This window comes from Sulfitobacter sp. 1A15299 (assembly GCF_043556915.1).
In the GTDB taxonomy this organism is placed as follows: domain Bacteria; phylum Pseudomonadota; class Alphaproteobacteria; order Rhodobacterales; family Rhodobacteraceae; genus Sulfitobacter.
In genome coordinates, this window is sequence record NZ_JBIFFJ010000001.1 from 501712 (window position 1) to 610242 (window position 108531).

Annotated in this window: 116 protein-coding genes and 1 pseudogene (2 of these 117 cut by a window edge); 64 read left to right on the top strand and 53 right to left on the bottom strand. The window is 64.2% G+C overall.

Annotated features, from left to right (window positions below; genetic code table 11):
• The 7 genes from ACGYK7_RS02420 to ACGYK7_RS02450 all read left to right on the top strand — a co-directional run.
• Window positions 1-1056, top strand: partial view of a type I secretion system permease/ATPase gene (locus tag ACGYK7_RS02420; protein WP_394398650.1) — the 3' portion only. 681 nt of this gene lie to the left of the window's left edge; the window shows 1056 of its 1737 coding nt (coding positions 682-1737); its start codon lies beyond the left edge, outside the window; the stop codon is at window positions 1054-1056.
• Window positions 1053-2363 carry an HlyD family type I secretion periplasmic adaptor subunit gene (locus ACGYK7_RS02425; RefSeq protein ID WP_394398652.1) on the top strand — a complete coding sequence of 437 codons (1311 nt, stop codon included), beginning with the start codon at window positions 1053-1055 and terminating at the stop codon, window positions 2361-2363. The genes ACGYK7_RS02420 and ACGYK7_RS02425 overlap by 4 nt, the downstream gene beginning before the upstream one ends.
• An 84-nt stretch (window positions 2364-2447) precedes the next feature.
• Window positions 2448-2906 (top strand): RidA family protein, encoded by a 459-nt coding sequence (locus ACGYK7_RS02430; protein ID WP_394398654.1) that lies wholly within the window; start codon window positions 2448-2450, stop codon window positions 2904-2906.
• The gene (locus ACGYK7_RS02435) at window positions 2903-3664 is read left to right on the top strand and encodes a glycerophosphodiester phosphodiesterase family protein (protein ID WP_394398656.1); all 762 of its coding nucleotides are present in this window, start codon (window positions 2903-2905) and stop codon (window positions 3662-3664) included. The genes ACGYK7_RS02430 and ACGYK7_RS02435 overlap by 4 nt, the downstream gene beginning before the upstream one ends.
• A gap of 48 nt (window positions 3665-3712) precedes the next feature.
• Window positions 3713-4900: a GNAT family N-acetyltransferase gene (locus ACGYK7_RS02440; RefSeq protein WP_394398658.1), complete on the top strand. Its 1188-nt coding sequence runs from the start codon at window positions 3713-3715 to the stop codon at window positions 4898-4900.
• On the top strand, window positions 4897-5205 hold the full coding sequence (locus ACGYK7_RS02445) for a 4a-hydroxytetrahydrobiopterin dehydratase (RefSeq protein WP_243262074.1): 309 nt from the start codon (window positions 4897-4899) through the stop codon (window positions 5203-5205). The genes ACGYK7_RS02440 and ACGYK7_RS02445 overlap by 4 nt, the downstream gene beginning before the upstream one ends.
• Before the next feature lie 12 nt (window positions 5206-5217).
• Window positions 5218-6063 carry a mechanosensitive ion channel family protein gene (locus ACGYK7_RS02450; RefSeq protein WP_394398660.1) on the top strand — a complete coding sequence of 282 codons (846 nt, stop codon included), beginning with the start codon at window positions 5218-5220 and terminating at the stop codon, window positions 6061-6063.
• Window positions 6064-6285: 222 nt separating this feature from the next.
• Here ACGYK7_RS02450 and ACGYK7_RS02455 read toward each other — a convergent pair whose 3' ends face one another.
• Window positions 6286-6774: a peroxiredoxin gene (locus ACGYK7_RS02455; protein ID WP_394398662.1), complete on the bottom strand. Its 489-nt coding sequence runs from the start codon at window positions 6772-6774 to the stop codon at window positions 6286-6288.
• A gap of 88 nt (window positions 6775-6862) precedes the next feature.
• Between ACGYK7_RS02455 and ACGYK7_RS02460 the strand changes: the two genes are divergently transcribed.
• The 8 genes from ACGYK7_RS02460 (at window position 6863) to ACGYK7_RS02495 (ending at window position 14461) form a co-directional block, all read left to right on the top strand.
• Window positions 6863-8068 (top strand): NAD(P)/FAD-dependent oxidoreductase, encoded by a 1206-nt coding sequence (locus ACGYK7_RS02460; protein WP_394398664.1) that lies wholly within the window; start codon window positions 6863-6865, stop codon window positions 8066-8068.
• A complete protein-coding gene (rsmD, locus tag ACGYK7_RS02465; protein WP_394398666.1) occupies window positions 8065-8622 on the top strand; it encodes a 16S rRNA (guanine(966)-N(2))-methyltransferase RsmD in 558 nt (185 codons plus the stop codon). The genes ACGYK7_RS02460 and rsmD overlap by 4 nt, the downstream gene beginning before the upstream one ends.
• Before the next feature lie 126 nt (window positions 8623-8748).
• Window positions 8749-10011 carry an imelysin family protein gene (locus ACGYK7_RS02470; protein ID WP_394398668.1) on the top strand — a complete coding sequence of 421 codons (1263 nt, stop codon included), beginning with the start codon at window positions 8749-8751 and terminating at the stop codon, window positions 10009-10011.
• A 63-nt stretch (window positions 10012-10074) separates the two neighbouring features.
• Window positions 10075-10323, top strand: coding sequence for a bacterioferritin-associated ferredoxin (locus ACGYK7_RS02475; protein WP_067266845.1), 249 nt, complete (start codon window positions 10075-10077; stop codon window positions 10321-10323).
• Window positions 10320-10805, top strand: a complete 486-nt coding sequence (bfr, locus tag ACGYK7_RS02480) for a bacterioferritin (protein WP_394398670.1) — start codon at window positions 10320-10322, stop codon at window positions 10803-10805. Before ACGYK7_RS02475 ends, bfr begins: the two co-directional genes overlap by 4 nt.
• A 52-nt stretch (window positions 10806-10857) precedes the next feature.
• Complete coding sequence (locus tag ACGYK7_RS02485) at window positions 10858-12399, top strand: di-heme oxidoredictase family protein (RefSeq protein ID WP_394398672.1); 1542 nt, start codon at window positions 10858-10860, stop codon at window positions 12397-12399.
• Window positions 12399-13385, top strand: a complete 987-nt coding sequence (locus tag ACGYK7_RS02490) for an imelysin family protein (protein WP_394398674.1) — start codon at window positions 12399-12401, stop codon at window positions 13383-13385. The genes ACGYK7_RS02485 and ACGYK7_RS02490 overlap by 1 nt, the downstream gene beginning before the upstream one ends.
• Window positions 13385-14461, top strand: a complete 1077-nt coding sequence (locus ACGYK7_RS02495) for a DUF1513 domain-containing protein (RefSeq protein ID WP_394398676.1) — start codon at window positions 13385-13387, stop codon at window positions 14459-14461. Before ACGYK7_RS02490 ends, ACGYK7_RS02495 begins: the two co-directional genes overlap by 1 nt.
• Before the next feature lie 28 nt (window positions 14462-14489).
• On the opposite strand, the gene map is transcribed toward ACGYK7_RS02495, so the two are convergent.
• On the bottom strand, window positions 14490-15320 hold the full coding sequence (map, locus tag ACGYK7_RS02500) for a type I methionyl aminopeptidase (protein WP_271688803.1): 831 nt from the start codon (window positions 15318-15320) through the stop codon (window positions 14490-14492).
• A 51-nt stretch (window positions 15321-15371) separates the two neighbouring features.
• Window positions 15372-16080 (bottom strand): annotated as a pseudogene (gene sfsA / locus ACGYK7_RS02505) (DNA/RNA nuclease SfsA).
• Between the two features lie 47 nt (window positions 16081-16127).
• Between sfsA and ACGYK7_RS02510 the strand changes: the two are divergent.
• The 4 genes from ACGYK7_RS02510 to ACGYK7_RS02525 are packed head-to-tail and all read left to right on the top strand — an operon-like array spanning window position 16128 to window position 19091.
• Complete coding sequence (locus tag ACGYK7_RS02510; protein WP_394398678.1) at window positions 16128-16847, top strand: competence/damage-inducible protein A; 720 nt, start codon at window positions 16128-16130, stop codon at window positions 16845-16847.
• The gene (locus tag ACGYK7_RS02515; protein ID WP_394398680.1) at window positions 16844-17560 is read left to right on the top strand and encodes a GNAT family N-acetyltransferase; all 717 of its coding nucleotides are present in this window, start codon (window positions 16844-16846) and stop codon (window positions 17558-17560) included. Before ACGYK7_RS02510 ends, ACGYK7_RS02515 begins: the two co-directional genes overlap by 4 nt.
• A gap of 11 nt (window positions 17561-17571) precedes the next feature.
• The gene (locus ACGYK7_RS02520) at window positions 17572-18141 is read left to right on the top strand and encodes a peroxidase-related enzyme (protein WP_394398682.1); all 570 of its coding nucleotides are present in this window, start codon (window positions 17572-17574) and stop codon (window positions 18139-18141) included.
• Window positions 18138-19091: an OmpA family protein gene (locus ACGYK7_RS02525; RefSeq protein WP_394398684.1), complete on the top strand. Its 954-nt coding sequence runs from the start codon at window positions 18138-18140 to the stop codon at window positions 19089-19091. The genes ACGYK7_RS02520 and ACGYK7_RS02525 overlap by 4 nt, the downstream gene beginning before the upstream one ends.
• 1 nt (window position 19092) lies before the next feature.
• Here ACGYK7_RS02525 and ACGYK7_RS02530 read toward each other — a convergent pair whose 3' ends face one another.
• A complete protein-coding gene (locus ACGYK7_RS02530) occupies window positions 19093-19524 on the bottom strand; it encodes an Lrp/AsnC family transcriptional regulator (RefSeq protein ID WP_067262523.1) in 432 nt (143 codons plus the stop codon).
• A gap of 123 nt (window positions 19525-19647) precedes the next feature.
• Here ACGYK7_RS02530 and ACGYK7_RS02535 point away from each other — a divergent pair, with 123 nt between their 5' ends.
• Window positions 19648-20889, top strand: coding sequence for an MFS transporter (locus tag ACGYK7_RS02535; protein WP_394398686.1), 1242 nt, complete (start codon window positions 19648-19650; stop codon window positions 20887-20889).
• Here the strand turns inward: ACGYK7_RS02535 and ACGYK7_RS02540 are convergent.
• The 5 genes from ACGYK7_RS02540 to ACGYK7_RS02560 are packed head-to-tail and all read right to left on the bottom strand — an operon-like array spanning window position 20886 to window position 24697.
• Window positions 20886-21800, bottom strand: a complete 915-nt coding sequence (locus ACGYK7_RS02540; RefSeq protein ID WP_394398688.1) for an ornithine cyclodeaminase family protein — start codon at window positions 21798-21800, stop codon at window positions 20886-20888. The two genes, ACGYK7_RS02535 and ACGYK7_RS02540, sit on opposite strands and share 4 nt — an antisense overlap.
• The gene (locus tag ACGYK7_RS02545) at window positions 21797-22417 is read right to left on the bottom strand and encodes an HAD family hydrolase (protein WP_394398690.1); all 621 of its coding nucleotides are present in this window, start codon (window positions 22415-22417) and stop codon (window positions 21797-21799) included. Before ACGYK7_RS02545 ends, ACGYK7_RS02540 begins: the two co-directional genes overlap by 4 nt.
• Window positions 22418-22449: 32 nt before the next feature.
• Complete coding sequence (locus ACGYK7_RS02550; protein WP_394398692.1) at window positions 22450-22902, bottom strand: YaiI/YqxD family protein; 453 nt, start codon at window positions 22900-22902, stop codon at window positions 22450-22452.
• Between the two features lie 3 nt (window positions 22903-22905).
• Complete coding sequence (gene fghA / locus ACGYK7_RS02555) at window positions 22906-23739, bottom strand: S-formylglutathione hydrolase (protein WP_394398694.1); 834 nt, start codon at window positions 23737-23739, stop codon at window positions 22906-22908.
• A 28-nt stretch (window positions 23740-23767) separates the two neighbouring features.
• Window positions 23768-24697, bottom strand: a complete 930-nt coding sequence (locus tag ACGYK7_RS02560) for an AEC family transporter (RefSeq protein WP_394398696.1) — start codon at window positions 24695-24697, stop codon at window positions 23768-23770.
• 291 nt (window positions 24698-24988) lie between these two features.
• Here ACGYK7_RS02560 and ACGYK7_RS02565 point away from each other — a divergent pair, with 291 nt between their 5' ends.
• Window positions 24989-25405 (top strand): I78 family peptidase inhibitor, encoded by a 417-nt coding sequence (locus tag ACGYK7_RS02565; protein ID WP_394398697.1) that lies wholly within the window; start codon window positions 24989-24991, stop codon window positions 25403-25405.
• Window positions 25406-25414: 9 nt separating this feature from the next.
• Here ACGYK7_RS02565 and paaK read toward each other — a convergent pair whose 3' ends face one another.
• Entirely contained in the window at window positions 25415-26725 is a 1311-nt protein-coding gene (gene paaK / locus ACGYK7_RS02570) for a phenylacetate--CoA ligase PaaK (protein ID WP_394398699.1), read from the bottom strand.
• On the bottom strand, window positions 26725-27162 hold the full coding sequence (paaI, locus tag ACGYK7_RS02575; RefSeq protein ID WP_394398701.1) for a hydroxyphenylacetyl-CoA thioesterase PaaI: 438 nt from the start codon (window positions 27160-27162) through the stop codon (window positions 26725-26727). The genes paaK and paaI overlap by 1 nt, the downstream gene beginning before the upstream one ends.
• A gap of 130 nt (window positions 27163-27292) precedes the next feature.
• Between paaI and ACGYK7_RS02580 the strand changes: the two genes are divergently transcribed.
• Window positions 27293-27640: a DUF2794 domain-containing protein gene (locus ACGYK7_RS02580; RefSeq protein WP_209218493.1), complete on the top strand. Its 348-nt coding sequence runs from the start codon at window positions 27293-27295 to the stop codon at window positions 27638-27640.
• Here ACGYK7_RS02580 and ACGYK7_RS02585 read toward each other — a convergent pair.
• From ACGYK7_RS02585 to ACGYK7_RS02595, 3 genes are all read right to left on the bottom strand, one after another.
• The gene (locus ACGYK7_RS02585; protein ID WP_394398703.1) at window positions 27637-28419 is read right to left on the bottom strand and encodes an NlpC/P60 family protein; all 783 of its coding nucleotides are present in this window, start codon (window positions 28417-28419) and stop codon (window positions 27637-27639) included. The two genes, ACGYK7_RS02580 and ACGYK7_RS02585, sit on opposite strands and share 4 nt — an antisense overlap.
• Window positions 28416-29798, bottom strand: coding sequence for a leucyl aminopeptidase family protein (locus ACGYK7_RS02590; RefSeq protein ID WP_394398705.1), 1383 nt, complete (start codon window positions 29796-29798; stop codon window positions 28416-28418). Before ACGYK7_RS02590 ends, ACGYK7_RS02585 begins: the two co-directional genes overlap by 4 nt.
• 63 nt (window positions 29799-29861) lie before the next feature.
• The gene (locus ACGYK7_RS02595; RefSeq protein ID WP_394398707.1) at window positions 29862-30239 is read right to left on the bottom strand and encodes a hypothetical protein; all 378 of its coding nucleotides are present in this window, start codon (window positions 30237-30239) and stop codon (window positions 29862-29864) included.
• A 154-nt stretch (window positions 30240-30393) separates the two neighbouring features.
• Between ACGYK7_RS02595 and ACGYK7_RS02600 the strand changes: the two genes are divergently transcribed.
• Window positions 30394-31044 (top strand): carbonic anhydrase, encoded by a 651-nt coding sequence (locus tag ACGYK7_RS02600; protein ID WP_394398709.1) that lies wholly within the window; start codon window positions 30394-30396, stop codon window positions 31042-31044.
• Window positions 31045-31116: 72 nt separating this feature from the next.
• Here ACGYK7_RS02600 and ACGYK7_RS02605 read toward each other — a convergent pair whose 3' ends face one another.
• The 3 genes from ACGYK7_RS02605 to ACGYK7_RS02615 all read right to left on the bottom strand — a co-directional run bounded on the left by ACGYK7_RS02605 (window position 31117) and on the right by ACGYK7_RS02615 (window position 33217).
• The gene (locus ACGYK7_RS02605; RefSeq protein ID WP_394398711.1) at window positions 31117-32139 is read right to left on the bottom strand and encodes an aspartate-semialdehyde dehydrogenase; all 1023 of its coding nucleotides are present in this window, start codon (window positions 32137-32139) and stop codon (window positions 31117-31119) included.
• 108 nt (window positions 32140-32247) lie between these two features.
• Window positions 32248-32922: a hypothetical protein gene (locus ACGYK7_RS02610; RefSeq protein WP_082852096.1), complete on the bottom strand. Its 675-nt coding sequence runs from the start codon at window positions 32920-32922 to the stop codon at window positions 32248-32250.
• Between the two features lies 1 nt (window position 32923).
• Window positions 32924-33217, bottom strand: coding sequence for a hypothetical protein (locus ACGYK7_RS02615; RefSeq protein ID WP_394398713.1), 294 nt, complete (start codon window positions 33215-33217; stop codon window positions 32924-32926).
• 217 nt (window positions 33218-33434) lie between these two features.
• Here ACGYK7_RS02615 and ACGYK7_RS02620 point away from each other — a divergent pair, with 217 nt between their 5' ends.
• From ACGYK7_RS02620 to ACGYK7_RS02630, 3 genes are all read left to right on the top strand, one after another.
• Window positions 33435-34016, top strand: a complete 582-nt coding sequence (locus ACGYK7_RS02620) for a hypothetical protein (protein WP_394398715.1) — start codon at window positions 33435-33437, stop codon at window positions 34014-34016.
• Between the two features lie 124 nt (window positions 34017-34140).
• Window positions 34141-34770, top strand: coding sequence for a ribonuclease HII (locus ACGYK7_RS02625; protein WP_394398717.1), 630 nt, complete (start codon window positions 34141-34143; stop codon window positions 34768-34770).
• A gap of 88 nt (window positions 34771-34858) precedes the next feature.
• Window positions 34859-35959: a site-specific DNA-methyltransferase gene (locus ACGYK7_RS02630; RefSeq protein WP_394398719.1), complete on the top strand. Its 1101-nt coding sequence runs from the start codon at window positions 34859-34861 to the stop codon at window positions 35957-35959.
• A 114-nt stretch (window positions 35960-36073) separates the two neighbouring features.
• Here ACGYK7_RS02630 and ACGYK7_RS02635 read toward each other — a convergent pair whose 3' ends face one another.
• From ACGYK7_RS02635 to mutY, 4 genes are all read right to left on the bottom strand, one after another.
• The gene (locus ACGYK7_RS02635) at window positions 36074-36220 is read right to left on the bottom strand and encodes a hypothetical protein (protein ID WP_394398721.1); all 147 of its coding nucleotides are present in this window, start codon (window positions 36218-36220) and stop codon (window positions 36074-36076) included.
• A 2-nt stretch (window positions 36221-36222) separates the two neighbouring features.
• Window positions 36223-36498 carry a hypothetical protein gene (locus ACGYK7_RS02640; RefSeq protein ID WP_394398723.1) on the bottom strand — a complete coding sequence of 92 codons (276 nt, stop codon included), beginning with the start codon at window positions 36496-36498 and terminating at the stop codon, window positions 36223-36225.
• A gap of 68 nt (window positions 36499-36566) precedes the next feature.
• Complete coding sequence (locus ACGYK7_RS02645) at window positions 36567-37715, bottom strand: alkane 1-monooxygenase (protein ID WP_394398725.1); 1149 nt, start codon at window positions 37713-37715, stop codon at window positions 36567-36569.
• A gap of 66 nt (window positions 37716-37781) precedes the next feature.
• Window positions 37782-38846 (bottom strand): A/G-specific adenine glycosylase, encoded by a 1065-nt coding sequence (gene mutY / locus ACGYK7_RS02650; RefSeq protein WP_394398727.1) that lies wholly within the window; start codon window positions 38844-38846, stop codon window positions 37782-37784.
• A gap of 82 nt (window positions 38847-38928) precedes the next feature.
• On the opposite strand from mutY, the gene ACGYK7_RS02655 reads away from it, so the two are divergent.
• From ACGYK7_RS02655 to ACGYK7_RS02665, 3 genes are read left to right on the top strand one after another with little or no spacing between them, the layout of a single operon-like run.
• On the top strand, window positions 38929-39438 hold the full coding sequence (locus tag ACGYK7_RS02655) for a DUF721 domain-containing protein (RefSeq protein WP_394398729.1): 510 nt from the start codon (window positions 38929-38931) through the stop codon (window positions 39436-39438).
• A gap of 35 nt (window positions 39439-39473) precedes the next feature.
• Window positions 39474-40160 (top strand): DsbA family protein, encoded by a 687-nt coding sequence (locus ACGYK7_RS02660; protein ID WP_394398731.1) that lies wholly within the window; start codon window positions 39474-39476, stop codon window positions 40158-40160.
• Complete coding sequence (locus tag ACGYK7_RS02665; protein ID WP_394398733.1) at window positions 40160-41278, top strand: CaiB/BaiF CoA transferase family protein; 1119 nt, start codon at window positions 40160-40162, stop codon at window positions 41276-41278. Before ACGYK7_RS02660 ends, ACGYK7_RS02665 begins: the two co-directional genes overlap by 1 nt.
• On the opposite strand, the gene lpxK is transcribed toward ACGYK7_RS02665, so the two are convergent.
• From lpxK to ACGYK7_RS02695, 6 genes are all read right to left on the bottom strand, one after another.
• Window positions 41275-42261, bottom strand: coding sequence for a tetraacyldisaccharide 4'-kinase (gene lpxK / locus ACGYK7_RS02670; protein WP_394398735.1), 987 nt, complete (start codon window positions 42259-42261; stop codon window positions 41275-41277). The genes ACGYK7_RS02665 and lpxK overlap by 4 nt on opposite strands.
• Window positions 42248-43492 (bottom strand): 3-deoxy-D-manno-octulosonic acid transferase, encoded by a 1245-nt coding sequence (locus tag ACGYK7_RS02675; RefSeq protein WP_394398737.1) that lies wholly within the window; start codon window positions 43490-43492, stop codon window positions 42248-42250. The genes lpxK and ACGYK7_RS02675 overlap by 14 nt, the downstream gene beginning before the upstream one ends.
• A 6-nt stretch (window positions 43493-43498) precedes the next feature.
• Complete coding sequence (locus ACGYK7_RS02680) at window positions 43499-43741, bottom strand: DUF4170 domain-containing protein (protein WP_067262181.1); 243 nt, start codon at window positions 43739-43741, stop codon at window positions 43499-43501.
• 63 nt (window positions 43742-43804) lie between these two features.
• Window positions 43805-44581, bottom strand: coding sequence for a 3'(2'),5'-bisphosphate nucleotidase CysQ (locus ACGYK7_RS02685; RefSeq protein ID WP_394398926.1), 777 nt, complete (start codon window positions 44579-44581; stop codon window positions 43805-43807).
• The gene (locus ACGYK7_RS02690; RefSeq protein WP_394398739.1) at window positions 44574-45920 is read right to left on the bottom strand and encodes a TldD/PmbA family protein; all 1347 of its coding nucleotides are present in this window, start codon (window positions 45918-45920) and stop codon (window positions 44574-44576) included. Before ACGYK7_RS02690 ends, ACGYK7_RS02685 begins: the two co-directional genes overlap by 8 nt.
• 112 nt (window positions 45921-46032) lie before the next feature.
• Window positions 46033-47562, bottom strand: a complete 1530-nt coding sequence (locus ACGYK7_RS02695; protein WP_394398741.1) for a DUF2125 domain-containing protein — start codon at window positions 47560-47562, stop codon at window positions 46033-46035.
• 143 nt (window positions 47563-47705) lie between these two features.
• Between ACGYK7_RS02695 and ACGYK7_RS02700 the strand changes: the two genes are divergently transcribed.
• Together ACGYK7_RS02700 and ACGYK7_RS02705 are read left to right on the top strand one after the other, a co-directional pair.
• Window positions 47706-48455, top strand: coding sequence for an SDR family oxidoreductase (locus ACGYK7_RS02700; RefSeq protein WP_394398743.1), 750 nt, complete (start codon window positions 47706-47708; stop codon window positions 48453-48455).
• Window positions 48452-49066: an enoyl-CoA hydratase/isomerase family protein gene (locus ACGYK7_RS02705; protein ID WP_394398745.1), complete on the top strand. Its 615-nt coding sequence runs from the start codon at window positions 48452-48454 to the stop codon at window positions 49064-49066. The genes ACGYK7_RS02700 and ACGYK7_RS02705 overlap by 4 nt, the downstream gene beginning before the upstream one ends.
• On the opposite strand, the gene ACGYK7_RS02710 is transcribed toward ACGYK7_RS02705, so the two are convergent.
• The gene (locus ACGYK7_RS02710) at window positions 49063-49368 is read right to left on the bottom strand and encodes an HNH endonuclease (RefSeq protein WP_394398747.1); all 306 of its coding nucleotides are present in this window, start codon (window positions 49366-49368) and stop codon (window positions 49063-49065) included. The genes ACGYK7_RS02705 and ACGYK7_RS02710 overlap by 4 nt on opposite strands.
• Before the next feature lie 122 nt (window positions 49369-49490).
• On the opposite strand from ACGYK7_RS02710, the gene ACGYK7_RS02715 reads away from it, so the two are divergent.
• Window positions 49491-50669, top strand: a complete 1179-nt coding sequence (locus ACGYK7_RS02715; RefSeq protein ID WP_394398749.1) for a TIGR03862 family flavoprotein — start codon at window positions 49491-49493, stop codon at window positions 50667-50669.
• Here ACGYK7_RS02715 and ACGYK7_RS02720 read toward each other — a convergent pair.
• The 5 genes from ACGYK7_RS02720 to ACGYK7_RS02740 form a co-directional block, all read right to left on the bottom strand.
• Entirely contained in the window at window positions 50666-51259 is a 594-nt protein-coding gene (locus ACGYK7_RS02720) for a glutathione S-transferase family protein (RefSeq protein WP_394398751.1), read from the bottom strand. The genes ACGYK7_RS02715 and ACGYK7_RS02720 overlap by 4 nt on opposite strands.
• 19 nt (window positions 51260-51278) lie before the next feature.
• Window positions 51279-52277, bottom strand: a complete 999-nt coding sequence (holA, locus tag ACGYK7_RS02725; RefSeq protein WP_394398753.1) for a DNA polymerase III subunit delta — start codon at window positions 52275-52277, stop codon at window positions 51279-51281.
• Entirely contained in the window at window positions 52274-52774 is a 501-nt protein-coding gene (gene lptE, locus ACGYK7_RS02730; RefSeq protein WP_271688836.1) for an LPS assembly lipoprotein LptE, read from the bottom strand. The genes holA and lptE overlap by 4 nt, the downstream gene beginning before the upstream one ends.
• Window positions 52761-55307, bottom strand: coding sequence for a leucine--tRNA ligase (gene leuS / locus ACGYK7_RS02735; protein WP_394398755.1), 2547 nt, complete (start codon window positions 55305-55307; stop codon window positions 52761-52763). Before leuS ends, lptE begins: the two co-directional genes overlap by 14 nt.
• 82 nt (window positions 55308-55389) lie before the next feature.
• On the bottom strand, window positions 55390-55884 hold the full coding sequence (locus ACGYK7_RS02740; protein WP_394398757.1) for a DUF3576 domain-containing protein: 495 nt from the start codon (window positions 55882-55884) through the stop codon (window positions 55390-55392).
• Window positions 55885-56162: 278 nt separating this feature from the next.
• On the opposite strand from ACGYK7_RS02740, the gene ACGYK7_RS02745 reads away from it, so the two are divergent.
• On the top strand, window positions 56163-57140 hold the full coding sequence (locus tag ACGYK7_RS02745; RefSeq protein ID WP_394398759.1) for a porin: 978 nt from the start codon (window positions 56163-56165) through the stop codon (window positions 57138-57140).
• A 102-nt stretch (window positions 57141-57242) separates the two neighbouring features.
• Complete coding sequence (locus tag ACGYK7_RS02750) at window positions 57243-57896, top strand: YggS family pyridoxal phosphate-dependent enzyme (RefSeq protein WP_394398761.1); 654 nt, start codon at window positions 57243-57245, stop codon at window positions 57894-57896.
• On the opposite strand, the gene ACGYK7_RS02755 is transcribed toward ACGYK7_RS02750, so the two are convergent.
• Both ACGYK7_RS02755 and ribA read right to left on the bottom strand, forming a co-directional pair.
• Window positions 57886-58380: a L,D-transpeptidase gene (locus tag ACGYK7_RS02755; protein WP_394398763.1), complete on the bottom strand. Its 495-nt coding sequence runs from the start codon at window positions 58378-58380 to the stop codon at window positions 57886-57888. The genes ACGYK7_RS02750 and ACGYK7_RS02755 overlap by 11 nt on opposite strands.
• A complete protein-coding gene (ribA, locus tag ACGYK7_RS02760; protein WP_394398764.1) occupies window positions 58377-59468 on the bottom strand; it encodes a GTP cyclohydrolase II in 1092 nt (363 codons plus the stop codon). Before ribA ends, ACGYK7_RS02755 begins: the two co-directional genes overlap by 4 nt.
• Before the next feature lie 162 nt (window positions 59469-59630).
• Here ribA and ACGYK7_RS02765 point away from each other — a divergent pair, with 162 nt between their 5' ends.
• The 5 genes from ACGYK7_RS02765 (at window position 59631) to ACGYK7_RS02785 (ending at window position 63229) form a co-directional block, all read left to right on the top strand.
• A complete protein-coding gene (locus tag ACGYK7_RS02765) occupies window positions 59631-60317 on the top strand; it encodes a response regulator transcription factor (protein WP_394398765.1) in 687 nt (228 codons plus the stop codon).
• Between the two features lie 297 nt (window positions 60318-60614).
• Window positions 60615-61403: an exodeoxyribonuclease III gene (locus ACGYK7_RS02770; RefSeq protein WP_394398928.1), complete on the top strand. Its 789-nt coding sequence runs from the start codon at window positions 60615-60617 to the stop codon at window positions 61401-61403.
• Window positions 61404-61457: 54 nt separating this feature from the next.
• Window positions 61458-62378: a thioredoxin gene (gene trxA / locus ACGYK7_RS02775; RefSeq protein WP_394398767.1), complete on the top strand. Its 921-nt coding sequence runs from the start codon at window positions 61458-61460 to the stop codon at window positions 62376-62378.
• A gap of 27 nt (window positions 62379-62405) precedes the next feature.
• Window positions 62406-63050, top strand: coding sequence for an LON peptidase substrate-binding domain-containing protein (locus tag ACGYK7_RS02780; RefSeq protein WP_067261736.1), 645 nt, complete (start codon window positions 62406-62408; stop codon window positions 63048-63050).
• On the top strand, window positions 63047-63229 hold the full coding sequence (locus ACGYK7_RS02785; protein ID WP_394398769.1) for a Trm112 family protein: 183 nt from the start codon (window positions 63047-63049) through the stop codon (window positions 63227-63229). The genes ACGYK7_RS02780 and ACGYK7_RS02785 overlap by 4 nt, the downstream gene beginning before the upstream one ends.
• A 15-nt stretch (window positions 63230-63244) precedes the next feature.
• On the opposite strand, the gene ACGYK7_RS02790 is transcribed toward ACGYK7_RS02785, so the two are convergent.
• Window positions 63245-64471: an FAD-dependent oxidoreductase gene (locus ACGYK7_RS02790; RefSeq protein ID WP_394398771.1), complete on the bottom strand. Its 1227-nt coding sequence runs from the start codon at window positions 64469-64471 to the stop codon at window positions 63245-63247.
• A gap of 85 nt (window positions 64472-64556) precedes the next feature.
• Between ACGYK7_RS02790 and ACGYK7_RS02795 the strand changes: the two genes are divergently transcribed.
• The 4 genes from ACGYK7_RS02795 to ACGYK7_RS02810 all read left to right on the top strand — a co-directional run bounded on the left by ACGYK7_RS02795 (window position 64557) and on the right by ACGYK7_RS02810 (window position 70915).
• Entirely contained in the window at window positions 64557-65891 is a 1335-nt protein-coding gene (locus ACGYK7_RS02795; RefSeq protein WP_394398930.1) for an amidase, read from the top strand.
• 121 nt (window positions 65892-66012) lie between these two features.
• Window positions 66013-67197, top strand: a complete 1185-nt coding sequence (locus ACGYK7_RS02800; protein WP_394398773.1) for an aminotransferase class I/II-fold pyridoxal phosphate-dependent enzyme — start codon at window positions 66013-66015, stop codon at window positions 67195-67197.
• A gap of 12 nt (window positions 67198-67209) precedes the next feature.
• The gene (locus ACGYK7_RS02805) at window positions 67210-70134 is read left to right on the top strand and encodes a DNA translocase FtsK (protein ID WP_394398775.1); all 2925 of its coding nucleotides are present in this window, start codon (window positions 67210-67212) and stop codon (window positions 70132-70134) included.
• Window positions 70135-70309: 175 nt separating this feature from the next.
• The gene (locus ACGYK7_RS02810) at window positions 70310-70915 is read left to right on the top strand and encodes an outer membrane lipoprotein carrier protein LolA (protein ID WP_209218459.1); all 606 of its coding nucleotides are present in this window, start codon (window positions 70310-70312) and stop codon (window positions 70913-70915) included.
• A gap of 70 nt (window positions 70916-70985) precedes the next feature.
• Here the strand turns inward: ACGYK7_RS02810 and ACGYK7_RS02815 are convergent, their stop codons facing one another.
• Complete coding sequence (locus tag ACGYK7_RS02815) at window positions 70986-71576, bottom strand: lytic transglycosylase (protein ID WP_209218458.1); 591 nt, start codon at window positions 71574-71576, stop codon at window positions 70986-70988.
• 305 nt (window positions 71577-71881) lie between these two features.
• On the opposite strand from ACGYK7_RS02815, the gene hspQ reads away from it, so the two are divergent.
• The gene (gene hspQ / locus ACGYK7_RS02820) at window positions 71882-72208 is read left to right on the top strand and encodes a heat shock protein HspQ (RefSeq protein WP_067261750.1); all 327 of its coding nucleotides are present in this window, start codon (window positions 71882-71884) and stop codon (window positions 72206-72208) included.
• Window positions 72209-72245: 37 nt separating this feature from the next.
• Here hspQ and ACGYK7_RS02825 read toward each other — a convergent pair whose 3' ends face one another.
• The 3 genes from ACGYK7_RS02825 to ACGYK7_RS02835 all read right to left on the bottom strand — a co-directional run bounded on the left by ACGYK7_RS02825 (window position 72246) and on the right by ACGYK7_RS02835 (window position 74857).
• Entirely contained in the window at window positions 72246-73823 is a 1578-nt protein-coding gene (locus ACGYK7_RS02825) for a gamma-glutamyltransferase family protein (protein WP_394398778.1), read from the bottom strand.
• 226 nt (window positions 73824-74049) lie between these two features.
• The gene (locus tag ACGYK7_RS02830; RefSeq protein ID WP_394398780.1) at window positions 74050-74514 is read right to left on the bottom strand and encodes an ATP-binding protein; all 465 of its coding nucleotides are present in this window, start codon (window positions 74512-74514) and stop codon (window positions 74050-74052) included.
• Window positions 74515-74518: 4 nt separating this feature from the next.
• The gene (locus tag ACGYK7_RS02835) at window positions 74519-74857 is read right to left on the bottom strand and encodes an STAS domain-containing protein (protein WP_394398932.1); all 339 of its coding nucleotides are present in this window, start codon (window positions 74855-74857) and stop codon (window positions 74519-74521) included.
• A gap of 87 nt (window positions 74858-74944) precedes the next feature.
• Between ACGYK7_RS02835 and ACGYK7_RS02840 the strand changes: the two genes are divergently transcribed.
• From ACGYK7_RS02840 to ACGYK7_RS02855, 4 genes are all read left to right on the top strand, one after another.
• Window positions 74945-76117, top strand: coding sequence for a thiolase family protein (locus tag ACGYK7_RS02840; RefSeq protein WP_394398782.1), 1173 nt, complete (start codon window positions 74945-74947; stop codon window positions 76115-76117).
• A gap of 73 nt (window positions 76118-76190) precedes the next feature.
• Complete coding sequence (locus ACGYK7_RS02845; protein ID WP_394398784.1) at window positions 76191-76649, top strand: GAF domain-containing protein; 459 nt, start codon at window positions 76191-76193, stop codon at window positions 76647-76649.
• Window positions 76650-76697: 48 nt separating this feature from the next.
• On the top strand, window positions 76698-77345 hold the full coding sequence (locus ACGYK7_RS02850) for an RluA family pseudouridine synthase (protein ID WP_394398786.1): 648 nt from the start codon (window positions 76698-76700) through the stop codon (window positions 77343-77345).
• A gap of 186 nt (window positions 77346-77531) precedes the next feature.
• Window positions 77532-78185, top strand: coding sequence for a peroxiredoxin (locus tag ACGYK7_RS02855; protein WP_394398788.1), 654 nt, complete (start codon window positions 77532-77534; stop codon window positions 78183-78185).
• 7 nt (window positions 78186-78192) lie between these two features.
• Here the strand turns inward: ACGYK7_RS02855 and ACGYK7_RS02860 are convergent, their stop codons facing one another.
• The 9 genes from ACGYK7_RS02860 to rbfA form a co-directional block, all read right to left on the bottom strand.
• Window positions 78193-78945, bottom strand: coding sequence for a glycosyltransferase family 25 protein (locus ACGYK7_RS02860; RefSeq protein ID WP_394398790.1), 753 nt, complete (start codon window positions 78943-78945; stop codon window positions 78193-78195).
• 51 nt (window positions 78946-78996) lie between these two features.
• Entirely contained in the window at window positions 78997-79701 is a 705-nt protein-coding gene (locus ACGYK7_RS02865; RefSeq protein ID WP_394398792.1) for a glycosyltransferase, read from the bottom strand.
• 61 nt (window positions 79702-79762) lie between these two features.
• Window positions 79763-81904, bottom strand: a complete 2142-nt coding sequence (pnp, locus tag ACGYK7_RS02870; RefSeq protein ID WP_394398794.1) for a polyribonucleotide nucleotidyltransferase — start codon at window positions 81902-81904, stop codon at window positions 79763-79765.
• A gap of 282 nt (window positions 81905-82186) precedes the next feature.
• The gene (rpsO, locus tag ACGYK7_RS02875) at window positions 82187-82456 is read right to left on the bottom strand and encodes a 30S ribosomal protein S15 (protein WP_067266742.1); all 270 of its coding nucleotides are present in this window, start codon (window positions 82454-82456) and stop codon (window positions 82187-82189) included.
• Window positions 82457-82624: 168 nt separating this feature from the next.
• Window positions 82625-83587 carry a calcium-binding protein gene (locus ACGYK7_RS02880; RefSeq protein ID WP_394398796.1) on the bottom strand — a complete coding sequence of 321 codons (963 nt, stop codon included), beginning with the start codon at window positions 83585-83587 and terminating at the stop codon, window positions 82625-82627.
• A gap of 62 nt (window positions 83588-83649) precedes the next feature.
• Window positions 83650-84186: a DUF1643 domain-containing protein gene (locus tag ACGYK7_RS02885; protein WP_394398934.1), complete on the bottom strand. Its 537-nt coding sequence runs from the start codon at window positions 84184-84186 to the stop codon at window positions 83650-83652.
• A gap of 6 nt (window positions 84187-84192) precedes the next feature.
• A complete protein-coding gene (gene truB, locus ACGYK7_RS02890; protein WP_394398798.1) occupies window positions 84193-85119 on the bottom strand; it encodes a tRNA pseudouridine(55) synthase TruB in 927 nt (308 codons plus the stop codon).
• A gap of 78 nt (window positions 85120-85197) precedes the next feature.
• The gene (locus tag ACGYK7_RS02895) at window positions 85198-85944 is read right to left on the bottom strand and encodes a phosphodiester glycosidase family protein (protein WP_394398800.1); all 747 of its coding nucleotides are present in this window, start codon (window positions 85942-85944) and stop codon (window positions 85198-85200) included.
• Window positions 85941-86384, bottom strand: a complete 444-nt coding sequence (rbfA, locus tag ACGYK7_RS02900) for a 30S ribosome-binding factor RbfA (RefSeq protein ID WP_394398802.1) — start codon at window positions 86382-86384, stop codon at window positions 85941-85943. Before rbfA ends, ACGYK7_RS02895 begins: the two co-directional genes overlap by 4 nt.
• Window positions 86385-86480: 96 nt before the next feature.
• Between rbfA and dapB the strand changes: the two genes are divergently transcribed.
• Entirely contained in the window at window positions 86481-87299 is an 819-nt protein-coding gene (gene dapB / locus ACGYK7_RS02905; protein ID WP_394398804.1) for a 4-hydroxy-tetrahydrodipicolinate reductase, read from the top strand.
• Window positions 87300-87379: 80 nt separating this feature from the next.
• Window positions 87380-87739 carry a dihydrodipicolinate reductase gene (locus ACGYK7_RS02910; protein ID WP_394398806.1) on the top strand — a complete coding sequence of 120 codons (360 nt, stop codon included), beginning with the start codon at window positions 87380-87382 and terminating at the stop codon, window positions 87737-87739.
• Window positions 87740-87744: 5 nt separating this feature from the next.
• Here the strand turns inward: ACGYK7_RS02910 and ACGYK7_RS02915 are convergent, their stop codons facing one another.
• The gene (locus ACGYK7_RS02915) at window positions 87745-87945 is read right to left on the bottom strand and encodes a DUF1674 domain-containing protein (protein ID WP_271689916.1); all 201 of its coding nucleotides are present in this window, start codon (window positions 87943-87945) and stop codon (window positions 87745-87747) included.
• A gap of 199 nt (window positions 87946-88144) precedes the next feature.
• Between ACGYK7_RS02915 and ACGYK7_RS02920 the strand changes: the two genes are divergently transcribed.
• Window positions 88145-89416: an RsmB/NOP family class I SAM-dependent RNA methyltransferase gene (locus ACGYK7_RS02920; RefSeq protein WP_394398808.1), complete on the top strand. Its 1272-nt coding sequence runs from the start codon at window positions 88145-88147 to the stop codon at window positions 89414-89416.
• Between the two features lie 3 nt (window positions 89417-89419).
• Here ACGYK7_RS02920 and ACGYK7_RS02925 read toward each other — a convergent pair whose 3' ends face one another.
• Window positions 89420-90169, bottom strand: a complete 750-nt coding sequence (locus ACGYK7_RS02925) for a phosphate/phosphite/phosphonate ABC transporter substrate-binding protein (protein WP_394398810.1) — start codon at window positions 90167-90169, stop codon at window positions 89420-89422.
• 165 nt (window positions 90170-90334) lie between these two features.
• On the opposite strand from ACGYK7_RS02925, the gene ACGYK7_RS02930 reads away from it, so the two are divergent.
• The 6 genes from ACGYK7_RS02930 to ACGYK7_RS02955 all read left to right on the top strand — a co-directional run bounded on the left by ACGYK7_RS02930 (window position 90335) and on the right by ACGYK7_RS02955 (window position 97485).
• Complete coding sequence (locus tag ACGYK7_RS02930; protein ID WP_394398812.1) at window positions 90335-92083, top strand: heparinase II/III family protein; 1749 nt, start codon at window positions 90335-90337, stop codon at window positions 92081-92083.
• Window positions 92084-92099: 16 nt separating this feature from the next.
• Window positions 92100-93686 carry a bifunctional phosphoribosylaminoimidazolecarboxamide formyltransferase/IMP cyclohydrolase gene (gene purH / locus ACGYK7_RS02935; protein WP_394398814.1) on the top strand — a complete coding sequence of 529 codons (1587 nt, stop codon included), beginning with the start codon at window positions 92100-92102 and terminating at the stop codon, window positions 93684-93686.
• A 15-nt stretch (window positions 93687-93701) separates the two neighbouring features.
• Entirely contained in the window at window positions 93702-94190 is a 489-nt protein-coding gene (lspA, locus tag ACGYK7_RS02940) for a signal peptidase II (RefSeq protein WP_394398816.1), read from the top strand.
• A 52-nt stretch (window positions 94191-94242) separates the two neighbouring features.
• A complete protein-coding gene (locus ACGYK7_RS02945) occupies window positions 94243-94755 on the top strand; it encodes a DUF3035 domain-containing protein (protein ID WP_394398818.1) in 513 nt (170 codons plus the stop codon).
• Window positions 94756-94819: 64 nt separating this feature from the next.
• Complete coding sequence (locus tag ACGYK7_RS02950; protein ID WP_394398820.1) at window positions 94820-96166, top strand: M16 family metallopeptidase; 1347 nt, start codon at window positions 94820-94822, stop codon at window positions 96164-96166.
• Window positions 96163-97485, top strand: coding sequence for a M16 family metallopeptidase (locus ACGYK7_RS02955; RefSeq protein WP_394398822.1), 1323 nt, complete (start codon window positions 96163-96165; stop codon window positions 97483-97485). Before ACGYK7_RS02950 ends, ACGYK7_RS02955 begins: the two co-directional genes overlap by 4 nt.
• Window positions 97486-97541: 56 nt before the next feature.
• Here ACGYK7_RS02955 and ACGYK7_RS02960 read toward each other — a convergent pair whose 3' ends face one another.
• Window positions 97542-99887 carry an aldehyde dehydrogenase family protein gene (locus tag ACGYK7_RS02960; RefSeq protein ID WP_394398824.1) on the bottom strand — a complete coding sequence of 782 codons (2346 nt, stop codon included), beginning with the start codon at window positions 99885-99887 and terminating at the stop codon, window positions 97542-97544.
• 44 nt (window positions 99888-99931) lie between these two features.
• A complete protein-coding gene (deoC, locus tag ACGYK7_RS02965) occupies window positions 99932-100945 on the bottom strand; it encodes a deoxyribose-phosphate aldolase (RefSeq protein ID WP_394398826.1) in 1014 nt (337 codons plus the stop codon).
• Window positions 100946-101121: 176 nt separating this feature from the next.
• Here deoC and ACGYK7_RS02970 point away from each other — a divergent pair, with 176 nt between their 5' ends.
• The 7 genes from ACGYK7_RS02970 to ACGYK7_RS03000 all read left to right on the top strand — a co-directional run.
• Window positions 101122-102111 (top strand): metal ABC transporter solute-binding protein, Zn/Mn family, encoded by a 990-nt coding sequence (locus tag ACGYK7_RS02970; protein WP_394398828.1) that lies wholly within the window; start codon window positions 101122-101124, stop codon window positions 102109-102111.
• A gap of 3 nt (window positions 102112-102114) precedes the next feature.
• Window positions 102115-102909: a metal ABC transporter ATP-binding protein gene (locus tag ACGYK7_RS02975; RefSeq protein ID WP_394398830.1), complete on the top strand. Its 795-nt coding sequence runs from the start codon at window positions 102115-102117 to the stop codon at window positions 102907-102909.
• Window positions 102906-104111, top strand: a complete 1206-nt coding sequence (locus ACGYK7_RS02980; RefSeq protein ID WP_394398832.1) for a metal ABC transporter permease — start codon at window positions 102906-102908, stop codon at window positions 104109-104111. The genes ACGYK7_RS02975 and ACGYK7_RS02980 overlap by 4 nt, the downstream gene beginning before the upstream one ends.
• Entirely contained in the window at window positions 104108-105037 is a 930-nt protein-coding gene (locus tag ACGYK7_RS02985; RefSeq protein WP_394398834.1) for a metal ABC transporter permease, read from the top strand. The genes ACGYK7_RS02980 and ACGYK7_RS02985 overlap by 4 nt, the downstream gene beginning before the upstream one ends.
• A gap of 297 nt (window positions 105038-105334) precedes the next feature.
• Window positions 105335-107230 carry a DNA mismatch repair endonuclease MutL gene (gene mutL / locus ACGYK7_RS02990; protein WP_394398836.1) on the top strand — a complete coding sequence of 632 codons (1896 nt, stop codon included), beginning with the start codon at window positions 105335-105337 and terminating at the stop codon, window positions 107228-107230.
• Window positions 107230-108471: a DNA recombination protein RmuC gene (locus ACGYK7_RS02995; RefSeq protein ID WP_394398838.1), complete on the top strand. Its 1242-nt coding sequence runs from the start codon at window positions 107230-107232 to the stop codon at window positions 108469-108471. The genes mutL and ACGYK7_RS02995 overlap by 1 nt, the downstream gene beginning before the upstream one ends.
• On the top strand, window positions 108472-108531 hold the beginning of the coding sequence (locus ACGYK7_RS03000) for a pyridoxal-phosphate dependent enzyme (protein WP_394398840.1). The gene runs 954 nt beyond the window's last position; 60 of the gene's 1014 nt are visible here — the first part of the coding sequence; it begins with the start codon at window positions 108472-108474; the stop codon falls past the right edge of the window. It abuts the gene before it with no gap.

Here is a 108531-nt window from a genome sequence, read left to right on the forward strand (position 1 = left end):
CAGGCGCTGGCGCAGCAGGTGAAGTCGACCGACGTGGGCGGCACTTTCACCGCGATGACCAAGACGCTGCGGTTGTTTCTGCAATCCGCCATGCTGGGCCTTGGCGCTTGGCTGGTCTTGAAAAACCAGATGACGCCGGGCGCGATGATCGCAGGCTCGATCCTCTTGGGTCGGGCGCTGGCCCCGGTGGAACTGGCGTTGAACCAATGGCCCGTGGTGCAGCGGGGCCGGGCCGGTTGGGCCAATCTGGCGCAGCTTTTGGGTGCGGTAGGGGAGGAGCCCGCGCGCACGGCCCTGCCACAGCCAAAGGCGAAACTGGCTGCCAAGGCGCTGACCGTCGTGGCACCGGGTGAGAAACAGGCGGCGCTCAAGTCGATCAACTTCACCGTAGAGCCGGGGCAGGCGGTCGGCGTGATCGGTCCCTCGGGGGCGGGGAAATCGACCTTGGCCCGCACACTCACAGGGGTCTGGCCGCCTGCGGGCGGGTCTATCCGCCTCGACGGGGCCGCGCTTGAGCATTACGGGAGCGAGACCTTGGGGCGGCATATTGGATATCTGCCGCAGCGCGTTCAACTGTTCGACGGCACCATTGCCGAAAATATCGCCCGCCTCTCCCCCGAGCCCGATGACGCCAAAGTGGTCAAGGCGGCCAAAATGGCGGCGGCCCATGAGATGATCCTCGAATTCCCGCAGGGCTATGACACGCCCATCCGCGCGGGGCAGGTGCGGCTTTCGGGCGGGCAGATGCAGCGGATCGGGCTGGCGCGGGCGCTTTATGATGACCCGGTGATCGTCGTGCTGGATGAGCCGAACTCGAACCTCGACAACACCGGCTCGCAGGCGCTGAACCACGCGATCCGGCAGATGAAGGCCAGCGGGCGGTCGGTGCTGATCATGGCGCATCGCCCGGCGGCCATTCAGGAATGCGACACGCTGCTGGTGCTGGATAACGGCATGCGCAAAGCCTTTGGCCCCAAGGATGAGGTGCTGGCCGGGATGGTGCAAAACCACCGCGAGATTCGGAAAGCGCCCGCGCGCTCGGGGGGCGTGGTATGAGCGGTCGCGAGGACAAAGACTGGTCGGCGAGGCGGCCCTTGATCCTTGGCTTCATCGGGCTGCTCCTGCTCTTCGGCGGTTTCGGCACTTGGGCGGTGACCAGCCAAATCGCCGGGGCGGTCGTGGCTTCGGGCCGGATCGAAGTCGACCGCAACCGGCAGATCGTCCAGCATGAGACCGGCGGCGTGGTGGCCGACATCCTTGTGGATGAGGGCGACAGCGTCGCTGCCGGGGATGTGCTGCTGCGGCTGGATGCGGAGCAGTTGACCTCGCAATTGGCCATTGTCGAAGGGCAGCTTTACGAGCTTATGGCCCGCCGCGGACGGCTGGAGGCGCAGCGCGACGAGGTCGAGACCGTCACCTTCGACGAAGAGTTGCTGACCGCCGGGACGGCGAACCCCGATGTGCAGGAACTCGTGGACGGGCAGCGCAACCTTTTTGACGCGCGCCGGGTCAGCGTGGCGCAAGAGCTTGAGCAATTGGGCAAGCGCCGGGCGCAGATCAAAGCGCAAATTCGCGGGGTCGATGCGCAGGAGGCCGCGCTATCGCGGCAGCTGGAACTGATCGAAGAGGAATTGGCCAATCAGCAGTCGCTGCTGGACCGGGGGCTGACGCAGGCCTCCGCCGTGCTTACCCTGATGCGCGAACAGGCCCGGCTGCGCGGCCAGATCGGAGAGCTTTCGGCGCAAAAGGCGCAGTCGCAAGAGCGTGTGACAGAGATCGACATCGAACGGCTGAAACTGCGCTCCGCCGGGCGGGAAGAGGCGATCACCCAATTGCGCGATCTGCGCTATCGTGAGTTGGAGATGGCCGAACAACGCCGCGCGCTCAGGGCCGAGATTGACCGCCTTGATATTCGCGCGCCGGTGTCGGGGGTGATCTATGGCATGCAGGTGCAGACCCCCCGCTCGGTTGTCCGCGCGGCGGAGCCGCTGATGTATCTCGTCCCGCAGGACCGTCCGCTGATCATCGCCTCGCAGGTGCAGACAATTCACATTGATCAGGTCGCCGTGGGCCAAGAGGTGAACCTGCGTCTTTCGGCGCTGAACCAGCGCACCACGCCGGAACTGGTGGGCAAGGTATTGCAGGTCTCCGCCGACTCCATCGAGGATAACGCCACCGGTCAGAGCTATTACCGGGCCGAGATTGCGCTGAACCCCGGTGAGACGGATAAGCTGGAGGCGGGCACCATCCTGCTCCCCGGCATGCCGGTCGAGGCCTTCATCCGCACCGGTGAGCGCTCTCCCATGGCCTATTTGCTGAAACCGATGGCCGACTATTTCGCCCGCGCCTTCCGCGAAAGCTGAGGCGGGGCAGGTGGCAAAGGGGCTTTCCCTTGGCGCGGCTGGCGGTTAGCGTCCGCCCAGAACCGCAACCAAAGGAAGCCCGTCATGTCCCTGACCGCCCGCCTTGCCGATCTCGGCATCACCCTGCCCGACGCGCCCGCGCCCGCCGCGAACTACGTGCCCTTCGTGGTCACCGGCAATACCGTCTATGTCTCGGGCCAGATCTCCAACGGGCCGGATGGGTTGATCACCGGGCGTTTGGGCGCCGATATGGATGTCGACGCCGGTGCCGCCGCCGCGCGCAGCTGCGCGCTGAGCCTTCTGGCGCAGGTCCGCGCCGCCTGTGATGGCGATCTGGACCGGCTCAAGCGGGTGGTGAAACTGACCGGCTTCGTGAATTCCACTGCCGATTTCACCGACCAGCCGAAGGTGATCAACGGCGCCTCCGATTTCATGGTTGAGGCCTTGGGCGACGCGGGCCGTCACGCCCGCTCTGCGGTCTCTGCCGCGTCGCTGCCGCTGGGGGTCGCCGTCGAAATCGAAGGCACCTTTGAAATCGAATGACCCTTCCTGCCGCCTTTTTGAACATTCCGCTGGCGCATCGCGCGTTGCATGACCTCGCCGCTGGACGGCCCGAGAACAGCCGCGCCGCCGTGCGCGCGGCTGTCGATGCGGGCCTGGGCATCGAGATCGACCTGCAACTCAGCGCCGATGGCAAGCCGATGGTGTTCCACGATTACGGGTTGGAGCGGCTGACGGCAGAGCGGGGCGCGGTTCGGATGCGCGACGCAAGGGCCCTTGCCGCGATCCCGCTGAAGGGTGGCGATGAGGGCATCCCGACGCTTGAGGAAATCCTCGACCTCGTTGCCGGGCGCGTGCCGCTCTTGGTGGAGTTCAAGGATCAGGACGGTGCCATGGGGCCGGATGTCGGTGCGCTTGAGGCCGCCGCGGCGGAACTGCTTGGCCGTTACCGGGGTGATTTGGCGGTCATGTCCTTCAACCCGCATTCGGTGCGCGCGCTGGCCCGGCTTTTGCCCGAGGTGCCGCGCGGTCTGACCACCAGCGCCTATCGCCCCGATGAATGGCCGCTGCCCGCCGCGACCTGCGACCGGCTGCGCGAGATTCCCGATTACGCCGACAGCGGGTCTTGTTTCATCAGCCATGAGGCCGACGATTTGAACCGCCCGCGCGTGGCGGAACTCAAGGCCGAGGGGGCGGCGGTGCTCTGCTGGACGATCCGCAGCCAAGCGAAGGAAGAAATCGCGCGTCAGGTGGCGCAGAACGTGACCTTCGAGGATTATCTGCCGCGCCCGCGCCCTTGATCTGCGAGCCCGAGGCCACACATAGGACGCAAGGCAGGCAAGGTTCAGATGAACGCGCAGGAAATCGAGATTACCGTGGTGCCGGAATTGGCGCAGATCGGCCAAGAGGATTGGGACGCCTGCGCCTGTCCCGAGGCCGCGGATGGGGGCCGTCCGCGCGACCCTTTCACCACCTATCGCTTCCTCTCGGCGCTTGAGCGCAGCGGCTCTGTCGGCCCCGGCACCGGCTGGCAGCCGCAGTATCTGGTGGCGCGGATCGCGGGGCAAGTGATCGCCGTGGCGCCGATGTATGCCAAATCGCACAGCCAAGGCGAATATATCTTCGACCACAACTGGGCCTATGCCTATGAACGCGCGGGTGGGCGCTATTACCCGAAACTCCAGATCGCGGTGCCACATACCCCGGCCACCGGGCGGCGTTTTCTGGTGCGTCCCGGGTTCGAAGAGGCGGGCACGGCGGCGTTGGTTCAAGGCGCGGTGCAGCTGACCGACAACAACGCCCTGTCCTCGCTGCATGTGACCTTTTGCACCGAGGGCGAAGTCGCGCGGGCCGAAGAACTCGGCCTGATGAGCCGCAAAAGCCAGCAATTCCATTGGCACAACCGCGATTATGCCGATTTCGACGGGTTCCTCGCCAGCCTGTCTTCGCGCAAGCGCAAGAACATCCGCAAGGAACGCGCGCAGGCGCAGGCGTTTGGCGGCACGATCCATACCTTCACTGGCGACGAGATCGCGCCGGAACATTGGGACGCCTTTTGGCAGTTCTATCAAGACACCGGCGCGCGGAAATGGGGTTCGCCCTATCTCACGCGGGACTTCTTTGACCATGCGCAAGAAAGCCTGCGCGGCGATATCGCTTTGGTGCTGGCCGAGCGCGACGGGCGTTGGGTGGCCGGGGCGCTCAACTTCATCGGGCGCGAGACGCTCTTTGGCCGCTACTGGGGCTGCACCGAGCACCACCCCTTTTTGCATTTCGAACTGTGCTATTATCGTGCCATGGATTTCGCCATCGCCCATGAGCTTGCCCGTGTCGAGGCGGGCGCGCAGGGCGAACACAAGCTCGCGCGGGGCTATCTGCCTTCGCCCACATGGTCGCTGCATTGGATGCGCGACCCGGGCTTTGCCGCCGCCGTGGGGGAGTATTTGCAGGCCGAACGCGACGCCGTGGACGAGGAGATCAGCGTGCTGACCGACTACGGCCCTTTCAAAAAGACGACGATCGAGGAACAAGAATGACCGAGAGATTGAGCATCGAGACCCGCAAGACCCTGCTTCAGCCGCTGTTTAATACGGGCTGGGAGATGGTGGAAGGCCGGGATGCGATCCACAAGACCTTCAAGTTCAGTGATTTCGCCGATGCCTTTGGCTGGATGACAAGGGTGGCAATCTGGGCGGAAAAATGGAATCACCATCCGGAATGGAGCAACGTTTACAACCGGGTGGAGGTGACGTTGATCACCCATGACGTGGATGGGCTCAGCTCGCTCGACGCGAAGCTGGCGCGCAAGATGGATGGTCTCTTTGGGGCCGGGAAAGACTGACGGAGAGACCGGATGCAAGATTTGTTTGAAACCGAGTTGTGGCAGGGCAAGACAGTCGCCGATCTGCTGACGCTGGAATTTTTGGCCAGCGCGGCGGGGTCGGTGATCGCCGCGATTGTCATTCTGCTGTTGGGCTGGATCCTGTCCACTTGGCTGCAACATCGGGTCGAGAATCTGGGCAAACGGCACAAGCATCTCGATGAGATGCTGTTCGAATTCCTCGCCTCCATCGTGCGCTATGTGGTGCTGGGGTTCACCGTTCTTTTTGTTCTCAATACCTTCGGGGTCAAGACGACATCGGTCGTGGCGGTCATTGGTGCGGCGGGTCTGGCGATTGGTCTGGCGCTGCAGGGCACCCTGTCGAACGTGGCTGCGGGGGTCATGCTGATCCTGTTCCGCCCGATCAAGATCGGCGATTTCGTAGAGATCGCGGGCGAGATGGGGACGATCAAGCAGATCAACCTAAACTACACCGTTCTGGCCGATCTCAGCAACGTGCAGGTCATCGTGCCAAACTCCGAGGTTTGGGGCAATGTGATCACCAACTACTCGGTCAACCCCACACGCCGGGCGGAGTGGACCTTTGGCGTGGGCTATGGGGCGAACCTCAAGACCGCCGAGGATATCATCCGCAGCACGATCATGTCGGACGAGCGGGCGCATACGGATCCCGAGCCCTTCATTCAGGTAAACAACCTCAACGACAGTTCGGTGGATTTCCTTGTGCGGGTCTGGTGCAGCGCGGGGGATTACTTTGCCTTCAAGGCCGATATGACCCGCAAAGTCAAAGAAGCGTTGGATGAGGGCGGGGTGGATATTCCGTTCCCCACGCGCACCATCGTGCAGGCGGCGGAGTAAGGCGTCTGAAGGGGCGTTGCCTGCTGAAACGAAGGGCATCGCCCTCCCTGGGGGGCGATGAGGGGCTTGCTGTATGGCGGGCCGGTTCACCCTAAATTGAGGTTCCGTCTGCCAGACCCTTGCAAAATCGCCCTCCGGGGGGAGGGAGGGCGATGCCCGGTGTGCCACCGGGCGGATCGTTGGAAGGGCAGCGCCTGATCCGCTCAGTCGCTGCCCGTCACTTTACATATTGTCCAACAGCGCTTCGCCGCCGGAAATCTCGCAGGTGCCGGCGCGTTCTTCGGGCTGCCAGAGCGTCACCTTCCCGTCTTCGACCAGCATCGCATAGCGTTTGGACCGGCTCACCAGCCCGGCGCCCTCGGCGTCGAACTCCATGCCGATGGCGCGGGTGAATGCGCTGCTGGCATCGGCGAGCATGGTGATCCCGGCCTCGGTTGCGCCGGTCGCCTCACCCCAAACCTTCATCACGAAAGGATCGTTGCAGGAGATGCAGATCACCTCATCCACGCCCTTGGCGTCGAACTGATGCTTGGTGCGCACGAAGCTGGGCACATGGGCAGAGTGGCAAGTCGGCGTGAAGGCGCCCGGCACGGCAAAGATCACCACTTTGCGACCTTTGACCTTGTCGGCCATCTGCACCGGCTCCGGCCCATCGGCGCCCATCTGAACCAGTTTCGCGTCCGGCAGTGTCGAACCTTGAGAAATCGTCATGGGATAGCCTCTCCTGTCATTGCGGTTGTCTTGGGGCCAAATATAGGCTTTGACCGCGACTGAGACCAGATCAATCGGGGGATGGCAGATGCAGCATGTGGTGGTGATCGGAGCCGGGCAGGCGGGGGCGTCATGCGTGGCAAAACTGCGTAGCGGCGGGTTCGAGGGGGAAATCACCCTCATCGGCGCCGAGCCCTGCGCCCCTTACCAACGCCCGCCCCTGTCCAAAGGCTACCTGCTGGGGGAGATGAGCCAAGAGCGTCTTTTGCTCCGACCCGAGGCATTTTACGCCGATCAGGGCATTACGCTGAAAACCGACTGCCGCGTTACGGCGATTGATCCCGCGGCGCGGGTGCTGAGCACCTCCGACGGCCCGGTCGCCTATGACGAACTGGTGCTGACCACCGGTTCGACCCCGCGCCGCTTGCCCGCCGCGATCGGCGGGACGCTGGAGGGTGTCTTTACCGTGCGCGATCTGGCGGATGTGGATGCCATGGCCCCGCGTTTCGTCACGGGCGCGAAGGTGTTGATCGTCGGCGGCGGTTATATCGGGCTGGAGGCGGCGGCGGTCGCGGCCAAGCTGGGGCTCGAGGTCACGTTGGTGGAAATGGCCGACCGGATCCTGCAACGGGTGGCCGCGCCCGAGACCAGCGATTATTTCCGCGCCCTGCACGAAAGCCATGGCGTGCGCCTGCGCGAAGGCGTGGGGCTGGAGCGGCTTTTGGGCGCGGGCCAAGTCACTGGCGCACGGCTGAGCGACGGCACAGAGATCGCCGCCGATTTCGTCATCACCGGTGTCGGCATCGCGCCCGACATCGCGCTGGCCGCCAGCGCGGGGGTCGAGATCGAAAATGGCATCAAGGTCGACGCGCAGGGCCGCACGAACCTGCCCGGCATCTGGGCGGCGGGCGATTGCACCTCATTCCCCTATCGCGGCGGGCGCATCCGTCTGGAAAGCGTGCCGAACGCCATCGACCAGGCCGAGGTTGTGGCGGAAAACATCCTCGGCGCGGGCAAGGACTATATCGCCAAACCGTGGTTCTGGTCTGATCAATATGACGTGAAACTGCAAATCGCCGGGCTGAACGCAGGCTATGACCGCGTCGTCACCCGCCGGAGCGCGGGCAGCGCGTCCTTCTGGTATTACCGCGGTGAGACCTTGCTGGCCGTCGATGCCGCGAACGATCCGCGCGGCTATATGGTCGGCAAACGGTTGATCGAAGCGGGCAAATCGCCCGATCCCGCCTTGGTCGCGGACCCTCAGACGGACCTCAAAGCGCTCCTGCGGGCATGAGGATCATCGCCGGGAAATACCGGGGCCGCCCGCTGGCGGCACTTGGCAAGGGCGATGCCGGGGCGCATCTGCGTCCGACCTCGGACCGGGTGCGCGAAAGCCTTTTTTCGATGCTGACCCATCACGACGTGATCGAAGGTGCGCGGGTGTTGGACCTCTTTGCGGGCACCGGCGCGCTTGGGTTCGAGGCGCTGTCGCGCGGGGCTGCAACGGTTTGTTTCGTCGAGAATGGCCGCACCGGGCAGCGGCTGATCGGAGAGAATATGCGCAAGCTGGACACGGCGGCGGACACGCAATTGCTGCGCCACGATGCCACGCGGCTGGGGCCGTGGGCGCAGGCGGCTTTCGACCTGGTCTTTCTCGACCCGCCCTATGGCAAATTCATGGGGCAAAAGGCGCTTGGCGCGGCGGCCGAAGGCGGCTGGCTCGCCCCCGGCGCGATGGTTGTCTGGGAGGAAGGCGCTCCCATGCAGGCGCCTGAGGGATTCGCCCGGATCGACACGCGCAAATATGGCGATACCCATGTGACCCTGCTGGAACGGGCCACCAACTAACGGGATTTCGCAGGTTCAGCCCGACTGAGGTTGCACCTTGTCTTTTCCGACCAAATAAGTCACCTATTGCGAGAAGGCCCCGCGCCCCGCGCCGGGACCATGGTGATTTTCAAGGAAGGACATCCGATGCGCCTCAAAACGTCCACGGCCATTGCGCTGGTCACATTCGCCGCCGCCCCGGCATTCGCCCAAGGCAAGGCCGAGGTGCTGGACACCTATGCCGACATCGCGCAGGCCGGATACGAAGACAGTCTGACCACCGCGCAGACCCTGCAAGCCGCCGTCGAGACGCTGATCGCCTCCCCCTCTGCCGAGGCGCTTCAGGCCGCGAAAACCGCATGGCTGGCCGCCCGCGTGCCCTATCAGCAGACCGAGGTGTTCCGCTTTGGCAATGCCATCGTCGATGACTGGGAAGGCAAGGTAAACGCATGGCCGCTGGACGAAGGTCTGATCGACTATGTCGACGCCTCCTATGGTGGTGAGACGGATGAGAACCAACTGGCGGTTCTGAACGTCATCGCCAACCCGAGCTTCACGCTCGGCGGGGAAGAGGTGGACGCCACCGAGATCACGCCTGACCTGCTCGAAGGGCAGTTGCATGAGGCGGGGGCGGTCGAGGCCAATGTCGCCACCGGCTACCATGCCATCGAATTTCTGCTCTGGGGCCAAGACCTGAACGGCACCGACCACGGCGCGGGTGACCGTCCTTGGACCGATTACGCGGCGGGTGACGACTGCACCGGCGGCAATTGCGACCGCCGTGGGCAATACCTCAAGGCCGCCACCGATCTTTTGGTCAGCGATCTGGAGTGGATGGCCGGTCAATGGGCCGAAGGCGGTGAGGCACGCGCCGCCGTGCTGGCCGACGAAGACGCGGGGATCGACGCGATCCTGACCGGCATGGGCTCGCTTTCCTACGGCGAACAGGCCGGGGAGCGGATGAAGCTGGGCGTCATGCTGAACGACCCCGAGGAAGAGCATGATTGCTTCTCGGACAACACCCACAACAGCCACTACTACGACGGGCTGGGCGTGCGGAATGTCTATCTGGGCGAATACCTGCGTGTCGATGGGCGCGTGGTCTCGGGCGCGTCGCTGTCCGATCTGGTGGCCAGTGCTGACGCGGGTGTCGACGAAGACCTGCGCGCCAAGCTGAACGCCTCCATGGTGGAGCTGGGCCAGATCAAGACTGCCGCTGAAGCGGGTTTCAGCTATGACATGATGCTTGAGCGCGGCAATGCCGAAGGCGAGGCGCTGATCATGGGTGCGGTCGACGCGCTGGTGAACCAGACCCGCGCCATCGAACGCGCGGTGACGGCTCTGGGCGGTGACGAGATCGCCTTCGAAGGCTCCGATAGCCTCGACGCGCCGGAGGCCGTCTTCCAGTAATCCTAAACTATCCCCCGGGGCGCGCTGTCGCGGCCCGGGGCCAGCCAAGGAATACGCAACACCATGATTGTTTGTCATTGTCAGAACATCACCGATCGCGACATCAACAATGCCATCGACTGGATGCGCGCCTCTGACGCACGTACGGTCATCACGGCCGGTAAAGTCTACCGCGCTTTGGGCAAAGCGGCCGATTGTGGGGGTTGTATGCCTCTGTTCTTGTCTACCATGCGCGGAAATGGCAACTTTTCCGTGCCGGTGCTGACAACCACTCTATGTCAGGCAAAACCAAACAAGGAGACAGGTTCATGAAGGGCGACGACAAGGTCATCGAATATCTCAACGCGGCATTGCGCAGTGAATTGACGGCGGTCAGCCAGTATTGGCTGCATTACCGCCTGCAAGAAGACTGGGGCTATGGCCGGCTTGCCGATAAATCGCGCGAGGAAAGCATCGAAGAGATGAACCACGCCGACAAGCTGATCGAGCGGATCATCTTCCTCGAAGGGCACCCCAATCTGCAAAAGCTGGACGCGCTGCGCATTGGTGAGACGGTCAAGGAGTGCCTCGAATCCGATCTTGCCGCCGAACATGAGGCCCGCACCCTCTATATCGAAGCGCGTAATCACTGCGATCAGGTGGGCGATTATGTCTCGAAGAACCTGTTCGAAGAATTGATTGCCGATGAGGAAGGGCATATCGACTTCCTCGAAACCCAACTGGCGCTTCAGGCGGAACTGGGCGAGGCCGTCTATGGCCAACTTCAGGCCAAGCCGACAGACGAGAGCAAGTAACCGCGACGGGCAGGCCCGGTTTCGGGCCTGCCGCTTATCCAAGGCATTCCCCATGCGATTCCTCATTCCGATGCTCACGGTGGCCGCCGCGAGCATGGCCGTCGCCGCCCCGCAAGCCTTGGAGGAACCGCATCTGAAGGTGATCCCCCGCACCGCGGAAGAGGCCGCCCGGATCGCCAAGGTCACCGCGCCGGCGACCGATTTCGACAGGCCCGAACCTTTTGAGACGAACCCGGCGGGGGCCGCCACAGTCACCCCGCGCGGCAATGCCGATGCTTTTTCGCTGCCTTCGGGCAATATCCCCTTTGAGCGGGAGTTGGACTTCAAGGTCGGCAACGGGCTGTTCAAAAAACTGTGGGTCTCTTCGCCCTCGTCGACGCTGGCCTCTGACGGGCTGGGGCCGCTCTTCAACGCGCGTTCCTGCCAGCGCTGCCACCTGAAAGACGGGCGCGGCCATCCGCCCGAGGGGGCAGAAGATGACGCGGTGTCGATGTTCCTGCGCATTTCGGTCCCCACGCCCCCCGAAGAGGCAATGAGCGAGATCGAGGCCTTCCTGCTTTCGGTGGGCGATGAGACCCCGCGCACGCGGCCCGATCCGGTCTATGGCGGGCAATTGCAGGATTTCGGGGTGGCGGGACATCCGGCGGAGTACCGTCTCGGCGTGCGTTATGAAGAGGTGGAAGTCGCCCTGTCGGAGGGGGAGACAGCAAACCTGCGCCGCCCGACCTACAGCGCCAAAGACCTCGGCTATGGCCCCTTGGCCGAGGGTGCGATGCTCAGCCCCCGCGTCGCCCCGCCGATGATCGGCTTGGGCCTGTTGGAGGCGATCCCCGCGGCGGATATCTTGGCGCTGGCCGACCCGGATGACGCCGATGGCGACGGCATTTCGGGCCGGGCGCAGATCGTCTGGTCCTTTGAGCACGCGCGCCCGATGCTGGGCCGTTTCGGCTGGAAAGCCGGGGCGCCGACGATCCGCGAACAATCCGCCAGCGCCTTTGCAGGCGACATTGGCATTTCCTCCCCCATCTTCGACGCGGCATGGGGCGATTGCACGGCGGAGCAGACCGCCTGCCGCGCGGCACCCCATGGGGATGGTGACGACCGTGGCACCGAGATCGACGCCGAGGGGCTGGATCTGGTGACCTTCTACAGCCGCAACCTTGCCGTGCCCGCGCGCCGCGATGTCGGCGCGCCTGAGGTGCTGCGCGGCAAGGCGGTGTTCCATGAGGTCGGCTGCACCGCTTGCCACCAGCCGAAATTCGTGACCGAACGGTTGGAGGGCCAGCCCGAGCAGAGCTTCCAGCTGATCTGGCCGATGACCGACCTTTTGCTGCATGACATGGGCGAAGGGCTGGCCGACAACCGCCCCGAGGGCCGCGCGAATGGGCGCGAATGGCGCACCGCGCCGCTCTGGGGCATCGGCTTGACCGAGCAGGTCAACGGGCATACCCAATTCCTGCACGATGGGCGGGCGCGGTCGCTGCTCGAAGCGGTGCTCTGGCACGGCGGCGAAGCCCAGCCCGCCCGTGATGCCGTCGTCGACATGCCCAAAGCCGACCGTGACGCCCTGATCCGCTATTTGGAGAGCCTCTGATGCGCAGCCTGCTAACCGCCACCTTCCTTCTGACCGCCGCCCCCGCCCTTGCCGGGGTGGAGGAGGTGATCCAAGACCACGCGCTGCCCGGCACCGCCCGTTTCGCCTCGGCCACGGCGGCGCTTGATACGGCGGCGCAGGCGGATTGCACCGATGCCGCCCTGCGCCCGGCCTATCAGCAGGCTTTCGACGCATGGCTCGGCATCGCGCATCTGACCCTTGGCCCGCTAGAGGAAGACGGGCGCGGGCTGGCCATCGCCTTTTGGCCCGATACGCGCGGCATGGTGGGGCGCAGCGTGGCGCGGATGGTGGCCGAAGAAGACCCGATCGCGACAAGCGGTGATTACGCCGAAGTTTCCATCGCCGCGCGGGGGCTCTTTGCGCTGGAACGGCTGCTATATGACGATGACTTCGCGGGCTACGGGGCAGACAGCTATAGCTGCGCACTGGCCCGCGCCATGGCAGCAGATCTGGCGGAACTGGGGCGCGCGGTCGACACCGCTTGGCGTGAGGATTTCGCTGCCACGCTCCGCAGCGCGGGGGAGGCGGGCAATGACCGTTTCCTCAGCCCGCGCGAAGCGTCTCAGGCGCTTTACACCGCCCTCGCCACCGGGTTGGCGTTCGTGGCCGACCAACGTCTGGGTCGCCCGATGGGCCGGTTCGACGCCCCCAAACCACAGGTGGCCGAGGCGCGCCGTTCGGGCCGCAGCCTGCGCAATGTGGTCCTGTCGCTCGAAGCATTGCAGGGTCTGGCCGGCACGCTGTCGGATGCGCCCACCCCCAAGACCGACGCCGCATTCGATCGCGCATTGAGCGCCGCGCGTGCATTGGAAGACCCCGTTTTCGCCGGGGTGGCCGATCCGATCAGCCGTATCCGGGTCGAAGCGCTGCAAAACGATGTGCGCGCCATTTCCGAGGCGGTGGGGGCAGAGATCGCCCCGGCGCTTGGCGTCTCGGTCGGGTTCAATTCGGCGGATGGCGATTGATGCCCTCGCGCCGCCATTTCCTTGCCGGTCTCGCCGCCGCGTCGAGCCTGTCCGCGATGGGCTGGGCCGCCGCGGGAAGCCCCGTCTACCTTGCCGCCGCGCGTGACCCTTCGGGGGCCTATGCGCTTTTCGGATTGGACGGGACCGGCCACGACATTTTCCGCATCCCGCTGCCCGACCGGGGCCATGCCGCTGCCGCCCATCCCACCGCGCCCGAGGCGGTCGCTTTTGCCCGCCGTCCGGGACGTTTCGCGCTGGTGATCGACTGCGAGAAGGGCCGTGTGGCCCACAGGCTCGATGCGCCGGAGGGGCGGCATTTCTACGGGCATGGGGCATTTTTGCAGGGCGGGGCCATCCTCGCCACCAGCGAAAATGACATCGACAGCGGCGAAGGGCGCATTGGCCTGTGGTCCCGCGCCAAGGGCTATGCCCGGGTCGGAGAGATCGCCTCGGGCGGCGTCGGGCCCCATGAAATCCGCCGCTGGTCCGAGGATGTGCTGGTGGTGGCCAATGGCGGCATCCGCACCCATCCCGACAGCGGGCGGGAGAAGTTGAACATCGACGTCATGCGGCCCAATCTGTCTTATGTCAGCCTTTCGGGTGAGGTGTTGGAGCAGGTTTCGCTGCCCGCTGATCTGCACAAGAATTCGATCCGGCATCTGGCCTTGGCGCCAGATGGGCAGGTTGCTTTTGCGATGCAATGGCAGGGGGAGCCGGGCGACGGCGTGCCGCTGCTGGGGGTGCACCGGCGCGGGGAAGACCCGATCTTGGCCGAGGCCGATCTGGCCGAGCAAATCGCGATGCAGGGCTACGCGGGCAGCGTGGCATTCGCGGCGGATGGCGGGGCGGTCGGGATCACGTCACCGCGCGGCGGGCGGCTGCATGTCTTTGACAACAAGGGTGCATTCCTCGCCAGCCATCGCCGCGCCGATGTCTGCGGGCTGGCACCGGGCCGGGGCGGCTTTGTGGCTACGGATGGGCTGGGCGGTATCCTGTCGCTGCAAGAGGCGACGCTGTCGCGGCTGACCACGGCCAAACGGGCGTGGGACAACCATTTGGTTGCCATCGACGCATAGGCGGGCGGGGGCGCTGCCCCCGCCACATTTAGTCAGTCTTGTAGGTCGGGTGGAACAAACCACCGGGCGAGAGGGTGAAGATCTCCACCCCGTCTTCGGTCACGCCGACCGAATGTTCAAACTGTGCCGAGAGGGATTTGTCGCGGGTGACGGCGGTCCAATCGTCGGCGAGGGTCTTGGTCTCGGCCCGGCCAAGGTTCACCATCGGCTCGATGGTGAAGAACATGCCCGGCTCAAGCACAGCACCGGTGCCGGGGCGGCCGTAGTGCAGCACGTTGGGTGGCGCGTGAAAGACCTGCCCCAGACCGTGCCCGCAAAAGTCGGTCACGACCGACATGCGGTGGCCTTCGACAAATGTCTGGATCGCATGGCCAATGTCGCCAAAGGTGTTGCCCGGCTTCACAGCTTCGATCCCGCGCATCAGGCTGTCGTGGGTCACGTTGATCAGCCGCTCGGCCTTGCGCGAGAGCTTGCCCGCCACATACATGCGGCTTGTGTCGCCGAACCAGCCATCGACGATGACGGTCACGTCGATGTTCAGGATGTCACCGTCTTTCAGCTTCTTGTCGCTGGGAATCCCGTGGCAGACCACATGGTTCACCGAGATGCAGCTGGCGTGTTTGTAGCCCTTGTAGCCGATGGTGGCGGATTTCGCCCCGGCGGCGTTGACCTTCTCTTCGATCAGGCGGTCCAATTCACCGGTGGTTTGGCCGGGGAAGACATGCTCTGCGATCTCGTCGAGGATGGTGGCGGCAAGACGGCCCGCTGCCTGCATCCCGGCGTGATCGGAAGGCTCGTAAATGCGAATGCCGTCGCGCGTCTGGCGGCCTCGGTGTGCGTTGTTCACCGCTCTCTCCATGCTTGTGTTCGCTCCTACTTAACGTGGCTTTCGGGCGAGGGCCAGAGCGGCTCAGCCCGCGAAGGGGATCGGTTGCGCCAGTGTGACGGCTTGGGGCGTGATATGGGTGGCGATGGCGTAGATTTCCAGCCCCGCCGCCCGCGCGGCATGGGAGGCGGCGGCATAGGTCGGGTCGATATCTGCGGCGAGGCGCATCTGCGTGGAATCGGTGCGCTGCACCAGATAGAGCAGCACGGCGCGGTGCCCGGCCTCAGCCATCCGCGCCAGTTCGCCCAGATGTTTCGCCCCGCGGGCGGTCACGCTGTCGGGAAACTCCACCAGCCCGGTTTCGCGGGACAGGGTGACGGATTTCACCTCGACATAGGCATCGGGCAGCCCATCGCCGCTGAGCAGGAAGTCGATGCGGGAGTTTTCGCCGTATTTCACCTCGGGCCGCACCTCGGTATAGGCGGCGAGGGGGGGCGACCTCACCTGCGATCAGCGCCGCCTTCATCGCGCGGTTGGGCAGGGCGGTGTCGACGCCGGTGAAATGGCCGTTCTCATGGTCGACCAAGCGCCAGCCGTAGTTCAGCTTTTTCTTCGGATCGTCGTTCGGCTCCAGCCAGATGCGGCTGCCGGGGTCGGCGAGGCCCATCATCGAGCCGGGGTTGGCGCAATGGGCCACGACCTCTTCGCCCGTCTCCTCCAACCTGCAATCGGCCAAAAAGCGTTTGTAGCGGCGGATCAGCCGGGCGGGGACAAGTTGGGTTTGAAAGCGCATGGGGCGCGGCCTATACCGAAGGGACGCCATCCTCAAGGAGCCGCCCCATGTCAAACCCCACCGCCGCGATGATCGTGATCGGCGACGAAATCCTCTCGGGCCGGACCCGTGACAGCAATATGCATCACCTTGCGGGGGAGTTGACGAAGGTGGGGATCGACCTGCGCGAAGTGCGCGTGGTCTCGGACGATCACGGGGCGATCATCGCCGCCGTGCAGGCGCTGTCTTCGGCCTATAGCCATGTATTTACCTCAGGCGGGATCGGGCCGACCCATGACGACATCACCGCCGATTGCATCGCCGCCGCCTTCAACCGCGACATCGACGTGCGCGCAGATGCGCGCGAGATTTTGGCCGAACACTACGCCCGCGCAGGCACCGAGATGAACGCGGCGCGCCTGCGCATGGCGCGCATCCCCGAAGGCGCCACGCTGATCGAGAACCCGGTTTCTGCCGCGCCGGGGTTCATCGTCGAAAACGTGCATGTCATGGCCGGGGTGCCTGCGGTGTTTCAGGCCATGGTCGCCAGTGTCTTGCCGGGGCTGACAGGCGGCCAGCCCCTGATCAGTGAGACGCTGCGCATCGACCGGGGCGAGGGCGATATCGCCGGGCCGCTGGGGGCGCTGGCCGAGGAATATCCGCATTTGTCGATGGGCAGCTATCCGTTTCAAAAGGACGGCGTCTTTGGCGCGCATGTGGTGATCCGGGGCAGCGATCCGGGGATGGTCGAAGCCGCGATGACCAAGCTCAAGGCCGCCTTCGCATGAACGAGGCGCAGGCGTTTTTCGACGCGGGCGACGCGACATGGCCCGCTGCGCGGCGCGTCGAGCACGGCCCCTGGACCCTGCGCGAAGGGCAGGGCGGCGGCAAACGCGTCTCGGCGGCGACGGCGCGCGGGGCGATAACCGCCGCCGACATTCCAACCGCCGAAGCGGCGATGCGCGAGATGGACCAGCGCCCGCTGTTCATGGTGCGCGCGGGGGAAGATGACCTCGACGCGCTCCTGGCCGCGCGGGGGTACGACGTGGTCGATCCGGTCACGGTGCTGAGCCTGCCGATCACCCGCCTCACCGATATTCCGATGCCCCCGGTCACCGCCTTTTGCATTTGGGAGCCGCTGGCGATCATGGCCGAGGTCTGGGCCGCCGGAGAGGTCGGCCCTGCCCGCCTTGCCGTGATGGACCGTGCCGCAACCAAGACCGGCATCCTTGCCCGCTGGAACGAGAAACCGGCGGGCGTGGCCTTTGCCGGGGTGCACAATGATATCTGCATGGTTCACGCGGTCGAGGTGCTGCCCCATCAACAGCGCCAAGGCGTGGCGACTTGGCTGATGCGGGCCGCTGCCCATTGGGGGCAGGCGCAGGGGGCCAGGCGGCTATCGGTGCTCTGCGTCGATACCAATACCCGTGCGCAGGCGCTCTATGCCAAGCTGGGCTTTGCACCGGTCGGGCACTATCATTACCGTCAAAGCACCGAGTGAAGGATAAGACCATGGCCAACGACATGCCCACCGCCCTTGATCTGCCGATGGTCGATCCGCTGCCCGAGGCGACGCAGAAGTATTTCGACGTCTGTCAGGAAAAGCTCGGGATGGTGCCCAATGTGCTGCGCGCCTATGCCTTTGACATCGACAAGCTGAACGCCTTCACCGGCATGTATAACGATCTGATGCTGGGCGACAGCGCGCTCAGCAAGCTTGAGCGTGAGATGATCGCCGTGGCGGTGTCTTCGGTCAACAAATGCTACTACTGCCTCGTCGCTCATGGCGCGGCGGTGCGTGAACTGTCGGGCGATCCGCAGTTGGGCGAGGCGCTGGTGATGAACTACCGGGTTGCCAAGATCAGCCCCAAACAACGCGCCATGTTGGATTTCGCCGTCAAACTGACCGAGGCCAGCGCCAAGGTCGAGGAGGCCGACCGTCAGGCGCTGCGCGATGCAGGCTTCACCGACCGTGACATTTTCGACATCGCCAGCGTGGCGGGTTTCTTTAACATGACCAACCGGGTGGCCAGCGCCACCGACATGCGCCCGAACGACGATTACCACGCGCAGGCGCGATGATCTGGGCGCGCGTCGCGGCGGCTCTGGTCGGGGTGCTGCTGGCGGCCCCGGCGGCGGCGCTTGAACTGGCGCTGCCCAGCACCGCGCGTCTGACGGCGGAACGCAACACCGCGCCGGACCGCTACGCCGCGCCCGTGGGCGTTTATGCCGAGGGGCAGGTGGCGCGGGTCCATGTCGATGGCGACGTGCGCCGCGCCGCTTGGCGGATGGACACGCCGGGGCTGACCGCCTTGCAGGTGATGCGCCCGCTGCGGCGGCAGCTTGAAGAGGCGGGCTTTGACATCGTGCTCGACTGCGCCGCGCGGGACTGCGGTGGGTTCGATTTCCGCTTTACGATAGAGGTGCTGCCGGGGCCGAACATGTATGTGAACCTGCGCGCCTTCCACTTCATCACCGCCCTGCGGCGAGATGAGGATGGCACACCGACCGAGGCGATCAGCATCCTTGCCAGCACGGCGGCGACCTCGGCCTATGTGCAGATCATCCAAGCCCGCAGCGGCGATGCGCCGGAGGGCGACAGCCCCCCCGTCACGCCCGCCCCGACCGGCGCGGTGCCCCTTGCCACCGCCACGGAGGATTTCGCAGCGGTGCTCAAGGCCGAGGGGCATCTGGTGCTCAACCGGTTGGAGTTCGAGACCGGCACCTCCGCGCTTGGCCCCGGCCCCTTTGCGACCCTCGCGCGGCTGGCCGAATTGCTCAAGGCCGAGCCGGGCCTGCGCGTGGCGCTGGTCGGTCATACCGATGCGGTGGGCAGTTTGGAGGCCAATACCGCCCTGTCGCGCAGGCGGGCAGAGGCGGTGCGGGATCGGCTGGTTGAGCGCTATGACGTGGCCCCCAACCGGCTGGAGGCGCAGGGCGCGGGCTATCTCGCGCCGCGTGACAGCAACCTGACCGAAGCGGGGCGCGAACAGAATCGGCGGGTCGAGGTGGTCGTCCTCTCGGTGCAATAGCCTAGGTGGTGACTGTCATCTGAGTGGCCAGCAGCAGGTTCGTCTCGCTTGAGCTTACCCCCTGAATCCGGCGGATTTGGCCCAACACACTGTCGAGTTCTTCGACGGTCTCTGTCCCAGTCTCGACGATCAAATCCCATTTGCCATTGGTCGCATGGATCGCCTGCACCGCGGGCATGCCCGCAAGAATGCGTTTGATCCGGTCGGTGCCCGCCCCTTCGATGGCCAAGAGCGTATGGCCCCGGATCGGGCTATGACGCATGTCTTCCTTCAGGATCAGCGTGAAGCCCAAAATCGCGCCCGAGCTGACCAGACGTTCCACCCGCGCCCGCACCGTGACCCGCGACAGGCCGGTGGTGGCGGCCAGCGCGGAATAGGACATCCGCGCGTCGCGGCGCAGTTCCGCGATGATCTTGTTGTCGATCTCGTCCATCAGCTTCCCGTCTTTTGCACGGGGCCATGTTTACGGCAGCGCGGGCGGGCTGGCCAGTCTTTGGAGATGTGCGATTGACGACGCCGGGGAAACCCATAATCTGCCGCGGAAAGGAACACTTCCATGCAAAGCCGCGCGCCCCTGTTCACCCCGGTCCTGATGGTCGGATGTATCATCATCATGGTCAGCTTCGCCGTGCGCGCCTCCTTCGGCGTGTTCCAGATCCCGATTGCCGAGGAATTCGCATGGGCGCGCAGCGAGTTCTCCCTCGCCATCGCGATTCAAAACCTCGCTTGGGGCATTGGGCAGCCGATTTTTGGCGCGCTGGCCGAGAAGATTGGCGACCGCAAGGCGATTATCATCGGGGCGGTGGTCTATGCGGTCGGACTGCTCTTATCGGCCAATTCCGCGACGCCGATCGAACACCAGACCTACGCTTGGCTCGTGGGCTTCGGCATCGCGGGGACAGGTTTCGGCGTGATCCTTGCCGTGGTCGGGCGCGCGGCCTCGGACGAGAACCGCTCGATGGCGCTGGCGATTGCCACGGCGGCGGGCAGTGCGGGCCAAGTCTTCGGCGCGCCGGTGGCGGAATGGATGCTGGGGTTCATGTCATGGCAGATGACCTTCGTGAGTTTCGCGGGCGTGATCCTGTTGATGCTGCTCACGCTGCCGATGATGCGCGCGCCGGCGATGGCGAGCCGGGCTGAGCTTGAGGAGTCGATGGGCCAGATCCTCGGCAAGGCGTTCCGCGACCCCTCCTATACGCTGATCTTCCTCGGGTTCTTCTCATGCGGCTACCAGTTGGCCTTCATCACCGCGCATTTCCCCGCCTTCGTGACCGAGATGTGCGGCCCGATCCTCGCGGGCGGCGTGCTGCACAACATCGGCATCACCACCACCTCGGCGCTCGGGGCGGTGGCGATCTCGCTCATTGGTCTGGCCAATATCGCGGGCACGCTGCTGGCGGGCTGGGCGGGCAAACGCTATTCCAAGAAATACCTGCTGGCGGGGATCTATGTCGGGCGCACGGTGATCGCCGCCGCCTTCATCATGTTCCCGATCACGCCGATGACGGTGATCCTGTTCTCGGTGGGCATGGGCGCGCTCTGGCTGGCCACCGTGCCACTGACCTCCGGCCTCGTCGCGCATATCTACGGGCTGCGCTACATGGGCACGCTCTACGGCATCGTGTTCTTCAGCCACCAGTTGGGCAGTTTCCTCGGCGTTTGGCTGGGCGGGCGAATGTATGACATCTACGGCAGCTACACCGGGGTCTGGTGGGTCGGCGTGGCCGTGGGGGCGTTCAGCGCTGTGGTACACCTGCCAATCCGCGAGAAACGGCTTGAGGGGCTGGTGACCGCTTAACGCGCGCACCAGCGTTGGAGGATGTGGTTGGCGGTCATCAGGTCCAGATGCGCGCCGCCGCCGTTCTTGAAAAGGGTGATTTCGTCATCGCTTTGCCGGGTGAAGGCGGCGAGGTCGTAGTAATCCGCCAGGAGGTGATCGCGTGAGATCGCGCCGCTTTCCAGCGGGAACTTAATTTCGCCGATATGGCCGACGGTGGTGTCGAAACTGTCGACGAAAACGCGGGCACGCTGGAGCGCCTTGTCGTCGACCTCGCGCATGTCGGGGCGGTAGGCGCCAATGAGATCGACGTGCTGGCCGGGTTGCAACCAATCGCCCTTGATCATCGGGTCGGTCGACATGGTGGCGGAGGTGACGATATCGGCGGCGCGCACCGCCTGCTCCAGATCGGTCGCCACGTTGATCTTGCATTCTGCGGCCATCGCCTCGGCGTTCTTCGCGGTGCGGTTCCAAACCGTGAAGCGCGCCTGCGGGAAGGCGGCGGAATAGGCGGCGTGCAGCGCCCGGCCTTGGGTGCCCGCGCCGACGATCAGGATGTTCTCACTGTCCGGACGGGCGAGGCGGCGCGCGGCCAAGAGGCTGTCGCCCGCGGTTTTCCACTTGGTGACGAGGTGGAAGTCTACGATGGCGGAGAGCGTGCCTGTCACATCATCGAAAAGCGAGACGCCGCCGTTGACCATCGGCACTTCGCGGTCGGGGTTGCCGGGGAAAATCGTGGCGGATTTCACCGCGATGCCCAGCCCGTCGATCCATGCCGACCGGCTCAAGAGCGTGTCCTTGCCGCGGTAGAGGAAAGTGTCCCCGATCTCGGCCTTCGGGAGGTTATGCCCCGCGGCCAGCGCGTCGGTGAGCGCGATCCAGTCCAGAAGCGCCTCGCCCGCATCGAAGGAGATGTTCGGGATATCGGTCATGCGGCCTCCTCCCGGGTCAGCAGCCCTGCGGCGACGAGACGGTCGGCCCAGCCCTGCGGCCCGGTGAAATGATGGGTTTGCCAGCCCCGCGCGGCGGCGGCGGCGATATTGTCGGCGCGGTCATCGGTGAAGAGTAGCGCCTCCGGCGGCAGGCCGCTGCCCTGCTCCACGGCCTCGTAGATCGAGGGCGCGGGTTTGATCATGCCGAGGTGGCCGGAAATGAAATCACGGTCGAATTCGCGCAGGAAAGGGTAGTGGGTCGCGGCCAGATCATAGCTTTGAATGCCGAAGTTGGTGAGCGAGAAGACCGGCACGCCGCGCGCCTGAAGCGCCGTCATCAGCCGCAGCGAATGGTCGATCACCGGGGCCGCCATCTCGATCCAGCGGTCGTGCCAGAGGCGGATTTCATCGCCCCATTCGGGTGTCGCCTCGGCCATGGCATAGATCGTGTCGCGGAAGTTTTCGCCGCTGTCGACGCGGTCGTTCATGCCGTGCAGCTCCACGGCGTCGAACATGGCGCGGCGTCGATCTTGGCCGATGACGCTGTCGTAAAACCGCTCCGGTTGCCATTCGATCAATACGTTGCCGATGTCGAAAACGACCGCCTGTGGTGTCATATCACTTGCCCTACCAATTGCTTAACACGGGCCTACCCCCGCGCCGCCGCGCGCAGTTCCCGCTCCAATGCTTCGAGGAAACGGGAGCGGTCGGCCTTTGTAAACCCCTTGCCGCCGCCTTGGCGGAAGGGGTCGGCGGCGCGCAGGTCGGCCATCAGGTCGCGGGTCGCCAGCACGTTGCCGATGTTGCGCGCGGTCAGCGCCTCGCCGTTGTGTTTCAGCACCCTCGCCCCCGCCTCGACGCATTTCGAGGCCAACGGGATGTCCCCGGTCACCACCACGTCGCCCGGCCCGCAGCGCTCGGCGATCCACATGTCGGCCACGTCCGGCCCGTCGGGCACGATCACGACCTCGACCAGCGGGTTCTGCGACAGGCGCAGCCCGCCGTTGGAGACGAGGAACATTTTGATCCTGTGGCGGGTCGCCACCCGCTCGGCCTCGGCCTTCACGGGGCAGGCGTCGGCGTCGATGTAGAGCGCGGTCACGGCTCAGCCCGCGTAGAGCGCGTCGGCATGGAAGGCGACATGGTCCTCCATGAAGCTCGCCACGAAGAAATAGCTGTGGTCATAGCCCGGCTGCATGCGGAAGCTGCCCTGCTGGCGTTTCGCCGCCATGGCCTCGGCCAGTTTTTCGGGCATCAGGAGGTCGAGGAACTGGTCGCTGCCGCCCTGGTCGATCAGCACCGGCCCGTCGAAGCCTTTCTCGCGCATCAGGAGCGTGCTGTCGTGTTTTTGCCATGTGCTCTCGTCGGGCCCGAGGTAGGCGCTGAGTTGCTTTTTGCCCCAATCGCTCGCCGTCGGATGGGTGATCGGCGCGAAGGCCGAGACCGAAAGGAAATGCCCCGGCAGGTTCATCGCCAACGTCAGCGCGCCGTGCCCGCCCATGGAATGGCCGGTGATGCCTTGACGCTCCATATCGAGGGCGAAATTCTCGGCCAGCAGGGCGGGCAGCTCCTCGGCCAGATAATCCCACATCTGGTAGTGCGCCGCCCAAGGGTCTTGGGTCGCGTTCACATAGAACCCCGCCCCTTTGCCAAGGTCGTAAGCATCGTCATCGGCCACATCTTCACCTCGCGGGGAGGTGTCGGGGAAGACCAATGCGATCCCGTGTTCGGCAGCCCAAGCCTGCGCGCCCGCCTTGGTCATGGCGTTCTCATGGGTGCAGGTCAGGCCCGAAAGGTACCACAGCACTGGAACGGGGCCGTCCTGCGCCTCGGCGGGGAGAAACAGGCCGAATGTCATGTCGCAGCCGCAGGTGTCGGAGGCGTGGGAGTAGACCCCCTGCGTGCCACCGAAACAGGCGTTTTCCGAGATGGTTTTCATGGCAGCGTTCCTTTCGAACTTGAGTGTGTCACAGGGCCGAGACCCAGCCTACGACAAGGCTGACGGTCACGATACTGACCGTGGTTGAAACGAGAATGGCGGCAGAGACCCGCTGAGGGGCGACGCCGTAGTGTTGGGCGAGCATATAGACATTGCCCGCGACCGGAAGAGAGGCGGTGGCGATGATAACCCCGGCTTTGTATGGGTCGACGCCGAAGAGAAGTAGTGCACCAAAGGCCACGAAGAGCGGGTGCAGCACCAGTTTGCAGAAAGTCAGCCAGCCCGCGATCTCGATCCGTTCGGCGGATTTTGAGGCCAGCGAGGCGCCGATGGCGAACAGCGCGCCGGGGGTGGCAGCGCCGCCGAGGATGGCCAGAAATTCGTTCAACGGCACCGGGATCGGGATGCCGAAGCCGGACCAGAGGAACCCCAGCGTGATGGCGACGATCATCGGGTTTTTCAGCAAGCCGATCCCAACGATCTTAAGCGTCGCCAGCCGCAATTGCCCCTCGCGGGAGCCGGTAATCAGGATCACGATGAGGCTGGAAAAGATGATCATGTCGACGGTCAGCGCCAGCAGCACGGGGCCGATCGCCTCTGGCCCCAAGAGCAGCGTCAGCATCGGCACGCCCAGAAAGCCGGTGTTGCCGATCACGGCGCATTGCGCCTCGATCCCGTTGGTGGCCACATCGAGCCCGCGCAAAAAACCCACGAGGCTGGCGATGGCATAGACGAAGGCCGTCCCCCAGAGGTAGGCGGCGACAAGGCGGCTGTCCCAAACCTCGGCCAAGGACAGATTGGCGGAAAAGCGGAACAGCATTGCCGAAAGGGCGAAGTAGAAGACGAATTTGGTGAGATAGGCCGTCGCTTCGGCAGAGAAAAACCGTGTGCGCCCGGCCCAGTAGCCAAGGCCGATCAGCGCAAAGAACGGCAGGGTTTGCAGGAAGATCGCGACCATGGGTCAAGCATTAGCCAGCCCGCCCTTGGGGTGCAATGGCCAAGGGCGTGGGCCTTGGCCGAACCGATCGGCACCCCGCGTTCGCTTAGGCGGTTGCGGCCGCCTCGGCGGCGCTGCGCTCGCGCCGTTAAAGGAGTCTCATCGGCAGGTTCCGGCAAACGCAAAGCCCCCGGCCCTTGGCGGAGCGGTACAGAATGCTACCTGTTGCGGGATGGACGCCACGCGAAGAACGAGGTTTGGAATATGAGAGTAGTTTTCTTGGCACCCCTAGTGTTGGCCGGATGCGCTGAAGTGTCGACAGCGCCGGTGCAGAACCCGATCCCGGCCCCTGCGCCTGTGGCGACCACGCCCGCACCACCACCCCCCGCAGCCGAGCCATCGGCCCCGGCGCAGTCGGAAACGCGCAGCAGCCCGCCGGCCAAGCCCAAACCGCTGCCGGAATCGGTTGTGAATGCGGTGAACAACAGCTCCAGCCCCTCTGAGGACGAGGGGCAAGAAGAACTCGCCGCCGCCGAGCCGCCGACCAACACCTGCAAAGAGGGCAGTTGGTGGGGGCTGATCGGTCGCCCGAAATCGGCGGCGAGCATCGTATCCGAGCCCAAGCGCATCTATACCGAGGGTGATCCGGTGACGATGGACGCCAACCCCGACCGCACCAACATTGTCTTGGACGCGGAAGGCAAAATTGCCAAGGTCACCTGCGGCTAGGGGCGTTCCCTAGCCCTTGGGGCGGTTGTCGAGAATGCGTACGGCTTTGCCCTCTGACCGGGCGACGCCGCCCACGTCCATGACTTCGACCGTGACCGAAATGCCGACGGTCTGTTTGATCTGTGCCGAGAGCGCTTTGATCGCGGCGGCCCGGGCATCGGTGGTCACGCTGGCGTCAGCGCATTCGCACAGCACGCGCATCTGATCCATCCGGTCGGGACGCGAGAGTTCGATCTGGAAATGCGGGGCCAAGCCCGGCGTGGCCATCAGCGCCTCTTCGATCTGGGTGGGGAAGACATTGACACCGCGCAGGATGATCATGTCGTCGCTGCGCCCGGTCACCTTCTCCATCCGCCGCATGGACCGCGCGGTGCCTGCCAAGAGGCGGGTGAGGTCGCGGGTGCGGTAGCGGATGATCGGGAAGGCTTGTTTCGTGAGCGAGGTGAAGACCAACTCCCCCATTTCGCCATCCTCGACCGGGGCGCCAGTCTCGGGGTTGATGATCTCGGGGTAGAAGTGATCTTCCCAGATGTGCAGCCCGTCCTTGCTCTCTACGCATTCCATCGAGACACCCGGCCCCATGACTTCGCTGAGGCCGTAGATATCGACCGCATGCATGTCGAAAGCCTGCTCGATCTCCTGCCGCATGGCGTTGGTCCAAGGCTCGGCCCCGAAGATACCAACTTCGAGCGAGGATTGGCGCGGGTCGATGCCCTGTTTGGCAAACTCATCCAAGATCGACAGCGCGTAGGACGGGGTGACGGTGATGCCCTTGGGGGCGAAATCTTCGATCAGGCGCACTTGGCGCGGGGTCATCCCGCCCGAGATCGGCACGGTCGACAGGCCAAGCGCATCAGCGCCGAGGTGGATGCCCAAGCCGCCGGTGAACAGCCCATAGCCATAGGCGTTGTGCAGCATGTCGCCCGGGCGCATCCCCGCCGCGCGCAGGGAGCGGGCGACGACGTGCCCCCAGTTCGCCAGATCGTCCTTGGTATAGCCCACCACGGTCGGCTGCCCGGTGGTGCCGGAGGACGCGTGAATGCGCGCCACCTGATCGCGCGGCACGGCGAACATGCCAAAGGGGTAATTGTCACGCAGGTCGGTCTTTACCGTGAAGGGAAAGCGCGAAAGATCGGAAAGCTGTTTCAGATCATCGGGATGCACACCCGCATCGTCAAAGCTTTGCTTGTAGAAGGGCACATTGTCATAGGCATGGCGCAGGGACCATTTCAGACGGTCCAATTGCAGGGCGCTGATCTCGTCCCGGCTGGCGATCTCAATCGGGTCGAGCGTATCCTTCGCGGGGGTCAGGTCTTTCATCAGGTCGGCTCCTCCTCGGTAAATAGCTGGCCCTTGATGCTGCGGGAGAGCCCGCGAAACAGGGCCACGACACGGTCATCCTCGCCCGTGACGGTCACATCATAGATGCCCGACCGACCGCTGCGCGACACTTCGCGGGCGGTGGCGGTCAGCCGCTCCTCCGGCTGGCCGGGGCTGAGATAGGTGATCTGGTTCTGCTGGGCGACAGTGGTCTGGTTGTAGCTGTTGCAAGCAAAAGCAAAGGCGCTGTCGGCCAGCGTGAAGATGAAACCGCCGTGACAAATCCCATGCCCGTTCAGCATCTCCGGGCGCACCGACATCGACAAAACCGCGCCGCCGGGGGTGACCTCGTCGATCCGCATGCCCAATCCGGCCGAGGCGGAATCTCGGGCGAACATCACCTCGGCACATTTGCGGGCGCGGGCGTCTGGGGTCATACCATCATGCCTTTGTGTTTCATTTTTCAGATTGGTTGCACAATTCTGTAACGCTTTCAAGAAATTTTGAGCGCCGCTTTCGGCCATCTCAGGGCTTGATTTGGCCCCCGTCAGGGTCAACTGTAAAGTCATGAGCATAGAGCCCCCATCGCCGATCACGGCTTTCGAGCGCCCTGCCGAACAGGTCGCTTTCCACCGCACCGAACTGTCGCTGATCCTATCGCTCTACGGGCGTATGGTCGCCGCGGGGGAGTGGCGGGATTACGGGATTTCGCACCTCAAGGACGTGGCCGTCTTTTCCGTCTTTCGCCGCACGGCTGAGATACCGCTTTACCGGATCGAAAAGCGGCCCAAGCTGCGCAACCGGCAGGGGATGTATGCGGTGGTGGGCACCGGCGGGCAGGTGCTGCGCCGGGGCCATGACCTGAAGGCCGTGCTGCGCGTGTTGGAGCGCAAGCTGATCCGCGCGGTGGACTAAAGGCCGGGGCGGCGATGTGCCGTCACCGGGCCGTCCCCGCCCGCCTCGATCCGGGCGATGGCCTCGGCGATGTTTTCATAGCTCACGGCCATGGCATGGGCATTGGCGTGGATCATCGTCTCGCCATCCACCACCATTGCCACATGGCCTTTCCAGAACAACAGATCATTGCGCTGATAGGCGCCGCTGACGAGGGTGCCCACGGTCTTTTCCTGCTGGTCGCTGTCACCGGGGCAGGGGATGCCGCAGGCCAGAAGCGCGGCCTGCATTAGGCCCGAACAATCGATCCCCCAACGGCTATTTCCGCCCCAGAGATAGGGCGTGCCGAGAAACAGCGCAGCGATCTGCGCGGGGTCGGCCTCTCGCCGATCGAGGGGGGCAAGATGGCCCAGTGGGATGTGCCCCTGCGGGGTTTCGGCGAAACCTTTCATCTCTGCCGTGACCGTGACGGGCGAGCCGTAGCTGAGGCTGAGCAGGTCCGGCGATTTCAGATCGGCGTCGCGATAGGCATGGGTGGCAGGCACGCAAACGCGATGGGTGGCCTTGCGCGCTGTGCCAAGGGTGCTTTGCAGAACATGGCCGCAATAGCCATCCTTCTCGGCCTGCACATAGGCCCAGCTTGACGCCTCATGCAGCACGCGAACCTGCTCGCCGAATAGCAGCTGCCGGTCGCGCGGCCCCTCGGGGCGGCGGCAGAGGTCGGCCACCGGCACCGCCACCTGCGCGGGGCGGTTCTGGGTCGCCAGCGCCGGGTCCGGGGTGAGGCGCGGATCGCTCATGGTTTCAGCAAGGCGGGCAGGGCGGCATAGATCGCGCGGGTGCCTTGGCCGGTGCCGCCTTTCGGGCGGGCGGGGGCGTCGGCGGGTTGCCAGCCGTAGATGTCGAAATGCGCGTATTTGCTGTCGGTCACAAAGCGGCGGAGGAAGAGCGCGGCGGTGATCGACCCGGCAAAGCCGCCCTTGGGCGCGTTGTCGAGGTCGGCGATGCCGGGTTCGATCAGCGCCTCGTAGGCGTCGTGGAAAGGCATCCGCCAGACCGGATCAGCAGACCCGGCAGCGGCGCTTTCCAAGGCCGAGACGAAGGCAGCGTCATTACTGTAATAGGGCGCAAGGTCCGGCCCCACGGCCACCCGCGCGGCCCCGGTCAGCGTGGCCATCGAGATGATTTGATCGGGTTTGTCCTCATCCGCCAGCGCCAGCGCATCGGCCAGCACCAAACGCCCTTCGGCATCGGTGTTGTTGATTTCAACCGTCAGCCCCTTGCGCGAAGTCAGGATGTCACCGGGCCGGAAGGCATTGCCCGAGACGGAGTTCTCCACCGCCGGGATCAGCACGCGCAGCCGCACCTTCATGCCGGTGGCCATGATCATATGCGCCAGCCCCAGCACGGCGGCGGCCCCGCCCATGTCCTTTTTCATCAGCGCCATCGACGCGCCGGGCTTCAGGTTCAGCCCGCCGGTGTCGAAACAAACGCCCTTGCCCACCAGCGTCAGCTTTGGCCCCGCCTCGCCCCATGCCATGTCGATCAGGCGCGGCGCGCGGTCGGCGGCGCGGCCCACGGTGTGGATCATCGGCAGGTTGTTTTCCAGCAGCGCATCGCCGGTGGTCACCTCGATCTTTGCGCCATGTTGCTCGGCCAATTCGCGCGCGGCGGCTTCGAGGTCGGGCGGCCCCATGTCGGAGGCGGGGGTGTTGATCAGGTCGCGGGTCAGCATCTCGCCCGTGGCCAGTGCGGTGATCTGATTGGCGTCGACCCCCTCGGGCGCGACGAGACGGGCGGTCATCGGGGTCTGGTCGCGGTAGCGGTCGAAACGGTAGCCCGCCAGCAGCCAGCCGAGCGCTTCTGTCGCCGCCTGATCGTCGGGCAGGCCGCTTGCGATCCGGTAGTCCCCGGCAGGGAGCTTGGCCGCAGCGGCGGCGAGGTGGAAGCGGCCCCGGCGGCGGGCGGCTTCGGACCCGTAGCCCGCGAGTGCCATCACCGGCGCGCCCTCGGCCCCCGGCACCACAAGCGCTTGCCCAAGGCCGCCGGCAAAGCCGCTGGCCCTCACCCATGCCTGCACCGCGCCGGGCTGATCGACAAGCCAGCCTTCAAGCGCGGCCTCGCTCAAGACATGAAGCGGCAGGGCATTGGCGGAGGGGGCGGCGAATTCGGCGGACATGACAAACCTTTGCAAATCTGGATTTGCGCGCAGCCTACCTTTTCCATCGCCACCCGCAAGCGATCAGATCGTGATCTCGGGCAAGTCCCATATCGCGGTCAAGGACCGTTCGCCGCTGCGGATCAGGCGCGACAGCGTGGCCGCCGTGGCGATGTCATCCCCGGCGTCGATACAGACCACCACATCCGCCGCCACCCGGGCCACGAGCGCCATGCCGATTTGATCGGCGATGGCGATCAGACGGTGCACGCTTTTGCGCAGCCCGGCGCGGTCTTGGCCCTCATGTAACCTTTTGCAATGGGACAGGCGCAGGGCCAATTCCTCCATCGCGCGGCACAGGACATCTTCGGCCCCCACCTCACCCAGTTGTGTATAGAGCAGCTCCAGCCGCTCTTGATCGACGCAGACCTGTTCGGTCGGGCGAATTTGCATAAGTTGCATTCCTGTCATCCTTCGATCGCCCCCACGGCCTTGGGGCAATATGGCGCATGAAGGTGTGCAAAGGGTTGCGATGATTGTTCCTTTTCTCTCGAATTCGTATGGCATTTGCGCTATCTGCGCTAAAACCGCATCACGCATTAGGGGACGTTTACACATGGACAAGGCCAAGGCTCTGCCGTCGTATCTGTTGCAACGCTATCAGGGGTGGAAGGCGACCGGCTATGCCGAAAACCAGTCGTGGTATCGCCGCCTTGCTTCCGAAGGACAGCATCCGCGCGCCATGGTGATTTCCTGCTGCGACAGCCGGGTGCATGTGACCTCGATCTTCGGGGCCGATCAGGGCGAGTTCTTTATTCACCGCAACATCGCCAACCTCGTGCCGCCCTACCAGCCCGACGGCAACCAGCACGGCACCTCGGCGGCGATCGAATATGCGGTGACGGCGCTGAAGGTCGCGCATGTGATCGTGCTGGGCCATTCCAGCTGCGGCGGTGTGGCGGGCTGTGCCGCCATGTGCCGGGGCGAGGCGCCGGAACTTGAGAAGAAAGACAGTTTCGTGGGCCGCTGGATGGACATCCTGCGCCCGACCTTCGATTCCGTGTCCAGCATCAAGGACAAGCGCGAGCAGGAGCGTCAGCTCGAGAAGCTCGCCGTTGTCACCTCGCTGGAAAACCTGATGACCTTCCCATGGCTGAAAGAGGCGGTCGAGAAGGACGAGTTGTCGTTGCACGGTCTGTGGACCGACATCGGCGAGGGCGGGTTGGAGCATTACTTGCCCGAGTTGCGCGCGTTCGAACCGGTCTGACCGTCGATAAGTCGTAGAACGAAAAAGGGGGCCGATTGGCCCCCTTTCCTATTTCTATGCTAAGGCTGAACCTCAGCCCTTTTTCAGCACTTCGCGGCCCAGCAGTTCGGCGATCTGCACGGCGTTCAGGGCGGCACCCTTGCGCAGGTTGTCGCTGACGCACCACAGATTGATGCCGTTGTCGATGGTGCTGTCCTGACGGATGCGGCTGATGAAGGTGGCGAAATCGCCGACGCATTCGACGGGCGTGACGTAGCCGCCGTCTTCGCGCTTGTCGATCACCATGATGCCGGGCGCTTCGCGCAGGATGTCGCGGGCTTCGGCCTCATCAAGGTGGTCTTCGAATTCGATGTTGATCGATTCCGCATGGCCCACGAAGACCGGCACGCGCACGCAGGTCGCGGTGACCTTGATCGACGGATCGACGATCTTCTTGGTCTCGGCGACCATCTTCCATTCTTCCTTGGTCGAACCGTCTTCGAGGAAGACATCGATATGCGGAATCACGTTGAAGGCGATCTGCTTGGGGTAGACCTTGGCCTCGTAATTGTCGGTCGGGTTGTAGACCGATTTGGTCTGGTCCCAAAGTTCGTCGATCGCCTCTTTGCCCGAGCCGGAAACCGACTGGTAGGTGCTGACCACGACGCGCTTGATCTTGGCGCGGTCATGCAGCGGCTTCAGCGCCACGACCATCTGCGCGGTGGAGCAGTTGGGGTTGGCGATGATGTTCTTCTTGGAATAGCCGTGCACGTCTTCGGGGTTCACCTCCGGCACGATCAGCGGCACTTCGTTGTCGTAGCGGTAGAGCGAAGAGTTATCGATCACCACGCAGCCCGCTTTGGCCGCGGCGGGCGCGTATTTCTTGGTCGCTTCAGAGCCCACGGCGAAAAGCGCCATGTCCCAGCCGGCGAAATCGAAAGTGTCGAGGTCTTTGGTCTTGAGGGTCTTGTCCCCGAAGGTGATCTCGGTCCCGAGCGAACGGCGGCTGGCAAGGGCCACGATCTCGTCCACGGGGAACTGACGCTCCGCAAGGATGTTCAACATTTCACGGCCCACATTGCCTGTGGCACCGACGACGGCGACGCGATAACCCATTTGATTACTCCAGTCTGTCCAATTTAGTTTGACGCCATTTAACGTGCCTGCGGGGCATTGGCTAGGGCCAGCCGCGTAAGGGCAGGGCAAGGCGGTGCCTTGCTGGGGTCAGAGAACCTTGATCACGTCCTTGTTGATCGCCAGCATATAGCCGCGCCGGGCAATGTTCTTGACCAGCAGTTCCGACACCAGTTGGTTGCCAAGCGTGTCGCGCAGGCGTTTGATCCGCGTGGCACCCGCGGCCTCATCACAGTCGGCAGGGCTGCGGCCCGAGATCATGCCTTCGATCTCGGAACCCGAGAGCACGTCGTCATCCATCCGCGCCTCGGCAAGGACCGACATCGTCTCCATCGCAGCGGCCGTCAGCTTGAAGCCGAGGTTGTTGAGATAGACGGTATTCTCTTCCCGGCTGATCAGCAGGGAATTGACCTGAATGCCCGTCCGCTCGATCTGCGCCATGCGGCGGTTGAAGCCGATGAGCATGAACAAAAACACCATCGCTGCGACCAGCATGGCGCTGGCGAAGACCAAAAGCACCACGATCACGATACGGTAGCTGGCCAAGGTCTCGGAAAAGGCGGTGCCGGACTGGGCGAGGATTTCCAGCAGCTTGATCTCGGCCTGGGTGGTCAGATCGTCATTTTCGATAAAGATCCGCTCAACCCGCGCGTTAAAGACGTTCGCATCCGGCAGCGCCCAAAGCAGGACAAGCGCCCCGACCAAAAGCACGGCGACCACGGCGGCGATGCCGCCGATCACGAAACGCCCGCCAAATCTGCGCATGTCAGAAGCGGAGGTAGAATGTTCCTGCACTGTCTTTCCTTTGATCCAAGCCTTCGTCACCGAAAACAGACAGCACATTCAACAATGTCCAGCCCTCCGCTGCAAGACGCGGCGTGAGTTCGGTTTCGGCGGAGGCTGGCTCACAGGCCCCGGAGATCTGCGCCACCCCATAGTGAAGGCGCAGCGGATTGTCTTGCTTGGCCTTGTAATCGGCAAAGCATCCGGCCGTTGCCGCGGCGGGCAGGGCCAGAATGACCGCCAGCGCGGTCAGCACGGAGAGACATGGATTTTTCATATGTTTTTAATGCGCTTTCGCCCGTTGATATTCAATAACCAAGGCGATCTAGGCGCCTTGTTATTGGATAACGCCCCCCTGTTATTGCCTGTCTTTGGTGCTCATCCCAATTTGGTGGCACTAACAGACACACGAACCGATACGCGGCCCCCGAGTTATGGCCGCAGAGGATCAAGGGCGCAGCGAAACGCGCCGATAACGAGAAGGGACCAGACCCATGTACCGCAAGTTCATTGCTACCATCGCCGCCCTGTCGGTTGCCATAACTGCCTTTGGCGCCCGCCCTGCCGCTGCCGATGAAAAGGAAGTGCTGCGCACGCTCGCCGCGATTGCGGGTGTCGCGATCGTGGGCAAGATGATCTACGACAACAACAAAGAGCGCAAAGAGCGCGAGACCGTGACCCGTCGCCGTGCTGCGCCGGTCTATGAGGCACCACGCTATTATCCCGCGGTTTCAAAGCGGCCCCATCCGCGCCCCTATGTCGATCCGCGCCCCGAGCCGCGCCGCAGCGCCCGGACCTACCCTGAGCGCGACCGTGCCACTTATCCTGAGCGCGAAGTGCGCCCCCTGCCTGAGCGCGTGGACCGCAAGCTGCTGCCGCAGCAGTGCTTCCGCAGCTATGAGGGCGATGAGGGCAAGGTCATGATGTTCGGCGAGCCCTGCCTTGAGAAAAATTACTCCTATGCCGAGCGCCTGCCCCGCTACTGCGCCAAACGCGTCAGTACCGCCGAGGGCGCGCGCTACGGCTATGACGCCCGCTGTCTGCGCGACTCGGGTTACAGCTTGGCGCGTCGGTAAACCCGGCGTGCCTTGACCGAGCGGCACGTCCCTGTCGCTCGGGTTTTGAAAGGGGGGGTGTTCGGGCGCCTCCCCTTTCTCTTTTTTGTTGCACCTTTGGGGCGCATGCGGTTTCACCGGCCCCATGATACCTGACTATGAACTCGAACGCGGGGCGGCTGCCCGCGGCTTTCGCACCATCGCCGGGGTGGACGAAGTGGGCCGTGGCCCACTGGCCGGGCCGGTCACCGCCGCCGCCGTGGTCTTTGCCGAAGGGCAGATCCCCGAGGGTCTGAACGATTCCAAGAAACTGACCGCCCGCGCCCGTGAAAGGCTTTATGAAGAGATCATGTCAGTCGCCGTGGTCTGCGTGGCCCATGCCACGGTCGAAGAGATCGAGGAACACAACATCTTGCGTGCCAGCCATCTGGCCATGACCCGCGCCTTGGCCGGTTTGGCCTGCAAGGCGGATTATGCGCTGATCGACGGCAATATGCTTCCGCGCGATCTGGCGCTGCCCGCGCAACCTGTGGTGAAGGGGGATGCGCGCTGCCTGTCGATCTCGGCGGCTTCTATCGTTGCGAAAACCGTGCGCGATAACCTCATGGTGGATTTGGCGCAACAGCATCCGGGTTACGGTTGGGAAACCAATATGGGCTATGGCTCGAAAAGCCACATCGCCGCCCTGCAGGATCTTGGTGTCACCCCACACCATAGACGTTTGTTCAAACCGGTACACAATATCTTGTATCAAGCCAATTTGTTAACCGATTGATTCAAAAAAGAAATTGACCACGATTCTCTGATGGCTCATTTTATCCACAACCAATGAGCGCTTAAGCGCCGGGTAATGAGGCAGAGATATGAAAACGATGACAAAGGGCGCCGCGGCGCTTCCCTTGAACACTATTGTTGCGGGCGATTGCATTGAGGCAATGAACGCCCTCCCAGCAGAATCGGTGGATCTGATCTTCGCGGATCCGCCCTACAACTTGCAGTTGCGAGGTGATTTGCATCGCCCCGACAACTCCAAGGTCGATGCAGTTGATGACGAATGGGACCAATTCGCCAGCTTCAAAGCCTATGACGAATTCACCCGCGCATGGCTCAAAGCCGCGCGGCGGCTGCTGAAACCCGATGGCGCGATCTGGGTGATCGGCAGCTATCACAACATCTTCCGCGTCGGCGCGGCGCTTCAGGATCAGGGCTTTTGGATCCTGAACGATGTGGTCTGGCGCAAGTCGAACCCGATGCCGAACTTCCGCGGCAAGCGCTTTACCAATGCCCATGAGACGATGATCTGGGCCGGGAAGAGCGAGAACAGCAAATACACCTTCAACTATGAGGCGCTGAAGGCGCTGAACGAAGGCATCCAGATGCGCAGCGACTGGGTGCTGCCGATCTGCACCGGCCATGAGCGTCTGAAGGATGAGGCGGGCGAGAAAGCGCATCCGACGCAAAAACCCGAAAGCCTGCTGCACCGTATCCTCGTCGGCTCGTCCAACCCCGGCGACGTGATCCTCGACCCGTTCTTCGGCACCGGCACCACCGGCGCCGTGGCCAAGATGCTGGGCCGCGATTTCATCGGCATCGAACGTGAGGAAGCCTATCGCAAGGTGGCCGAAAAGCGGATCTCGATGGTGCGCAAGTTCGACAACGAAGCGCTGCAAACCACCACCTCCAAACGCGCCGAGCCGCGCGTGCCCTTCGGGCAGTTGGTCGAGCGCGGCATGCTGCGCCCGGGCGAGAACCTCTATTCCATGAATGGCCGCCACAAAGCCAAGGTCCGTGCCGATGGCACCCTGATCGGCAGCGATGTCAAAGGGTCGATCCATCAGGTGGGCGCGGCCTATGAGAAAGCCCCCAGCTGCAACGGCTGGACCTATTGGTGCTACAAGAAAGACGGCAAGAATGTCCCCATCGACATTCTGCGTCAGCAGATCAGAGCCGAGATGGCGAACTGATCCACCCCGGACAATCGAACACCGCCGGCACCCGTGGCCCCTCTGCGTGAGGGGCATGCGCACGGGTGCCTACCTTGACCCCGCCCGATGGCGGGGTTTTTTTGTTGGACCGGCCTAATTCACCCACCGTTTGCGGGCCTGAAACTCTCGCAGTACGGCGTCAATGTAGCGGGTATCGAAATCGCATTTATTCACCACATAGAGCACCCCGGCAGAGGCGGCTTTTTCCCACATGCCGGGGGAGGGCCAATCGCTGACCATAATCACCGGCGTTTGCGCATGGCGGTCGTCGCAGGCCAGTTCCAACGCGAAATTTGCGCCCAGTCCATCAGGCAGGTTGTGTCGAGCAGGATCAACGCCTTGTCCCCGGCGCTGAGCGCCCGGCGTGCGGCTTCGATGCTGGGGGCAAATTCAACCTGCATCCCGCCATAGGCGCGGGCCAGAACGCGGCGCAACCTTTCTCGGTCAAACTCACTGTCTTCGACGATCAGACAGGTGCCATCATAGGCCGCCCGCGCGGGCGCGTCTTGGTGCTGCATCAATACCACTCCACAGGTAACAGTCGCAGCTTTTCTGCCAAGCAAAGTTTAACTTTGCGTTGCCGTGTTCAGAGCCGGGGCAGGGGATTGCTGGCCTTGTTGTAGGCTTTCCAATCGGTGATCTCGGGGTAGTACATCTCGCGCCATTTGCGCACCCGCGGGTTCATGACGCGCCGCCACAGTGGCGGCACCATAGCGGCCATGGTCATCACCGGATAGCCATAGGGAAGCTGCGGCGCATCGCCCGTGCCATAGGTCTGCAAGACCGGGAAACGCCGGTCGGGTTTGTAGTGGTGATCGGAATGGCGTTGCAGGTTGATCAGCAGCCAGTTGCTGGCCTTATGCGCCGCGTTCCACGAATGGCGCGGCTGGACATGTTCGTATTTCCCGCCGCCCAGATGTTTGCGTGTCAGCCCGTAGTGTTCGATGTAATTGACCAGTTCCAATTGCCAGATCGCCACACCGGCTTGGACAAGGAACAGGCCCAGCCCGCTCCAACCGCCCAAGATCAGCGCCAGCAGCAAAAAGGCCGCTTGCAGTGCCCAGTATTTGAAAAAGGGATTTCCCGGATCGGTCCAAGGCAGCCCCTTGCGGGCCAGCATGTTCTTCTCAGCTTGGAAGGCCGAGGTCAGCGACTCGCGCAGCACGCGGGGGTAGAAGCGATGAAACCCTTCGTTGTAGCGCGCTGTCACCGTGTCGCGCGGGGTGCCGACATGGCGATGATGCACCAGCAGATGCTCTGACCGGAAATGCGAATAAAGCACCATGGCCAGCAGGATATCCGCCAACCGCCGCTCGATCTTGTTGCGTTGGTGCATTAGCTCATGGCTGTAGTTGATCCCGATGGTGCCGGTGATAACGCCCACGCCGAAGAACAGAAAGATCCGCTCTGCCGTGTCCAGATGCCCGGCGCGTGTGGCGTAATAGATCAGGCCAAAGACGGTCAGGCATTGCAGCGGGGTCCAGAGCAGGGTGACGAGGCGGTACCAATAAAGATCATCCTCCGTCGCCTCCAGATCGGCGTTGTCGAGGTTCAGCCCCAGCACCGCGTCGAGCATCGAAAACAGATACCATGTCACCAGCGGCAGCAGCGCGATGGACCAGCCGCCCTGCGCCGCACAGAACCACGCAAGCGGGATCAGCAGCAGGGACATCCAGAAAGGCAGGGCGCGCGACAGACGGGCGAGGTCTTGGGCGGCGATGATGCGGTTGGCCATAGGGCACCTCATAGTTGCGCGCCAGATATACCGCAGTTTGCCCGAGGCTCAAAGCCTGACGCGGCGCTATCGCGCGAGGTCGAAGGCTTTGCGCATGACGGTGGGCAGATCGCTGGGGCGGAACTGGTTCTGGCCGATGAATTCACCGTTTTGCGGCGCGGCATCATGGCCGACCCGCGCGTGCTGCACCGTCAACATCAGATGGAAATGGGTGAAGGTGTGGCGCACCTCACCGGGCAGGGCGTGCCAATCGGCGGCCATGGGCGGCGTGCCTTCGGGGCGCGGCTCGGATGTATCGACCCAGTCGGAGCCGGGCCAGCCAAGCATGCCGCCGAGCAGCCCCTTCTCGGGCCGCGTCTCCAGCAGCCACGCGCCATCCTCGCGCTCCGCCAGATAGACCGTGCCGTGCCGGATGGGTTTCGGCTTCTTCGGCGTCTTCTTGGGCAAGAGCGCCGCCGTGCCTTCCGCCCGCGCAGCGCAGGGATCGCGCCAAGGGCAGATGCCGCAGGCGGGGGATTTCGGGGTGCAGATCGTGGCGCCCAGATCCATCACCGCTTGGGCATAGTCGCCGGGCCGGTTCGTCGGGGTCAGGGCGGCGGCGCGGGCCATCAACGCGGGCTTGGCGGCGGGCAGAGGCGTGTGGATGTCATAGACGCGCGCCATCACCCGCTCCACATTGCCGTCGAGCGCCGCATGGGGCAGATCGAAGGCGATGGAGGCGATCGCCGCCGCCGTATAAGGCCCGATCCCCGGCAGTTTCAGCAGTGCGTCGTGGTCCGCGGGGAAATTGCCGCCATGCTCATCCACCACCACGCGGGCACATTTCAGCAGGTTGCGGGCGCGCGCGTAGTAGCCAAGCCCGGCCCATTCGGCCATCACTTCGGCATCCTCGGCGGCGGCGAGGGCGGCGACATCCGGCCAGCGGGCGGTGAACCGTGCGAAGTAATCCTTTACCGTGGCCACGGTGGTCTGCTGCAACATGACCTCGCTCAGCCAGATGCGGTAGGGGTCGGGCATGACCCCGGCGATCCGCTCCTGCGGTGGCACCCGCCATGGCAGGGCGCGGGCGTGGGTGTCGTACCACTCTAGCAGGATCGGCAGCAGCTTGCTGACGCGGGTTTTCTCACGCAATGTTTAGGCCTTTCGACGGGGCAGGGGCTGGTGACGCTGGGGCAAATGGTTATGTATGTCAGTACATTCGGGAAACAAAGCCATGCCGCCACGTCGTACGACTACAAAAGGGTTCAAACGCACCAACAGCCTGCTCTCGCAACAGATCCGCAAGGCGAGCGAGACGCGCGGCTTTGCGCAGTCGCGTCTGCTGACCCATTGGGCCGAGATCGCGGGCGAGGCGACCGCCGCCATCTCGCGCCCTGTCGAGGTCAGCTATGGCCGCAAGGAAGGCATCGGTGCCACCCTGACCCTGCTGACCACCGGGGCCAATGCGCCCATGCTGGAAATGCAGAAAGAGCAACTGCGCGCGCGGGTCAACGCGGTCTACGGCTATAACGCCATCGCGCGGGTGCGGATCACCCAAACGGCGGCGACCGGATTTGCCGAGGGCCGCGTGGCCTTCGATCACAAACCCAAGGGCGAGAAGCCTCGCCCCAACCCCGCGTTACAACAAAAAGCAGCCGAAGCCGCCAAGCCGGTGGCCGATGCGGGGCTGCGCGAGGCCCTTGCACGTCTGGGCGAGAACATATTGAACAAGAACCAAAGCTGACGATCTGATAGCTGGTCAAACGGAAGGAACATCCTATGAATCGCAGAAACCTAATCCTTGGCGGTCTTGCCACCCTCGGTGTCGGCGGCTGGTTTGCCGCGAGCAGCTTTGGCTCGGCCCCCCTAGGCAGCACTGCGCTGACCCCCTTCGTCGGCGCCGCGAACGCGCAAACGACCGAGGGCGAAGTCGACACTTCCGGCATCACAGAGATGGTCCTGGGCGATGAGAACGCGCCGGTGACGATGGTCGAATACGCCTCTTTCACCTGCCCGCATTGCGCAACCTTCCACAACGACACCTTCAAAAAGCTGAAGGCCGATTACGTCGACAGCGGCAAGGTCAAGTTTATCTACCGCGAAGTCTATTTCGACCGCTACGGTCTCTGGGCTTCCATGGTGGCGCGCTGCGGCGGTCAAGAGAAGTTCTTTGGCATCGCCGACCTGATCTACAGATCGCAAAGCGAATGGACCCGCGCGGGCGAACCTGCCGCCATCGTCGAGGAGCTGCGCAAGATTGGCCGTCTGGCCGGGCTCGACAATGAGATGCTGGATGAATGCCTGAAAGACGGTGAAAAGGCCGAGGCGCTGGTGGCATGGTACACCGCAAACGCCAAAGAGGATGACATCTCGAGCACGCCGAGCTTTGTCATCGACGGCAAGAAACATTCGAACATGTCCTACGCGGACATGAAGGAAATCCTCGACGAAGCGCTGGCCGGCTAATGACCGCCCCGCTTGCAGGATTGAAAGTCGTCGAATTGGCGCGTGTTCTGGCTGGCCCTTGGGCCGGTCAGACATTGTCGGACCTCGGATGCGAGGTGATCAAAGTGGAAAGCCCGGCGGGGGATGATACCCGCCAATGGGGGCCGCCCTTCGTCACCCGGGACGAGGATGTCACCGCCTCCTATTTCCACTCGACCAACCGGGGCAAAGCCTCGGTCACCGTGGATTTCCGCACTGAGGAAGGTCAGGCGCAGGTCAAAGAGCTTCTGGCCGATGCGGATATTCTGATCGAGAATTTCAAGACCGGGGGATTGGCGAAATACGGGTTGGACTATGCCAGCCTCTCTGCCCAGTTCCCGAAACTGATCTATTGTTCGATCACGGGGTTCGGGCACACCGGCCCCTATGCCCATCGCGCGGGTTATGATTTCATCATCCAAGGCATGTCCGGGCTGATGTCGATCACCGGGGAGCCGGACGGCCAGCCGCAGAAATCCGGCATGGCGATCACCGATATCTTTACCGGGGTCTATGCCAGCACCGCGATTCTGGCCGCCGTTCATCAGCGTCACCAAACCGGCGTGGGCCAGCATATCGACATGGCCCTGCTTGACTGCGCCGTGGCGATCACCGGCAATCAGGCGATGAACTATCTCACCACCGGCAAGGCGCCGACGCGGATGGGCAACGCGCATCCCAACCTGACGCCCTATGAGGTGTTTGAGTGTTCCGACGGCCATCTCATCATCGCCACCGGCAACGACGGGCAGTATCAGCGCCTGTGTCAGTTGCTGGGGCTGGAGGATATGGCCACCGCGCCTGAGTACCTCAAGAACGCCGATCGGGTCGCCAACCGGCCCGAGATGATCCGCCGTCTGACCGGGGCCACCCGTCTGCGCAGCCGTGACGACCTTTTGGCCGCTTGCGAAGCGCATGGCGTGCCTGCCGGTCCGATCAACGACATGGCCGATGTCATGGCCGATCCGCAGGTCGTGGCGCGGGGCATGCAGATCGAACTCGACGGGGTGCCGGGGCTGCGCTCGCCCTTCACCTTTTCGGGGGCCGAGCTTTCGTTGCACCGGCCCGCGCCGAAACTGGGCGAAGACAACAAGGCCTAAGGCGGTGTCAGCCTGTCCAGCGCTGCATGCAGCGCGTTGCCTTCGGGCAGGGACAGGCGCACCGGCAGGGTCAGCACCTTGGCGCGGAACTCCATCGGCAGGCGCACCGCGTCTTTCTCGGTGGTGACAAGCTGCGCGCCGCGCATCGCGGCCTCCGCCTCTAGCCGCAGCATCAGCCGCGAGGTGAGCGGCTGGTGATCCTCCAACGCCTCGGCGTGGAGGATCGTCGCCCCCAGCCCGCGCAGCGTGGCGAAGAACTTTTCAGGATGGCCGATACCTGCAAAGGCGAGGACTTGGGAATCCGACCAGTCCATTCCGGTTTGCAGTGGCGCGAGTTCGGCGCGGGCGTGCGGCAGGTCCGTCTTGGGCAGCCGTTTCGCAAAGCGCGCCTGCGCCGCCTCATCCCCGATAGAGAGCAAAAGATCGGCCCGCGCCAGCCCCGCCGCGACAGGCTCACGCAAGGGGCCAGCAGGCAGGCAGAGGCCGTTGCCGAACCCTTTGACCGCATCCACCACGACGATGCTCAAATCCTGCACCAGCGCGGGGTTCTGAAAACCGTCATCCAGTACCACCACCGTGGCCCCCGCCGCTTCGGCGGCCTGCGCGCCCGCCGCGCGCTCCCGGGCGACCCAGACATCGGCGAAGGCGGCGAGCAGCAGCGGCTCGTCCCCGACCTCCTCGGCGCTGTGCTGCACGGGATCGACCCGCACCGGCCCCTCCAGCGTGCCGCCATAGCCGCGAGAGACGACATGCGGGCGATGGCCGCGCTCCAGCAGATATTGCAGCACAGCCATCACCGTGGGCGTCTTGCCGGTACCGCCTGCGTTGATGTTGCCGACGCAGATCACCGGCACCCCCAACCGCAGCGGCGTGCCGCCCGCCAGCCGCCGCGCGGTGGCCGTGGCATAGAGCGCGCCCAGCGGTTGCAACAGCCGTGCGCGCCAATCGGGGCGGGGCAGATGCCAGAAATCAGGCGCGCGCATCGGATGCTCCCATTTCTTCGTCGAGCCGGTCTTGCACGATCTCAATCACCCTATCGGCCAGTTCGGCCCCTTCGCTGATCACGTCCCAGCCCGCATGGGCCATCGTGGCGGCCTGATCCGGCGCGATCAACCGCGACACCGCATTGCCGAGCGCGCCCGCGTCATTCACGATCCGCGCCGCGCCTGCCGTGGCGAGCCGCCCGTAGGAAGGTAGGAAGTTGCGCACCTTGGGGCCGTAAAGCACCGCCGAGCCGAGCGCTGCCGCCTCGAAGGGATCGCAGCCGCCGTGGCCCGAGACCAGCGAAGACCCGAGGAAAGACACCGGCGCCACCCGAAAGAACAGCCCCCGGTCGCCGGGATCGTCCGCCACCATGACCTGCGTGGTCTCGTCGGGGTAGGGGTCATCGCCCCATCGCACCGTGGTGAAACCCCTCGCGCGGGCGCGCTCATGGGCGATATCGGCGGTCGGGTAATCATGGGTGTGCAGGATGAGCAGCAACCGATGCGACAGGCGCAGCGCTTGGCGATGGGCGGTCAGCACGACGGGTATCTCTTCGGCCAGCACTTGGGTGGCGTACCAAACCGGACGCCCGACAAGGCAGGCCGACATATCCGCCAAATCCGAATCCGCGCAGCGCAGCGCCTGACCGCCGCCCAGCAGCGGCGATGTCGCCTGCCCCTTGCTGCGCGGCAGGCCGAGTTGCACCAGACGGCGCAGCACGGCGGGGGAACGGGTCAGCACCTGTTCGAAAACCCCCAGCAACTGACGCGTCACATCGGGCAGCCAGCGATCCCGGCGGCCATCGAAACCGGCGCTGTCGGCGTCGATCATCATCATGGGGCAACCGCGCTCTGCGGTCTCCAACACGAGGTTGGGCCTCAGCCCGCCCCATGTCCACAGGCAGAAATCGGGCCGCCAGTGGTCAAGGAACCGCGCCACATTGTCGGGGTGTTCGCTGGGGGCGGGGAAGATGAACAGATCGCGCGTCTCTGGCGTGGGCAGCTCTTGGGCCGCCGCGCTTTCCGAGAGGGTGACCAGCACCGCGACCCGGTCGCGCATCGCCATGAACCGTTTGGCGAGGTCGAGCACGGCCAGCACATTGCCCGCTTCGGCGGCATGCATCCAGACCAGCTCCCCCCCGGGACGGGGGGCATAGGGCGGCGCGTCTTGGGGCCCGCCCCGGCGCACGAGGGCGCGATAGGCTGCAAGCCCCAGCGACCGCGCCGCCATGGTGGTTTATTCCAGCTCTTCGGTGGGCGAGGCCGAGGTCTCTTCGTCGCGCAGGCGGTGCAGGTGGGCGATGTAATAGCGCATATGCGCGTTATCCACGGTGCGATGCGCTTCGGATTTCCATGCGTCATAGGCGCTGGCGTAATTGGGGAAGATCCCGACGATATGGATGTCGTCGACATTCTTGAACGCGTTCTTGGTGGGATCGACAAGTTCGCCACCGAAAACAAGGTGCAGGCGTTGGGTCATGGAGCTGTCCTTTGATCTTTCAAAGCTGCGGTGCTGCGCATAGTGCCTAGCAGATGGGGCCGGTCACGCAAGGGCGTCGATCAGCGCGCGCTGCACCGAAGGGCCACCCGCCACGATGCCATCGACACGCGGATCCGGGTTGTTGAACCTGAGCGGCGCGCCCCTGGCGGTGGTGCAACTGCCGCCCGCTTCGGCCACGATCAACGTGCCGGCGGCAATGTCCCATTCCCATGTGCGGCGCAGGGTGATCATCGCGTCGAAAGAGGCATCGGCCACCAGTGCCATACGGTAGGCCAGCGAGGGGCGGTAGCTGCGTTTGAACACCGGTGCCGCGCCGCCGTGCCAGCGTTCGGCCACCAGCGCGGGCCGCGCGGCAAGCACTGTCGCCTCGGCCAGATCCCTGACCTCGGAGGTGCGGATCGGCGCGCCGTTCAATGTGGCGCCACCGCCCCGGCGCGCGGCATAGAGCATGTCGCGCATCGGCAGATAGACCACTGCCGCCGTTACCGCGCCGCCCTCGGCCACCGCCAGCGAATGGGCCCAAGTGTCGGACCCCTCGACAAAGCTGCGGGTGCCGTCGATCGGGTCGATGATGAAGACCCGCTCATGCCCCAGCCGGTCGGTATTGTCCTCGGTCTCCTCGGACAGCCAGCCATAGTCGGGCCGCGCGCCGCGCAACGCCGCCAGCAGCAGGTCATTCACCGCCAGATCGGCCTCGGTCACCGGGCCTGCGTTATCGGGCTTGTCCCAGCGTTTCGCCGTGGCCCCGACAAAGCCGCGCGCCAGGGCACCCGCCTTGCGGGCGGCGTCGATCAGGAGGGTGAGATCGTCCTCAGGCACCGGCAAGGGTCATTCCCGGCACCAGCAGAGAGGGCACGACCCGGCTGAGATGCATGCGCGCGTCATTGGCGGGGATCATCGCCCGCAGCATGTCGCGCAGGTTGCCCGCGATGGTGCATTCGTTGATCGCATGGGTGATCTCGCCGTTCTCGACCCAGAGGCCCGAGGCCCCGCGCGAATAGTCGCCCGTGTTGGGGTTGATCGTGCTGCCGATCATCGAGGTCACCAAAAGCCCGGTGCCCATCTCGGCAATCAGATCGTCGCGGCTGGCTTCACCTTGGGTCAACGCGATGTTCCAGTTCGACGGCTGCGGGCCAGAGCCGGGGCCGCGCGCGGCGTTGCCGGTGGGGGTGAGTTCCAGTTTGCGGGCGGTGGCGAGGTCGAGTGTCCAATCTTGCAGAATGCCCTTGTCGACGATGGCCCGCCGCTGGGTCGGCAGCCCTTCGGCGTCGAAGGGGCGCGAGCCGGTGGCGCGGATGCGGGTCGGGTCTTCGATCAGGGACAGGGCTTCGGGCAGCACCTGTTCGCCCTTGGCGTCGCGCAGGAAAGACGCGCCGCGCGCAATCGCCTGACCGTTGATCGCCCCCAACAGATGCCCGATCAGCGAGGCGGCGATACGTTCGTCGAACAGCACCGGGTAGCTGCCGGTGGGGGGCTTGCGGGCATCGAGCCGCGCCAGCGCGCGTTCGCCCGCGCGGGTGCCGATCACTCGCGCGTCGCGCAGATCGGCCTGAAAGATGCGGCTGTCGCCGTCGTAATCCCGCTCCATCCGCGTGCCGCTGCCCGCGATGGCGACACAGGACAGCCCGCGTTCGCTGCGGGCATAGCCGCCCTCGAACCCGTTTGTCGCGGCGAGGTAAATCTCTTGCGCGCCATAGCCCGCGCCCGCCGATTGCACTTGGCTCACCCCTTTGACGGCCAGCGCGGCGGCCTCGGCGCGGGCGGCACCCTCTTGCAATGCTTCGGGGGAGGGTTCGGGCGCGGGGTCGCAAAGCTCCAACCCTTCGGCATCGCGGCGCGGTGAGAGTTGATCGGGATCGGCCAGCCCTGCATAGGGGTCTTCGGGCGCTTCGCGGGCCATGGCGACGGCGCGTTCGGCCATTTCTTCGATCGTGCGCGATGACGTGTCGGAGGCCGAGACATTGGCCGAGCGTCGGCCGACGAAGACCCGCAGCCCGATGTCCGTCCCTTCTGAGCGTTCGGCCTGTTCCAGCGCCCCGCCGCGCACTTCGATCGAGACCGAGCTTGCCGTGATCGCCATGGCATCGGCCGCATCCGCCCCGGCCTTGGTGGCCGCGTGAAGGAGGGACTTGGTCAATGCATCAAGGGCGTCTGGCATGGTCTGGCTCCTTTTGGGGTTGAAAAAGGGGTAATCCCCCGCCCCGAGAGGGGCAAGGGCTGGGCTCTATTTTCCCAGACGGGGCGGGCGCGGCGCAGGGCCGCGCCGCCGGTTATTTGATCTGCTGACCGTTGGCGAGGATGCCGCCCTCTTCGGTGAACTCGATTCTGGAGGTCAGGGAGTCTTCGCCCTCGCCCGGCACGGTGAAGAGGCCCATCATCATCCGCGCGCCCATCGCCTGTTCCTGCGGCACGAGGCCCATCGCCACCAGTTTGTCGAGCAGAGCCACGCCGCCGATCAACGACAGATCCAGCGCGCCCACGGGTTTCGGCATGCCGGGCACGGTTTGCATGTCGTCATTGTCAAATGTGATCGCGCCCGAGGCGTCGAACTCGGCCCCCGCCACGTCCAGCGACACTTCGTTCACGTTCAGCGCGTGAATCTCGCCCGGTGCCTCATCGCCCATGGCGGCGGTGACTTCGGGGTCCATCAGTTCGAACAGCAGTTTGGCCTTGCCCGAGAGGTCCACGACCAAGGTCGCCGGGTCGCGGGGCAATTGGCCGGTGGGGTCGAAGATGCCCCAGATCATGTCCGACATCTCAAAACGGTCGAGCGTGACGCCAAAGGCGAAATCCTGCGGCTCTTCGGACTTCAACACCGGCATTTTGAGGTTAAAGGCGCTCTTTGCCATGCTGAACTGGATCGGGAAGGGCATGTCGGCGGCGGTCACGCTGACCTCGATGTCCTGCTGGCCGCCGTCATAGGAAAGCCCCTCCGGCCCCATGGCCACGCCGAGCTTCGCCCCGGTCGAGCTCGAGATCAGTTGAAACTCCCCATTTTCGGGGTCGGAAACCTGCATGTCGGTGCGGCCCGCGCCTGCGGTAAAGCTGCCATCGAAAGCCAGACCTTCGCGCATCATCGCGGCCACGTCGGCGCCTGCGTCGATCATCGGCAAGGTGCCGCTGCCGTCAAAAACCACCTGATCGACCCCGCCCGACACGGCAACGCGGGCCGGGTCTTCGGGGGTTTTCATCACCACGTCATATTGCAGGCTGTCGATGCGGCCCGATTGGTCATAGCGGCGCGTCTCGGTCCCGGTCATCTCGGTCCGGCTGCTGACGCCGGTGCCGATCAGGGTGAACTTGGCCTCTTCCTCGGTATAGCTTTGCTCGCCCACCTTCAGCCCGGCCAGCGTGAGCGAAATGCTGTCGGCGGCATAATCATATTGCAACGTCTCTGCACTGCCGCTGGCGCGCATCACCGGCGCGGTCTGGGCGTAGTTCAGCACCATCGACACCGGTTCATCCTCTGCCGTCTCGGGCGCGACGTTGATCGTCATTGGCATGACGGTGGGCATACGGATATTGACCGCCCCGTCGCCTTCGGGCTCGAAGCTCAGCGTGCCGAGCGACATGGAGAAATCACCGCCCTCTTCGGCCATGTCCATCTTCAGGGTCACATCGCTGACGGTCAGGTCATCGCCGTCGAAGGCCTCGCTTGCCGCGACCTCATAGCCCATGCTCTCCATATATTGGCGCCAATCGCCCCAGACCTCGGAAGGGGTCAAATCGGCCCGGAGGGGCGTCGAGGTCAGCGTGACCGGCAGGGCGAGGAACAGCGACGCGGTGGAAATGCGAGACATCGGAAAATCCTTTTCGGCAAAGAGTTACGCATAGGGTCTGCCAATCCCCGCGCAGGGTCAAGCGATGCGAGGCTGGACCCGGGTTGATCGGCAGATTACCACAGCCCTCAAGCAATGTACAAAACAAGCGGAAGGATCCTCCCATGGATATGACAGGCAAGACGATCATGATTACCGGCGCCAGCCGGGGCATCGGCGCCGCCGCCGCGCGGGTGTTCGCAGAGGCGGGCGGCAATGTCGCCCTGTTGGCGCGCAGTCAGGATGCCATCGCCGAATTGGCCGGAGAACTGGGGAAACAGGCCATCGCCATCCCCTGCGACGTGACCCGCTATAACGAGATGACCTCGGCGGTCGAGACCACGCGCCGGGCCTTTGGCGGGCTCGACGTGCTGATCAACAATGCAGGCGTGATCGACCCGATCTCGCTCATGGGAGAGGCTGATCCCGCAGATTGGGCCAAGGCGATCAACATCAACGTCACGGGGGTCTTTCACGGGATGCGCGCGGCGCTGCCGTTGATGAAGGAAAACGGCGGCGGCACGGTGCTGACCATCTCTTCGGGCGCGGCGCATAACCCGGTCGAGGCGTGGAGCCACTACTGCGCCTCGAAGGCGGCGGCGAATATGCTGACCCAGTGTTTGCACCACGAAGAGGGCGGCAACGGCATCCGCGCCATCGGCCTGTCTCCCGGCACCGTGGCCACCGACATGCAGCGCGACATCAAGGACAGCGGCGTGAACCCGGTCAGCCAATTGGATTGGGACGTGCATATCCCTGCCGAATGGCCCGCCCGCGCGCTGCTTTGGATGTGCGGCCCGGAGGCGGATCGTTTCTTGGGCGATGAGATTTCCCTGCGGGACGAAGGCATCCGCAAGGCGGTGGGCCTGATATGATCGAGTTTGGCCGCGTGGGCGACATCTGGACCGTCACGATCAACCGCCCCGACAAGGCCAATTCCCTGACCCATGCCATGCTGGTCGAATTGGCCGAGATCATGGAAGAGGCGCAGGCCGCCCGCGCGGTGATCCTGACCGGGCGCGGCAAGGTGTTCAGCGCCGGGGCCGATCTGGACGAAGCCCGCGCGGGCCTTGCGAAATCGGATGTTTGGGAGCGTCTGTCGGGCGCGGTGGCCGCCCTGCCGGGGCTGAGCATCGCCGCGCTCAACGGCACGCTGGCGGGCGGTGCGATGGGCATGGCGCTGGCCTGCGATCTCCGCATTGCGGTGCCGGGGGCTAAGTTCTTCTATCCGGTGATGAAGCTGGGCTTCCTGCCGCAGCCCTCTGACCCGGCGCGGATGGCGGCGCTGATCGGCCCTGCGCGGACCAAGCTTTTGCTGATGGGCGGGCAGAAGATCACGGCGGAGGAGGCGCTGCGTTTTGGTCTGATCGACCGCATCGTCGCTGCGGAGGAGATGCAGGATCACGCGCAGGCGCTGGCCGCCGACACAGTCGCAGCCAGTCCGGACATCGCGCAGGAAATCAAACGGATGTGCGGCCCCGCCTAACGTTTGCGCGTACCGCCCGGCACTTTGGAGCGGAACCCCGGCGGGCGTTTCGCCACCCATGCGGCGAATTTGGCAAGCCTCGGATGACTGCGCAGCGCTTCGGGCGTGTTATAGTGCCGCGCCAACTCGGTCTCGGTCAGGGCGGCGTGCACCTCTCGGTGGCAGATGTGATGCATCAGCACCGTCGGCCCGCCCTTGCCGCCGCGCAGTTTGGGGATCAGGTGATGCAGGCTCTGCGGCACGTCCTCAGGGATGGGCCGGTGGCAGAGCGGGCACTGTGGCACGGTTTTGCCTTGGGTCACGGTCCCCCCCTTTCGCTTGCATTGCAGGGCCACGGCAGGCAAGAGGATGTGTCAAATCCTCCCCAAGGCAAGGACAGGCCCATGGCTTCCCCGTCAGACAAGCAGACCCAAGAGCGCGCCGCGTGACCCGCGCCTTGGTCATTGGGGGCGGCCCGGCGGGGCTGATGGCGGCAGAGGTCATGGCGCAGGCGGGGCTGTCGGTCACGCTCTGCGAGGCGAAACCCTCGGTCGGGCGCAAGTTCTTGATGGCGGGCAAATCCGGGCTGAACCTGACCAAGTCCGAGCCCTTCGCCCCCTTCCTCGCCGCCTATGAAGAAGCGCAGCCTGCCTTGCGTCCGATGCTGGAAGCCTTTGATGCCCAAGCGGTGCAGGACTGGGCCGAAGGGCTGGGGCAAGAGGTCTTTACCGGCTCCACCGGGCGGGTTTTTCCCCGGGCGATGAAAGCCTCTCCGCTGTTGCGGGCCTGGCTTGCGCGGCTGGCGGACTGCGGGGTGACGATCAACACCCGCTGGCAGTGGCGGGGCTGGGAGGGGGAGGCATTCACTTTCGATACTCTCGGCGGGCAAGAAGTGGTCGAGGCTGAGGTCACGGTGCTGGCCCTTGGCGGGGCGAGTTGGCGGCGGCTTGGCGCGACGGGCGAATGGGCGCCCCTGCTGGCGGCGCGCGGCGTGGCCCTTCGGGATTTCGCCCCGGCCAATGTCGGGCTGTTGGTCGATTGGTCCCCGCATATGACGCGCCATTTCGGCGCAGCGCTCAAGGGGGTGGCATGGCAGGCTGGCCCCTACCGCTCGCGCGGGGAGGCGGTGATCTCGGCCCGTGGGCTGGAGGGGGGCGGCATCTACAGTGTCTCGCGCGGGCTGCGCGAAGGGCAGGCGCTGACGCTCGATCTCTTGCCGGACTTGCAGACCCAGGAGGTGGCAGCGCGTTTGGCAAAGCCGCGCGGCAAGGACAGTCAGGCCAACCATCTGCGCAAACGGTTGAAGCTCAGCCCCGCCCAGATCGCGCTGCTGCAAGAGATGGCCCGCCCGCTGCCGCAGGAGGCCGAGGCGCTGGCCGCCTTGTTGAAGAGCTTGCCCATCGCCCACGCCGGGCTGCGCCCGATGGATGAGGCGATTTCGACGGCGGGGGGGATAGCGCTCGACGCGCTGGACGCAGGGCTGATGCTGCGCGCGGTGCCGGGCGTCTTTGCCGCCGGGGAAATGCTGGATTGGGAAGCGCCCACGGGCGGCTATCTGATCAACGGCTGTCTGGCGACCGGCCAGTGGGCGGGCCGCCATGCTGCGGATTGGGCGCGGCGTTAACCGTCTTCCTTGGTCATCGCGGCCATGAAAGCGGGGCGTTCGCGTAGGGATTTCGCCCAGAGGTTCAGCTTGTCATCCACCCGCGGAAACTTCGCGCCGATCGACCAGTTGATGCAGTGCACCGCCAGAAGGTCGGGCAGGGTGATCTCATCCCCCATCAGGAACGGCCCCTCAAGCCGGTCGGACAGGGTGCTGGCGGCGCGCTCGAACTCGGCCTTCAGGCTGTCCTTGATGGCGGGCACGCGGGCCTCTTCGGGAAAGACGAAACTGTGTTTCGCCGCGGCCCAGAGCACGGCGTCGAATTCGTCGATCAGCCAAAAGGTCATCGCGTCCTGCCGCGCACGGGCGGGCGTACCGGCGGGGGCGGTGAGCGCCCCGTGTTTGTCAGCGAGATAGGTCATGATGGCGATGGAATCGGTCAGCACCTCATCGCCATCCACAAGCGCGGGGATCTTTCCCGAAGGGTTGTATTTGCGCGCCTCGTCCGAGCGGGGTGCTGCGGGGTTCAAAGCGTAGGGCTGGCCCAATTCTTCGAGCATCCACATGACGCGAAAAGCGCGGGACTTGGTGCCGCCGATGACTGTGTACATTGAATTTCCTCTCCCAAAATCAACGTTGTGCGCCCAGCATCGCCAGACGGATAAAGGCCCGCTCGACCAGCGCCAATGCCGGGGCATGCTGGCCCGCAGAGCGCAGCTTGAGGTCCGTCTCGGTCAGCACCGCCAGCGCGGTTTCCAACTTCACCGCGCCCCAGTTGCGGGCTTGGCGCATTGCACGGTCGCGGTCACGCACGCCGTAGATCGGCGCGCCGGGGTTGGCGGCGATGCGGTAGAGGGTGCGGAAATGCCGGGTGGCCATGATGGTCAGGGTCACCGGGTTCACGCCTTGGCCTTGCAGCTTGCTCATCACCGGGCCGATCTCGGCGGCGCGGGTCTCGGCCACGACATGCAGGATGTCGTCGACCTCGGCCTCGGTCGAGGTGGGGGCGCAGGCGGCGATGTCGTCCAGCCCGATGTTGCTGCTGTCGCCCAGTTTATAGAGCGTGATCTTCTCTAGCGTCTGCCGGAAATCGCCGGGGTCGAGGGTGCGGGCCAGATCGGTCAGGGCGGCCATGGCGTCGGCCTCGGGCGTGAGCTTTGCGTCCTTCAGCATCTGCTCGATCTCGGCGCGGTCGGGCGGGTTGTCATAGATCGCGGTGGCAAAGGCGTTGGGGTGGGTTTCAAACGCCTTAAGTACTTTGGAGGTCTTCTTGAGATCGCCCCCGGTGACGACGATCTGCGCATCGCCCGGCTGCCATTCCTTCAGCGCGTCGAGCAAGATTTTCGCGATATTGTCATTCGCCTCTTCCACCAGCGCGGCACGCGGGCCGGGGAAGAAACCGACCGCCTTGATCGCATCGAGCAGCATCGCCGGATCGCGGCGCAATTCGCCTGCGGGCATCCGGCTGAGGCGCATCTCTTCTTCGGCATTGGGGCCGAGCAGGTTTTTCAGGAATTCCTGCCGTTTCAGCGCCACGCGCATCGCGTCGCTGCCATAGATCAACAGCCCCGTGCGCGCGGGATCGGGCCGCGCGAAATAGGGTTTCGCCTCGCGCGGGGTCAGTTTCATTGGGGCAGGTCAGCCGCGTAAAGGCGGCTGATCACGAGGTCCGCGAGAATGGTCATCAGCCGCTCCTGCGCGTCCAGTTCCGCCGCGCGTGTGGCCACGGTGGTGCCGGTGGCGGAATAGCCGGTGAAGCTTTCGACCTTGCCCGAGGTCACGATCTGCCCGCTGTCGAGGTCGCGCAGCGCATAGGCGGTGGTGCCCACGAGGTTGTAGCGCCGGGTATTGCCTTCGCTGTCGATCGCCAGCCCGTCTTCGACCGTGGTGGTGGTCAGCGCGAGCCCCCAACGGGGGGTGGCGGCGCGGCCAAGGCGGCTTTCCACCTCGCGCACCAGAAAATAGCCAAAGCGGTCTTCGGGGGCATCCACCAACACACGGTTTTGCAACGCCGTGCCTGCGCCGCCGGGGCCATAGACCGGCTCGAACCCGCAGGCGGCAAGCGCCAGCAGGGGCAGGGCCAGCAGGAAGCGGCGGCGCATATGGGTGGTCTTAGGCAACGACATTCACAATCCGTCCGGGCACGACGATGACCTTTTTCGGCGTGGCCCCGTCCAGCGTTCGAATGACAGCTTCATGCGCCAGCGCGGTTTTTTCAACCTCTTCCTTCGGCATATCGGCGGGCACTTGGATTTCCGCCCGGCGTTTGCCGTTGATCTGGATCGGCAGGGTGACGGTATCGTCGACCAGCATCTTCTCGTCCGCCTTGGGCCATGGAGCCTTGGCGATCAGCCCTTCGCCGCCCTGATGCGCCCAGATGTCTTCCGACAGGTGCGGGGTCATCGGCGACATAAGCTGCGCCAGCGTCATGATCGCTTCGCGCTGCGCGGCGTAGCCGGCCTTGGATTTCTGCAAGGTCGCGGTAAAGGCATAGAGCTTGGCGATCGCGGCATTAAAGCCAAAGGATTCGATGCCCATGGTCACGTCATGGATCGTCTTATGCATGGCGCGCAGCAACTCGTCGTCGCCCGTGCCCGCTGCCTCGCGGTCCATTTCGCCCACGCGGTCGCAGATGTTCCACACGCGCGAGAGGTGTTTATAGGCCGCTTCCGCCCCGGAGGCGGTCCATTCCACGTCCCGCTCGGGGGGCGAATCGCTCAGCACGAACCAACGCGCAGTATCGGCGCCGTAGTTCGAGATGATGTGCAGCGGGTCGACGACGTTCTTCTTGGACTTCGACATCTTGGCGGAGGGGATGATCTCAACCTCGGTGCCGTCGCTGAGTTTGCCGTCGGTCACCTCTTCGGGCAGGTGATAGACCGGGCGGCCATTATCGTCGCGCGTCTGGTAGATCTCGTGGGTCACCATGCCTTGGGTGAAGAGCGCGTCAAACGGCTCCACCGCGCTTTCGGGCAGGTGACCGGTGATCTGCATCGCACGGGCAAAGAAGCGCGAGTAGAGCAGGTGCAAAATCGCATGTTCGATGCCGCCGATATATTGATCGACGTTCATCCAATATCGCGCGTCTTCCATGACGGTCGGCGTCTCGGCACGCGGCGCGGTGAAACGGGCGAAATACCACGAACTGTCGACGAAAGTGTCCATCGTATCGGTCTCGCGCCGCGCATCCTTGCCGCAGGCGGGGCAGGCGCAGTTGCGCCATGTCGGGTGCCGGTCAAGCGGGTTGCCCGGCGTGTCGAAGCTGACGTCGTAAGGAAGCTCGATTGGCAGGTTTTCTTTCTTTTCCGGCACGACACCACAGTCGTCGCAATGCACAACCGGAATCGGGCAGCCCCAGTAGCGCTGGCGCGAGAGGCCCCAGTCGCGCAGGCGGTATTTTGTGACGCCGGTGCCGATGCCGTTCTCCTCGCAAAAGGCGATGGCGGCGTCGACGCCCTCTTCGCCGGTCTGCCATTGATCGCCCGCGAAGCCACGGTTGTAGAACACCTTTTCGGTCTTCGGCGGGACAAAGGCCGCGTCGAGCTTGGGCGAGGCGTCTTCGGACGGCAGGAAGGTCGAGATGATCGGCAGGTCGTATTTCGTGGCGAAGTCGAAGTCGCGCTGATCGTGGCCCGGGCAGCCAAAGATCGCACCGGTGCCATAGTCCATCAGGATGAAGTTGGCGATATAGACCGGCAGTTCATGCGCGGTGTCGAAGGGGTGACGCACGCGGATGCCAGTGTCCATCCCGAGCTTCTCGGCGGTTTCGATCGCCTCTTCGGTGGTGCCGCCCTTGCGGCATTCGGCGCAGAATGCGGCGATCTTCTCATCGTCGCGCTCCAGCGTCTTGGCAAGCGGGTGGTCGGGCGAGATGCCGACGAAGGAGGCGCCAAGCAGCGTGTCGGGGCGGGTGGTATAGACCTCGATCCGGTCGAACCCCTCGGGGGCGTCCACGGTGGAGAAGGCGAACTGCAGCCCGCGCGACTTGCCGATCCAGTTGGCCTGCATCAGTTTCACCTTGGCGGGCCAGTTGTCGAGACTGTCGAGCGCCGAGAGCAACTCCTCGGAGTGGTCGGAGATCTTGAAGAACCACTGCGTGAGCTCGCGCCGCTCCACCGGTGCACCGGAACGCCAGCCGCAGCCGTTCTCGACCTGCTCGTTGGCAAGCACGGTCATGTCGACGGGATCCCAGTTCACCACGGCGTTCTTGCGGTAGACGAGGCCCTTTTCGAGGAAATCGAGGAACAGCGCCTGCTGCTGGCCGTAGTAGCCGGGATGGCAGGTGGCGATCTCGCGGCTCCAGTCGATGCTGAGGCCCAAAGGCTTCATCTGCTTTTTCATCTCGGCGATGTTGTCATAGGTCCAGTCCGCCGGATGGCCGCCGATCGCCATGGCGGCGTTCTCGGCGGGCATGCCGAAGGCGTCCCAGCCCATCGGGTGCAGCACGTTATGGCCTGTCGCGATCTTGTAGCGCGCGATCACGTCGCCCATCGTGTAGTTGCGCACATGGCCCATGTGGATGCGCCCGGAAGGGTAGGGGAACATCTCAAGCACATAGTATTTCGGCTTATCAGCGTTGCGAACGGCCTGAAAAATGCCGTCCTTTTCCCAGGCTTGCTGCCAGCGGGCTTCGATCTCGGCGGGGGTATAGCGGGGCATGAGGGGACCTTCGTGACATGAAAAACGCCGGGCTGCTGCTTTCACAAGGCCCGGCGTTGGAAACGTGTTGCGTTCAGCGGGCTTAGAACTTGCTGTCAGCGATGCGCATCTCGCGCGCCCGGCTGAGGATCGCATCCTCCACCGCGCGAGAGGTGGCCTTGGCGACAGGGCGCCCGCCGCTGGATTGCAGCGCGACATTGAGCGAGCGTGCATCTAGTGCCGGATCGTCGATCAGCACCGTGGCGCGATACGCTTGGCCACCGCCGGGCGGCGTGCCGTAACCTGTGACGATAACGCCGGTGAAAGGATCAACCGACTGCACAGGCAAGAAGTTCAGCACCTCAAGCGAGGCCGACCATAGGTATTTGTTCACCGAAACACTGGTGTCGGCATTGCCGCGGTTAAAGATCGACCAAATCGTATTCTCGGGGTTGGTCTCGATGTTATTGGGGTTGTTGGGGTTGGTGTACTGATCCGGCCGTTCCGTGGCAGGGCTGCCAAAGCCCCCACCACAGGCGGCAAGCGCGCTGAGCGCCAGAACGGAGATCGCTATCTTGCAAGCGGTACGAAGGGCCATTGCAGCTTTCCTTTGCCTGTTTGCGCTCCGGTCTATCCAAGCAGGCCCTTATCGGCAAGGTCTATGTCGGGTCTGCGTTCCACGGCTGAACCGAGGCAAATACGGCCTAACCCGGTGTCTGGTCGGAAAAACTGTGGCATAGCTGCACCAACCATGGCGACATTGAGAGGGAAGGCTGCGTGAACCTTGCCAAGTGCAGGTCATCGGGGGCAAACACCCTTCATACCCTTACCGGATTCCCCGGTCTGGGCATATGAATTCAAACCGAGGGAAAACTCATGAAAAAAGTTCTCTTCGCTACAACAGCCCTGGTTGCGACCGCCGGTGTAGCAGCAGCAGACGTAACATTCGGCGGCTACGGCCGTTTTGGTATCCTGTATTCCAGTGCGGCAGGGCCAGATGGGCTTGCGCAAACATTTGGTGATGATGGAACGGGAGACAGCTCCACCGACCTGACGTACCGCTTCCGTCTGCAGTTGGATGCAACAGCAGAGTCCGATACCGGCGTGGTTTTTGGTGCGCGTGTTCGCATCGAACAAGAAAACGATGAAGTCGACGATGCAGCCAACTCTGGCACCGGTATCAACGCACCGCGCTTTTTCGCCCGCTCCGGTGGTTTAGAAGTCGGCGTTGGAAACATTTACGGCGCGATCGAAGCTATGCCCGGCATGTATCCCATCGACCTCGGCCTGACCGGTCTTGAGTACCAATACTCGCCCTATCAGTACGGTGCCGACTTCTACGATTCCGATGGCGCAGGTGCATCGGCTGGCAGCGCCGGTACTGGTGCGCCGTTCCAGAACGCTGTTGAAGTTATGTATTCCTTCGGCGACTTGTCGGTGCATGTTTCGGCGTCGGAGGGTGCTCGCGACCGCGTGGCGGCACATGTCGCCTATACTTGGAGCGGCTGGACATTCGCGCTGGGTGGCCAGGACTCCAACTCAGCAACGGACACCGAGTGGCTAGCGTCGGCCGGTGGTTCTCTTGGCGCAGTTGATGTGAGCCTAGCCTATGCCGATAATGGTGCGAACGGCGACCAATGGACGCTCGCCGGTCGTTACGACGTCAGCGACGCGACTAATATCGAGTTCTATGTCTCCGATGCGGAAACCTACTTCGGTAACCCCACGAGCAACAACTCTTATGGTGTTGACTTTAACCATGACTTGGGTGGCGGCACGTCCCTCCGTGGTGGCGTTGCAAAACTCTTCCAGGGTCACACCGTTGCCGACATGGGTGTTCGCTTCAACTTCTAAGTTGAACGACAGACTGTGAATATTGGGGCAGGCCTTTCGGTCTGCCCCTTTTCTTTTGCCCACTGCTGTTGTTTTCTGCGCGCCTGACATGGAGGGCCGAAAATGAGTCTGAGCGACATCCAAAACCGCATCTCGAAAGCCGAAGCTGATGCAGGCCGCGCGGCGGGGTCGGTCAAGCTGATCGCCGTCAGCAAGGTTCAGCCCGATGCGCGTGTGCGTGCGGTCTTGGAAGAGGGGCACCGCTCTTTCGGAGAGAACCGCGTGCAAGAGGCGGCGGGCAAATGGCCCGGTTTTCGCGAGGATTTTGACGGCATCGACCTGCACATCATCGGCCCATTGCAAAGCAACAAGGTCCGGCAGGCGATGGAACTGGCCGAGGCGATCCACACGGTCGACCGCCCCAAATTGGCCAAGACCATCGCGCGGCTGGCGCAGGAGATTGGCCGCTGCCCTGACCTCTTCATCCAAGTAAACACGGGCGAGGAAGAGCAGAAGGCCGGGGTGATGCCCCGCGACGCGGATGCGTTCATTGCCGAGTGTCGCGCGCTCGACCTGCCGATCAAGGGGCTGATGTGCATCCCGCCGGTGGATGAGGCGCCGTCGCTGCATTTCGCGCTGCTGGCCAAGATCGCTGCGCGCAACGATCTGACCGGCTTGTCGATGGGCATGAGCGGCGACTTCGAGCAGGCCATCGCACTGGGCGCCACCCATGTGCGTGTGGGCTCCGCCATCTTTGGCGAGCGGGTTAGCGGATAATCAACCGCGTTGCCGGACCCACATGCGCGGCGATCTTGTGAAGGTCGCTCCGCGCAAAGGCGATGCACCCTTCGGTCGGATAGCCGGGCCGCCGCCATTGGTGAATAAAGATCGCAGAGCCGCGGCCTGCCGTGGCATCAGGCCAGTTCCAGTCGGTCAGGATTACAAGATCGTAAAGTGGATCGGCGCGGCGCAGGGCCTCATGGCTATGGGGGTAGGGGGCGCGGACGCGGTGGTTGTAATCGGCTTGGCCACTGGCGTCGGACCACAGATCGCCCGGACCGATCGGCTGGGCCCAAGCGCTTGGCGCCGGGATGCGGTCAGGCCGGTAAAGCATCCCCACCAGACGATGCACCCCGCGCGGCGTGGCGCCATCGCCTTCGCGTTTGTCATCGGTCAGCCCGCCCTTGCCGATGCTACAGGCATAGCGCCGCCCCTGAAACCGCAGCCCCGTCGGCGTCAACACCATGTCGTTCGGGGTCATAGCAGATGCCCCGATTTCGCGGCTTTGGTGGCCAGATAGGCGCTGTTGTGGCGGTTCTCGCCCACAGCCAGCGGGACGCGCTCGGTCACGGCGATGCCGCTTTGCTCCATCATGCCCACCTTGCGCGGGTTGTTGGTCAGCAGGCGCACGGCGGAGAAGCCCATAGAGCGCAGGATGTCGGCCCCGAGGCGGAAGTCGCGTTCGTCATCCTCGAACCCCAGCCGATGATTGGCCTCGACCGTGTCGAAGCCCTGATCCTGCAAGGAATAGGCGCGCATCTTATTGGCAAGCCCGATGCCGCGCCCCTCTTGGTTGAGGTACAAAAGCACGCCATGCCCTTCGCCGCCCATCTGCGCCAGCGCGGCGCGCAGCTGCGGGCCGCAGTCGCATTTCAGGCTGCCCATCAGATCGCCGGTGAAACAGGCCGAATGCAGGCGGCAAAGCACCGGTGCGTCGCGGGCGGGGCGGCCGATTTCGATGGCGTAATGCTCTTCGCCGCCATCTTCGGGGCGGAAGATATGCAGACGCCCGGCCTCGGAGACCTCCATCGGCAAGCGGGCGTTCACCACCGGATGCAGCGCGCTGCGCTCGGCGAGGATCGGTGCGGCGGCGCTGAGGTTAATCAAGGTCAGCCCATGCGTCCGCGCGAAATCGGCCCCCTGCGGCAGGTCGAGCACCAGCGCGGCGGGCAGCATCCGCGCGGCTTTCACCAGATCGAGCGCGGCGCAATGCGCCGCCGTATCACCGCCCCGCGCAGTCTGAAGCGGCCCTTTCATCGGGGCGCGCAGGTCGTCCGCCGGGTCGGCGATGCTTTGCACCCATGCCGGGGTCGCTCCCTCAGGCAGCAGCACCCGGGCAAGATTGCCATCATAGGCCCGCGCCTTGAGCGTCTCGGCCCGCCGCGCGGTGATCGCCAGCACCGGCGCACCGCCCAAGGCCAGCACATCCGCAAGGCGCTGCGCCGTCAGCGTCTCGGCCGCCAGCACAAGGGCGGCCTGCGCCCCATCCGCCAGAACCACGGGCACGCCCATGCGCAGATCGGCCCGCGCACGCGCCAGTTGTTCGGTGATGTCCGGGGCGAAACTCATGGTTTGTTGCAACTCCGCAAAGGCTTCCCCGTCTATCTAGGTTATATCGCAAGGAATTGAAACATTTCACGCTTTGTTGACACGAGGCTGTGAGACAGCAGTCACATCCCTTGTTCGGGCACCGCCCAAGGCGCATGTATAAGACAACAGACGGAGAGACAGATGGCCCAGCTTAAGAAAATCCTGCTTGTCGATGACGACGATGACCTGCGCGAAGCGCTGAGCGAGCAGTTGATCATGACCGAGGATTTCGACGTTTTCGAAGCGGCCAATGGCACAGAGGCGATGGCCAAGGCGAAAGAAGCGCTTTACGATCTCATCATCCTCGACGTGGGCCTCCCCGATACCGATGGCCGTGAGTTGTGCCGTCTGATGCGCAAACAGGGGGTGAAAAGCCCGATCCTGATGCTCACAGGCCATGACACCGATGCCGACACGATCCTCGGTCTTGATGCCGGGGCGAATGACTATGTCACCAAGCCGTTCAAATTCCCGGTCCTTCTGGCTCGCATCCGCGCGCAGTTGCGCCAGCATGAACAGTCCGAAGATGCCGTGTTCCAGTTGGGGCCCTACACGTTCAAACCCGCGATGAAGGTGCTGACCACGGAGGACGACCGCAAGGTGCGTCTGACCGAGAAAGAGACCAATATCCTCAAGTTCCTCTACCGCTCGAATGACGGTGTTGTGCCGCGCGATGTGCTGCTGCATGAGGTCTGGGGCTATAACGCGGGCGTCACGACGCATACGCTTGAAACCCATATCTACCGCCTGCGACAGAAGATCGAGCCTGACCCCTCGAACGCCCGTTTGCTGGTGACGGAATCCGGTGGCTATCGCCTGATGGCGTAAAAACCGGGAACCAATTCCGACCCCCGTGGTTGGAATACCTGAGAGGCGGGGTTTTCATGACCCGCACCTCGGTTTGAAGCCCGACTTTTGTACCCGGGTAAAGGTACATACCTCCCTGTTGGACTGGCCGGGCCTTTGCGCCCGGTCTTTTTTTTGGGGGGGGCGGCTTTGGCTGCCCCGGCCAGGGACAAGCCGCAGGCGATGGCCGTGACCGTAAGGAAGCCCCCCATTTCCGCATGGCACCCCCGCGCCGCCCGCGTTACTGTGCCGAACCACCCCCAGACCGGAGCCTGCCCCATGTCCTTTACCCTCGCCACTTGGAACATCAACTCCGTCCGCCTGCGCGAGCCTTTGGTGCTGAAACTGCTCGCCGAACACGGGCCGGATGTTCTGTGCCTGCAAGAATGCAAAAGCCCGGTAGACAAGATCCCCGTCGAGGCGTTCAAGGCGGCGGGCTACACGCATATGGTCGCGCGCGGCCAGAAGGGCTACAACGGGGTGGCGATCCTGTCGAAACTGCCCTTGTTGGATGCGGGCGATCAGGATTTCGCCATGCTGGGCCACGCGCGCCATGTCGCGGCCAAGCTGGAGAACGGCGCCACGATCCACAACTTCTACGTCCCCGCAGGCGGCGACAAACCCGACCGCGAGATCAATGAGAAGTTTGGCCAAAAGCTCGATTACCTCTCGGAAATGCGCGACTGGTTTCATGGCGAAAAGCCCGAAAAGTCGATCCTTGTGGGCGACCTTAACATTGCCCCGCGTGAGGATGACGTCTGGGACCATAAGAAGCTGCTAAAGATTGTCAGCCACACCCCGGTCGAGGTTGAAGCGCTTGGCGCGGTGCAGGATGCGGGCAATTGGGTCGATATCACCCGGCAGGATGTGCCTGAGGGCAATCTCTATAGCTGGTGGTCCTACCGCGCCGCCGATTGGGATGCCGCCGACAAGGGCCGCAGGCTCGATCATATCTGGGCCACATCCGATATCGCGCAGGCCGGACACTCCAGCCATATCGTCCGCGATGCGCGCGGTTGGGAGAAACCCAGCGACCACGCACCGGTTTTTGCCAGTTTTGACCTTTGAATCGCGCCCCTGCACGTCCATATAAGGCCAAACGCGATTAGCGAGGATGACAGCATGACCGACCTGAACCTTTCCACCGCCGCCCCTGCGGATGCCGATCTGATCAAGGACACGACTGAGGCGACCTTCATGGCTGATGTGGTCGATGCTTCGCAAACGGTGCCGGTGATCGTTGATTTCTGGGCGCCGTGGTGCGGCCCTTGCAAGACGCTTGGCCCGATGCTGGAAGACGCCGTGCGCGCGGCCAAAGGCGCGGTGAAGATGGTGAAGGTCAATGTCGATCAAGCCCAGAACATCGCCGGTCAGTTGCAAATCCAATCAATCCCCACGGTCTATGCCTTCTACAAAGGCCAGCCGGTCGATGGGTTCCAAGGCGCGCTGCCGCAGTCCGAGATCAAAGCCTTCGTCGACCGGGTGGTAAAAGCGGGGGGCGGCGAAGCGCCCGGTGACACGCTGGCCGATGCCGTTGCCGCCGCCGAAGAGATGCTTGCCGAAGGGGCCGCCACGGATGCGGCGCAGACTTTCGCCGCGATCCTCGAAGAAGACCCGATGAACGCGCCTGCCTATGGCGGCATGGTCCGGTCCCACATCGCCATGGGCGCATTGGATCAAGCCGAAGCGCTGCTGAACGGCGCGCCGATCGAAATCTCCAAGGCCCCCGAACTCGAAGCCGCCCATGCCCAGTTGCAACTGGCGCATCAGGCCGCCGATGCCGGCCCCGTGGCCGAGTTGACCGAGCAGGTCGAGGCCAATCCCGACGATCATCAGGCGCGCTTCGATCTGGCCCAAGCGCTCTATGCCCATAACAATGCCGATGCTGCCGTCGACCACCTGCTAGAGCTTTTCCGCCGCGATCGGGAGTGGAACGAGGGCGCCGCCAAGGCGCAGCTTTTCACTATTTTCGAGGCACTTAAACCCAATGACCCGGTGGTGCTGAATGGCCGTCGCAAACTGTCGTCAATGATATTTGCCTGAGGCTTCGGTCGCGCTAAGTCCCTTGTCATGATCAAGCCAGCAGAACTGCCCAAGACTATTGCTATCTTTCCGTTGGCAGGGGCGCTGCTGCTGCCCCGCTCGCGGCTGCCGCTGCATATCTTTGAGCCGCGTTACCTTCAGATGATCGAAGATGCGCTCAAGACCGACACGCGGTTGATCGGCATGGTCCAGCCCAACGAACTTCCCGGCCGGGACGGTCATGGGCTGCACCAGATCGGCTGCGCGGGCCGCATCACCCAGTTTTCCGAGACCGAGGATGGCCGCTATATGGTGACCTTGGGCGGCGTCTCGCGCTTTCGCGTGGTGGAGGAGATCGAAGGCTTTTCCCCCTATCGCCGCTGCGATGTGAATTGGTCGGGCTTTGACCGCGACTTGGGCGAAGATGAGGTCGACGACAGCTTTGATCGGGCGCGCTTCCTTGACCTATTGGGGCGCTATTTCGACAGCCGCGGGCTTTCCGCCGATTGGGACACCTTGAAAGATGCCGAGGATGAGTTGCTGATCAACTCCCTGTCGATGATGCTGGAGTTCGAGGCCGAGGATAAACAGGCGCTGTTGGAAGCGCCTTCGCTGGAGACCCGGCGGGAGACATTGGTGACATTGATCGAATTCGCGATGCGCGGCGGTCAGGAAGAGGGCTTGATGCAATGACGGATGCGACCGTTCAATTCGACCGCCGGATGCTGGAGGCATTGATCTGCCCGCGCACCCAGACGACGCTGACCTATGACGCAGAAAAGCAAGAGTTGGTGTCGAAAGCCGCCGGTCTGGCCTATCCGATCCGCAACGGCATTCCCGTCATGCTGCCGGACGAGGCCCGGCCTCTGTAAAGGGGCGCGGCTGCGTTAGAGGGGCTTGCCACGCATCAACCGGGGCAGCTCGCCTGTCAGCCCTGCGGCTTCGCGGATAAAGGTCCGGCGCAGGCCGGGCAGGGCGTTGATCGCGGCCATGCCCATGTCGCGGGCCAGCCGCAAGAGCGCATTATCATTCGAAAACAGCCGGTTGAAACTGTCGGTCGCCAGTGCAAGGCTGACATTGTCGAACCGCCGCCATTCCTGATAGCGCGCCAATACCGCGGCGCCTCCGGGGTCTTCGCCCCGGCGAACCGCAACGGCGATCACCTCGGCCAAGGCCGCCACATCGCGCAGACCCGCGTTCAGCCCCTGACCGGCGATGGGATGCACCCCATGGGCCGCGTCGCCCAAAAGCGCCACGCGCGGGGCGGTCATGGAATGGGCCAGCGACAGGCCGAGCGGATAGCTGTAGCGCGGGCCGGTCAGCGAAAGCTCTCCCAGAAAACTGCCAAAGCGGGGGCGCAGCACCTCAAGGTATTGCGCATCCGGCAGGGCGTTGATCGCGGCGGCATTGGCGCTGGCCTCGCTCCAGACGATCAGGGAGCGGTTGCCGGTCAGCGGCAGGATCGCCAGCGGGCCGGGGGGCATGAAGAATTGATGCGCGATGCCATGATGCGGCTTTTCGTGATCCACCACGCAGACAAGCGCCGTTTGACCATAGGACCATGCGACACGCTTGATGCCCGCGCGCTCCGCCGTGCCACTGCCGCGGCCATCGGCCCCTACGGCCAAGCGCGCGCGCAGGCTCTTGCCGCCCTCAAGCGTCAGGGTGATGCCGGTCGGCGTTACTGTCTGACCCGTAACGCGGGTGTCGTTCATCATGGTAATCGCCGGATCGGCGGCAGCCGCTTTCAGCAGCGCGCGGCGCAGGTGGCGGTCTTCGACCATCTGGCCCATCGGGCCTTCTTCGATCTCGGCATGATCGAAATGCATGAACATGGGCGAGGGGCCGGTTCCGGCGCGCCCATCGGTGACCTTGATCTCAAGCATCGGCTGGGCGTCATCCGCGAGGTCGGGCCAGATGCCGATGCCTTCCATCAACCTGACCGAGGTCAGCGCAAGCGCATAGGCGCGGCCATCGAAGGCGGCGTTCTCAAAGGTCTGTGCCGGCTGGGCGTCAAGCACCGCCACGCGCAATCCCGCGCGGCTGAGGGCCAAGGCAAGGGCAGGGCCATTCAGCCCACCGCCGATGATCGCGATATCGTGGTCAAAATCCATGGCCCTAGATATGACCTGCGCGCGGGGATTGTCCATGCGCCGAACGGTCGCTAGGTTCGCCGAGAACAGCGGTAAGGGGCAGGACATGCAAGAATGGTTGGAAATGACGGCGGCGGATCTGGGGCGCGGGATCGCGGCGGGCGATATCGACCCGGTGGCGCTTTGCGATGCCTATCTCGATGCCATCGAGGCACATCCGATGCGCGACCGTATCTATGCCCGCGTCACGGCTGACCGCGCCCGCGCCGAAGCCGCCGCGGCGGCTGAGCGTGCCCGCGACGGTCAGCGCCTGTCGCCCCTTGATGGTGTGCCGATCTCTTGGAAAGACCTCTTCGATACCGCCGGAACGGCCACCGAGGCGGGCTCAAAACTGCTCGAAGGCCGAGTGCCTGAGCGCGACGCCGAAGTGCTGGCAAGCGCGACGGCCTTGGGGCTTGTCTGCTTGGGCAAGACCCATATGAGCGAGCTGGCCTTCTCGGGCCTCGGCCACAACCCCAGCACCGCGACCCCGCCTTGTGTGAACGAGCCGGACAGCGTCTCGGGCGGGTCATCCTCAGGCGCGGCGGCCTCGGTTGCCTTTGGCTTGGCGGCGGCGGCGATTGGGTCGGATACTGGCGGGTCGGTGCGCATTCCGGCGGCGTGGAACGATCTGGTGGGGCTCAAGACCACCGCAGGCCGTGTGTCCCTTGCTGGGACCGTGCCGCTGGCGGCGAAGTTTGACACGGTTGGCCCGCTTTGCCGTTCGGTCGAAGACGCGGCGCTGCTGCTTGCCGCCTTGGAGGGGGGCAAGCCCGCCGATCTGCAAGAGAGCGAGTTGGAGAGCTGCCGTTTCGCGGTGCTGACCAATGTGGTGATGGACGAGCTATCCGATGAGCCCAAAGCAGCCTTTGACGCGGCGGTGGCGCGGTTGCGGGAGGCCGGTGCCACGGTTGACGAGATCGCCGTGCCCGAAGTCGAAGAGGCGATGCCGCTGAGTTCCTGTCTCTACACCACCGAAGCCTATGGGCTGTGGCGCGATGTGATCGAAGCCGACCCGGAAGCGATGTTCAGCGAAATTCTTGAGCGTTTCCGATTGGGAAAGGGATTCTCCGGCCCCGATTACGTCGCCGCTTGGGCCAAGCTCGATCTGGCGCGGGCGGGCTATGATCGGGCCGTGGCGGGCTATGACGCGGTGCTGGTGCCGACCGCGCCCATGCTGCCGCCGAACATCGAACGGCTGAACAGCGATCACGACTACTACCTCGCGCAGAATCTCCTATCCTTGCGCAACACGCGGGTCGCGAATCTCATGGGGCTTTGCGCGCTTACCTTGCCGACCGATACGCCCTCTTGCGGCATTTCTTTAATGTGCGCGCCGGGGGCCGAAGAACAGCTTTTGCGCCTTGGTGCGGCGGCTGAAGCGGCCCTGCGCGAGGCCTAGGAGCGCACGACCGAAAAGCCACAAGGGCGGCAAAACTCCCCGGTTTTTCTGGACGGGAGAGGCGCCCTTGGGTACCTTGGGGCAAACGGGGCGAAAATGATCCCGATCCGAGGCAGTTTTGATGATGTATACCGAGCGGTTTTCGAACCTTCCGGCCCACGTGTGGCCGCGCCTGCGCGCATTGCTCGATGGGCATGAGGGCGGCGGCACGCCGATTCATATGACCATCGGTGAGCCGAAACATGCCTTTCCGGCATGGGTAACCGATGAGATCACGAAACATGCCGCAGGGTTCAACAAATACCCGCCGAACGACGGCTCGCCCGAATTGCGCGCGGCGATTACCGCATGGATCGCCCGCCGCTACGGGGTCGAGATGGACCCCGAGAGCGAGGTGATGGCCCTGAATGGCACGCGCGAGGGGCTGTATAACGCCGTCATCGCGCTTTGCCCGCCCACCAAGAATGGGGAGAAGTCGGCCATCCTGATGCCGAACCCCTTCTACCAAGTCTATATGATCGGCGCGATTTCCGGTGAGGCGGACCCGATCATGGTGCCCGCCACTGCCGAGACCGGACATCTGCCCGATTTCGCGAGCCTCCCCGAAGAGGTGCTGCGGCGCACCACGGCGGCCTATCTTTGCTCTCCCGCCAATCCGCAGGGCGTGGTCGCCTCGCGCGATTACTGGGCCGATCTGATCGCGCTGGCCGAGAAGTACGACTTTCTGATCTTCGCCGACGAATGTTATTCCGAGATCTACCGCGACACGCCGCCCACCGGCGCGCTGGAGGTCGTCAAAGAGTTGGGCACCGACCGCAACCGCGTGGTAATCTTTCATTCGCTGTCGAAACGCTCCAACCTGCCGGGGCTGCGGTCGGGCTTTGCCGCCAGTGGGGCCGAGACGATGCGCCAGATCAAACAGTTGCGCAATTACGCGGGCGCGCCGCTGCCGCTGCCTTTGCAGCAGGCCGCCGCCGCCGTCTGGGCGGATGAGGCGCATGTGGAAGAGAACCGCGCGCTCTACCAAGAGAAATACGCCATCGCCGACCGCATCTTTGGCAATGTGCCGGGCTATGCGAGCCCCGAGGCGGGGTTCTTTCTCTGGCTGCCGGTCGAGGATGACGAGGCTGCGGCGCTGAAGCTCTGGCGCGAGACCGGCGTGCGGGTGTTGCCCGGCAGCTATCTGGCGCAGAACGTTGCCGGGGGGAACCCCGGACAGAATTACATTCGGGTCGCCTTGGTGGCCCCAAAAGACGAAACGACGCGCGGATTGGAAGCGATCCGCGACTGTCTGTATTCGGCATAAGCGAGGGACGACATGGCATATCAGACACGGGGACGCGATCCATTGCTAGACAGCAACATGGCCGAGGCAATCGAAAAGCGCGGTCGTGAACTGCTGGGGCTGGCGCTGATCATGCTGGGCATCATGGCTGCCATGATGATCGGCAGCTACACGCCGGACGATCCCAACTGGATGGTCTCGACCGATGCGCCGGTGCAAAACTGGATGGGCCGGATCGGTGCCTCCATCGCGGCACCGCTGTTCATGATCGTCGGCTGGGGCGCTTGGGGCATTGCCATCGTCCTGCTGTTCTGGGGCGGGCGTTTCGCGCTGCATCAGGGTGATGACCGCGCACTTGGGCGGCTGATCTTTGCCCCCATCGCCGTGGCGCTTGGGGCCATCTATGCCGCCACACTGGCCCCCGGTCAGGAATGGCTGCTGACCCATAGCTTCGGTCTGGGCGGGCTCTTTGGCGATACCGTCATGGGTGCGCTGCTGACGATCCTGCCCATCGGCTCGACCCTGACGGTCAAGCTGATGTCGCTTTTGATGGGTGTCGCAATTCTCGCATTGGGTGCCTTCGTGCTGGGCTTTACCAAGGCGGAGTTGTTCCGCATTGCGCGGTTCCTGCTGGTCGGTCTGATCATGGCCTATGCCGGGCTGATGACGCTTCTGGGCCGTGGCGCCAATGGGGCCGTCGTAGCCGCGCAGAACCTCTCGGCCCGTCAGGCCGAACGTCGTGAGCGCCGCCGTCAGGAAGCCGAAGACGCCGAAGCTTGGGCCGCGCAGGAGGCCGAGCAGAGCTATGCCGCGCAGCACGCCCCGATGGCGGAGCTCGAAGCCGAGCCGCGCAGCTTGTTCGGTCGGATGCCCGGGCTGATCAAACGGCCCGCAGCCGAAGACGACATGCCCGAGCCGGAACTGATCGAGACCTACAGCGATGCCATCGTGGATGAGACACCGGGCGAAGAGCGCATCAAAAGCAAGATCGCCGATGTGATCAAGAACCGCGTGCGTCATGCCAATGCCATTCACACGCCGACGACCGCGCCGCTGACCAAGGGACGGGGCCGTGGCCCGGACCCGTTGGTGTTGAACACCAGCCAGCCCGCCGCGCTGCGCGCCGAGCCGCCCCTGACCGCCGAAGCCGCCACCCTGCGCCCCGAGCCGCTGCTGCGCAGGCCGCAGGCCCAGCCCGCGCCCGCTCCGGCGCCCGAGCCGATGGTTCAGGAACCGGCAGCGCAGGCGCCGATGGCCGCGCCCTACGAAGACACCGTGGCGTCTGAGACCCTGCCATTGCAGCAAGCGCCCGCGCCTGAGGCGATGAAAATCCCCGTGGCGGAGCCGCGCAAAGTGGTGCAGCAGCCCGCCCGCAAACCCGTCCAGCCCTCGAAACAGGCGCAGGTCGAAGCGCAGCCCACCCTGACCTTCGATGACACGCATCCCGGTTTCGAACTGCCGCCGCTGAGCCTTCTCGAAAGCCCCGAAAGCGTGCAGCGCCTGCACCTGAGCGACGAGGCCTTGGAGGAAAACGCGCGGATGCTGGAAACCGTGCTCGACGATTACGGCGTGAAGGGTGAGATCGTCGCCGTGCGCCCCGGTCCGGTCGTCACAATGTATGAGTTGGAACCCGCCCCGGGCCTCAAGGCCAGCCGCGTGATCGGTCTGGCGGATGACATCGCCCGCTCGATGGCGGCGCTCTCGGCCCGTGTCTCGACGGTGCCGGGCCGCTCGGTCATCGGCATCGAACTGCCCAACGAAAACCGCGAGAAGGTGATCCTGCGCGAAATCCTCTCCAGCCGCGACTTCGGCGACGGCAACCATCGCCTGCCGCTGGCGCTTGGCAAAGACATCGGCGGCGACCCGGTCGTGGCCAACCTCGCCAAGATGCCGCACCTGCTGATCGCGGGCACCACCGGCTCGGGCAAATCCGTGGCGATCAACACGATGATCCTGTCGCTGCTCTACAAGCTGACGCCGGAAGAATGCCGGATGATCATGATCGACCCCAAGATGCTGGAACTGTCGGTCTATGACGGCATTCCGCATCTGCTGAGCCCGGTTGTGACCGACCCCAAGAAGGCCGTCGTCGCGCTGAAATGGGTCGTGGGCGAGATGGAAGAGCGCTATCGCAAGATGTCCAAGATGGGCGTGCGCAACATCGAAGGCTACAACGGCCGCGTCCGCGAGGCGCTGGCCAAGGGCGAGATGTTCTCGCGCACCGTGCAGACCGGCTTTGACGAGGACACCGGCGAGCCGATCTTCGAGACCGAGGAGAACACCCCCGAGGCGCTGCCCTATATCGTCGTCATCGTCGACGAGATGGCCGACCTGATGATGGTCGCGGGCAAGGAGATCGAAGCCTGCATCCAGCGTCTGGCGCAGATGGCGCGGGCGAGCGGAATCCACCTGATCATGGCGACGCAGCGCCCCTCCGTTGACGTGATCACCGGTACGATCAAGGCGAACTTCCCCACGCGGATTTCCTTCCAAGTGACCTCGAAGATCGACAGCCGCACGATCTTGGGAGAGATGGGGGCCGAGCAGCTTCTGGGCATGGGCGACATGCTCTATATGGCGGGCGGGGCCAAGATCACCCGCTGCCACGGCCCCTTCGTGAGTGATGAAGAGGTCGAAGAGATCGTCAACCATCTCAAGCAATTCGGCGAGCCGGATTATGTCTCGGGCGTGGTCGAAGGGCCGTCGGAGGATAAGGAAAGCAACATCGACGCGGTGCTGGGCCTCGGCGGCAATACCGATAGCGAAGACGCGCTTTATGACACCGCCGTGCAGGTGGTGATCAAAGACCGCAAATGCTCCACCTCCTACATCCAGCGCAAACTGGCGATCGGCTATAACAAAGCCGCGCGTCTGGTCGAGCAGATGGAGGAAGAGGGGCTGGTCTCTCCGGCGAACCACGTCGGCAAGCGTGAGATTCTGGTCCCGGAGCAAGCATAGAGCTACCCGCCCCCTCCCCTGCCGGGGGTGATCATAAGAAAACACCGCCGGGCCACCCTCCCGGCGGTGTTTTTTTATGGGGGGAGGCCGGCGATAGCGAAAAACCGCCCCCTGATATCGAATATCACGGCCACCCGCCCTATGTCTGAACGTGAGGCAACACAGGACGAACAACATGCGTAAACTTACTTCTGCGATTCTGGCGGTTGGACTGGCCGTATCGGCCCCCCTCGCGGCAGCGGCGCAGCAACTGTCGCTGAACGAGATCTCGGGCTATCTTAACCAGCTTCGCACGGCCAAGGGCGACTTTACCCAGATCAATGACGATGGGTCTATCAGCACGGGCACGATCTATATCAAACGCCCCGGCAAGGTACGTTTCGAATATAACGCGCCGGATTCCGGGCTGGTCGTCGCCGGGGCGAATACGGTCGTGATCTACGACAAGAAGTCGAACCAACCGGCGGAAACCTATCCGCTGGCGCGGACCCCGCTGTCGATCATCTTGGCCGATAACGTCAATCTGGGCCGTGCCAAGATGGTGACAGGCCACAGCTACGACGGCACCGCCACCACGGTCACGGCCCAAGACCCCGCCAACCCGCAGTATGGCAATATCCAGATGAAGTTCACCGGCAACCCGGTGCAGCTGCGTCAGTGGATCATCAACGATGGCAATGGCAGCGCCACTACCGTCGTGCTGGGTGACATGCAGGTGGGGGGCAATATCTCTAACAGCCTGTTCGACACCGGCGGCGCACGGGCTGGCGGCAAACGCTAAGCGGCCCTGCTGAAACAAAAAACGCCCCGGCTGATCAGGCCGGGGCGTTTTGCATTGGAGCGGCTGGCGATTACCAGCGGCTCAAGCGGCAGCCTGCGATCTGGTTTTCATAAAGCTTGGCGCGGGATTCGACCTTGCCCGCGACGCCGACCAGCCACGCCTTGCTGTTGTAGCTTTGCCGGGAAAAACCCGTGTGCCCCTCGTGATAGGCGAGGTATTGATTGCGGGCGTCATGCAGCGAGACGCCGTTCCGCTCCCGCGTCAGGTTCATGTACCAGCCCATGAAATCGCTCGCGTCGCGAATCCGGTCGCGTTTGGCACGCCAGCGGCCCTCGGATTCCAGATACTCGTCCCATGTCGCGTCCAGAGCCTGCGAATAGCCAAAGGCGCTGGATTGGCGGCCCATTGGGATCACGCCCAGCACATATTTGAACGGCGTCCGGGCATCCGCCACGAATTTGCTCTCTTGGTGGATGGTGGCCATTTGAACGTGAATGGGGACCCCCCATTTCCGCTCGGTCGCGCGGAATGCGCGCAGGTACTCGGGGTGCTCTTTCAGGATCGTGCAGGCGTTATCCAGATCACGCGGGGCCGTTTGAGGCCCGCCGCCGCAGGATGCCACCAGCAGTACGATCATCATTGCGCAAAGATGCTTGCTCATCTGCCTCTCGCCTCTCGTTTTTGTTAGGGGACGTTTTTTCGGAGGAGTTTAACCGATTCACCCTCACCATCACATCACTAAATTGGGAAAATGCGCGGCGGTCTGCGCGGTATTGCGCTGACAGCGCATCGGCGGGCAGGCGGTATTTCGCGGGAGGCCGGTAAAGCAGTTGCGCCCCCGGGCGGTGAGCTGCTGCAAACCCACTGTCGGCGCAGCGTTCACAGTCTGTTTCCCCGCACAGGGCCGCTGTGATTGGACAAAAGCCCCTTGAAAGGGCTACCGTCGAGGGGTAGGGGCAGCATGTTATGATACGAACACGCGCAAAATATCACCTCGGGCAGATTGTCCGTCACAAGAAGCATCCCTTTCGGGGCGTGATTTTTGACGTCGACCCGGAATTCGCCAACACCGAAGAATGGTATGAGGCGATTCCCGAAGAGAACCGGCCGGTGAAAGATCAACCGTTCTATCATCTTTTGGCCGAGAACGATCAGAGCTACTATGTGGCCTATGTGTCCGAGCAGAACCTCGTCGCCGATTATTCGGGGGAGCCTGTGGACCACCCCGATATCCCCGATCTGTTCGGCCCTTTCACCGACGGTGCCTATCCGCTGCATTTTCAGATGAACTAAGCCCGGCGGGCCGTTGCCCGCCCGCGCAGGCGTTTCATCAATAGCCCAGGGCGCAGCCGTCCTTGCGAGGGTCGCTCGCGCCTTCCAGAACGCCATTTTCGCGGATGCGGATCGCTTGCGCTCCGCCGATCGCCGTTTCGGGCACCTCGACCCTATGGCCCAGATCGCTCAAGCTTTGGCGCACGTCATCGCCAAAGCCGCGCTCCACCTTCATCACCTGCCCATCGGCAAAGGCGCGCGGCGCGTCGATGGCGCTTTGCACATCCACGCCAAAATCGGTGAGGTTCGAGGCAAAGCGCGCATGGCCGCAGGGCTGATACGCCCCGCCCATCACGCCAAAGGGCATGGTCACCCGGCCATTCTCGCGGATCATGCCGGGGATGATCGTATGCATCGGGCGTTTGCCGCCTTTCAGCTCATTCGGGTGGCCTTCCTCCAACGTGAAACCCGCGCCACGGTTTTGCAGCAGGATGCCGAACTTGTCCGAGGCGATGCCAGAGCCGAAGCCGTGGAAGATCGAATAGATGAGCGAGACCGACATGCCGTCACCATCGACCACGGTGATATAGATCGTGTCTTTATGTACCGCCTCGCTGATCGGGGCGGCGGCGGCCATGGCGCGTTTGGGGTCGATCAGGGCCGCAAGGGCGCGGGCGGTCTCAGGCGCCAGCATGTGCTCAAGCCGCGCGGTGTGATCCGGGTCGGCCAGAAAGCGGTTGCGCGCGTCATAGGCCAGTTTGGTCGCCTCGGCTTCGATATGCAGCCGCTCGGCCCCCAGCGGGTCCATTCCGGCGATGTCGAAGTGATCGAGGATATTCATCAGCAACAGGGCGGTCGCCCCTTGGCCGTTGGGCGGATGTTCGACCGCTTCGAGGTCTTTGTACTGGCCTGACACGGGCGTCGTGACCTCGGCGCGGGCCTGGGCGAAATCCTCGGCGCTGTGGCTGCCGCCAGCGGCTTGCAAGCTGGCGATCATGTCTTCGGCGATCTCTCCGGTGTAGAAGGCATCGCGGCCCTGTGCGGCCACGCGGCGCAGCACTTCGGCCTGTCCCGGCGCGCGGAAGATGTCGCCGGTGCGGGGCGTTTTGCCGTTGATGAGGAAGTGATCCCGCGCGCGCCCCTGAAGGGTGCCGCCATCGGTGGCCCAGTCAAAGGCCACGCGCGGGGCGACGGGCACCCCCGCCTCGGCGTAGTGGATCGCGGGGGCGAGCAGGGCGTCCAACCCCAGTTTGCCGGTGCTCTCGGAGAGGTGGCAGAAGGCGTCGATGGCCGTGGGGATCGTCACGGCATCCGCCGAGCGGAGCGGCACCGTCTGCTCGCCCTTGTCCCGCAGTTTGGCGGCGTCCAGCGCCGCCGGCGCGCGGCCAGACCCGTTGAGGGCATGGACCTCCTCGCTGCCTGCCGGGGAGTAGAGCACGAAACAGTCGCCGCCGATCCCGGTCATCTGCGGCTCGCAAATCCCCAGCAGCACCGCCCCGGCGATGGCCGCGTCCATCGCGTTGCCGCCCCGTGCAAGGATATCGACCGCCGCCCGCGCCGCCAGCGGATGCGATGTGGCGCAGATGCCGTTGGTGGCCAAGACCGGTGACCGGCCGGGAAGGTGAAAATCGCGCATGTGCTGCCCCTCGCTGAATTGTATCAGCGTGACCCTAGACCGAGATTTCGGTTCTGCCAATGCGGGGGAAAGTTCCTCGGCACCGCGTACTGGGTGGGGGCTATTAAACACGGCACCGAGGGAAGCCATATGCAGCTACAGCCCCGTTTATGACCCACAACCAAGGCGCAATTGTGATCCCAGCGGGGCTGTTTTGAGAAATATGCGGGACGCCCTGCCGCAGGTGTTAACGCAGCGGTAACCCGACCGGGAGCCGCAGGTCGATCCGGTTCTCTTGCGCCAAGCGGCGATAGGTCAGGTCTTTCGCCAAATCGCGGATCAGGAACCAGCCAAAGCCGCCTTCGGGCAGGTCGCAAATCGGGCGGTCGATCTCTTGCGGCAGGCCCAAGGGCACCTGCAGATCGGGCATTGGCAGCCCTTCGTCCGACACGGCAAGGTGCAGGCCGTCGGGCGCGTGATGGCAGGCGATATGGATGGGGCCGGGGTGGTGCGGATCGGGGTAGGCGTGTTCGACGATATTGTTGAGCATCTCGGCGACCACCAAACGCACCACGCAGACCTCCTCGGCCCCGAGCGACAGGCAGCTGAGCGCATCCAGCAAAAGCGTGAGCGCCTCCCGCGCGGCCTGCGGGCCGCTGTGAACGGTGATCTCGAACGGGCAGAGCGCGGACCGCGCGGCGGAGAGCCGCATGGCGCTATTCTCGATGCGCGGTGAGGGCGGCGTCAAGCGTGTGGAAAATGCCAAAGACCCGATCCATCCGGGTGAGGGTAAAGACCTTTTCCACCGCCGGGGTCAGCCCGGCCAGCACCAGCGCGCGCTGCGGTGCCAGATGTTTCATCGCCGCCACGATCGCGCCCAAGCCGCTGGAATCGATGAAATTGACCCGCTGCAGATCAAGGATCACGACCGGCGGCGCATGGGCCGCGGCACGGCGCAATGCATCCTTGAACTCCAACGCCGCGGCGGCGTCGATCCGGTCATGCAGCACGCTGACCACGCAAAAGCGGTCTTCTGTTTTGGCGGAAACTTCCATAGACATGCCCCGAGACTTTGAAGTTCGAGACGTGATTAACCGTAAAACCTTACCAACTGGTATGCGGTGCAACTCTAGGAGAACGTGATGCGCAATGTCGTGATAACCGGTGCAGCCAGAACCCCGATGGGCGGTTTTCAAGGAGCCTTCGAGGGGCTGAGTGCCGCGGAATTGGGCGGCAGCGCGATCAAGGCGGCCTTGGGCAAGACGGATCCTGCCGAGGTGCAAGAGGTGCTGATGGGCTGCGTGCTGCCCGCCGGACAGGGCCAAGCGCCCGCACGTCAGGCCGGGTTCAAGGCCGGTCTGGGCGAAGAGGTGCCTGCCACGACGCTGAACAAGATGTGCGGCTCGGGCATGAAGGCGGCGATGATGGCCTTCGACCAGATCGCGCTTGGCCAGACCGATGTGATGGTCGCGGGCGGCATGGAGAGCATGACCAACGCGCCCTACGTCTTGCCCAAGATGCGCGGCGGCGCGCGGCTCGGCCACGGTCAGGTGATCGACCATATGTTCCTCGACGGGCTCGAAGACGCCTATGATAAGGGCCGCCTGATGGGCACCTTCGCCGAGGATTGCGCCGAGCGGTTCCAATTCACCCGCGAGACGCAGGACGACTACGCGCTGGCGTCGCTGTCGCGCGCCATCGAGGCGCAGGAAAGCGGCGCCTTCGCGGATGAAATCGCCCCGGTCGAGGTCACCTCGCGCCGCGGCAGCACGACGGTCAGCGCCGACGAACAGCCCGCCAGCGCCCGGCCCGAGAAGATCCCCCAGCTAAAACCGGCCTTCCGCGAGGGCGGTACGGTGACGGCGGCAAATTCCTCGTCGATCTCCGATGGCGCGGCGGCGCTGGTGTTGGCGGATGAGGAGAGCGCCAAGCGCAAGGGGCTGAACATCCGCGCGCGCATCGTCGGTCACGCCAGCCACGCCCAAGCGCCGGGGCTGTTCACCACGGCACCTGTCCCCGCCGCGCAAAAACTGTTGGAGCGGATCGGCTGGAAGAAAGAAGATGTCGACCTGTGGGAGGTCAACGAAGCCTTCGCCGTGGTGCCGTTGGCTTTCATGCATAAGATGGATCTCTCCCATGACATCGTGAACGTCAACGGCGGCGCCTGTGCGCTTGGCCATCCCATTGGCGCCTCGGGCGCGCGGATCATGGTGACCCTGCTGAACGCGCTGGAAAAACGTGGGCTGAAGCGCGGTGTCGCGGCGATCTGCATCGGCGGCGGCGAGGGCACGGCCATCGCGATCGAACGCCCCTGAGCCTTCGGGTCATTTTACCTATCGAAGGGGGGCGGCCTGCCTCCCTTTTTCCGTCTGAAATAAGAGTATCGCCATGACTGTCGACTACCAAACCCTTGCCAAGACCATCGCCGCCCTGACCGAGGGCGAAGACGATGCCGTGGCCCTGATGGCCACCATCGCCTGTGAGGTGCATCACGCGGATGACCGCTTTGACTGGACCGGCTTTTACCGGGTGACCGCGCCCGAACTGTTGAAGATTGGCCCCTATCAGGGCGGCCACGGCTGTCTCGTGATCCCCTTTTCGCGCGGGGTCTGCGGGGCTGCGGCGCGGACTGGCGAGGTGCAATTGGTTGAGGATGTCGATGCCTTTCCGGGCCATATCGCCTGTGCTTCTTCGACACGCTCGGAATTGGTGCTGCCGGTCTGGAACGGGGCGGGGGAGTTGCTGGGGGTTTTCGACATCGACAGCGACCAGCCGAATGCCTTCACCCAAGCCGACGCCGATGCTCTAAGCGCGATCCTCAAGGCGAGTTTCGCCGCCGTCGGCTGACAGCCACGCCCCGCTTGATCCGCGGGGCCGCATCTGCGAGGGGGAGTGATGGATAGCGAATACAACCCGCCGCAGGAACCGTTGGTCATCCTGCATGAAGATGCCGAAGTTCTGCTGGTCGACAAACCTTCAGGGCTGCTCAGCGTGCCGGGCAAGGGCGAACATCTGGCCGATTGCCTGATCGCACGGGTGCAGGCGGTCTTTCCCCAAGCGCTGCTGGTGCACCGGCTGGATCGCGACACTTCGGGCGTGATGATCTTTGCCCTGACGCCCCATGCGCAGCGTCACCTTGGGTTGCAGTTCGAAAAGCGTATGACGCGCAAGACCTATGTCGCGCGGGTCTGGGGCGTGCCGGAGGAGAAATCCGGCAGTGTCGATTTGCCGCTGATCGTCGATTGGCCCAACCGCCCCCGGCAGAAGGTCTGCCATGAGACCGGCAAACCCGCGCAGACCGATTGGAAGAGGGTCAAGACCGACGGGGAGACCGCGCGCCTTCGGCTGTTCCCCAAGACCGGGCGCAGCCATCAGCTGCGCGTGCATATGCTGGCGCTTGGGCATCCGATTTTGGGCGACCCTTTCTATGCCACGGGGCCTGCACGGGATTTCCCGCGGTTGATGCTGCATAGCGAGGAATTGCGGTTCAACCATCCGCAGGGGGGCGCATCCACGAAGGTGCGCGCCAAGGCGCCTTTTTAAGGGGTGCTCCGTGCCCGGCCTTGCGCCGTGAGGTGGGGGCGGGATTGGTATTTGAGAAAGGATGAAGGAGAAGGGGGGCCGTGGCTCTGCGGTGAAGTTGGGCTTTGTGGCGATCGGGGGGGTGAAACCGGCGGGGTTTGCGATTACCTCTGATCTATCTGTTCACAGATTGACCCGGAGGATATCATGGGCTTGCGTATCAACGACACTATTCCCGATCTTACAGTCGAAACCGATCAGGGCAGTTTTTCCCTGCATGAGTTCGTCGGTGACAATTGGGCGATCCTGTTCTCCCACCCCAAGGATTTCACCCCTGTTTGCACCACCGAGTTCGGCGCCGTGGCGCGGCTTTCCGAAGAGTGGGAAAAGCGCGGCACCAAGGTGATCGGCGTCAGTGTCGACGGTGTTGAAGAGCATAAGAAGTGGAAGGGCGATATCGAGCAGGTTGCAGGCGCCGAGGCCGGGTTTCCGATTATCGCGGATGCGGGGCTGGAGGTGTCGAAGGCCTTTGATATGCTGCCTGCGGAGGCCTATTTGCCCGATGGCCGCACGCCCAATGACAGCGCCACGGTGCGGTCGGTTTTTATCATCGGGCCGGATAAGCAGTTGAAGCTGAGCATGACCTATCCGATGAACGTAGGCCGGAATTTTGCCGAGGTTCTGCGGGCTTTGGACGGGTTGCAGACGGCGGCGAAGAACGCTGTGGCGACGCCTGCGGATTGGCAGGTGGGTGAGGATGTGATCATCCCCGCGACGGTGTCGGATGAGGACGCCAAGGCGAAGTTCGGGGCGTTTGAGACGGTGTTGCCCTATTTGCGCAAAGCGCAGCTGCCGGGCTGATGTGTCGTTAGCGATGGCGAAGCTTATGGGCGAAGGCCATCGCTTTTTCATGCAATAGCCGGCGCTGTTTGCGCAGGCCGTAGAGGGGGGAGCGGCGGAATTGCCCTCTGTTTCCCCCTGAGCGTGCGGAAATGTCACTGTCGAACCGGCCCGCCGTGACAAGGCTTTGGGCCGTGGCGAGCCCCATGTCGGAGCGCGTCAGCACCTGTCTGAGCATGTTATCCGCAGGGCAGAAGATAGGTTCGGAGGCGGCGAGGAAGGCCTCGGCCCCGGCACGGTTCCAGATCAGCGCATGGGCGAGCATTGGAAAGTAATGGGCGCGGAGCAGCGACACGCCTGCGACTTCGGCCATGGGGCTGGTGATTTTCAGGCGTGTCGCGCCCAGGTTCACGCAGTGCCAATCGGCGCGGGGGCGCAGCCATTCTATGAGTTCTGGCACGACGGTTCGGAATATGGGCTGCAAGGCGATGTCATCTTCGAAGACGAAGCCAAGTTCATCGCCGCTCTCTAAGAAGGCTGTGGCGGCGCGTTGGTGGGAGACGTAGCAGCCGACCTCGCCTTGGGTCATTGACCGGCCCATGAAGCGCCGGGCTTTGCCATCGTCATAGGGGGCGAATTGGGCCAGATCGATCTCGCGCCCGTCGAAGGCATCCACGCGAACGGCTTCGATCTGCGCGGCGTGCAGTTCGGCCTTGGCGCTCTCCAGTCGCTGGGGGGAGGCGGCCAGATTGATGACGAATCCCTTCGGGCGCTGTGGCATCGTTATGACCTCATTCCTGTGGCGCGCGGGGCGATGACAGGCCTTTGCGGATTAAACTTTGGGGGTGGGTCTGCCGCGCAGCCAGTTCTTGAACCGTTTGAAGGCGGAGGGCGGTTTGTGGGCGACGCTGACAAAGCCGATGTGCTGGCAAGCGCCGGGTTTCAGGAAAGCGGTGAATTTACCCTGTTTGCGCAATTGGCGCGAGATGTGGCTTTCGCGTTTGAAACCGCTGAAGCCGCCGACCTCTTTCCAAAGGGAGAGCGGGGCCAGATGCGGATTGAAGGTATAGCCGTACCATTTGGGGCTGAGCGCATCCATCCGGGCATAGGGGATCCCGGCGCATTCCTCGCTGACGATCTGGGCGCGGGCCGCGTCTTCGATGAAGAAGTTATCGGTGTCGCGGAAACAGACCGAAGAGACATCGGGATGCGCTTCGAGCAGCCGTAGCGCATCGTCGAGGAAATCGTGGCGGGTGAACTTCCAATCGTCTTCCATGTGAAAGACATAAGGTGTGCGCACCTTGGCATACATGGCATCGACGGCGGGGTGATGGCCGACCTGTTTGCCCAGGTCAATGCGTTGCCCGTGGGGGCAAAGCTGGTCGAAGACCGCGCTGGTTTCGGCATCGCCGAAGTCATTGATGCCAATGATCGGAAGCTTGCGCAGCTCGGGGCCGAGGCTTTCGAGTGTTTGTTGCAAGACATCGGGGCGCAGCCCCATGGTGATGCAAATCGTGACCAGATCTTCTGCGCGCATGTCTCGTACTGCCCTGAGGGGGGAACTGCGGACCCCGGTGAGGGTCCGCAGCAGGTTTTACTTAACCTTCTGCCGCTTCTTTCTTCTCGGCAGTGATCTCTTCGCCGGTCTCCTGATCGACGACTTTCATCGACAGGCGCACCTTGCCGCGATCGTCGAAGCCCAGAAGCTTGACTTTCACTTCCTGACCTTCCTTCAGAACGTCCGAAGGGTGGTTCAGGCGGCGGTTTTCGATCTGGGAGACATGCACCAGACCGTCGCGCTTGCCGAAGAAGTTCACGAAGGCGCCGAAATCGACGATCTTCACGACGGTGCCGGTGTAGATGGCACCTTCTTCGGGCTCGGCCACGATCGAATAGATCATGTCATAGGCTTTCTTGATCGCTTCGCCGTTGGGGCTGGCGATCTTGATGGTGCCTTCGTCGTTGATGTCGACCTTGGCGCCGGAAACCTCGACGATCTCGCGGATCACCTTGCCGCCCGAGCCGATCACTTCGCGGATCTTGTCGGTCGGGATCTGCATGGTCTCGATGCGCGGGGCGTGGACGGAGAAGTCCGCGGCGCCGGAGATCGCCTTGTTCATCTCACCAAGGATGTGGATACGGCCTTCTTTGGCTTGTGCCAGGGCTTTCTCCATGATCTCGGGCGTGATGCCGGCGACCTTGATGTCCATCTGCAGCGAGGTGATGCCGGCTTCGGTGCCCGCAACCTTGAAGTCCATGTCGCCAAGGTGGTCTTCGTCACCCAGGATGTCCGACAGGATCGCGTAGGAGCCGTCATCTTCGAGGATCAGACCCATGGCCACACCGGCCACGGCCGATTTCAGTGGCACGCCCGCGTCCATCATGGACAGGGAGCCACCGCAGACCGAGGCCATCGACGAGGAGCCGTTGGATTCGGTGATCTCGGAGACCAGACGGATGGTGTAGGGGAAGTCGGTCGCCGCGGGCAGAACCGCCTGCAGGGCGCGCCATGCGAGCTTGCCGTGGCCGACTTCGCGGCGTCCGGGAGGGCCCACGCGACCCACTTCGCCGACCGAGTAGGGCGGGAAGTTATAGTGCAGCAGGAAGTTCGATTTGAAGTTGCCGTGCAGCGCGTCGATGAACTGCTCATCGTCGCCGGTGCCGAGCGTGGTCACAACGAGGCCTTGGGTCTCACCACGGGTGAAGAGCGCTGAGCCGTGGGTCCGCGGCAGGATGCCGGTTTCGGCCACGATGTCGCGGATCTCATCGGTGCGACGGCCGTCGATGCGCTTGCCGGTTTTCACCACGTCACCGCGCAGGATGCTGGCCTCAAGACCCTTCATCGCGGAGCTGAGGTTCTTGTCCTCAAGCTGCTCTTCGGTGAGCTTGCTCTTGATGGTTTCGCGGGCGGCTGCAACGGCGGCGGTGCGCTCTTGCTTGTCCACGATCGCGAAAGCGGCGCGCATTTCGTCTTCGCCAGCGGCTTTCACGGCAGCCGACAGATCGGAGTAGTCTTCGGGCTGGAAGTCGAAAGGCTCTTTCGCGGCTTCCTCGGCCAGATCGATGATCAGGTCGATGACCGGCTGGATCTGCTCATGGGCGAATTTCACCGCGCCCAGCATTTCCTCTTCCGACAGCTCATAGGCTTCGGATTCGACCATCATCACCGCGTCCTTGGTGCCGGCGACCACGAGGTCGAGGCGCTGGTCGGGGTTCAGGCGCAGGTCTTGCATGTCGTCGATGGTCGGGTTCAGCACATAGTCGCCACCTTCGTAGCCCACACGGCAGCCCGCGATCGGACCCATGAAGGGCGCGCCCGAAAGCGTCAGCGCGGCGGAGGCGGCGATCATGGCGACCATGTCGGGGTCGTTGACCAGATCGTGGCTCAGCACGGTGCACATCACCAGAACTTCGTTCTTGAAGCCGGGGACGAAGAGCGGGCGGATCGGACGGTCGATCAGACGCGCGGTCAGGGTTTCCTTCTCGGTCGGGCGGGCCTCACGCTTGAAGAAGCCACCCGGTACTTTACCGGCGGCGTAGTATTTCTCTTGGTAGTGCACGGTCAGGGGGAAGAAATCCTGCCCGGGCTTTTGCTGACGTGCATACGTCACGTTGGCCATGACGCTGGTCTCACCCAGCGTGGCAATCACCGACCCGTCCGCCTGACGGGCAACCTTACCGGTTTCCAGTGTCAGCGTCTCTTCGCCCCACTGGATCGATTTTTTCGTTACATTAAACATCTACGTTTCCTTTTTGGCCCATTGGCCATTGCATAGGGGCCGTATTGCCCCTGACTCCGGTATCTTCTTTTTCAGGCGCTGGAGTCCGGGCGCCGGATTTCAGATTGCGCGGGCATACATGTTTTCATGGCAAATGGGAAGCGTTCTGTCGCCCCGGGGCCATAAGCGGCGGGTTCTTTCCGCCGCAGCGCTCCCCGGTCTGGTCGCAACAAAAAACCTCCCGGCGGGGGCCGGGAGGTTTTGGTCGTCCTGTCACCGGAACTTCCGGCGGCTTGCGCGCGATTAGCGGCGCAGGCCGAGGCGTTTGATCAAGTCCTGGTAGCGGGACTCGTCTTTGGCCTTAACGTAATCCAGCAGCTTGCGGCGCGTCGCGACCATTTTCAAAAGACCACGGCGGCCGTGGTTGTCTTTCTTGTGGGTCTTGAAGTGCTCGGTCAGCGTGGTGATGCGCGAGGTCAGAATGGCAACCTGAACTTCGGGCGAACCGGTGTCGCCTTCCTTGGTGCCGAATTCTTTCATGACTTTTGCTTTTTCTTCAGCAGTGATCGACATCGGGGTCTCCTTTCGAAAAGAGTTAAAGTGGATGGCACAGGCCGGGATGTCGTCCAGCGCAGGCCCATGGAGATATCACCCGCTGACGGAATCAGCAGGCGATGGGGGCGTATAGGAGGAATTTCCGCCTTTGGCAAAGGGTGATTTGCGCATGGGCTTCGGCCCGCCTTAGGCCGCGAGGCCGAGGTCGAAGGCCGCAGAGAGTGGGATCAGCGCGATATCGTCCAGCGTGACGCTGTCCCCCGCCACCCGCGCGACAATGATATCGTCCAACAGGACGAGGGTTTGGCCCGCATCCTCCGGGTCGGGCAGGATCGAGAGCGGCGGTTCCGCCCCGTCCGCGCTGCTGTCGTCCCAGACGAAGAGCAGCGAATCGTCCGCCGCGTGATAGTCCGTGATCTCCGCCGCCCCGCCTTGGCCGATCCAGTCTCCCAAGGCGATCTGATCGGTGCCGTCGCCCGAGGTCACCACATCCCCGGCGCCCGCGACGATCAGGTCGTCGCCGCTGCCGCCGTTCAGGAAATCGGGGCTTTGTAGGTCATCCGCCCCGGTGAGCGTGTCGTCGCCCCAGCCGCCAAAAAGCGTATCCTCGCCCGCGCCGCCGCGCAGCGCATCGTCGCCAAGCCCGCCTTGCAGGGCATCGTTTCCGGCTTCGCCCTCCAGCAGGTCATCCCCCGCCGAGCCTTGCAGCGCATCGTCGCCCGCCCCGCCATAGAGAAAGTCATCGTCGTTATGGCCAAAGAGGCTGTCGTTGCCCGCCCCGCCGAAGAGGTCGTCATCCCCGTCATTCCCATGCAGAATGTCGCCGCCCGCGCCGCCCTGAAGCGTATCGTTGCCGCCATGGCCGTGCAGGTCATCATTCCCGTCGCTGCCATGGAGCAGGTCATCCCCGCCGTAGCCGCCAAACTGGTCGTCGCCGGGGCCGCCCTGCACCGTCTCACCGTCATCGCTGCCCGACAGGATATCTCCGACCGTGGTGGTGTCGCCGCGCGGGCTGTCCCCCTCCGGCAACGCGTCCTCCGGCGGTGTTTCGATTTCCACGAAAGTGACGGCGCCAACCGCCATCAGACCCATTACTCCAGCCAGCCACAACATCCGCCGTTCCACCGTTGATTGCTTGATGCCCCACACATCATCCCTCCCTCAAAAGGGCATGTCGTAGCCGTAAAATCAAAGGAATAGCGTGGAAATGGTTAACCGATGCCTGCCCGCGCCGGGGGCTCGGGCTGCCACAGAACCGGCTCTTGGGTGTAGGGCAGGTAAAGCGGATGGCGCGGATGCCCGGCCTTGGAGAGGCCGAGGTGATAGAGCGGTTTTGCCCCCTCAGCCAGCCGAGCCGCGACGGCGAGACCGCGGCCCAGATGGGCACCATGCACGCCCCATGCGGCGATGATGCGGTCGGCCCAATCGGCCCCCTCGACCAGCGTGGCGTCATTGTCGGGGCCGACGGGATCGGGGGCGGCGCGCATGTCGCGCGGGTCGGTGGCGCGGAAAGCGAAGATATTGGTCACCCGGAAGCCGCCAAAGCCCAACACCCGCGCCCGACGCTCGCACCGCTCGACCGTCGGGTCGTTCTGCATCTCGGTCGCGGTAGAGGGGTTCAGCATCACGAACATCACCCGTGGCGCGCCTGTCTCCCAGACCCGGGTGAGGCTGTAGCGGTATTGCTCACACGCCGAGTAGACCGCGGTCGAAGGCGCGTCGCCCTTGGTGTGACTGCGGGTGATCAGGGCCATTCAGCCCTCATTCGCATCCGGTGACAGGTTGAACACCCGGCTGGGGTGCAGCTCGCCCGCCTTGAAGCGGCCCACGGCGACGGGCTGCCCGTCGAGCGAGGCCCAGCATTCATCGCCATATTCCACGTCATGGGCGATGACCATGCCGGGGTTGCCGTTGCGCAGGCGGGTGGCGCCTTCGAGGGTGGCTTTGACCTCGGGCAACTCAGCCAGCCCTTCGGTCAGCGGCAACAGATAGGTGTCGAGTTCCGGCGAGCGGGCCAGTTCGTCCACCTGCGCCAGCGTGAGGGCGTTGGCCGCCTCGAAGGGGCCGGACCATGTGCGGCGCAATTCGCGCACATGGCCGAGACAGCCAAGCTTCTGCCCCAGATCACGCGCGATGGAACGGACATAGCCGCCCTTGCCGCAAACCATTTCAAGCGTAACGTGATCGGCATCGGGGCGGTCGACCAGCAGCAGGCTTTCCACCCAGAGGGGGCGGGCGGCGATTTCCATCTCCTCGCCGTCGCGGGCGCGTTTATAGGCGCGTTGTCCGTCGATCTTCACAGCGGAAAACTGCGGCGGCACCTGCTGAATGTCACCGATGAAGCCGTTCAGCGCATCCTTGATCGCGGCATCATCTGGGCGCAGGTCGGAAGTGCCGATGACTTCGCCCTCGGCGTCGTCGGTATTGGTCGCGATGCCGAGCCGCACGGTGAACTCATAGGCTTTGAGCGCGTCAGTGATATAGGGCACGGTCTTGGTTGCTTCGCCCAAGGCAATGGCCAGAACACCGGTCGCTTCGGGGTCGAGCGTGCCTGCGTGGCCCGCCTTCTTAGCCTCCAGCGCCCAGCGGACCTTATTGACCACGGCGGTCGAGGTGGGGCCAGCGGGTTTGTCCACCACCAGCCAACCGGAAATATCGCGACCCTTGCGTTTGCGTGCCATGTCTTGCCCCTTCGCTTTTGTGGTGCTGCCCTCTATCGGAGCCGCGCCGCGCTGCCCAGCCCCCATGCGCGGAAAAGCTTACTTTGCGGGCGTGACGATGCCTACGATCGGCCCCAAGGTGGTAAAACCCGCCCCGCTGCGGCGCAGGCCCGGTGCCCGCAGGCGCGAGATATTGCCGTCAAAATACAGCGCGTTAGGCAGGTCCAACTCATCCCGATAGAGCCGGGCGAATTCGTGAAAGGTGACCACGTCGTTGGAAATCGCGAAAACCGCGCGTTTGCCATCTGCCGTTGTGCCAACCCCGTTTCGGATATAGCGCGAAGTGCTGTCGGGCAGGAATCGCGGGTGCAGCGCCCCGTCGATCACCAACATCGGCCCCGATTGCGTGGCAAAGCGGCAGTTCGGTTTGGCCTTGAGATAGCGCTTGGTCTCGATCACATCGGCGCGGCCTTCGCGCAGGCAAAAGACCCCATTGGGCAGCAGGCCGAAATTGCCGGGGCCAGCACTGTCGATCACGCCGCGCGCCTCGACCCCCTCTTCGATGTAATGCCCGACCGGAGAGCGGTCTTCGTGGTACATGCCTGCGTTCATGGCAAAGCCAAGCCGCAGCCCCTGCGCCTTCAGCGCCTCGTCGAGCGAGCCGAAGAACCCATAGGGCGCGCCCGCGTCATTGTTGAGAAAGAGCCGCAGGTCATCCCGCTTCAGATCGACTTCGCAGATCGTGTAGGAACTGCCGTCAAAGGTGATGTTGCGGCATTCGGCAGCGTCCGCAGGCGTGCCTTTCAGCGCCAGAAGCGCGAATGCGATCAGGCCCGCGCGGATCACTGTTCCGGCGCGCCGTCGGCGCTATCGCCGGCGCCGTCGTCATCGGGGGCCTCCGCATCGCGGCGCACCACCTCTTGGTTCAGCATGCGGCGGGTATCGTCCATCCGGTCAAAGGTCTGGTCCAACTGAAAGCGCAGATCGGGCGAGAACTTGAGCGTGAGTTTCTTGGCGACCTGACGGCGCAATTCGCTTTTGTTGCGGGCCAGCAGTTTGAGAACCTCGTCCTGTCCTTCCCCGCCCAAGGGCAGCACATAGGCCGTGGCGATCTTGAGATCGGGAGAGATGCGCACCTCGCCCACGGTGATCGACATCCGATTGAGATCGGTGTCATGCACATCCCCGCGTGCGAGAACATCGGACAAGGCGCGGCGGACGGTTTCGCCCACGCGGAGTTGTCGTTGTGACGGGCCGGGGCCCTCATGAAACTTGTTCTTTGCCATGCCCCCCATCTAGAGCTTCGGTTGCACTTTGCCAAGCGCTCCGCGACGGGCTAAACCGGCCCTGCCAGTCACGGCCAGAACCGCAGGAGACCGAGTATGACACAGACCCCCGGCATTGCCGTCACCGGCGCCTCTGGCCGCATGGGCCAAATGTTGATCCGTGAGATCATCGCCAGCGACAAAATGCATCTGGCCGCGGCGTTGGAGCGTCCGGGCCATGACTGGATCGGCCGCGATCTGGGCGAGGCGATGGGCGGCACGGCTTTGGGCGTGACCGTGACAGACGATGCGGCAGAGGCGTTTGGCAAGGTGCAGGCCGTGATCGACTTCACCGCGCCGCAGGCCACCATCGCTTTCGCCGGTGAGGCCGCCAAGGCCGGGATCGTCCATGTCATCGGCACCACCGGCATGACCGAGGATGAGATCGCGCAGCTTGCCCCCGCCGCCGAACAGGGGGCCGTGATTGTCCGCGCGGGCAATATGAGCCTTGGCGTGAACCTGCTGACGCAGCTCACCCGACAGGTCGCCGCCGCGCTGGACGTGGATTACGACATCGAGATCATCGAATCGCACCACAATCAGAAAGTCGACGCCCCCTCGGGCACCGCATTGATGCTGGGCGAAGCCGCCGCCGAAGGGCGCGGGGTCAAGCTGGCGGATGTTTCGGACCGGGGCCGCGACGGGATCACCGGCGCGCGGCAAAAGGGCGATATCGGTTTCACCGCAATCCGGGGCGGCGATATCGTGGGGGAACATGATGTCATGTTCGCCGCCGCCGGAGAGCGGATCATCCTGCGCCATGTCGCCTCGGACCGCGCGCTTTTCGCCCGCGGGGCACTCAAGGCCGCGCTTTGGGGGCAAGGCAAAGCGCCAGGTGAATATGACATGCTGGATGTGCTGGGCCTGAAGGGCTGAGGCGCAGGCAAATTATCTGAAACTTTACCTTCCTCGGCTACGTGAGTGCCTCAGGCAACTCACCCCCAAGGGAGGTTTCGATGAAGATTACCTTTGCACTGACCGTGACAGCGATGCTTGCGGCTGTCGGTCTGCCCGCTGCGGCGGAATATGCCCGTATTCAAAACAAGTCAGACTTCGTCGCCGCGGTGAATGGCAAAAGGCTGACCCGCCCGCTGGTCGATCTGCGGGTCACCTCTGGTGGGAGCATTTCCGGCAAGGGCGCGGTTTGGAAGGTCACCGGCAAGTGGTCGTGGAAAGACGGCTATTTCTGCCGCACGCTGGTCTGGGGCGGCAAGGATCTGGGTTATAACTGCCAATTGGTTGCCCGCGATGGTGCGAAACTCCGCTTCACCTCTGACAGGGGCGCGGGAGAGGCGGCGGTGCTGACCCTGCGCTAGGGCGCTCAGAAGTCGACGGCGATGCCCTTCTTTTCCCAATCGCCATAGCGCACAGGCTCTGGCCCATCGCGTCCGCCAAGTTCGGTGGGCATGTCGAGCGCGGCTGCCGCCTCACGCCGGGCGGCGGCCTCGGCCAAAGCGCGCTGGGCGGCGGCAGGCAGGTCGGGGCCGGGGGCTGGCGTCGGGTCTTGCGGCGTGTCGGGGATCGGTTTCGGCCCCGGTTTGGGCTGCGGGGGCAGGTCCGGCGCGGGGCTGGGCGTGGGATCAGGGCCGGGTTTGCTGTCGGGAATGGGGCGTTGATCGGGCATCATGGTCCTCTTGAGCCAAGTTCTCCCTTGATATACGTCGCCCGCTGGCCCAGACAACCCGGCAACCCCTCAAGCGAGACCCAGATAGGACATGACCATGGCAGACACAGGCGTTCAGGCCCGCAGAAGCGCGGTATATCTGCTGGATCAGATTTTGGGCGATGAGCCGCGGCTGATGTCCGAGCTTCTTGCCGCAGGGGCGCTGGACAAGCTGCCCCCGGATGACCGCGCCCGTGCCCAACGTCTGGCGCAGGACACGCTGCGCGGGTTGGAACGGGCGGACCGGTTGCTGCAAAAGCACCTGCAAAAGGCGCCGCCGCTGACCGTGCGCAATGTGTTGCGCGTCGGCACGGTTGAGCTTTGTCAGGGCGGGGCCGCGCATGGGGTGGTCAATGCGATGGTGAACCTCGTGTCGCAACATCGCACGCTGAGCCACCTCAAGGGGCTGACCAATGCCGTGCTGCGCAAGATCGCCGCTCAGGGGCCCGAGGCATGGGATGCCCTACGCGCGCCGCGCCTGCCCAAATGGCTGCGCGGACCGCTGGCCGAGGCTTGGGGCACCGATGCCATGGCCGCGATGGAACAGGCGCATTTCGCGGGTGCACCGCTCGATCTGACCGCCAAGGGCGATGCTGCCGCCTTGGCCGAGGCGGTGGGCGGCACGCTGCTGCCGACAGGCTCCGTTCGGGTGACGGATGCCGGGCAGGTCTCCACCATGCCGGGCTTTGCCGAGGGCGACTGGTGGGTGCAAGATGCCGCCGCCGCGATCCCGGTGCGGGTGCTGGCCCCGAAAGAGGGCGAGACGGTGCTGGACCTCTGCGCCGCGCCGGGGGGCAAGACCATGCAGCTTGCCGCTGCGGGGGCGGTCGTCACCGCCGTCGACCAGTCGCACCCCCGGATGCAGCGGGTGAAGGAAAACCTCGCCCGCGTCGGGCTGAAGGCCAAGACGCTGACCAAAGACGCGCGCGCCGTGCAGGGCACATTCGACGCCATCCTGCTGGACGCGCCCTGCTCCGCCACCGGCACCATCCGCCGCCATCCTGATCTGCCCTATGCCAAGGATGGATCGGAATTCGGCGATCTGATCGAGTTGCAATCCGAGTTGATCGACCATGCCTGGAGCTTGCTGAAACCCGGCGGGCGGCTGGTGTTCTGCACCTGTAGCCTGCTGCCGGACGAGGGCGAGGTGCAGGTCGACGAAGCCTTGGAGCGCCAAGGCGACATGACCGTCGACACCGCCGCGTTGGACGTGCCCGGCGTCGAGGCCGATTGGCACACCGAAGAGGGCGGGCTGCGCCTGCGCCCGGATTTCTGGGCCGATCAAGGTGGGATGGACGGGTTCTACATCGCCTGTCTGCGCAAGAGCTAATCCTCATGCCCCGTCGGGCGGGGAGGGCATGGCGAGATAGGCCGCTTTTGGGATGTCGATCAGCCCACGCAGCCCCAGCGTGGCCGCGTCTTCGGGCATGAGCCCGGCAATGGCGGCGCGCACCGCCGCGGCGGTCGCCACCGCATCGGCATTCGCCGCTGCAATATAGGGCAGGCCGGGGGTAGGGGCCGTGCGTTCCAGCACCCGCAGGTCGCCCGCGAAAGCGTCATGGCTTTCGATCAGCCGCCAAGACACCGCATCCAGCGCCGCAATATCCGCGCGGGCCTCGACGATGGCTTTGGCCGAGGCGCGGTGCCCATGGCTTTGACTGCGATTTTCAAACCAAAAGCCCCGCGCCCGGCAATGCGCGTGTGGCGCGGCATAGCCTGATTGCGAGAATGTCTGATTGTAGGTGAAACGCGCGGCGCGGAAATCGGAAATTGTTTCACGGGGATCATTGGCGCGGACCACGAAGACGCTGTTGTAATACCCCGGCGGGCAGCCTTCGACGCCAAAGTCCGCCGTGCCGATCAGCGTGACGCGGTCGTGCAGCCAAAGGCGGTAAGGCATCCCGCAGGTCTGGGAGAGCACGAGGTCGGGCGCGGTCCAGACAGCGAATTCCTCGGCATCATTGCTCAGCCTTTCCGGGGCCGGGGTGCCCTGCGCGCGCAGCGCGTCAGAGATCATGGCCCAGTAGCGGCCTGTCGCCTCGGCGGTCTCGGGGCGCAGGTACATCATCAGGCTGGCGATCATCGGCGGCTCCGCTTGGGGGTGTTCAACTTTAGGCCGCGCCGCCGCGCCGGGGCAAGCGTCGGTTCCCCGCCGATCCCCCGGCGCGCGGGGAAAATCCGGTGACTCATTGTGGGGCCGCGGTTATGCTGCCGCCAAACGCCAGCAGAGCGTCAGGGGCAGCTTGATATGATTAATCTTTCCAGCGTCATGGCCCGCAGGGCGCGGTTTCTGAACCGCTTCCACGCTTGGCGTGCGACCCGGGGCCGGGGGCGGGTCGTCGCGTTCACCTCTTCGCCCGAGCCGCGGACCATTGGCTCTTTCGCGCGGGGGCGGCAGTTGATGGCGGGCAATTACCTCTTTGCCGGCAGCCTGCTGACCGCGCCACAAACCGCCATGTGGGATCTGACCCCGCCTGACCCCGCCTTTGCCGCAGAGCTGCACGGTTTTGCGTGGCTCGATGACCTCGCCGCCGTGGGTGATGCGCGGGCGCGGGGGGCGGCGCAGGCGTGGCTTTGGGGCTGGATTGACCGCTTCGGGCGCGGACAGGGGCCGGGCTGGACCCCGGCGCTGACCGGGCGGCGGTTGATCCGTTGGATCAACCACGCGCTTTTCCTGCTGCGCGGGACCGAGACCGAGCAGAGCGATGCCTTCTACCGATCCCTCGAACGGCAGACCCGGTTCTTGTCGAAACGCTGGCGCGGGGCGGCCCCCGGTTTGCCGCGTTTCGAGGCGCTGACCGGGCTGATCTATGCCAGCCTGTCGCTGGAGGGGCTGGCGGAATTGGCCGATCCGGCTGTCCAAGCCCTCGCCCGGGAATGCGCCAGCCAGATCGACGCCGAAGGGGGGCTGCCCACGCGCAACCCCGAGGAACTGCTCGCCGTCTTCACCCTGCTGACATGGGCCGCCGCCGCATTGAGCGATGCGGGACGCAGCACGCCCAAGGCGCAACTCACCGCGATCGAGCGCATCGCGCCGACCCTGCGCAGCCTGCGCCATGCGGATGGGGCGCTGGCGCGGTTTCATGGCGGCGGGCGCGGCATGGAGGGCTGGTTGGACCACGCGCTGGCGGCGGCTAAGGTCAGGACGCGGCAGCCCGATGGGCTGGCCATGGGCTTTGCAAGACTGTCGGCAGGACGCACCAGCGTGATCGTCGATGCGGCGGCTCCACCGGGGGGCGCGGCCTCGGGCAACGCCCATGCCTCGACATTGGCGTTTGAGTTGACCTCGGGGCGGCGGCCCTTGGTGGTGAACTGCGGCTCCGGCGCGTCTTTCGGGCTGGAATGGCGGCGGGCGGGGCGGGCCACGCCGTCGCATTCGGCCCTGTCGCTCGTCGGCCATTCCAGCGCGCGATTGGCAGAGCCCGACCCCCATAGCGGGGCAGAGGCGCTGATCGCGGGCCCGCGCCATGTGCCCGTCGAGATTGGAGAGGCGGCGGAGGGGCTGCGTTTCGAGGGCGCGCATGATGCCTATTTGCGCAGCCACGGGCTGACCCATGCGCGGCGGCTCGACCTCACCGCAAACGGGCGCGGCCTTTCGGGGGAGGATATGCTGCTGGCGATAGAGGCGGCGGAGAAGCGGCGCTTTGACAAAGTGCTGAGCGCCGCCCAGTCGAAGGGCGTGCCTTTCGACATCCGTTTTCACCTGCATCCGGATGTGGATGCCACGCTGGACCTTGGCGGGGCTGCAATATCCATGGCGCTCAAAAGCGGGGAGATTTGGGTGTTTCGCCATGACGGCACGCATAATCTGTCTTTGGAACCGGGGGTTTACCTTGAGACGACCCGCTTGAAACCGCGCGCCGCGCAGCAGATCGTGCTCTCGGGCTATGCCATGAACTATGCCACACGGGTGCGCTGGTCGTTGTCAAAAGCGCAGGAAACTGCGATTGGCGTGCGAGATTTGTCGATCGACGATCCCTATGCTGATGAAGACTGACCAAGGAACCAGCCCCATGCCCGACCTCTATCCCATCAAACGCGCCCTGCTTTCCGTATCCGACAAGACCGGTCTTTTGGACCTTGGCAAGGCTTTGGCGGCGCGGGGCGTTGAGTTGCTCAGCACCGGCGGCACCGCGAAAGCGCTGCGCGACGCGGGGCTTGAGGTTCTGGATGTGGCCGATGTGACAGGCTTTCCCGAGATGATGGACGGGCGGGTGAAAACGCTGCACCCGGTCGTGCATGGCGGTCTGCTGGCCCTGCGCGACAATGACGAACACGTTGGCGCGATGAATGAACATAACATCGGCGCGATCGACTTGGTGGTGGTGAACCTCTACCCCTTCGAGGAGACCGTCGCCAAGGGCGCGGAATACGCCGAGGTGATCGAGAACATCGACATCGGCGGCCCGGCGATGATCCGCTCGGCGGCCAAGAACCACGGTTTCGTCAATGTGGTGGTGGATGTCGAGGATTACGCCGAGGTCATCGCCGAACTGGAGGCCAACGACGGCCAGACCACCTATGCCCTGCGCCAGCGTTTGGCCCAGACCGCCTATGCCCGCACCGCCGCCTATGACACCGCCGTCAGCACATGGATGGCCGAGCAAGTCGAAGGCACCCCGCGCCGCCGGACCTTTGGCGGCACGCTCGCGCAAACCCTGCGCTATGGTGAGAACCCGCACCAGCAGGCGGCTTTCTACACCGATGGTTCCACCGCGCCCGGTCTGGCCAACGCGGTGCAGCATCAGGGCAAGGAACTGTCCTACAACAACATCAACGACACCGACGCGGCCTTTGCGCTGGTCAGCGAGTTCGACCCCAAGGATGGCCCCGCTTGCGCCATCATCAAACATGCCAACCCCTGTGGCGTGGCGCGCGGGGAGACGCTGCTGGAAGCCTACACCCGCGCCTTCGACTGTGACCGCACCTCGGCCTTTGGCGGCATCATCGCGCTGAACCAGCCGCTGGACGGGCCGACGGCAGAGGCCATCGCCGCGATCTTCACCGAAGTCGTCATCGCCCCCGGCGCGGACGAGGATGCCAAACGCATCTTCGCCGCCAAGAAGAACCTGCGCCTGCTGACCACCGAAGGGCTCGCCGATCCGACCGCCGCCGAACTGGCGGTGCGTCAGGTCTCGGGCGGCTTCCTTGTGCAGGACAAGGACGTGGGCCGCATCACCCGCGACGACCTGAAAGTGGTGACCAAGCGCAAGCCCTCGGATCAGGAACTCGACGACATGCTCTTTGCCTGGACCGTGGCGAAACACGTCAAATCCAACGCCATCATCTACGTCAAGGACGGCGCGACCGTAGGCGTCGGCGCGGGTCAGATGAGCCGCGTGGACAGCACCCGCATCGCCGCGCGCAAGGCCCAAGACATGGCCGAGGTGATGGAGATCGACGCCCCGCTGACCCAAGGTTCGGTCGTGGCCTCTGATGCCTTCTTCCCCTTCGCGGACGGTCTGATCACCGCGGCAGAGGCCGGCGCCACGGCGCTGATCCAGCCCGGCGGCTCGATGCGGGACGACGAAGTGATTGCGGCGGCGGATGAGGCGGGGCTTGCCATGGTCTTCACCGGCATGCGCCACTTCCGGCACTAAGCGAAGGGAAGCCCCATGCGGACATTCGGCATCGCGGCCTTCGTGGCCTTTCTGATCGACCAGATCAGCAAATATGTGGTCATTCACATGATGGAACTGGCGCGTGTCCGCTCCATCGAGGTGCTGCCGCCGGTGCTGAATTTCCGCTATGGGGAAAACCGGGGCATCAACTTTGGCCTCGGCGGCGACATGAGCCAATGGGTGCTGATCGTGGTGGCGCTGGCGATCTGCGCGGGCGTCACCCTATGGCTCTGGCGCAGCCCGCATGGGCGTTGGGCGCAGCTCAGCGGTGGCCTGCTGGTCGGCGGGGCGCTGGCGAATGTGGCCGACCGGCTGGTCTACGGCTATGTGCTGGATTTTCTGAACAACTCCTGCTGCGGCATCGACAACCCTTTCGTCTATAACTTGGCGGATGTCTTTATTTTTGCCGGGGCCTTGGGGCTGATCCTCTTTACCGGAGAGCCGAAAAACGCGCCCAAACACCGGGGCAAAAAAGGTCAGTGACATTGCCCGCTTGCCTGCGATATTGAACAAGCAGACCCCGAAAGGAGACACCATGCGCCGCATTGCCCTCATCAGCTTGATCCCGCTGGCCCTCGCCGCCTGCAGCAATCAGGGCCTTCGCGATTTGCAGCCGACTTCTGACGGGCCGGACGAGTTCCTGATCCAACCGGTCAAGCCTCTGGAACGTCCCGACGATCTGAACACCCTGCCCACGCCTGCGCCGGGGCAGGCGAACCTGACCGACCGCTCGGCAGTGGCCGAAGGGGTCGCGGCATTCGGCGGGCGTTTGGATACCTCTGCTGGCATTCCGGCGGGGGATGCAGCGCTGGTCCAACATGCGAGCCGGATGGGCGTGCAGCCCGGCATCCGCGCAAGCTTGGCCGAGGCCGACGCGAAATTCCGCAAGCGCAAGGGCCGGTTTACTCAGTTCCGCATCGTGCCCGTCGACCGCTACGGCCAAGCCTACAAGAACCAAATCCTCGACCCCCATAACGAGGCGGAGCGCTGGCGCAGGGCTGGCGGGCGCACGCCGTCTTACCCGCCACAAGACACACGTTTTCGCTAGGCTTCTTGAAAGTAGCGCCAGACCGCGTAGGTAATGCGGCAGGCGATATATTTCGAGGTAAGCAATGATCCGACTGCCGATGATGGCGGCCCTGGTGGCGACGCTTTTCACCGCCCCTGCCGCGCAGGCGGGGCAGACCGAGAACGAAGCGGTCACCCATTTCACCCTTGATAACGGCATGGAGGTCGTGGTCGTCGAAGACCACCGCGCCCCGGTCGTGCAGCAAATGGTCTGGTACCGCGCAGGATCGGCGGATGAGCCCAAAGGCGCCTCCGGCGTGGCGCATTTCCTCGAACACCTGCTGTTCAAAGCCACCGACAAGCTGGAAGCGGGCGAATTTTCCGCCACCGTGGCCGCCAATGGCGGACGCGACAACGCTTTCACCAGCTACGATTACACCGCCTATTACCAGCGCGTCGCGGCAGACCGCCTTGGCCTGATGATGGAGATGGAGGCCGACCGGATGAAGAACATCCGTCTGACCCCTGAGAACATCGAAACCGAACGCGATGTGATCCTCGAAGAGCGCAACCAGCGGACCGAGAACAACCCCGCCGCGCTGTTCAGCGAACAACTTAACGCCGCGCAATATCTCAACCACCGCTACGGCGTGCCGATCATCGGCTGGAAACATGAGATGGAGGGGTTGGACCTTGAAGACGCCCTGTCGTTTTACGAACTCTACTACTCGCCCAACAACGCGATCCTCGTGGTTTCGGGCGATGTGACACCGGAAGAAGTGCGCGCACTGGCCGAGGCCACCTATGGCCAAATCCCCGCCAACCCCGCCTTGCCGGAACGTCTGCGCACCGAAGAGCCGCCCCAGATCGCCGAACGCCGGTTGATCTACAAAGACGCCCGCGTGGCCCAGCCCTATGTCCGGCGGTCGTACCTTGCGCAGGAACGCGACAGTGGCGAACAGGAGGAAGCGGCGGCGCTTTTGCTGCTTAGTGAATTGCTGGGCGGCGGCACCACGTCCTACCTTGCCGAGAAACTGCAGTTCGACGCGCAGATCGCCAATTACACCGGCGCCTTCTACAAGGCCGACACGCTGGACGACACGACCTTTGACCTTGTCGTGCTGCCCGTGCCCGGCGTCAGCCTGCAACAGGCCGAAGAGGCGCTGGACGAGGCGCTCGCGCAATTCATGGAGGCCGGTGTCGACCCGGAACACCTTGATCGTCTCAAGGCGCAGTTGCGCGCCGATCAAATCTACGCCCGCGATGACGCGGACCGCGTGGCGCATCGCTATGGCTCGGCCCTCGCCATCGGCCTCACGGTCGAAGACGTGCAGGTCTGGCCCGATGTGCTTCAGGCCGTCACCGCCGAGGACATCATGCAGGCCGCCCGCGACCTGTTCGACGAACGCACATCGGTCACCGGTTGGCTGATGAAGGAGGACGCGCAATGAGACTGATCTACGCCCTGATCCTAACGGTAATTGCCGCACTCCCCGCCCGCGCCGAAGTCGATATTCAGGAGGTGACCAGCCCCGGCGGCATCACCGCTTGGCTGGTCGAGGAACATTCGATCCCCTTCGTGGCGCTGGAAATCCGTTTCCGTGGCGGCGCGTCTCTCGATGCCCCCGGCAAACGCGGCGCGATCAACCTGATGACCGGCCTCTTGGAAGAGGGGGCGGGCGAGATGGACGCCCGCGCCTTCAGCCGCGCGACCGAAGCGCTGGCTACGAACCTCAGCTTTGACGTCTCGGACGATGCGCTTTCCGTGTCCGCGCGTTTCCTGACCGAGAACCGCGCGCCCTCGATCGACCTTCTGCGCGCGGCCCTGCTGGAACCGCGTTTCGACGAAGACGCTATCGAGCGGGTGCGCGGCCAAGTGATATCGAACATCCAGTCGAACCAGAAAGACCCCGATAAGATCGCTCAACAGACCTTTGACCGGATCGCCTTTGGGGATCACCCCTATGGCAGTTCGCTGAATGGCACGTTGGAAAGCGTCGCGGGCCTGACCCGTGACGATCTGCGCATTGCGCATCGCGCGGTGCTGGCGCGGGACCGCATCATCGTCGGCGCGGTGGGTGACATCACACCCGAGGAATTGGGCCAGATGCTCGACAAACTGTTGGGCGGGCTGCCCGCCGAAGGCGCGCCGATGCCACCCCGGGCCGAGGTCGATATCCCCAGCGGCACCACGGTGGTCGATTTCGCCACGCCGCAGTCCGTCGCGCTTTTTGGTCAGCCCGGCCTCGCGCAGGACGATCCCGATTGGTTCACCGCGACGGTGCTGAACCACGTCCTCGGCGGCGGCGGTTTCGAATCCCGGCTGATGACCGAGGTGCGCGAGAAACGTGGCCTGACCTATGGCGTCTATTCCTACCTCGCCCCGCGCGATCTGGCCGAGACCTATCTCGGCTCCGTCAGTTCGGCCAATGACCGCATCGCCGAGGCGATCGAGGTGATCCGCGCCGAATGGGCCAAGGCCGCCGCCGAAGGCATCACGCAAGAGGAACTGGATGCCGCGAAAACCTATATCACCGGTGCCTATCCGCTGCGCTTTGACGGCAACACGCCCATCGCCAACATCCTCGTCGGCATGCAGATGCTGGGCCTGCCGACCGACTATATCGCCACCCGCAACGACAGGGTCGAGGCGGTTACGCTCGAAGATGTCAAACGTGTCGCCGCCGAGCTGTTGGAGCCTGAAAACCTGCATTTCGTCGTCGTCGGTCAGCCCGAGGGGCTAGAGGCCACAGACACGGCACAGGAATGAAAGAAGCGCCGCGCCCGAAAGGGGGCGGCGCTTCTGCATCGGTCGGGCGGTGGACGTTACTCGCCGTAGGGCACCCAGATATTTTTGACCTCGGTCGCGGCCTGCAAAAAGTCGCGCCCCGCACCCTCGGCCCCAAACCAATCCCGCGCCATCCCGTGGTTGACCCAGCTGCGTTTGATGTTGCTCGCGGCCCCTTTCTCGACAATGCCGGACAGCGCCGCGGCGCCGAAGGACCAAACCGCATCCACATCCATATGACGCGCCATCGCCTCGGCCAGATCCGCCTGCGGCCCGGTCAGGATGTTCACCACGCCTGCGGGCACGTCCGATGTCTCCAGCACCTGAACGAAATCCGTCGCTGCCAGCGGGAAGGGGTCGGAGGCCGAGAGGATCACCCGGTTGCCCATGGCGATGGCCGGCGCCATGCAAGAGATCAGCCCCAGAAAAGGCGCCTCGGCAGGGCACAGCGCGCCGATCACGCCCACCGGTTCCTTCATCGCCAGCGCCACGCCGCGGATCGGCACGCCGTGCACCTGACCGTCGTATTTGTCGGCCCAAGCGGCATAGGTGAAAAGCCGGTCAATGGCCGCATCGACCTCCCGACGGCCCGTCTTCGTACCCTGCATCGCATCCAGACGTGCGGCGAATTCATCGCCGCGTGCGGAAAGGTTCTCGGCAATGTAGTACAGGATCTGCGCCCGCAGATGGCCGGTGGTTTTCGACCAACCCTTCGCCGCATGTGCCGCCTCGACCGCATTGCGCAGGTCCTTGCGATTGGCAAGGCTCACATGCCCCAACAGCCCACCGGACTTGCCCCAGACCGGCGCGGAATAGCCGCCATCGGGCCGCGCCTGCTTGCCACCGATATAAAGCTTCGCGGTGCGGTCGATCCCATCCTCCGGCGCACCCTCACCGGCGAAGGCTTCGATCTCCTTCAAAGGCTTGCCCGCCGTTTTGGGCTTGGTATAGCCCGCCAGACCTTCCCAACCGCCCTCGCGGCCAAAGCCGCTTTCGCGCTTGCCGCCGAACCCGGCTGCGGCATCCATCATATTGGTGCCATTGACCCAGACGATCCCTGTCTCAAGCTTTGGTGCGATGTCGAGGGCGAGGTTCACATTCTCGGTCCAGACCGTCGCCGCTAGACCGTAACGCGTGTTATTGGCCAACTGCACCGCCTCGCCGGGCGTGCGGAATGTGGTCGAGACCAGCACAGGCCCAAAAATCTCTTCCTGCATCAACCGGTCCGCAGGGTTCAGCCCGGTGATCAAGGTGGGCGGATAGAAACAGCCATTCTCGGGCATCGCCCCCGGCGTCACGAAACGCTCGCCGGCGGTATTGGCCTCGACCATCTCGCTCACCCGCTGGTATTGCACCGGGTCGACCAGCGCGCCCACGTCGATGCTCTTGTCCAAGGGATCGCCGACGCGCAGCTTCTCCATCCGCGCACGCAGCTTGGCATAGAACCGATCCGCGACCGGCTCATGCACCAGCAAGCGCGACCCGGCACAGCAGACCTGACCCTGATTGAACCAGATCGCATCGACCAATCCTTCGACAGCGCTGTCCAGATCGGCATCGTCGAAAACGATGTAGGGCGATTTGCCACCCAACTCCAAGGTCAGCGCCCTGCCGGACCCCGCCGTCGCCTCGCGAATGCGGCGGCCAACGGCGGTGGAGCCGGTAAAGGCGATCTTGTCGATATCCTCATGGCCCACGATCATCTCGCCCACGCTGCCATCGCCCGTCACGATATTGACCACACCCTTGGGCAGGCCCGCCTGACGGCAGATATCCGCAAACAAAAGCGCGGTCAGCGAGGTGTATTCCGCAGGCTTCAACACCACGGTATTGCCCATCGCCAGTGCTGGCGCGATCTTCCACGCCAGCATCAGCAGGGGGAAGTTCCACGGGATGATCTGCCCGCAAACCCCAAGCGCCTGCGCATCGGGCAGTTCACTCTCCATCAACTGCGCCATGCCCGCGTGATAATAGAAATGCCGCTGCGCCAAGGGCACGTCGATATCGCGCGCCTCACGAATGGGCTTGCCGTTGTCCAAGACCTCCAAGACCGCAAACAACCGCGCGTGTTTCTGCAACAGCCGCGCCAACCCATAGATATGCCGCGCCCGGCCATGGCCGCCCAGCTTCTCCCACTTGGGCTGCGCCTTGCGCGCTGCCTTCACGGCGGCATCCACATCGCCCTGAGACGCCTGCGTCAGACTGGCCAAGACCTCACCCGTCGCCGGGTTTGTGCTGTCAAAACCCGCCCCCGGCGCGGTGAAGGCGCCATCGATGAAATGGCCAAACCGCCCGCCCTGATCGACGATCCACGCCAGCGCATCTGCCGCAGATTCCGGGGCTGGCCCGTATTCCATGCTTTCGAATATGTCGGACACGCTCATGCCTTCATCCTTTTCCAAATACCTTCCCGCAGCCTGCAACGGGCTCAGGCGGTCGCGTGGCGGTAAGCCGCCGAATAATTGCCGGTCACATGATGCTCCAACTGCCGCTCGATATCGCCCAAGAGCGAGGATGCCCCAAAGCGGAACAGGTCGGGCTGCAACCAACGGTCGCCCAGCTCTTCCTTCATCAGCGCTAGATAGGTGATCGCATCCTTGGCCTTTGAGATGCCGCCCGCGGGCTTGTAGCCCACGCGCACGCCAGTGCGCGTGTAATACTCACGGATCGCGCGGATCATGACGAGGCTCACGGGCAGGGTGGCGTTGACGCTTTCCTTGCCGGTCGAAGTTTTGATGAAATCGGCCCCGGCCATCATGCAAACCAGCGACGCGCGTGCCACATTGCGCAGCGATCCCAATTCGCCGGTGGCGAGGATCGCCTTCACATGAGCCTCGCCGCAGGCCTCGCGGAAGGCGCGCATCTCATCGTAAAGCGCCTGCCAGTCGCCCGAAAGCACATGACGGCGCGAGATCACGATGTCGATCTCGCTCGCGCCGGCCTCGACGCTCATTTCGATCTCGCGAATGCGCAGTTCCAAGGGCGACAGCCCCGCCGGGAAGCCGGTTGAGACGGCGGCGATGGGGATGTTCGTGCCCTCCAGCGCGCGCCGCGCGGCGGGGATCATCTCGTGATAGACGCAGACCGCGCCGGTGGTGATCGGCGCCATGCCAAGCGCCTCAAGCAGATCGGGCGCGATCGGTTGTCGCGCCTTGGCGCAAAGCCGCTCGACCCGGCGCGCGGTATCGTCGCCCGAGAGGGTCGTCAGGTCGATACAGGTCACCGCGCGCAGCAACCACGCGGCTTGGTGGTCCTTTTTCAGCGAACGGCGGGCGGGCAGGGCGGCGGCGCGGCGCTCGATCGCCGAGGTATTCGCCTGCACCGAACGCAGCCAATCCATATCAAGCGGCATCGGTTCGACGCGGGGTTCGGTGACCTGGGGCAGATGGCCCGGCGCGTCGGTCTCTGTCTCACGGTGCTGCGGGGTCGTCTGGGTGGCCATCGGGGTCTCTCCGGTTTGGTCAGGCGCGCAAAATGGCATGAGGCAGGGGCCAAAGCAAGCGACGCTAACCCCGCGTCACCGGTCGAATGCCTGAAAAACAGGCGAAATGCGGAAATTGTTAATGAGAACCATTCTCAACTGTTGACTTAATTGAGAATCGTTCTCACTAATACCCCATGACACATGCATCTGATCCCTTTCGCCCGTCCCGCCGTACCGCTTTGATCGGCAGCCTGAGCGCTTTTGCCCTGCTCGGGGCCGCGCCCGCCGCCTTCGCGGCGGAGAAGCTCAATGTCGTCGCGACCACCGGCATGATCGCCGACGCCGCCCGGCGTATCGGTGGCGATCTGGTCGAGGTCCGCTCGCTCATGGGGTCGGGGGTCGATCCGCACAGCTACCGCCAGACCCGCAGCGACATCGTGGCGCTGACGCGGGCCGATCTGGTGCTCTGGCACGGCCTTTACCTTGAAGCGCAGATGGAGCGGTTCTTTGAAGATCTGGGCCGCAAACGCGCCGTGATCGCCGTGGCCGATGCGCTGCCCAAGGACGGTTTGCTCAGCCACCCGGATTACGAGGGCCGCTATGACCCGCATGTCTGGATGGACCCCAACACATGGATCGCCGTGGTGAATGAGGTGACCCGCGCGCTGAGCGAAGCGCATCCCGCGGGGGGCGAGACCTTTGCCGCGAATGCCAAGACTTACCGCGCGGAACTGGATCAGCTTGCCGCCTATGCCGCCGAGACCGTGGCGCAGGTGCCTGAGGGCCAACGCGTTCTGGTCACGGCCCATGATGCTTTTGGCTACTTCGGACGCGCCTTTGGCTTCGAGGTGATCGGCATTCAAGGCATCTCGACCAACAGCGAGGCGGGGCTCAATCGCATCTCTTCGCTGGTTGATGAGCTTGTCGAACGTGGGATTGGCGCGGTTTTCGTCGAAACCTCGGTGTCTGACCGTAACATGCGCGCGCTGGTCGAAGGCGCGGCGGCGCGCGGTCATGAGGTCGTGATCGGCGGGTCGCTCTATAGTGACGCCATGGGGGAACCGGGCAGCTATGAGGGCACTTATATCGGTATGATCGATCACAACGTCACGACCATTGCCCGCGCGCTTGGCGCGCCGGTGGATGCGGGCGGGATGACCGGCAAGCTGGCACAGGGAAGCTGATCCATGACACTTGAACTCGCCAGCACGCGCGGGACCGCGCCGACCGCTCGCACCGACAGCCCGCTCGCCCTGCGTGGCATGACCGTTTCTTACGGGCAGAAGCCAGCGGTCTTTTCGGTGGATATGACCGTCGAGCCGGGCAAGATGACCGCGATCATCGGCCCGAACGGGGCGGGGAAATCGACACTGCTCAAGGCCGCGTTGGGCATCCTGACCCCGCTGGCGGGCACCGCCACCGTCTATGGTAAACCCGTGGCCGAGCAGCGCCACCGCATCGCCTATGTGCCGCAGCGCGCGAGCGTGGATTGGGACTTCCCAACCCGCGTGATCGACGTGGTGCTGATGGGGCTTTACCCGCAACTGGGCCTTCTGGGCCGCATCCGCCCCGTGCACCGCGCCCGCGCCACCGATTGTCTGGCCCGCGTCGGGATGCAGGATTTCGCCACCCGCCAGATCGGCCAACTTTCCGGCGGCCAGCAGCAGCGGGTGTTCCTTGCGCGGGCCTTGGCGCAGGATGCGGATCTTTACCTGCTGGACGAGCCCTTTGCCGGGGTCGATGCGGCGACGGAAAAGGCGATCATCGCGGTGCTGAAATCCCTGCGGGATGCGGGCAAGACGGTCGTCGCCGTGCACCATGATCTGTCAACGGTGCCTGAGTATTTCGACAATGTCTTCCTGATCAACACCCACCGCGTGGCCGAGGGCAGCGTCGCGGAGGTCTTCAAGTCCAACCACCTGCAAGACGCCTATGGCGGGCGTTTGGCAGGCGCGCAGATGGATGCCTTGCAACTGTCATGATCTGGGACGCGCTGACACTGCAACTGGGCTATAACGCCACCTTGGTGACGCTGGGGGCCACGCTTTTGGGCATGGCGGCGGGCGTTGGCGGCACCTTCCTTTTCCTGCGCAAACGGGCGTTGGTGAGCGATGCGATCTCGCATGCGACACTGCCCGGGGTGGCGCTTGCCTTTATGGTGATGGTCGCTTTGGGCGGTGATGGGCGCAACCTGATTGGCCTGCTGCTGGGGGCCGCACTCTCGGCGGCGGCGGGGCTGCTCTTGGTCTCATGGCTCAGCAACCGCACCCGGCTGGCCGAGGATGCGGCGATCGGCTCGGTCCTGTCGGTCTTCTTTGGCCTTGGCATCGTGCTGCTTACGGTGATCCAGACCATGAGCGCCGGGCAGCAGGCGGGGCTGGAGGATTTCCTTCTAGGCTCCACCGCCGGGATGCTGCGCAACGATGCGCTGATCATCGCCGCTGCCGCGGCGTTGACGCTGGCACTGGTGCTGCTGCTGCGCCGCCCGCTGACGCTGGCCTCCTTCGATCCCGAATACGGCACCGCCATCGGCCAGAACGTGCCGCGCACCGATCTCGCGATGATGGGGCTGGTGCTGGCGGTCACGGTCGTGGGGCTTAAGATCGTCGGTCTCATCCTAATCGTGGCGCTTTTGATCATCCCGCCGGTGACCGCAAGGTTCTGGAGCGAGCGGACCGACCACGTGGTGTTGATCTCGGGCCTGATGGGCGGGATTGCCGCCTATGTCGGTGCCGCGCTGTCGGCGGCGGCGCCGAACCTTCCCACGGGGCCGATCATCGTGCTGGTGGGTTTCGCGCTCTTTGCCCTGTCGCTGCTCTTGGCGCCCCGGCGCGGCGCGCTCTCGGCGCTGCTGCGGCACCGGCGCTATCAGCGTCGGGTCCATCTGCGGCAGGGGCTCTTGGCCTTGGCTCATGGGCAGCCGATCTACGAACAACGCACCCTGCGCCTGTTACGGGCCGAGGGCTACGCCCTGCCCGATGGGGTCGCTACCAAGGCGGGCCGGGGCCGCGCCGCCAAGGCGCTGCGCGATGAAACCCGCTGGCAACTGATCCGCCGCGATCCGGCCTACGAGGCGGCAGCCCAGCAGTATGACGGTCTGACCCCTATCGAAACGGTGTTGACCGCCGACCAAATCCGCGAAATCGACAGCCGCATCGACATGCGCGGCGGGGTGATGGCATGAACGGTTCCGAATTCGTCCCCCTGTCTTTGGTGCCGATGCTGACGGGCATCTTCGTGGCCGTGGCCTGTGCCTTGCCGGGGAACTTCCTTGTCCTGCGCCGCCAAGCGCTGATCGGCGATGCGATCAGCCATGTGGTGCTGCCGGGGATCGTCGTGGCCTTCCTGCTGACCGGCGTGGTCAGCACTTGGCCGATGCTCTTGGGCGCGGCGGGCGCGGCGCTGGCCGCCGTGCTGGCCATCGAAGGCGTGCGGCGTTTGGGCAAGATCGAATCCGGGGCGGCCATGGGGGTCGTCTTTACCGCGATGTTCGCGGGCGGCGTGCTGCTGCTGGAACAATCCGACACCAGCAATGTGCATCTCGACGTGGAACATGCGCTTTATGGCAACCTCGAAAGCCTGATCTGGCTGGATGCCACCGGCTGGGCGTCGCTGCTCGACCCCGAGGCGTTGGCGACCATCCCGGTGGAGCTGCCGCGCATGGCGGTCACGCTTCTTTTCGTTGCGCTTTTCACGGCGGTGTTCTGGCGCCCGCTCAAGATCAGCACATTCGACGAAGGCTTTGCCCGCACCATCGGGATGAAGACCGGCCCTTTGGGCCTTGGGCTGGTGATCGTCGCCGCCATTGCCGCCGTGGCCGCCTTTGACGCGGTGGGCAGCATCATCGTGATCGCCATGTTCATCTGCCCGCCCGCCGCCGCGCGGATGATGACCAACCGGCTCGAGCATCAGATCGCATGGTCGGTGGGTTTTGCCACCGTGGCGGCGATTTTAGGCTATGTCCTCGCGGGATACGGGCCGCTGTGGATCGGGCTGCGGGATTCGGTCTCGGCGGCGGGGATGATCGCGACCGTCTCCGGGCTGATCCTTGGCGCAGCGGCCTTGATGGGCCCACATCGGCATAGAGGCGCCGCCGCGCCCAACGTTTGACCGAATCGCAGCGATTCGTTTTCTCGGCGACTGATTCGATTTTGCTTTGACCTGCGAATCGTCCTGCGTCTATACAGGTGGCAAGCTCCGCCGGAGACGACCTCCACCCGGGTCGCCCGCCGCTCTGATAAGACCGGAATAACAAAAGCACCAGTGCGCCGAGTAGCCGACCCAGCAGCGGATCGCCCCACCTTTGGCGGCGGTCCGCTGACTTTGCGCAGAACCTCTGATACCCAGCCCTCACTAGACGCATTCACATCTGGCAGAATCAAAAGCCGCCATGCTAGGTCTTGCGGTATGCCCAGCCCGACCCCCAATATAAGCGAAAATCGCCCCGTCATCCGTCAATTGGACGATTCCGCGATCAACCGCATCGCCGCGGGCGAGGTGGTCGAACGCCCCGCCTCGGCGGTCAAGGAATTGGTCGAGAACGCCATCGACGCGGGCGCGCGGCGCATCACCGTGGAGTATGCCGACGGCGGCAAGACGATGATCCGCGTGACGGACGATGGCTGCGGCATCGCGCCCGAAGATTTGCCGCTGGCGCTGTCGCGTCATGCCACCTCTAAAATCGACGGCTCTGACCTGCTGGATATCCACACCTTCGGCTTCCGCGGCGAGGCGCTGCCGTCGCTCGGTGCTGTCGGGCGGCTGACGATCACCAGCCGCGCGGCTGGGTTCGACGGGGCCGAGATCACCGTCGACGGGGGCCGCATGGGCGAGGTGCGCCCGGCGGCGTTGAACGGCGGCACCATCGTCACCCTGCGCGATCTGTTCTTCGCCACGCCCGCGCGGCTCAAGTTCCTGCGCACCGACCGGGCCGAGGCGCAGGCGATCGGCGATGTCATCAAGCGGCTGGCCATGGCCGAGCCTTTCGTGCGTTTCGTGCTGCGCGATGTCTCGGGTGACGGCAAGGGCCGCGATGTGTTCCGCGCCGAGGCCGAGCAGGGCGATCTCTTCGAGGCGCTGCATGGCCGTCTGGCGCAGGTGCTGGGCCGGGAGTTTGCCGAGAATGCCCTGCCCATCGACGCCATGCGCGAGGGGCTGCATCTGACCGGCTTTGCCGCCCTGCCGACCTATTCGCGCGGCTCTGCCGTGGCGCAATACCTCTTCGTCAATGGCCGCCCGGTGCGGGACAAGCTGCTGACAGGCGCGCTGCGCGGCGCCTATTTCGATTTCCTCAGCCGGGACCGCCACCCGGCGGCGGCGCTTTTCGTGGAATGCCCGCCAACGCTGGTCGATGTGAATGTGCATCCTGCGAAATCCGAAGTGCGTTTTCGCGATCCGGGGCTGGCGCGCGGGCTGATCGTCTCGGCCCTGCGCCACGCGCTGGCCGAAGCGGGCCACCGCGCCTCGACCACCGTGGCGCAGGCGACCTTGGGCGCAATGCAGCCCCAGCCGCAGGGCGCGCGGGTCTACCAGATGGACCGCGCGGGCATGGACCGGCCCAGCCCGGCCGCGCGGCAAGCTGCCTATCAGGCACAGGCCCCCGGCTTTGCCGAGACCGCAGGCGTTTGGGGCCGGGTTGAGGGCACGCCGCTGCCCGAGATGCCCGCGCCGAGCCATGCCGCCGCCGCCGCCTCCGAAGCCGAAGAGGCCGCCCCCGCGCCCGATTACCCCTTGGGCACCGCGCGGGGGCAGGTGCATGAGAATTACATCATCGCCCAGACCGCCAATGGCATGGTCATCGTCGATCAACACGCGGCGCATGAGCGGCTGGTCTATGAGAAACTCAAACGGCAGATGAACGAGAACGGCGTCGCGGCCCAAGCGCTGTTGATCCCCGAAATCGTCGAACTATCCGCCAATGACTGCGCGCGCCTGCTGGAACTGGCCGAGGAACTGGCCAAGCTCGGCCTTGGCATCGAAGCCTTCGGCGGCAGCGCCATCGCGGTGCGCGAGACGCCTGCGATCCTCGGCACCGTGAACGCCCGGGCGCTGATCCTCGACGTGCTCGACGAATTGGCCGAGGGCGACAGCAGCAACATCGTTCAGGCCAAGATCGAAGCGATCCTGAGCCGGGTGGCGTGCCATGGCTCGATCCGCTCGGGCCGCTGGATGCGCGCCGAAGAGATGAACGCGCTGCTGCGCGAGATGGAGACGACGCCGCATTCGGGCCAGTGCAACCACGGGCGGCCCACCTATGTGGAGCTTAAACTTGCCGATATCGAACGGCTGTTCGGGCGCACTTGATGGCGTTTGACGGTACGACCCTGACCCTCTCCGACCCTGTCACGCTGGCCGCCCTTGCCGGGGGCGGGCTGCTCTTACTCATAATCATCCTGCTGATCATGGCGGTCCGCGCCGCGGGCCGTTCGGCCCGTGTGGCTGCCCCCTTGGCGCAGCAGATGCGGGTGCTTGGCGGGCATGTGCAGCAGTTGGGACAGGGGCAGGAGCAGTTGCGCGGGGGGCTGCAAATGGTCTCGGACACGCAAAGCAATACCCAAGCGCAGATGATGCAGACGATGGAAGCGCGGCTGGCCTATGTGCAACAGCAGATGCAGGACCGTCTGGCCGACAACGCCGCCCGCTCGGCGCGCTCGCTGGCCGAGATGCAGCAGCGCATGACCGAGACGCTGCACGGCTCGTCCAAACGCACCACCACAAGCCTTGCGCAGTTGCAGGAACGGCTCGCCTCTATCGACAAGGCGCAGGACAATATCACCAAACTTTCGGGCGACGTGCTGTCGCTGCAAGACATTCTGAGCAACAAGCAGACGCGCGGATCCTTCGGTGAAATTCAGCTGCGCGATATCGTGTCGAAGGCGCTGCCCTCGGACAGCTATTCGCTGCAAGCCACGCTCAGCAACGGCAAGCGGCCCGATTGCCTGATCCATCTGCCCAACCCGCCGGGGCCGATCGTGATCGACAGTAAATTCCCGCTGGAAGCCTATGAGGCCCTGCGCCGCGCCAAGACCGAAGCCGAGACCCGCGCCGCCGCCCAGCAGATGAAGGTCGCCGTGCGGGTGCACCTGAATGCCATCGCCGACAAATACATTCTGGAGGGGGAGACGGCGGAAGGCGCCTTGATGTTCCTGCCCTCCGAGGCGGTCTATGCCGAATTGCACGCGAATTTCTCCGAACTCGTCCGCGAAGGTTTCGAGAAACGCGTCTGGATCGTCAGCCCGACCACCTGCATGGCCACGCTCAACACCATGCGCGCGATCCTGAAGGACGCGCGGATGCGTGAACAGGCAGGCGCGATCCGCAAGGAGTTGGGCAACCTGAACAAGGATGTCGAACGTCTGGCGACCCGGGTGGGCAACCTCGACCGGCATTTCAGCCAAGCGCGGCGCGATGTGGAAGAGATCAAAGTCAGCAGCGAAAAAGCCGCCAAACGCGCGGGGCGCTTGCATAATTTCGACTTCGAAGAACTGGCAGAAGCCAAAACCGAGGCTATTGTTCCCCTAAGGACACCCGAAGGGAACGGCTGAATGAATGACGTGGACATTACCGGGATGACGCTGGAGGCGATGCAGACGCGGGCCGCCGCG

Excerpts from the sequence above, each read along its gene's own strand:
- ACGYK7_RS02490 (WP_394398674.1), top strand. The coding sequence starts at position 12,399 with ATGCGCAGCCTGCTAACCGCCACCTTCCTTCTGACCGCCGCCCCCGCC.
- ACGYK7_RS02780 (WP_067261736.1), top strand. The coding sequence starts at position 62,406 with ATGATCAAGCCAGCAGAACTGCCCAAGACTATTGCTATCTTTCCGTTG.
- ACGYK7_RS02440 (WP_394398658.1), top strand. The coding sequence starts at position 3,713 with ATGAACGCGCAGGAAATCGAGATTACCGTGGTGCCGGAATTGGCGCAG.
- ACGYK7_RS02680 (WP_067262181.1), bottom strand. The coding sequence starts at position 43,741 with ATGACCCAACGCCTGCACCTTGTTTTCGGTGGCGAACTTGTCGATCCC.
- ACGYK7_RS02495 (WP_394398676.1), top strand. The coding sequence starts at position 13,385 with ATGCCCTCGCGCCGCCATTTCCTTGCCGGTCTCGCCGCCGCGTCGAGC.
- ribA (WP_394398764.1), bottom strand. The coding sequence starts at position 59,468 with ATGAGTTTCGCCCCGGACATCACCGAACAACTGGCGCGTGCGCGGGCC.
- ACGYK7_RS02850 (WP_394398786.1), top strand. The coding sequence starts at position 76,698 with ATGGATAGCGAATACAACCCGCCGCAGGAACCGTTGGTCATCCTGCAT.
- ACGYK7_RS02560 (WP_394398696.1), bottom strand. The coding sequence starts at position 24,697 with ATGGTCGCGATCTTCCTGCAAACCCTGCCGTTCTTTGCGCTGATCGGC.
- ACGYK7_RS02985 (WP_394398834.1), top strand. The coding sequence starts at position 104,108 with ATGAACGGTTCCGAATTCGTCCCCCTGTCTTTGGTGCCGATGCTGACG.
- ACGYK7_RS02540 (WP_394398688.1), bottom strand. The coding sequence starts at position 21,800 with ATGACCGATATCCCGAACATCTCCTTCGATGCGGGCGAGGCGCTTCTG.
- ACGYK7_RS02795 (WP_394398930.1), top strand. The coding sequence starts at position 64,557 with ATGCAAGAATGGTTGGAAATGACGGCGGCGGATCTGGGGCGCGGGATC.
- ACGYK7_RS02930 (WP_394398812.1), top strand. The coding sequence starts at position 90,335 with ATGATTAATCTTTCCAGCGTCATGGCCCGCAGGGCGCGGTTTCTGAAC.
- ACGYK7_RS02640 (WP_394398723.1), bottom strand. The coding sequence starts at position 36,498 with ATGCAGCACCAAGACGCGCCCGCGCGGGCGGCCTATGATGGCACCTGT.
- dapB (WP_394398804.1), top strand. The coding sequence starts at position 86,481 with ATGACACAGACCCCCGGCATTGCCGTCACCGGCGCCTCTGGCCGCATG.
- ACGYK7_RS02545 (WP_394398690.1), bottom strand. The coding sequence starts at position 22,417 with ATGACACCACAGGCGGTCGTTTTCGACATCGGCAACGTATTGATCGAA.
- ACGYK7_RS02445 (WP_243262074.1), top strand. The coding sequence starts at position 4,897 with ATGACCGAGAGATTGAGCATCGAGACCCGCAAGACCCTGCTTCAGCCG.
- ACGYK7_RS02700 (WP_394398743.1), top strand. The coding sequence starts at position 47,706 with ATGGATATGACAGGCAAGACGATCATGATTACCGGCGCCAGCCGGGGC.
- ACGYK7_RS02590 (WP_394398705.1), bottom strand. The coding sequence starts at position 29,798 with ATGTCCGCCGAATTCGCCGCCCCCTCCGCCAATGCCCTGCCGCTTCAT.
- ACGYK7_RS02635 (WP_394398721.1), bottom strand. The coding sequence starts at position 36,220 with ATGGTCAGCGATTGGCCCTCCCCCGGCATGTGGGAAAAAGCCGCCTCT.
- ACGYK7_RS02805 (WP_394398775.1), top strand. The coding sequence starts at position 67,210 with ATGGCATATCAGACACGGGGACGCGATCCATTGCTAGACAGCAACATG.
- ACGYK7_RS02920 (WP_394398808.1), top strand. The coding sequence starts at position 88,145 with ATGGCAGACACAGGCGTTCAGGCCCGCAGAAGCGCGGTATATCTGCTG.
- lptE (WP_271688836.1), bottom strand. The coding sequence starts at position 52,774 with ATGTCGTTGCCTAAGACCACCCATATGCGCCGCCGCTTCCTGCTGGCC.
- ACGYK7_RS02530 (WP_067262523.1), bottom strand. The coding sequence starts at position 19,524 with ATGGACGAGATCGACAACAAGATCATCGCGGAACTGCGCCGCGACGCG.
- hspQ (WP_067261750.1), top strand. The coding sequence starts at position 71,882 with ATGATACGAACACGCGCAAAATATCACCTCGGGCAGATTGTCCGTCAC.
- ACGYK7_RS02720 (WP_394398751.1), bottom strand. The coding sequence starts at position 51,259 with ATGTACACAGTCATCGGCGGCACCAAGTCCCGCGCTTTTCGCGTCATG.
- bfr (WP_394398670.1), top strand. The coding sequence starts at position 10,320 with ATGAAGGGCGACGACAAGGTCATCGAATATCTCAACGCGGCATTGCGC.
- ACGYK7_RS02665 (WP_394398733.1), top strand. The coding sequence starts at position 40,160 with ATGACCGCCCCGCTTGCAGGATTGAAAGTCGTCGAATTGGCGCGTGTT.
- ACGYK7_RS02475 (WP_067266845.1), top strand. The coding sequence starts at position 10,075 with ATGATTGTTTGTCATTGTCAGAACATCACCGATCGCGACATCAACAAT.
- ACGYK7_RS02745 (WP_394398759.1), top strand. The coding sequence starts at position 56,163 with ATGAAAAAAGTTCTCTTCGCTACAACAGCCCTGGTTGCGACCGCCGGT.
- ACGYK7_RS02705 (WP_394398745.1), top strand. The coding sequence starts at position 48,452 with ATGATCGAGTTTGGCCGCGTGGGCGACATCTGGACCGTCACGATCAAC.
- map (WP_271688803.1), bottom strand. The coding sequence starts at position 15,320 with ATGGAGAGAGCGGTGAACAACGCACACCGAGGCCGCCAGACGCGCGAC.
- ACGYK7_RS02645 (WP_394398725.1), bottom strand. The coding sequence starts at position 37,715 with ATGGCCAACCGCATCATCGCCGCCCAAGACCTCGCCCGTCTGTCGCGC.
- paaI (WP_394398701.1), bottom strand. The coding sequence starts at position 27,162 with ATGACCCCAGACGCCCGCGCCCGCAAATGTGCCGAGGTGATGTTCGCC.
- ACGYK7_RS02830 (WP_394398780.1), bottom strand. The coding sequence starts at position 74,514 with ATGCGGCTCTCCGCCGCGCGGTCCGCGCTCTGCCCGTTCGAGATCACC.
- ACGYK7_RS02460 (WP_394398664.1), top strand. The coding sequence starts at position 6,863 with ATGCAGCATGTGGTGGTGATCGGAGCCGGGCAGGCGGGGGCGTCATGC.
- rsmD (WP_394398666.1), top strand. The coding sequence starts at position 8,065 with ATGAGGATCATCGCCGGGAAATACCGGGGCCGCCCGCTGGCGGCACTT.
- pnp (WP_394398794.1), bottom strand. The coding sequence starts at position 81,904 with ATGTTTAATGTAACGAAAAAATCGATCCAGTGGGGCGAAGAGACGCTG.
- paaK (WP_394398699.1), bottom strand. The coding sequence starts at position 26,725 with ATGAAAGACCTGACCCCCGCGAAGGATACGCTCGACCCGATTGAGATC.
- lpxK (WP_394398735.1), bottom strand. The coding sequence starts at position 42,261 with ATGCGCGCGCCTGATTTCTGGCATCTGCCCCGCCCCGATTGGCGCGCA.
- ACGYK7_RS02800 (WP_394398773.1), top strand. The coding sequence starts at position 66,013 with ATGATGTATACCGAGCGGTTTTCGAACCTTCCGGCCCACGTGTGGCCG.
- ACGYK7_RS02740 (WP_394398757.1), bottom strand. The coding sequence starts at position 55,884 with ATGGCCCTTCGTACCGCTTGCAAGATAGCGATCTCCGTTCTGGCGCTC.
- ACGYK7_RS02515 (WP_394398680.1), top strand. The coding sequence starts at position 16,844 with ATGAACGAGGCGCAGGCGTTTTTCGACGCGGGCGACGCGACATGGCCC.
- fghA (WP_394398694.1), bottom strand. The coding sequence starts at position 23,739 with ATGAAAACCATCTCGGAAAACGCCTGTTTCGGTGGCACGCAGGGGGTC.
- ACGYK7_RS02925 (WP_394398810.1), bottom strand. The coding sequence starts at position 90,169 with ATGATCGCCAGCCTGATGATGTACCTGCGCCCCGAGACCGCCGAGGCG.
- ACGYK7_RS02970 (WP_394398828.1), top strand. The coding sequence starts at position 101,122 with ATGACACATGCATCTGATCCCTTTCGCCCGTCCCGCCGTACCGCTTTG.
- ACGYK7_RS02810 (WP_209218459.1), top strand. The coding sequence starts at position 70,310 with ATGCGTAAACTTACTTCTGCGATTCTGGCGGTTGGACTGGCCGTATCG.
- ACGYK7_RS02690 (WP_394398739.1), bottom strand. The coding sequence starts at position 45,920 with ATGCCAGACGCCCTTGATGCATTGACCAAGTCCCTCCTTCACGCGGCC.
- ACGYK7_RS02955 (WP_394398822.1), top strand. The coding sequence starts at position 96,163 with ATGAGACTGATCTACGCCCTGATCCTAACGGTAATTGCCGCACTCCCC.
- ACGYK7_RS02525 (WP_394398684.1), top strand. The coding sequence starts at position 18,138 with ATGATCTGGGCGCGCGTCGCGGCGGCTCTGGTCGGGGTGCTGCTGGCG.
- ACGYK7_RS02860 (WP_394398790.1), bottom strand. The coding sequence starts at position 78,945 with ATGCCACAGCGCCCGAAGGGATTCGTCATCAATCTGGCCGCCTCCCCC.
- ACGYK7_RS02620 (WP_394398715.1), top strand. The coding sequence starts at position 33,435 with ATGTACCGCAAGTTCATTGCTACCATCGCCGCCCTGTCGGTTGCCATA.
- ACGYK7_RS02485 (WP_394398672.1), top strand. The coding sequence starts at position 10,858 with ATGCGATTCCTCATTCCGATGCTCACGGTGGCCGCCGCGAGCATGGCC.
- ACGYK7_RS02755 (WP_394398763.1), bottom strand. The coding sequence starts at position 58,380 with ATGACCCCGAACGACATGGTGTTGACGCCGACGGGGCTGCGGTTTCAG.
- ACGYK7_RS02995 (WP_394398838.1), top strand. The coding sequence starts at position 107,230 with ATGGCGTTTGACGGTACGACCCTGACCCTCTCCGACCCTGTCACGCTG.
- ACGYK7_RS02510 (WP_394398678.1), top strand. The coding sequence starts at position 16,128 with ATGTCAAACCCCACCGCCGCGATGATCGTGATCGGCGACGAAATCCTC.
- purH (WP_394398814.1), top strand. The coding sequence starts at position 92,100 with ATGCCCGACCTCTATCCCATCAAACGCGCCCTGCTTTCCGTATCCGAC.
- ACGYK7_RS02770 (WP_394398928.1), top strand. The coding sequence starts at position 60,615 with ATGTCCTTTACCCTCGCCACTTGGAACATCAACTCCGTCCGCCTGCGC.
- ACGYK7_RS02840 (WP_394398782.1), top strand. The coding sequence starts at position 74,945 with ATGCGCAATGTCGTGATAACCGGTGCAGCCAGAACCCCGATGGGCGGT.
- ACGYK7_RS02910 (WP_394398806.1), top strand. The coding sequence starts at position 87,380 with ATGAAGATTACCTTTGCACTGACCGTGACAGCGATGCTTGCGGCTGTC.
- ACGYK7_RS02815 (WP_209218458.1), bottom strand. The coding sequence starts at position 71,576 with ATGAGCAAGCATCTTTGCGCAATGATGATCGTACTGCTGGTGGCATCC.
- ACGYK7_RS02630 (WP_394398719.1), top strand. The coding sequence starts at position 34,859 with ATGAAAACGATGACAAAGGGCGCCGCGGCGCTTCCCTTGAACACTATT.
- ACGYK7_RS02855 (WP_394398788.1), top strand. The coding sequence starts at position 77,532 with ATGGGCTTGCGTATCAACGACACTATTCCCGATCTTACAGTCGAAACC.
- ACGYK7_RS02580 (WP_209218493.1), top strand. The coding sequence starts at position 27,293 with ATGAGCATAGAGCCCCCATCGCCGATCACGGCTTTCGAGCGCCCTGCC.
- ACGYK7_RS02610 (WP_082852096.1), bottom strand. The coding sequence starts at position 32,922 with ATGCGCAGATTTGGCGGGCGTTTCGTGATCGGCGGCATCGCCGCCGTG.
- ACGYK7_RS02615 (WP_394398713.1), bottom strand. The coding sequence starts at position 33,217 with ATGAAAAATCCATGTCTCTCCGTGCTGACCGCGCTGGCGGTCATTCTG.
- ACGYK7_RS02605 (WP_394398711.1), bottom strand. The coding sequence starts at position 32,139 with ATGGGTTATCGCGTCGCCGTCGTCGGTGCCACAGGCAATGTGGGCCGT.
- ACGYK7_RS02765 (WP_394398765.1), top strand. The coding sequence starts at position 59,631 with ATGGCCCAGCTTAAGAAAATCCTGCTTGTCGATGACGACGATGACCTG.
- ACGYK7_RS02750 (WP_394398761.1), top strand. The coding sequence starts at position 57,243 with ATGAGTCTGAGCGACATCCAAAACCGCATCTCGAAAGCCGAAGCTGAT.
- ACGYK7_RS02975 (WP_394398830.1), top strand. The coding sequence starts at position 102,115 with ATGACACTTGAACTCGCCAGCACGCGCGGGACCGCGCCGACCGCTCGC.
- ACGYK7_RS02535 (WP_394398686.1), top strand. The coding sequence starts at position 19,648 with ATGCAAAGCCGCGCGCCCCTGTTCACCCCGGTCCTGATGGTCGGATGT.
- ACGYK7_RS02835 (WP_394398932.1), bottom strand. The coding sequence starts at position 74,857 with ATGGAAGTTTCCGCCAAAACAGAAGACCGCTTTTGCGTGGTCAGCGTG.
- ACGYK7_RS02790 (WP_394398771.1), bottom strand. The coding sequence starts at position 64,471 with ATGGATTTTGACCACGATATCGCGATCATCGGCGGTGGGCTGAATGGC.
- ACGYK7_RS02430 (WP_394398654.1), top strand. The coding sequence starts at position 2,448 with ATGTCCCTGACCGCCCGCCTTGCCGATCTCGGCATCACCCTGCCCGAC.
- ACGYK7_RS02655 (WP_394398729.1), top strand. The coding sequence starts at position 38,929 with ATGCCGCCACGTCGTACGACTACAAAAGGGTTCAAACGCACCAACAGC.
- deoC (WP_394398826.1), bottom strand. The coding sequence starts at position 100,945 with ATGGCCACCCAGACGACCCCGCAGCACCGTGAGACAGAGACCGACGCG.
- truB (WP_394398798.1), bottom strand. The coding sequence starts at position 85,119 with ATGGCACGCAAACGCAAGGGTCGCGATATTTCCGGTTGGCTGGTGGTG.
- ACGYK7_RS02960 (WP_394398824.1), bottom strand. The coding sequence starts at position 99,887 with ATGAGCGTGTCCGACATATTCGAAAGCATGGAATACGGGCCAGCCCCG.
- rbfA (WP_394398802.1), bottom strand. The coding sequence starts at position 86,384 with ATGGCAAAGAACAAGTTTCATGAGGGCCCCGGCCCGTCACAACGACAA.
- ACGYK7_RS02945 (WP_394398818.1), top strand. The coding sequence starts at position 94,243 with ATGCGCCGCATTGCCCTCATCAGCTTGATCCCGCTGGCCCTCGCCGCC.
- mutL (WP_394398836.1), top strand. The coding sequence starts at position 105,335 with ATGCCCAGCCCGACCCCCAATATAAGCGAAAATCGCCCCGTCATCCGT.
- ACGYK7_RS02845 (WP_394398784.1), top strand. The coding sequence starts at position 76,191 with ATGACTGTCGACTACCAAACCCTTGCCAAGACCATCGCCGCCCTGACC.
- rpsO (WP_067266742.1), bottom strand. The coding sequence starts at position 82,456 with ATGTCGATCACTGCTGAAGAAAAAGCAAAAGTCATGAAAGAATTCGGC.
- ACGYK7_RS02980 (WP_394398832.1), top strand. The coding sequence starts at position 102,906 with ATGATCTGGGACGCGCTGACACTGCAACTGGGCTATAACGCCACCTTG.
- ACGYK7_RS02600 (WP_394398709.1), top strand. The coding sequence starts at position 30,394 with ATGGACAAGGCCAAGGCTCTGCCGTCGTATCTGTTGCAACGCTATCAG.
- ACGYK7_RS02585 (WP_394398703.1), bottom strand. The coding sequence starts at position 28,419 with ATGAGCGATCCGCGCCTCACCCCGGACCCGGCGCTGGCGACCCAGAAC.
- ACGYK7_RS02450 (WP_394398660.1), top strand. The coding sequence starts at position 5,218 with ATGCAAGATTTGTTTGAAACCGAGTTGTGGCAGGGCAAGACAGTCGCC.
- ACGYK7_RS02435 (WP_394398656.1), top strand. The coding sequence starts at position 2,903 with ATGACCCTTCCTGCCGCCTTTTTGAACATTCCGCTGGCGCATCGCGCG.
- lspA (WP_394398816.1), top strand. The coding sequence starts at position 93,702 with ATGCGGACATTCGGCATCGCGGCCTTCGTGGCCTTTCTGATCGACCAG.
- ACGYK7_RS02595 (WP_394398707.1), bottom strand. The coding sequence starts at position 30,239 with ATGCAACTTATGCAAATTCGCCCGACCGAACAGGTCTGCGTCGATCAA.
- holA (WP_394398753.1), bottom strand. The coding sequence starts at position 52,277 with ATGAAACTGACCCCGCGCGAGGCGAAACCCTATTTCGCGCGGCCCGAT.
- ACGYK7_RS02695 (WP_394398741.1), bottom strand. The coding sequence starts at position 47,562 with ATGTCTCGCATTTCCACCGCGTCGCTGTTCCTCGCCCTGCCGGTCACG.
- ACGYK7_RS02950 (WP_394398820.1), top strand. The coding sequence starts at position 94,820 with ATGATCCGACTGCCGATGATGGCGGCCCTGGTGGCGACGCTTTTCACC.
- ACGYK7_RS02825 (WP_394398778.1), bottom strand. The coding sequence starts at position 73,823 with ATGCGCGATTTTCACCTTCCCGGCCGGTCACCGGTCTTGGCCACCAAC.
- ACGYK7_RS02625 (WP_394398717.1), top strand. The coding sequence starts at position 34,141 with ATGATACCTGACTATGAACTCGAACGCGGGGCGGCTGCCCGCGGCTTT.
- ACGYK7_RS02470 (WP_394398668.1), top strand. The coding sequence starts at position 8,749 with ATGCGCCTCAAAACGTCCACGGCCATTGCGCTGGTCACATTCGCCGCC.
- ACGYK7_RS02455 (WP_394398662.1), bottom strand. The coding sequence starts at position 6,774 with ATGACGATTTCTCAAGGTTCGACACTGCCGGACGCGAAACTGGTTCAG.
- leuS (WP_394398755.1), bottom strand. The coding sequence starts at position 55,307 with ATGCCCCGCTATACCCCCGCCGAGATCGAAGCCCGCTGGCAGCAAGCC.
- trxA (WP_394398767.1), top strand. The coding sequence starts at position 61,458 with ATGACCGACCTGAACCTTTCCACCGCCGCCCCTGCGGATGCCGATCTG.
- ACGYK7_RS02865 (WP_394398792.1), bottom strand. The coding sequence starts at position 79,701 with ATGCGCGCAGAAGATCTGGTCACGATTTGCATCACCATGGGGCTGCGC.
- ACGYK7_RS02785 (WP_394398769.1), top strand. The coding sequence starts at position 63,047 with ATGACGGATGCGACCGTTCAATTCGACCGCCGGATGCTGGAGGCATTG.
- ACGYK7_RS02425 (WP_394398652.1), top strand. The coding sequence starts at position 1,053 with ATGAGCGGTCGCGAGGACAAAGACTGGTCGGCGAGGCGGCCCTTGATC.
- ACGYK7_RS02520 (WP_394398682.1), top strand. The coding sequence starts at position 17,572 with ATGGCCAACGACATGCCCACCGCCCTTGATCTGCCGATGGTCGATCCG.
- ACGYK7_RS02660 (WP_394398731.1), top strand. The coding sequence starts at position 39,474 with ATGAATCGCAGAAACCTAATCCTTGGCGGTCTTGCCACCCTCGGTGTC.
- ACGYK7_RS02675 (WP_394398737.1), bottom strand. The coding sequence starts at position 43,492 with ATGGCGGCGCGGTCGCTGGGGCTTGCAGCCTATCGCGCCCTCGTGCGC.